Source organism: Mycoplana azooxidifex (genome assembly GCF_014196765.1).
Taxonomy (GTDB): Bacteria; Pseudomonadota; Alphaproteobacteria; order Rhizobiales; family Rhizobiaceae; genus Mycoplana; species Mycoplana azooxidifex.
This window is the reverse complement of the sequence record NZ_JACIEE010000014.1, coordinates 57,672-154,740: the sequence shown is the minus strand read 5'-3', so window position 1 is coordinate 154,740 and position 97,069 is coordinate 57,672. Positions and strand designations below refer to the sequence as shown.

Annotated in this window: 96 protein-coding genes, 15 pseudogenes and 1 other annotated feature (1 of these 112 running past the window's edge); of the genes and pseudogenes, 62 read left to right on the top strand and 49 right to left on the bottom strand. The window is 61.9% G+C overall.

The window, feature by feature from the left end:
- The first annotated feature begins 218 nt into the window (after positions 1–218).
- From GGQ64_RS25775 to GGQ64_RS25755, 5 genes and pseudogenes are all read left to right on the top strand, one after another.
- Positions 219–508 (top strand): annotated as a pseudogene (locus GGQ64_RS25775) (type II toxin-antitoxin system Phd/YefM family antitoxin).
- Entirely contained in the window at positions 505–882 is a 378-nt protein-coding gene (locus GGQ64_RS25770) for a type II toxin-antitoxin system VapC family toxin (RefSeq protein ID WP_183808165.1), read from the top strand. Before GGQ64_RS25775 ends, GGQ64_RS25770 begins: the two are co-directional and overlap by 4 nt.
- 8 nt (positions 883–890) lie before the next feature.
- A complete protein-coding gene (locus GGQ64_RS25765) occupies positions 891–1,229 on the top strand; it encodes a hypothetical protein (RefSeq protein WP_183808164.1) in 339 nt (112 codons plus the stop codon).
- Positions 1,226–2,287, top strand: a pseudogene (locus GGQ64_RS25760) (site-specific integrase). The gene GGQ64_RS25765 and the pseudogene GGQ64_RS25760 overlap by 4 nt, the downstream one beginning before the upstream one ends.
- A gap of 605 nt (positions 2,288–2,892) precedes the next feature.
- Positions 2,893–3,165, top strand: a pseudogene (locus tag GGQ64_RS25755) (3'-5' exonuclease); the annotation flags it as partial.
- Between the two features lie 55 nt (positions 3,166–3,220).
- Here the strand turns inward: GGQ64_RS25755 and GGQ64_RS28135 are convergent.
- From GGQ64_RS28135 to GGQ64_RS25730, 6 genes are all read right to left on the bottom strand, one after another.
- Entirely contained in the window at positions 3,221–3,352 is a 132-nt protein-coding gene (locus GGQ64_RS28135; protein ID WP_281380609.1) for a hypothetical protein, read from the bottom strand.
- Positions 3,353–3,459: 107 nt separating this feature from the next.
- Positions 3,460–3,642 (bottom strand): hypothetical protein, encoded by a 183-nt coding sequence (locus tag GGQ64_RS25750; RefSeq protein WP_246422936.1) that lies wholly within the window; start codon positions 3,640–3,642, stop codon positions 3,460–3,462.
- 319 nt (positions 3,643–3,961) lie between these two features.
- Complete coding sequence (locus GGQ64_RS25745) at positions 3,962–4,171, bottom strand: hypothetical protein (RefSeq protein WP_183808161.1); 210 nt, start codon at positions 4,169–4,171, stop codon at positions 3,962–3,964.
- Positions 4,172–4,265: 94 nt separating this feature from the next.
- Positions 4,266–5,432, bottom strand: coding sequence for a site-specific integrase (locus GGQ64_RS25740; protein WP_183808160.1), 1,167 nt, complete (start codon positions 5,430–5,432; stop codon positions 4,266–4,268).
- Positions 5,422–5,841 (bottom strand): type II toxin-antitoxin system VapC family toxin, encoded by a 420-nt coding sequence (locus GGQ64_RS25735; RefSeq protein WP_183808159.1) that lies wholly within the window; start codon positions 5,839–5,841, stop codon positions 5,422–5,424. Before GGQ64_RS25735 ends, GGQ64_RS25740 begins: the two co-directional genes overlap by 11 nt.
- Complete coding sequence (locus GGQ64_RS25730; RefSeq protein ID WP_183808158.1) at positions 5,841–6,083, bottom strand: type II toxin-antitoxin system Phd/YefM family antitoxin; 243 nt, start codon at positions 6,081–6,083, stop codon at positions 5,841–5,843. Before GGQ64_RS25730 ends, GGQ64_RS25735 begins: the two co-directional genes overlap by 1 nt.
- 542 nt (positions 6,084–6,625) lie before the next feature.
- Between GGQ64_RS25730 and GGQ64_RS25725 the strand changes: the two genes are divergently transcribed.
- Positions 6,626–7,153, top strand: coding sequence for an NUDIX hydrolase (locus tag GGQ64_RS25725; RefSeq protein ID WP_183808177.1), 528 nt, complete (start codon positions 6,626–6,628; stop codon positions 7,151–7,153).
- Between the two features lie 23 nt (positions 7,154–7,176).
- Here the strand turns inward: GGQ64_RS25725 and GGQ64_RS25720 are convergent, their stop codons facing one another.
- Positions 7,177–8,355, bottom strand: coding sequence for a site-specific integrase (locus GGQ64_RS25720; RefSeq protein WP_183808157.1), 1,179 nt, complete (start codon positions 8,353–8,355; stop codon positions 7,177–7,179).
- A gap of 124 nt (positions 8,356–8,479) precedes the next feature.
- Between GGQ64_RS25720 and GGQ64_RS25715 the strand changes: the two genes are divergently transcribed.
- The 3 genes from GGQ64_RS25715 (at position 8,480) to GGQ64_RS25705 (ending at position 11,259) form a co-directional block, all read left to right on the top strand.
- A complete protein-coding gene (locus GGQ64_RS25715) occupies positions 8,480–9,433 on the top strand; it encodes a DUF1403 family protein (protein WP_183808156.1) in 954 nt (317 codons plus the stop codon).
- A gap of 2 nt (positions 9,434–9,435) precedes the next feature.
- Complete coding sequence (gene scpB / locus GGQ64_RS25710) at positions 9,436–10,119, top strand: SMC-Scp complex subunit ScpB (RefSeq protein WP_183808155.1); 684 nt, start codon at positions 9,436–9,438, stop codon at positions 10,117–10,119.
- Positions 10,120–10,302: 183 nt separating this feature from the next.
- Positions 10,303–11,259, top strand: coding sequence for an IS481 family transposase (locus tag GGQ64_RS25705; protein WP_183808154.1), 957 nt, complete (start codon positions 10,303–10,305; stop codon positions 11,257–11,259).
- Here the strand turns inward: GGQ64_RS25705 and GGQ64_RS25700 are convergent.
- The 3 genes and pseudogenes from GGQ64_RS25700 to GGQ64_RS25690 all read right to left on the bottom strand — a co-directional run bounded on the left by GGQ64_RS25700 (position 11,256) and on the right by GGQ64_RS25690 (position 13,757).
- The gene (locus tag GGQ64_RS25700; RefSeq protein WP_183808153.1) at positions 11,256–11,585 is read right to left on the bottom strand and encodes a ubiquitination-like system serine protease family protein; all 330 of its coding nucleotides are present in this window, start codon (positions 11,583–11,585) and stop codon (positions 11,256–11,258) included. The genes GGQ64_RS25705 and GGQ64_RS25700 overlap by 4 nt on opposite strands.
- A gap of 98 nt (positions 11,586–11,683) precedes the next feature.
- Positions 11,684–12,822, bottom strand: a pseudogene (locus tag GGQ64_RS25695) (IS3 family transposase).
- Between the two features lie 239 nt (positions 12,823–13,061).
- Entirely contained in the window at positions 13,062–13,757 is a 696-nt protein-coding gene (locus GGQ64_RS25690; RefSeq protein WP_183808152.1) for a GntR family transcriptional regulator, read from the bottom strand.
- 153 nt (positions 13,758–13,910) lie between these two features.
- Between GGQ64_RS25690 and GGQ64_RS25685 the strand changes: the two genes are divergently transcribed.
- From GGQ64_RS25685 to GGQ64_RS28420, 5 genes and pseudogenes are all read left to right on the top strand, one after another.
- Positions 13,911–14,465: a TRAP transporter small permease gene (locus GGQ64_RS25685; protein WP_246422935.1), complete on the top strand. Its 555-nt coding sequence runs from the start codon at positions 13,911–13,913 to the stop codon at positions 14,463–14,465.
- 52 nt (positions 14,466–14,517) lie between these two features.
- Positions 14,518–15,840 (top strand): TRAP transporter large permease, encoded by a 1,323-nt coding sequence (locus GGQ64_RS25680; RefSeq protein ID WP_183808151.1) that lies wholly within the window; start codon positions 14,518–14,520, stop codon positions 15,838–15,840.
- Between the two features lie 41 nt (positions 15,841–15,881).
- Entirely contained in the window at positions 15,882–16,886 is a 1,005-nt protein-coding gene (locus tag GGQ64_RS25675) for a DctP family TRAP transporter solute-binding subunit (RefSeq protein WP_183808150.1), read from the top strand.
- A 91-nt stretch (positions 16,887–16,977) separates the two neighbouring features.
- A complete protein-coding gene (locus GGQ64_RS25670; RefSeq protein WP_183808149.1) occupies positions 16,978–18,129 on the top strand; it encodes a mandelate racemase/muconate lactonizing enzyme family protein in 1,152 nt (383 codons plus the stop codon).
- Positions 18,130–18,270: 141 nt separating this feature from the next.
- Positions 18,271–18,425: pseudogene (locus tag GGQ64_RS28420) on the top strand (helix-turn-helix domain-containing protein); the annotation flags it as partial.
- Between the two features lie 251 nt (positions 18,426–18,676).
- Here GGQ64_RS28420 and GGQ64_RS25660 read toward each other — a convergent pair.
- The gene (locus GGQ64_RS25660) at positions 18,677–19,576 is read right to left on the bottom strand and encodes a LysR family transcriptional regulator ArgP (protein ID WP_183808148.1); all 900 of its coding nucleotides are present in this window, start codon (positions 19,574–19,576) and stop codon (positions 18,677–18,679) included.
- A gap of 98 nt (positions 19,577–19,674) precedes the next feature.
- Between GGQ64_RS25660 and GGQ64_RS25655 the strand changes: the two are divergent.
- From GGQ64_RS25655 to GGQ64_RS28415, 6 genes and pseudogenes are all read left to right on the top strand, one after another.
- Positions 19,675–20,282 (top strand): annotated as a pseudogene (locus GGQ64_RS25655) (LysE/ArgO family amino acid transporter).
- A gap of 22 nt (positions 20,283–20,304) precedes the next feature.
- On the top strand, positions 20,305–21,222 hold the full coding sequence (locus tag GGQ64_RS25650) for a dihydrodipicolinate synthase family protein (protein WP_183808147.1): 918 nt from the start codon (positions 20,305–20,307) through the stop codon (positions 21,220–21,222).
- An 87-nt stretch (positions 21,223–21,309) separates the two neighbouring features.
- Positions 21,310–21,831 (top strand): annotated as a pseudogene (locus GGQ64_RS25645) (DMT family transporter); the annotation flags it as partial.
- Positions 21,831–22,085 carry a hypothetical protein gene (locus GGQ64_RS25640; protein WP_246422934.1) on the top strand — a complete coding sequence of 85 codons (255 nt, stop codon included), beginning with the start codon at positions 21,831–21,833 and terminating at the stop codon, positions 22,083–22,085. The pseudogene GGQ64_RS25645 and the gene GGQ64_RS25640, both read left to right, overlap by 1 nt.
- 15 nt (positions 22,086–22,100) lie before the next feature.
- Positions 22,101–22,373: pseudogene (locus GGQ64_RS25635) on the top strand (integrase core domain-containing protein); the annotation flags it as partial.
- Positions 22,374–22,487: 114 nt separating this feature from the next.
- The gene (locus GGQ64_RS28415) at positions 22,488–22,817 is read left to right on the top strand and encodes a GFA family protein (RefSeq protein WP_183808146.1); all 330 of its coding nucleotides are present in this window, start codon (positions 22,488–22,490) and stop codon (positions 22,815–22,817) included.
- 122 nt (positions 22,818–22,939) lie between these two features.
- Here GGQ64_RS28415 and GGQ64_RS25625 read toward each other — a convergent pair whose 3' ends face one another.
- A complete protein-coding gene (locus GGQ64_RS25625; protein ID WP_210300445.1) occupies positions 22,940–23,197 on the bottom strand; it encodes an Ig-like domain-containing protein in 258 nt (85 codons plus the stop codon).
- 136 nt (positions 23,198–23,333) lie between these two features.
- On the bottom strand, positions 23,334–23,495 hold the full coding sequence (locus tag GGQ64_RS25620; protein ID WP_183808144.1) for a hypothetical protein: 162 nt from the start codon (positions 23,493–23,495) through the stop codon (positions 23,334–23,336).
- A 53-nt stretch (positions 23,496–23,548) separates the two neighbouring features.
- Between GGQ64_RS25620 and GGQ64_RS25615 the strand changes: the two genes are divergently transcribed.
- Together GGQ64_RS25615 and GGQ64_RS25610 are read left to right on the top strand one after the other, a co-directional pair.
- Positions 23,549–24,352: a hypothetical protein gene (locus GGQ64_RS25615; RefSeq protein ID WP_183808143.1), complete on the top strand. Its 804-nt coding sequence runs from the start codon at positions 23,549–23,551 to the stop codon at positions 24,350–24,352.
- Between the two features lie 11 nt (positions 24,353–24,363).
- Positions 24,364–25,179 carry a hypothetical protein gene (locus tag GGQ64_RS25610; protein ID WP_183808142.1) on the top strand — a complete coding sequence of 272 codons (816 nt, stop codon included), beginning with the start codon at positions 24,364–24,366 and terminating at the stop codon, positions 25,177–25,179.
- Between the two features lie 75 nt (positions 25,180–25,254).
- Here the strand turns inward: GGQ64_RS25610 and GGQ64_RS25605 are convergent, their stop codons facing one another.
- The 6 genes and pseudogenes from GGQ64_RS25605 to GGQ64_RS25580 all read right to left on the bottom strand — a co-directional run bounded on the left by GGQ64_RS25605 (position 25,255) and on the right by GGQ64_RS25580 (position 29,718).
- Positions 25,255–26,742 (bottom strand): SulP family inorganic anion transporter, encoded by a 1,488-nt coding sequence (locus GGQ64_RS25605; protein ID WP_183808141.1) that lies wholly within the window; start codon positions 26,740–26,742, stop codon positions 25,255–25,257.
- A 69-nt stretch (positions 26,743–26,811) separates the two neighbouring features.
- Positions 26,812–26,867, bottom strand: a sequence feature (sul1 is cis-regulatory element that is thought to sense ions involved in sulfur or methionine metabolism; They are found in Alphaproteobacteria).
- A 90-nt stretch (positions 26,868–26,957) separates the two neighbouring features.
- Positions 26,958–27,305 (bottom strand): annotated as a pseudogene (locus GGQ64_RS25600) (chloride channel protein); the annotation flags it as partial.
- A 131-nt stretch (positions 27,306–27,436) separates the two neighbouring features.
- On the bottom strand, positions 27,437–27,922 hold the full coding sequence (locus GGQ64_RS25595; protein WP_183808140.1) for a DoxX family protein: 486 nt from the start codon (positions 27,920–27,922) through the stop codon (positions 27,437–27,439).
- A complete protein-coding gene (locus GGQ64_RS25590) occupies positions 27,912–28,553 on the bottom strand; it encodes an HvfC/BufC N-terminal domain-containing protein (protein WP_183808139.1) in 642 nt (213 codons plus the stop codon). Before GGQ64_RS25590 ends, GGQ64_RS25595 begins: the two co-directional genes overlap by 11 nt.
- A 9-nt stretch (positions 28,554–28,562) precedes the next feature.
- Complete coding sequence (gene bufB, locus GGQ64_RS25585; RefSeq protein ID WP_183808138.1) at positions 28,563–29,417, bottom strand: MNIO family bufferin maturase; 855 nt, start codon at positions 29,415–29,417, stop codon at positions 28,563–28,565.
- Positions 29,418–29,490: 73 nt separating this feature from the next.
- Positions 29,491–29,718 (bottom strand): BufA1 family periplasmic bufferin-type metallophore, encoded by a 228-nt coding sequence (locus tag GGQ64_RS25580; RefSeq protein ID WP_183808137.1) that lies wholly within the window; start codon positions 29,716–29,718, stop codon positions 29,491–29,493.
- Here GGQ64_RS25580 and GGQ64_RS25575 point away from each other — a divergent pair.
- Positions 29,709–30,161: an NrsF family protein gene (locus GGQ64_RS25575; RefSeq protein ID WP_183808174.1), complete on the top strand. Its 453-nt coding sequence runs from the start codon at positions 29,709–29,711 to the stop codon at positions 30,159–30,161. The two genes, GGQ64_RS25580 and GGQ64_RS25575, sit on opposite strands and share 10 nt — an antisense overlap.
- On the opposite strand, the gene GGQ64_RS25570 is transcribed toward GGQ64_RS25575, so the two are convergent.
- The 4 genes from GGQ64_RS25570 to GGQ64_RS25555 form a co-directional block, all read right to left on the bottom strand.
- Positions 30,133–31,392, bottom strand: a complete 1,260-nt coding sequence (locus GGQ64_RS25570; RefSeq protein ID WP_412178899.1) for a mechanosensitive ion channel family protein — start codon at positions 31,390–31,392, stop codon at positions 30,133–30,135. The genes GGQ64_RS25575 and GGQ64_RS25570 overlap by 29 nt on opposite strands.
- A gap of 81 nt (positions 31,393–31,473) precedes the next feature.
- The gene (locus tag GGQ64_RS25565; protein WP_183808135.1) at positions 31,474–31,851 is read right to left on the bottom strand and encodes a helix-turn-helix domain-containing protein; all 378 of its coding nucleotides are present in this window, start codon (positions 31,849–31,851) and stop codon (positions 31,474–31,476) included.
- A gap of 86 nt (positions 31,852–31,937) precedes the next feature.
- Positions 31,938–33,521 (bottom strand): BCCT family transporter, encoded by a 1,584-nt coding sequence (locus GGQ64_RS25560; protein ID WP_263814914.1) that lies wholly within the window; start codon positions 33,519–33,521, stop codon positions 31,938–31,940.
- Between the two features lie 926 nt (positions 33,522–34,447).
- Complete coding sequence (locus GGQ64_RS25555; RefSeq protein ID WP_425488544.1) at positions 34,448–35,452, bottom strand: IS110 family RNA-guided transposase; 1,005 nt, start codon at positions 35,450–35,452, stop codon at positions 34,448–34,450.
- An 805-nt stretch (positions 35,453–36,257) separates the two neighbouring features.
- On the opposite strand from GGQ64_RS25555, the gene GGQ64_RS25550 reads away from it, so the two are divergent.
- A complete protein-coding gene (locus tag GGQ64_RS25550) occupies positions 36,258–36,533 on the top strand; it encodes a hypothetical protein (protein ID WP_183808132.1) in 276 nt (91 codons plus the stop codon).
- A 170-nt stretch (positions 36,534–36,703) separates the two neighbouring features.
- Positions 36,704–36,958 carry a DUF1488 family protein gene (locus GGQ64_RS25545; RefSeq protein ID WP_183808131.1) on the top strand — a complete coding sequence of 85 codons (255 nt, stop codon included), beginning with the start codon at positions 36,704–36,706 and terminating at the stop codon, positions 36,956–36,958.
- 768 nt (positions 36,959–37,726) lie between these two features.
- On the opposite strand, the pseudogene GGQ64_RS25540 reads toward GGQ64_RS25545, so the two are convergent.
- Positions 37,727–37,909, bottom strand: a pseudogene (locus GGQ64_RS25540) (ATP-binding protein); the annotation flags it as partial.
- Between GGQ64_RS25540 and GGQ64_RS28410 the strand changes: the two are divergent.
- Positions 37,889–38,060: pseudogene (locus tag GGQ64_RS28410) on the top strand (IS5/IS1182 family transposase); the annotation flags it as partial. The pseudogenes GGQ64_RS25540 and GGQ64_RS28410 sit on opposite strands and share 21 nt — an antisense overlap.
- A 453-nt stretch (positions 38,061–38,513) precedes the next feature.
- Here the strand turns inward: GGQ64_RS28410 and GGQ64_RS25535 are convergent.
- The 6 genes from GGQ64_RS25535 to GGQ64_RS25515 form a co-directional block, all read right to left on the bottom strand.
- A complete protein-coding gene (locus tag GGQ64_RS25535) occupies positions 38,514–39,131 on the bottom strand; it encodes a class I SAM-dependent methyltransferase (RefSeq protein ID WP_183808173.1) in 618 nt (205 codons plus the stop codon).
- Positions 39,132–39,181: 50 nt separating this feature from the next.
- Positions 39,182–39,823 carry a DedA family protein gene (locus GGQ64_RS25530; RefSeq protein WP_183808130.1) on the bottom strand — a complete coding sequence of 214 codons (642 nt, stop codon included), beginning with the start codon at positions 39,821–39,823 and terminating at the stop codon, positions 39,182–39,184.
- Positions 39,824–39,959: 136 nt separating this feature from the next.
- Complete coding sequence (locus GGQ64_RS25525) at positions 39,960–40,754, bottom strand: MipA/OmpV family protein (RefSeq protein WP_183808129.1); 795 nt, start codon at positions 40,752–40,754, stop codon at positions 39,960–39,962.
- A gap of 232 nt (positions 40,755–40,986) precedes the next feature.
- Positions 40,987–41,463, bottom strand: coding sequence for an SDR family NAD(P)-dependent oxidoreductase (locus tag GGQ64_RS28405; RefSeq protein WP_425488543.1), 477 nt, complete (start codon positions 41,461–41,463; stop codon positions 40,987–40,989).
- Positions 41,460–41,672 carry a hypothetical protein gene (locus GGQ64_RS28400; RefSeq protein ID WP_425488542.1) on the bottom strand — a complete coding sequence of 71 codons (213 nt, stop codon included), beginning with the start codon at positions 41,670–41,672 and terminating at the stop codon, positions 41,460–41,462. The genes GGQ64_RS28405 and GGQ64_RS28400 overlap by 4 nt, the downstream gene beginning before the upstream one ends.
- 69 nt (positions 41,673–41,741) lie before the next feature.
- A complete protein-coding gene (locus tag GGQ64_RS25515) occupies positions 41,742–43,058 on the bottom strand; it encodes an MFS transporter (RefSeq protein WP_183808128.1) in 1,317 nt (438 codons plus the stop codon).
- Between the two features lie 164 nt (positions 43,059–43,222).
- Here GGQ64_RS25515 and GGQ64_RS25510 point away from each other — a divergent pair, with 164 nt between their 5' ends.
- Positions 43,223–44,146: an AraC family transcriptional regulator gene (locus tag GGQ64_RS25510; RefSeq protein ID WP_183808127.1), complete on the top strand. Its 924-nt coding sequence runs from the start codon at positions 43,223–43,225 to the stop codon at positions 44,144–44,146.
- Positions 44,147–44,275: 129 nt separating this feature from the next.
- Here GGQ64_RS25510 and GGQ64_RS25505 read toward each other — a convergent pair whose 3' ends face one another.
- Both GGQ64_RS25505 and GGQ64_RS25500 read right to left on the bottom strand, forming a co-directional pair.
- The gene (locus tag GGQ64_RS25505; protein ID WP_183808126.1) at positions 44,276–45,091 is read right to left on the bottom strand and encodes an NAD-dependent epimerase/dehydratase family protein; all 816 of its coding nucleotides are present in this window, start codon (positions 45,089–45,091) and stop codon (positions 44,276–44,278) included.
- Positions 45,088–45,549 (bottom strand): MarR family winged helix-turn-helix transcriptional regulator, encoded by a 462-nt coding sequence (locus tag GGQ64_RS25500; RefSeq protein ID WP_183808125.1) that lies wholly within the window; start codon positions 45,547–45,549, stop codon positions 45,088–45,090. The genes GGQ64_RS25505 and GGQ64_RS25500 overlap by 4 nt, the downstream gene beginning before the upstream one ends.
- A 389-nt stretch (positions 45,550–45,938) precedes the next feature.
- Between GGQ64_RS25500 and GGQ64_RS25495 the strand changes: the two genes are divergently transcribed.
- The 5 genes from GGQ64_RS25495 to GGQ64_RS25475 all read left to right on the top strand — a co-directional run bounded on the left by GGQ64_RS25495 (position 45,939) and on the right by GGQ64_RS25475 (position 50,923).
- The gene (locus GGQ64_RS25495) at positions 45,939–46,409 is read left to right on the top strand and encodes a DUF2147 domain-containing protein (protein ID WP_183808124.1); all 471 of its coding nucleotides are present in this window, start codon (positions 45,939–45,941) and stop codon (positions 46,407–46,409) included.
- Positions 46,410–46,432: 23 nt separating this feature from the next.
- On the top strand, positions 46,433–47,293 hold the full coding sequence (locus tag GGQ64_RS25490; protein ID WP_183808123.1) for a DUF2306 domain-containing protein: 861 nt from the start codon (positions 46,433–46,435) through the stop codon (positions 47,291–47,293).
- 262 nt (positions 47,294–47,555) lie between these two features.
- Positions 47,556–48,503, top strand: coding sequence for an SDR family oxidoreductase (locus GGQ64_RS25485; RefSeq protein ID WP_183808122.1), 948 nt, complete (start codon positions 47,556–47,558; stop codon positions 48,501–48,503).
- A gap of 200 nt (positions 48,504–48,703) precedes the next feature.
- Entirely contained in the window at positions 48,704–49,618 is a 915-nt protein-coding gene (locus tag GGQ64_RS25480) for an SDR family oxidoreductase (RefSeq protein ID WP_183808121.1), read from the top strand.
- A 183-nt stretch (positions 49,619–49,801) separates the two neighbouring features.
- Positions 49,802–50,923 (top strand): SDR family oxidoreductase, encoded by a 1,122-nt coding sequence (locus GGQ64_RS25475; RefSeq protein WP_183808120.1) that lies wholly within the window; start codon positions 49,802–49,804, stop codon positions 50,921–50,923.
- Positions 50,924–50,960: 37 nt separating this feature from the next.
- Here GGQ64_RS25475 and GGQ64_RS25470 read toward each other — a convergent pair.
- From GGQ64_RS25470 to GGQ64_RS25455, 4 genes and pseudogenes are all read right to left on the bottom strand, one after another.
- Positions 50,961–51,221: pseudogene (locus GGQ64_RS25470) on the bottom strand (VirB3 family type IV secretion system protein); the annotation flags it as partial.
- The gene (locus GGQ64_RS25465; RefSeq protein WP_183808119.1) at positions 51,221–51,550 is read right to left on the bottom strand and encodes a TrbC/VirB2 family type IV secretion system protein; all 330 of its coding nucleotides are present in this window, start codon (positions 51,548–51,550) and stop codon (positions 51,221–51,223) included. The pseudogene GGQ64_RS25470 and the gene GGQ64_RS25465, both read right to left, overlap by 1 nt.
- Positions 51,547–52,427, bottom strand: a pseudogene (gene trbB, locus GGQ64_RS25460) (P-type conjugative transfer ATPase TrbB). Before trbB ends, GGQ64_RS25465 begins: the two are co-directional and overlap by 4 nt.
- A 294-nt stretch (positions 52,428–52,721) precedes the next feature.
- On the bottom strand, positions 52,722–53,612 hold the full coding sequence (locus GGQ64_RS25455) for a LysR family transcriptional regulator (RefSeq protein WP_183808118.1): 891 nt from the start codon (positions 53,610–53,612) through the stop codon (positions 52,722–52,724).
- A gap of 95 nt (positions 53,613–53,707) precedes the next feature.
- Here GGQ64_RS25455 and GGQ64_RS25450 point away from each other — a divergent pair, with 95 nt between their 5' ends.
- Together GGQ64_RS25450 and GGQ64_RS25445 are read left to right on the top strand one after the other, a co-directional pair.
- Positions 53,708–54,541: an SDR family oxidoreductase gene (locus GGQ64_RS25450; RefSeq protein WP_183808117.1), complete on the top strand. Its 834-nt coding sequence runs from the start codon at positions 53,708–53,710 to the stop codon at positions 54,539–54,541.
- 1 nt (position 54,542) lies between these two features.
- Positions 54,543–54,866 (top strand): lipocalin-like domain-containing protein, encoded by a 324-nt coding sequence (locus tag GGQ64_RS25445; protein WP_183808116.1) that lies wholly within the window; start codon positions 54,543–54,545, stop codon positions 54,864–54,866.
- A gap of 21 nt (positions 54,867–54,887) precedes the next feature.
- On the opposite strand, the gene GGQ64_RS25440 is transcribed toward GGQ64_RS25445, so the two are convergent.
- Entirely contained in the window at positions 54,888–55,796 is a 909-nt protein-coding gene (locus tag GGQ64_RS25440) for a LysR family transcriptional regulator (protein WP_183808115.1), read from the bottom strand.
- A gap of 205 nt (positions 55,797–56,001) precedes the next feature.
- On the opposite strand from GGQ64_RS25440, the gene GGQ64_RS25435 reads away from it, so the two are divergent.
- The 3 genes from GGQ64_RS25435 to GGQ64_RS25425 all read left to right on the top strand — a co-directional run bounded on the left by GGQ64_RS25435 (position 56,002) and on the right by GGQ64_RS25425 (position 58,826).
- Positions 56,002–56,955: an MBL fold metallo-hydrolase gene (locus tag GGQ64_RS25435; RefSeq protein ID WP_183808114.1), complete on the top strand. Its 954-nt coding sequence runs from the start codon at positions 56,002–56,004 to the stop codon at positions 56,953–56,955.
- A 25-nt stretch (positions 56,956–56,980) separates the two neighbouring features.
- Entirely contained in the window at positions 56,981–57,565 is a 585-nt protein-coding gene (locus tag GGQ64_RS25430) for a dioxygenase family protein (protein ID WP_183808113.1), read from the top strand.
- A gap of 169 nt (positions 57,566–57,734) precedes the next feature.
- Positions 57,735–58,826 carry an aldo/keto reductase gene (locus GGQ64_RS25425; protein ID WP_183808112.1) on the top strand — a complete coding sequence of 364 codons (1,092 nt, stop codon included), beginning with the start codon at positions 57,735–57,737 and terminating at the stop codon, positions 58,824–58,826.
- An 82-nt stretch (positions 58,827–58,908) separates the two neighbouring features.
- On the opposite strand, the gene GGQ64_RS25420 is transcribed toward GGQ64_RS25425, so the two are convergent.
- Positions 58,909–59,859, bottom strand: a complete 951-nt coding sequence (locus GGQ64_RS25420) for an AraC family transcriptional regulator (protein WP_183808111.1) — start codon at positions 59,857–59,859, stop codon at positions 58,909–58,911.
- Between the two features lie 112 nt (positions 59,860–59,971).
- On the opposite strand from GGQ64_RS25420, the gene GGQ64_RS25415 reads away from it, so the two are divergent.
- Positions 59,972–60,928, top strand: coding sequence for a quinone oxidoreductase family protein (locus GGQ64_RS25415; protein WP_183808110.1), 957 nt, complete (start codon positions 59,972–59,974; stop codon positions 60,926–60,928).
- On the opposite strand, the gene GGQ64_RS25410 is transcribed toward GGQ64_RS25415, so the two are convergent.
- On the bottom strand, positions 60,895–61,809 hold the full coding sequence (locus tag GGQ64_RS25410) for an SDR family oxidoreductase (RefSeq protein ID WP_183808109.1): 915 nt from the start codon (positions 61,807–61,809) through the stop codon (positions 60,895–60,897). The two genes, GGQ64_RS25415 and GGQ64_RS25410, sit on opposite strands and share 34 nt — an antisense overlap.
- A 77-nt stretch (positions 61,810–61,886) precedes the next feature.
- Between GGQ64_RS25410 and GGQ64_RS25405 the strand changes: the two genes are divergently transcribed.
- Entirely contained in the window at positions 61,887–62,717 is an 831-nt protein-coding gene (locus tag GGQ64_RS25405) for a helix-turn-helix transcriptional regulator (RefSeq protein ID WP_183808108.1), read from the top strand.
- Positions 62,718–62,757: 40 nt separating this feature from the next.
- Here the strand turns inward: GGQ64_RS25405 and GGQ64_RS25400 are convergent, their stop codons facing one another.
- Positions 62,758–63,642 carry an NmrA family NAD(P)-binding protein gene (locus tag GGQ64_RS25400; protein WP_183808107.1) on the bottom strand — a complete coding sequence of 295 codons (885 nt, stop codon included), beginning with the start codon at positions 63,640–63,642 and terminating at the stop codon, positions 62,758–62,760.
- A 171-nt stretch (positions 63,643–63,813) separates the two neighbouring features.
- Between GGQ64_RS25400 and GGQ64_RS25395 the strand changes: the two genes are divergently transcribed.
- A complete protein-coding gene (locus GGQ64_RS25395) occupies positions 63,814–64,881 on the top strand; it encodes an AraC family transcriptional regulator (RefSeq protein WP_183808106.1) in 1,068 nt (355 codons plus the stop codon).
- Here GGQ64_RS25395 and GGQ64_RS25390 read toward each other — a convergent pair.
- The 7 genes from GGQ64_RS25390 to GGQ64_RS25360 all read right to left on the bottom strand — a co-directional run bounded on the left by GGQ64_RS25390 (position 64,878) and on the right by GGQ64_RS25360 (position 73,797).
- Complete coding sequence (locus GGQ64_RS25390; RefSeq protein WP_183808105.1) at positions 64,878–67,079, bottom strand: xanthine dehydrogenase family protein molybdopterin-binding subunit; 2,202 nt, start codon at positions 67,077–67,079, stop codon at positions 64,878–64,880. The two genes, GGQ64_RS25395 and GGQ64_RS25390, sit on opposite strands and share 4 nt — an antisense overlap.
- Before the next feature lie 33 nt (positions 67,080–67,112).
- A complete protein-coding gene (locus tag GGQ64_RS25385) occupies positions 67,113–67,808 on the bottom strand; it encodes a type II secretion system protein (RefSeq protein ID WP_183808104.1) in 696 nt (231 codons plus the stop codon).
- Positions 67,805–68,272, bottom strand: a complete 468-nt coding sequence (locus GGQ64_RS25380) for a (2Fe-2S)-binding protein (protein WP_183808103.1) — start codon at positions 68,270–68,272, stop codon at positions 67,805–67,807. Before GGQ64_RS25380 ends, GGQ64_RS25385 begins: the two co-directional genes overlap by 4 nt.
- Positions 68,273–68,599: 327 nt before the next feature.
- On the bottom strand, positions 68,600–70,819 hold the full coding sequence (locus GGQ64_RS25375; RefSeq protein ID WP_183808102.1) for a xanthine dehydrogenase family protein molybdopterin-binding subunit: 2,220 nt from the start codon (positions 70,817–70,819) through the stop codon (positions 68,600–68,602).
- Positions 70,820–70,822: 3 nt separating this feature from the next.
- Positions 70,823–71,275, bottom strand: a complete 453-nt coding sequence (locus tag GGQ64_RS25370; RefSeq protein ID WP_171376127.1) for a (2Fe-2S)-binding protein — start codon at positions 71,273–71,275, stop codon at positions 70,823–70,825.
- Between the two features lie 12 nt (positions 71,276–71,287).
- The gene (locus GGQ64_RS25365; protein ID WP_246422932.1) at positions 71,288–71,572 is read right to left on the bottom strand and encodes a c-type cytochrome; all 285 of its coding nucleotides are present in this window, start codon (positions 71,570–71,572) and stop codon (positions 71,288–71,290) included.
- A gap of 1,043 nt (positions 71,573–72,615) precedes the next feature.
- Entirely contained in the window at positions 72,616–73,797 is a 1,182-nt protein-coding gene (locus GGQ64_RS25360) for an MFS transporter (RefSeq protein ID WP_183808101.1), read from the bottom strand.
- 114 nt (positions 73,798–73,911) lie between these two features.
- Here GGQ64_RS25360 and GGQ64_RS28270 point away from each other — a divergent pair.
- The 9 genes and pseudogenes from GGQ64_RS28270 to GGQ64_RS25320 all read left to right on the top strand — a co-directional run.
- A pseudogene (locus GGQ64_RS28270) lies at positions 73,912–74,094 on the top strand (LysR family transcriptional regulator); the annotation flags it as partial.
- A 12-nt stretch (positions 74,095–74,106) separates the two neighbouring features.
- Positions 74,107–74,820: a LysR substrate-binding domain-containing protein gene (locus GGQ64_RS25355; RefSeq protein ID WP_343059580.1), complete on the top strand. Its 714-nt coding sequence runs from the start codon at positions 74,107–74,109 to the stop codon at positions 74,818–74,820.
- A 236-nt stretch (positions 74,821–75,056) separates the two neighbouring features.
- On the top strand, positions 75,057–76,133 hold the full coding sequence (locus GGQ64_RS25350; protein WP_183808099.1) for a transporter substrate-binding protein: 1,077 nt from the start codon (positions 75,057–75,059) through the stop codon (positions 76,131–76,133).
- Entirely contained in the window at positions 76,130–76,741 is a 612-nt protein-coding gene (locus GGQ64_RS25345) for an ANTAR domain-containing response regulator (RefSeq protein ID WP_183808098.1), read from the top strand. Before GGQ64_RS25350 ends, GGQ64_RS25345 begins: the two co-directional genes overlap by 4 nt.
- The gene (locus GGQ64_RS25340) at positions 76,716–77,615 is read left to right on the top strand and encodes an ABC transporter permease (RefSeq protein ID WP_183808097.1); all 900 of its coding nucleotides are present in this window, start codon (positions 76,716–76,718) and stop codon (positions 77,613–77,615) included. The genes GGQ64_RS25345 and GGQ64_RS25340 overlap by 26 nt, the downstream gene beginning before the upstream one ends.
- Complete coding sequence (locus tag GGQ64_RS25335) at positions 77,615–78,535, top strand: ABC transporter permease (RefSeq protein WP_183808096.1); 921 nt, start codon at positions 77,615–77,617, stop codon at positions 78,533–78,535. Before GGQ64_RS25340 ends, GGQ64_RS25335 begins: the two co-directional genes overlap by 1 nt.
- A 27-nt stretch (positions 78,536–78,562) precedes the next feature.
- A complete protein-coding gene (locus tag GGQ64_RS25330; protein ID WP_183808095.1) occupies positions 78,563–80,179 on the top strand; it encodes an ABC transporter substrate-binding protein in 1,617 nt (538 codons plus the stop codon).
- A 7-nt stretch (positions 80,180–80,186) separates the two neighbouring features.
- Positions 80,187–81,146: an acetamidase/formamidase family protein gene (locus GGQ64_RS25325; protein WP_183808094.1), complete on the top strand. Its 960-nt coding sequence runs from the start codon at positions 80,187–80,189 to the stop codon at positions 81,144–81,146.
- On the top strand, positions 81,143–82,957 hold the full coding sequence (locus GGQ64_RS25320) for an ABC transporter ATP-binding protein (RefSeq protein WP_183808093.1): 1,815 nt from the start codon (positions 81,143–81,145) through the stop codon (positions 82,955–82,957). Before GGQ64_RS25325 ends, GGQ64_RS25320 begins: the two co-directional genes overlap by 4 nt.
- Before the next feature lie 42 nt (positions 82,958–82,999).
- On the opposite strand, the pseudogene GGQ64_RS25315 reads toward GGQ64_RS25320, so the two are convergent.
- Together GGQ64_RS25315 and GGQ64_RS25310 are read right to left on the bottom strand one after the other, a co-directional pair.
- Positions 83,000–83,262, bottom strand: a pseudogene (locus tag GGQ64_RS25315) (IS30 family transposase); the annotation flags it as partial.
- A 96-nt stretch (positions 83,263–83,358) separates the two neighbouring features.
- A complete protein-coding gene (locus GGQ64_RS25310) occupies positions 83,359–84,072 on the bottom strand; it encodes an acetoacetate decarboxylase family protein (protein WP_183808092.1) in 714 nt (237 codons plus the stop codon).
- A gap of 384 nt (positions 84,073–84,456) precedes the next feature.
- Between GGQ64_RS25310 and GGQ64_RS25305 the strand changes: the two genes are divergently transcribed.
- From GGQ64_RS25305 to GGQ64_RS25245, 13 genes are all read left to right on the top strand, one after another.
- Positions 84,457–85,263, top strand: coding sequence for an IclR family transcriptional regulator (locus GGQ64_RS25305; RefSeq protein WP_425488546.1), 807 nt, complete (start codon positions 84,457–84,459; stop codon positions 85,261–85,263).
- Between the two features lie 131 nt (positions 85,264–85,394).
- On the top strand, positions 85,395–86,168 hold the full coding sequence (locus tag GGQ64_RS25300; protein ID WP_183808091.1) for an enoyl-CoA hydratase/isomerase family protein: 774 nt from the start codon (positions 85,395–85,397) through the stop codon (positions 86,166–86,168).
- Positions 86,169–86,219: 51 nt separating this feature from the next.
- Positions 86,220–87,746, top strand: a complete 1,527-nt coding sequence (locus GGQ64_RS25295; RefSeq protein ID WP_343059576.1) for an AMP-binding protein — start codon at positions 86,220–86,222, stop codon at positions 87,744–87,746.
- A gap of 52 nt (positions 87,747–87,798) precedes the next feature.
- Complete coding sequence (locus GGQ64_RS25290) at positions 87,799–88,902, top strand: zinc-binding dehydrogenase (RefSeq protein WP_183808089.1); 1,104 nt, start codon at positions 87,799–87,801, stop codon at positions 88,900–88,902.
- A 25-nt stretch (positions 88,903–88,927) separates the two neighbouring features.
- Positions 88,928–90,361 (top strand): NAD-dependent succinate-semialdehyde dehydrogenase, encoded by a 1,434-nt coding sequence (locus tag GGQ64_RS25285; RefSeq protein ID WP_246422930.1) that lies wholly within the window; start codon positions 88,928–88,930, stop codon positions 90,359–90,361.
- Positions 90,362–90,447: 86 nt separating this feature from the next.
- On the top strand, positions 90,448–91,143 hold the full coding sequence (locus tag GGQ64_RS25280; RefSeq protein WP_183808087.1) for an acetoacetate decarboxylase family protein: 696 nt from the start codon (positions 90,448–90,450) through the stop codon (positions 91,141–91,143).
- A 30-nt stretch (positions 91,144–91,173) separates the two neighbouring features.
- The gene (locus tag GGQ64_RS25275; protein ID WP_246422929.1) at positions 91,174–91,959 is read left to right on the top strand and encodes an SDR family NAD(P)-dependent oxidoreductase; all 786 of its coding nucleotides are present in this window, start codon (positions 91,174–91,176) and stop codon (positions 91,957–91,959) included.
- Between the two features lie 132 nt (positions 91,960–92,091).
- Complete coding sequence (locus GGQ64_RS25270) at positions 92,092–93,210, top strand: branched-chain amino acid ABC transporter substrate-binding protein (protein ID WP_183808085.1); 1,119 nt, start codon at positions 92,092–92,094, stop codon at positions 93,208–93,210.
- A gap of 68 nt (positions 93,211–93,278) precedes the next feature.
- Positions 93,279–94,229 (top strand): branched-chain amino acid ABC transporter permease, encoded by a 951-nt coding sequence (locus GGQ64_RS25265; protein ID WP_183808084.1) that lies wholly within the window; start codon positions 93,279–93,281, stop codon positions 94,227–94,229.
- A gap of 3 nt (positions 94,230–94,232) precedes the next feature.
- Positions 94,233–95,228 carry a branched-chain amino acid ABC transporter permease gene (locus GGQ64_RS25260; protein WP_183808083.1) on the top strand — a complete coding sequence of 332 codons (996 nt, stop codon included), beginning with the start codon at positions 94,233–94,235 and terminating at the stop codon, positions 95,226–95,228.
- A 41-nt stretch (positions 95,229–95,269) separates the two neighbouring features.
- Positions 95,270–96,028 carry an ABC transporter ATP-binding protein gene (locus tag GGQ64_RS25255; protein WP_183808082.1) on the top strand — a complete coding sequence of 253 codons (759 nt, stop codon included), beginning with the start codon at positions 95,270–95,272 and terminating at the stop codon, positions 96,026–96,028.
- A complete protein-coding gene (locus tag GGQ64_RS25250) occupies positions 95,967–96,668 on the top strand; it encodes an ABC transporter ATP-binding protein (RefSeq protein ID WP_183808081.1) in 702 nt (233 codons plus the stop codon). Before GGQ64_RS25255 ends, GGQ64_RS25250 begins: the two co-directional genes overlap by 62 nt.
- A gap of 21 nt (positions 96,669–96,689) precedes the next feature.
- On the top strand, positions 96,690–97,069 hold the 5' portion of the coding sequence (locus GGQ64_RS25245) for an SDR family NAD(P)-dependent oxidoreductase (RefSeq protein ID WP_183808080.1). The gene runs 385 nt beyond the window's last position; 380 of the gene's 765 nt are visible here — the first part of the coding sequence; it begins with the start codon at positions 96,690–96,692; its stop codon lies off the right edge, out of view.

The window sequence follows — 97,069 nt, the reverse complement described above, 5'->3', positions numbered from 1 at the left end:
ACGACAGATCGCGCCAAAGAGAGCGCTGCGATACACGTCACATCTGGCAGCATTGCCTCCTGCGTCGGCACTGCCACCGAATCTGCCCCACTTACCTCCAAAAGCGCTGGACTGGGCAACATTGCGAGATCGCAACGCATTGATATCATGGTTAACAGATTGCCTTACGAAAGGTAGTTATCCAGTAGCTTTCATTACCGGTTGTCGTCGTCGTTGGTGTGCCGCAAACCAGCTACAAGATCAGTGAGGCCCGCAAGCGTTTTGCTGAGGTGCTCGAGCGCGCCAGCCACGGCGAGGAAATCATGATCATGCGCGGCAACGCAGTCTATGCGCGCATTGCCCGGCAGATGGAGACAAACGTCCGTTTGGCCTGCTGCGCCAGCGTAACCTGCCAGAGGATTTGCTCGACGATATCGACGCGGAGCAGGCCGCCATCGATGCCGGCGACTGGAATGACGGCGTCGACATATTCCGCGGCAAGCCCGAGGGCGGCAGCCAGCCGACATGAAGGTCCTGCTCGACAGCCACGCCGTCTATTGGTGGACGATCGGCAGCGATCGCCTCTCCAGGACGGCACGATCGATGATCGAGGACAAGGCCAATACGATTCTCGTCAGCGCCGTCTCCTTCTACGAGCTCGACAACAAGATACGGGCGAGAAAGCTTGATCTGAAGCCACAGGAGCTGCGGGCCGCCGTTAGGGCCAGCGGCTTGCAGATGCTTGCCATCACGGATCTGCATGCCGAACTGGCAGCAAGCTTCGACTGGGACCACCGCGACCCATGGGACCGCCTTCTTGCTGCCCAGACACGGCTGGAACATTGCGCGTTTGTTTCCTTGGACGGCGCTTTCGACGCGGTGCTGAATGAACGCATCTGGTAGGCAAGCCGATGAAGATCTTCGTTGATGTAAGAGAAGCGGCAGAGCGGTTGGAAGAGCTGGTCGATCTGGTGTTCCGGGCAGACGAAGTGTTTGTGTGCCGGGGCGAACGACCCGTAGCGCAGCTCGCCATTTTCTTACGGGAGGATGGGCTCCCTCCAAACGGGACAGCAGAAGAAGCCGCTGCAGACATAGCGGGGGCCGCCCACAGCGGCAAACGGACCCAAGTCGGTCGTTTTCGTTCGATCGACGAGGTCTGGGCTCACGCCGCTGATGGTAAGACGGGCTGGAACCAAGATAAGACGTCGACACACGAGGATCTCTACGACGCCTACGGCCTGCCGGTATGAACGAGGCCTCCTCTACATCCGTCTTCAAACGCGCCGAAGAACTGGACGCGCTCGATGCCACCCTGCCATTCAACCGGCGCGACCAACTTGCCAACCTGGAGGCCTGGTGTGCACTGACTGCCGGCGCTCCCCTCCCCTGGCCCGCCCCCGAAGCGCTGCTGCTAAAATTCGTCGCCCGCCACCTCTCGGATCCGGCTCGACGTGACGACGATCCGGCGCACAGGATGCCGGCGGTGGTTGACGCCGGCTTGACAGACCAAGGACTGCTGCGCGTCGACGGGCGGCATGCGCCGGCAACCGTGCGACGACTGACCTCGTGGTCGATCGTGACGCGCTGGCGCGGGCTTGCCGTGCCTTCTCCGCCCCGTCGCTGAAGACTGCGCTGCGGCTGGCCGTCCGTGCCACCGGGCGCCCGCGGCAGGGCAAGAGCTCTGTCACCTCTGATGTTCTCGCCCAATTGCTGTCCACTGTACCGGCGATCGCTTTGTCGACATCCGCGACCGCGCCATTCTCCTGACCGCCTTTGCCTCCGGCCGCCGCCGGCGCTCGGAGATCGCCAACCTGCGCATCGGGGAGAAGCCGGTCCGCGCCATGCCCGACGATCCGGCTTCCCTGCCCTGCCCTGCCTCGCCATCCGCCTCGGCCGCACCAAGACAACCGGGCCAGGCGACGACGCGGTGTCGCCGATGATCGGCCAGCCGTGGAAGCCCTGAAGCGTTGGCTGCAGGAGGCCCGGATTGATAGCGGCCCAGTGTTCCGCTGCATCGACCAGTGGGCCGATGTCGATGCCGGGCGCTGACAGCGCAATCGATCAATCCCGCTGTGCCAAGGCCGGGCTTGTTCCGCAAGAATTCTCCGGCCACGGACTGCGCCCAAGCTATCTGACCGGGGCCGCCAATCGCGGCGTGCCAATGCCAGAGGTCATGCACCGATCGCGGTACAAGTCGCGGACTCCAGCGATGAAGGGCTTCTCGTTCGGCCGTGATGGAACCCGCAAGAGGCGGCTACAGCCGTTTTGTCATCCAGTGACACTCTGTCCTTTTTGCCGGCAATGGTAGCCTCGACCGCAGCCTTCTGCGAAGGCAGGACGCGCAGGCGGACCAGTTCCTAGTTCCTTGTCTCCCGGCCGAGGCCACGGTCAGGAACCGCCCGTAGACGAGCCCGCACTCGATGCCGAATTGGCCACGCATAAAACTGTGTTCGCAGAAATATTGCGGCAGCCGGCCGCGCCTTGGACACATCGCTGCCTCAACTCGAAGCCAAGGACGGACGGCAGCGTCAGCGCCGATACATACAAGTCACGGTCATGGCGGATCTCACGCCCACAACGATGCACGCTGTCCCCAGGCATTACTTGACACCGGATTGCACAGTGGTCAGCTGACCACCATTCTAATAACTTGAAAAGACACATTTTTTTGAAAGCAGCTTCTCGATGTTCGCTTAGGCTGAGCTCGGCAGCTTGGTTTAGGTCTCGAGAGCGCTTGAAGTTGTGAGAAGCAAGTTGTGAAAGGAATCTGAAACACTAGAAGATCTCCGACAAAGATATCGTCCCTCTGACATTTCAAGGCACTGCCCCTACAAGCCGGGGAGGGTGTGCTCTTAAGCAGTGGCTGAAAATCTTTTGCAAGCAAGAGGGGGCGATCGGAAGGGCAGGGGGCAAGCGAAGTCGCCCTTTGGCGAGCTCTACGCGGCCAGTCAGCAATCGCGTGTCCGCGTCTTCGCCGAGAACAGCCCCTTTGATTCCAAGGATCAGCTGAAGGGAAGGGGATATCGGCGGTCGGACGGTAGCGATGGCCGCCCGAAAGCCTGGTGGACAGAAGTGGCCGAACCGATGCTCGAGGAGGAATTGAACTGGCTTCGCAGCGAGATCTATCGCTCTAAGGCGACGCCATTGATGCGCCGCCTGACGGCGGTCGAACGGTTCAAAGCGTGAGTTGGGCTGTCTCTGCGTGGCGAATTCGGCGCGACGGCTCGTCGTTAACCCCGAATCATCGATATGCCATCGCGGCGAGCACGATCATCGTCGGAATTCCTGCCGTCAGAAGCGTCGCCACCAACATGGTGGTGACCTTCCAAAGCCGATCGCGCTTGGCGCGTTGCTCACTCCACTCGTATGCCATCCCATCCTCCTCGCTACGGTCCATCGAAGCATCGAACAAGCGGTGAGTCGAGTTGGTTTGCGGGAGAGCAGTCCGTCGGCACATCCGAAACCGACAACGATTCACGTTCACCCCTCGCCAATGAACTTGCCGGGCAGGCGGTTTCGCCAGCCACGGGTGAAGCCGTGTCCCATGGCGATCGCCGCGATCTGAAGCTTCTCTTCCACCGCATCCCGTTCGGCCAGCAGCGTTCGGATCGCTTCCAGCGCGTTGCCCTCATGCATTTCGAGGATCGCGGCCGCCTCGTCCATTGGAGGCGGCTCTTCAGAAGTAGCGGCGTTCATTGGAGGGGCAAGCGGAGTTGAGCGTCAGCCTTACGCAAAACGTAGACGGGACGCGGCGCTTCCAGGAGCTTCTGCGCCTCGGCACGACGGGCAAGGAGGCGCTCACGTAGCGCCTTTGAGGCTGCGACCGCGGCGAGGGCATTCGCGATGACTTTGTCGGTATTGGCCATAACGAGAACTCCGATATGTTCCCTTTATGTTCTCATTCGTAGGGCGACTAGTCAAGACCTTGTTGCGTTCCCTTGGCGCTGCTTGCGCGCGCCAGGGCGTTATCGGTCGGTGGAGTTCAGTCCTCAGCCATCAGTCCGTCGAAGACCTCCAGCATCGCCTCGACGATGGCCTGCCCGAGGGCATTTGCAGCGTCAGCGACCTTGTCATTACCGCCGTCGCGCGCCGCGCCTGCCAGATTGCCGCCCTGTTCGGCAATGATGGCGCCGGCGCGTTCGATCGCCCATTGGGCAAAGTCGGCCCGCGAGCCGATGGTCGTTGTTTCCATGTTTGTTTCCTCGCATTTTCAGAACGTCTTCAGATGCTGCTGACAGAGTGAAGCTGGCGCGCTCAGGTATGGCGTTTGCGCTGCCAGCCGTTTGTCAGATGATCAATCGCGCCGCTCTGCCGCGCCTGCGGTCCGGGTTGTTGTAGTAGGCGGCCGCCTGGGTCAGCGATCTATGCTGCGATTGCTGCATCGCCTCCGGAAGCGGCACGCCGCGATTGGCGGCCTCGGTCAGATAGCCGGAGCGCAGGCCGTGGGCGGAGAATTTTTGCGGATCAAGCCCCGCTTTGGCGCAGCGTGATTTCAGGATCAGGTTGATCGATTGCGGCGTCAGTGGACGGTGATCGACGTTGCCCCATTGGTCGATGCGGCGGAACACCGGGCCGGTTTCGATCCGGGCCTCGGCCAGCCAGCGTTTGAGTGCCTCGACCGGCCGGCCGATCATCAGCGACCGGGCGTCATCTTCGGGGCCTGTCGTCTTGGTGCGACCAAGGCGGATGGCGAGGCAGGGCAGGGGAGGGCAAGCTGGATCGTCTGGCTCCGCGCGGACCGCCTCCTCCTCGATCAGATCCTCGACGCGCAGGTTGGCGATTTCGGAACGCCGGCGGCCGCCGGAGGCGAAGGCGGTCAGAAAAATGGCGCGGTCGCGGATGTCGACAAGCCGATCGCCGGCACAGGTGGAGAGTAGTTTGGCGAGAACATCGGCGGTGACCGCGCTCGTGCTCTTGCGTTGCCGCGGCCGCCCGGTGGCGCGGACGGCCAACCGCAGCGCGCTCTTCAGCGACGGGGCTGAGAAGGCGCCGGAGAGCCCGCGCCAGCGCGTCAGGATCGACCAGGAGGTCAGTCGTCGCCGCACCGTTGCCGGCGCATGCGGCCCGGCGACGCGCAGCAGTCCCTGGCTTCGCAAACCCATCTCGACCTCCGCCGGCATCCCGTGCGATGGATCGTCTTCGCGACGGCCGGAATCCCAGAGATGGTGGGCGACGAATTTCAGCAGCAGCGCCTCGGGGGCGGGCCAGGGGAGGGGAGTGCCGGTGGCCAATGCACACCAGGCCTCGAGATAGGCGAGGTCGGAGGCGAGCGCGCGCAACGTGTTCGCCCCCATGCCTTCCTTGGCCAGGTGCTTCAGGGTGGCGACGTCATCATCAGTCAGGATTGCAGCGAGCTGGTCGCGGCGGTCGTACGGCAGGATCGCATCGAGTGCATCCAGTTCTTCGGCGCGTTTGAGGATCAGCGGATCTGGACCTGCGGGGTCATTGATCATGTGAGAGCGGCCCCAGGATGGGAACACTTTCGCCGCGGGCTGCAGTGGCGAGCTTCCGGTCGAGCGTTGCAAGCGGCGCGTTCTCGAGTAGCGCCAGCGCCAGATAGGCGGCATCATAGGCGCTCAGCTGATACCGGCGGGCGACCCGAACGACCTCCACGTCGTCACTGCGGGAGACCAGTCGAAGGGGCAGTCCGCGAAACCGGGAAAGGGCTGTGTAGACGAGATCGCCATCGATCCGCCCCCGTCGCTCGGCGGACAGCAGGATGCTTCGCATCTCGTGCTGCAGCAGATCGGGCGCCAGCGCGTCTTCGTCGGCCATTCTGCTCATCACCTGCGCGGCGAACTCGTTTTCCTCATCCGGCAGCAGCCAGGCGCCGGCAATCGATGCATCGACAACAAACGACATCAGTACCGGCGTCCCTCTTCACGCCACTCGCGGATCTCTTCCTGGGTGACAGGTTTCGCGCGCGCGCGGATGGCCCGAACGGCCTCTATGGCGGCGAGACGCTGGCGGCGTTCGTCGATCGCTGTCAGGCGGGCGATCGGGGCGTTGCCGCGGGCGATGATCACCTCCTCGCCGGCCTCGACCCGGGCCAACAGCTCCGACAGATGCGCCTTGGCTTCTGAAATCTTTACCGTGGTGCTCATGCAGTCCTCGCTCGTCGATCAGTAGCGCGATGGCAGAACGCGCTTTCCGGTTAAAGTTAGGAGCGTTCCTGAACCTGGTCAACCACCAGATTCGATCACTATCGATACGTGGTCCTTGTCGATGGTAGATAATCAAACTACCGTCCGTATCCAGTGAGGAACTGAAAGAAATCATTTACCATGATTGTAATGCCTTACGATCTCGCCAGATTGCCCCGGCTTTTCGCGCTGGCTGTGGCTTTTACTTCCCGATTTCAATTGAAGCCGTAAGCTGAAATTTCGGCCCTCGATTTTGACCTTACCCTTTCACACGGAGCGGGGAGGGGCCACTTCAAAGCCCGGATGCCTTGGTGAGATTGACTCAGGCGCCGCCGCGCCGGAGCTGGCGAGAGGCAAACTCCCCGAAAAGCTTGGCCGGCTGTTCCTCGGTATCGAGGCGCCAGTACTCAGCACACCCTCCCGTGTGGATGACTGTCATAAAAGTGTCATAAAACAACGCGGGCAATTGAGATAGAAAGTGAAATTTGACAACCTCAATCGCGATGAAGTCACCGAAACGAGACCGTCAGCCCAAGGCAAGCAAATCACAGACGCTGCTCCAACAGCTTGCTCAAACCCCCGACAAGCTGTTCGGGAAAGCGTTTTGCCAGCAGTACGGCGCTCTATGCTTCCGCTACAAGGAGGGTGGTTCTGAGATTGAGGTCCTGGTGATCACCTCCCGCGAAAGTCGGCGATGGATCATTCCCAAGGGATGGCCGATGAAGGGCAAGAAGCCCTACGAAGCGGCAGCCATCGAAGCATGGGAAGAAGCCGGCGTGCAGGGTAGGGAGAAAAAGAAGCCGGTGGGTCGTTATACCCACTTGAAAGAACTTGCTGACGGCAATGTCGCTTTCTGCATCGTGGATCTGTTTCAGATTGAAGTGACGGAGATCAGGACCGATTTCAAAGAGCGAGGACAACGCGTCTTCGACTGGGTGAGCCCGAGCGAGGCGGCCAGGCGCGTTCGCGAAATCGAGCTGAAATCCCTGCTGATCAACTTCAAGCCGAATGCGAGCAAAGCCCGCGGCTGACACCCGGGACAGGGGAGGGGTCATCAAAGCCCGGAGGCCTTGGTGAGATTAATCCGGAAGTGGTCGCGCCGACGCTGATACTTGCGGGTCATTTCCGCGCTGGCGTGGCCAAGCTGCTTCTGGACATAGCGCTCATCGACCTCGGCCGAGGAGGCAAGGCCGGCGCGCAGCGAATGACCTGAGAACTTGAGGGCGCGCTCGCCTTCGCTGAGGTCACCACGAACACCGGCGGCCAGGGCCGTCGACTTGACGAGGCGTGCCACCTGCTGATCGTTGAGCCGATCTGGTCCCACATCTTTGCCTTTGCCGGTAACCCGGCGGAAGACGGGACCTTTGGCCAGCTTTGCGAACTTGATCCAGGTTTCCAGCGCCGCGACCGGGCAGGTGGCGTCGGACGAGCCGCGGCCGACCTCAACCTCGCGCCAGCCGGTCTTGCCACGCAACGTCACCAGCAGGCCCTTGTCGAGAATCTCGATCCAGCCGCGCCCGTCCTCCGTTTGGTCGCGCCCAAGGTCGAGCCCGGTGATTTCCGAGCGGCGCAGGCCGCCGGCAAAACCCAGCAGCAGCATCGCCCGGTCACGGATGCCGCGCAGGCTTCCCCTGTCCAGCGTCTCCAGCATGGCAATCAGGTCTTCCGGCAGGATCGCCTCCTTCTGCCGCGGCGGGGCGGCGTGGGTGTTGCGGATGCCGGCCAGCACGGTGGCGATGGCGCGGTCCTTGCGGTCCAGCGGTTGGCCCCGTTGGGCACAGTTCCACCCGATTGCCGAAAGGCGGCGCTCGATGGTGGAGACGGTGTTCGGCTTGGCGCCGCGCGCAGCCGTGCCTCTGGCACTGCCAACGGCACTCCCGGAGGCACAGGCGGTGATGTAGAGGCCGACGGCATGCGGATCCGGGGGGAGGGGCGTAAGATTCTGGCGCCGACACCACGCAGAAAAATGCTTCCAGTCCGCGGCATAGGCCTTGCGGGTGTTGACGGAACTGGCGGCCTCGACATAACCGCGGGCGCGCTCGGCGAGCTGCTGCAAGTGCGCCGGCACGCCGGCACTCGCCTCCGGAAGCGGGGAGGGGAGACCGGCGCTCAGCATCGGGATGCCGGCTGGCGGCTGTACGGGGAAAACATCGTCGCCGGCGGCCGTGCTCTCAGACGGCGCTGCGTGTTCTTCGACGTGATTTTTGCTGTTTTGCTCGCTGATTTGCGCCATTCCTCTATAATGAGGAAAACGAACGATAAGGCAACATTATCCATCATTATTAGGGAAAGACAAGCCGTGCGGTTATGACGCATAAGGCTGGCGTAATCCGCACATCTGGCCTAAGCTGTTGGCCATGGATTCGCCCGTCGACTCGCCCGTTGCCGCTCCGGCGCTCATCCCCGTCTTGCCCGGCTGGACCCTGCCGCGTGGCCGCGAGCCGGACGCGCTTGCCGCCGCCTTCGCCGCCGGCATCGCCTTGAAATCGCTCGACGATCTTGTCCGCTCCGCCCCCATCTGGGTCGGCTGCTGGCGCGCGCGCCAGGCCCTGAAATGTGCCGCCGTCGCGGTCCGGCTGATGGGGCGCAACGAGGACGAGGCCGCGTTGCGCGATGCCGTTCTGCTCACCGCCGCCGGCGACGATCCCGGCCCGGCCGGAAAGGTGTTTTTGGCCTTCAAAAGGCTTGCCACGCGAAAACCTGCCTTTTCCTCGAAGGCGGTGGCGGAGCTTGCCGATCTATTGGGGCTGGCCTGGGACGATCGGCTCACCGCGGCCGTCGACCATGCCGACGACGCGCTGCAATCCGGCCGGCCCGCGCCGTTCGCTGCAGCGGACCTGGTCACGGCCGTCCATGCGGTGCGGCCGGATGCCGAGCCGCTTGCCTGGATGCTAGCCGATCTGCTGATCGCCGCGCAGCTGAAATGGGATTGTGCCGTGCCGCTGTTGATGGCCGAGCGCTATGGGCCGGCCTTCAAGACGCTGGGGGGCAGGGGCCGCGTGCGGCCGGGCGAGCCGGCCTTTGCCCGGGCCGTCTGCCTTGCCCTCACCGAGGCAACGGGCACGGCCCTGCGCACCGCTGGCGACATCGCCCGCCGTGCCGAGACGCTGCGCAGCGCGGCGCCAAAGGTTCGCACGAAGGGCGCTGGCGCCGTCATTCAAGCCCTGCTCGACGAGGATGCCGTCGCCGCCTCGGCGCCCGGCAGCAATCTCTCGCGCTGGGCGGCGACCCGGCTGTTCGACCGGCTGGAAGGTTTTGGCGCCGTGCGCGAACTGTCCGGCCGCAGTTCGTTCCGGATCTATGGGCTGTGACGATGGGTGAGCCGGACACTGCCAGCATGCGGCGAGGCCGCAGATCGACATCGGAGGACGAAGTCCTTCTGGATCGGGAGCTGGCCGACCTGCCGCCGGACCTGCGCTGGCGCGAATGGATGTTGCGCGTCGAGGCGGTGATCTTTGCCGCGGCCGCGCCGGTCGGCCGGGAGACGCTGGCGCGTGTCGTCGGCAAGGACTGCAGCATTGACCTGCTGATCGACGACCTACGCGCGGAATTGCGGGACCGACCCTATGAGATCGTCTTTGTCGCCGGCGGCTGGCAGCACCGAACGCGTTCGCGTTTCGCCGTTCCGATTAGGGCGTCGCAGGCGTCAACGCGGAGTGCGGCGCCGGCCCTGTCCGACTTCGAGGCCACGGTGCTGATGGCGATTGCCTATTTCCAGCCGATCACCCGCGGCGACCTGTCAAAAATCTTCGGCAAGGAGGTCAGCCGCGACACGATCGCCAGCCTGCGCAATGCCAACTTCCTCGCCTCCGGCCCGCGCAGCCCGACGCCGGGCGCCCCATACACCTATGTCACGACCAAACAGTTCCTCAGCGCCTTCGGCATGGAGACGTTGCGCGATCTGCCCGACATCGAGGCGCTTGAGGATGCGGGGTTGCTCAGCCGGAAAGGCATGCAGGAGGAATCCGTCGGGGCGGCGGAGGGCGACGAGGAATAGATTTCGATCTGATGCGCGAGCCACGTCGACTAATGCCGCATACGCTCGTGTCGTCGAGTCGGCAACGGTGGTCGCTGCAAGTGTCCGCCAGCCTTCTAGTTGTGAGCTTTCAGGAGGTTGTCCATTCGGAGCGGACCGGGGAGACTGGAGTTACCAGGCTTCAGCACTCACCGGAGGGTCCGAATGAACATCCACCAGAATGCCCGTCTGACGCCGCTGCGTCGAGAGGAGATGGCGCTGTCGGTCATCGCAGGCCGGCTTTCCAAGGCCAATGCTGCGCGGACCTATGGTGTGTCGGCGAAGATCGTGGCGCGCTGGGTCGAGCGCTTCAAAGCTGGAGGGCGCGCCGGCATGACCGATCGCTCGTCGCGGCCCAAGGTGATGCCAAGGATGGCCGAACAGGCGGTGGCCGACCGCATCGTGGCCTTGCGACGGCAGCGCTGGACCGGCCGGCACATCGCCCGGCAGGTCGGTGTCTCGCCGGCCACTGTCAGCCGGGTCCTGAAGCGCGCTGGCCTGTCGCGGCTGAAGGACATCGAGCCGGCCGAGCCGGTCAGACGATACGAGCGCGACCATCCAGGCGAGATGATCCACATCGACATCAAGAAACTCGGGCGATTTGAAAGGGTTGGCCATCGCATCACCGGCGATCGCACCGGTCAGTCCAACAGCCGCGGCGTCGGCTGGGAGTTTGTCCATGTCGCCATCGACGACGCATCGCGCATCGCCTTCAGCCAGATCCTGCCCGACTATCGCAAGGAAAGCGCCGTCGCCTTCCTTGCAGCCGCCCTGGCCTACTATGCCAGCCTCGGGGTCACCGTCACCCGTGTCATGACCGACAACGGTTCGTGTTATCGCTCGAAGGCTTTCGCCAAGGCCTGCCGCACGCTCGGGCTCAGGCATGTCACGACAAGGCCCTACACGCCCAAGACCAACGGAAAGGCAGAGCGCTTCATTCAGACCGCACTCCGGGAGTGGGCATACGCCGTGGCCTATCCGTCGTCCCAACACCGCGCCGCCGAACTGCCCGTATGGCTGCATCGATACAATTGGCATCGCCCGCACAGCAGCCTAAAATCCAAACCACCAATCAGTCGCCTCGGCCAAACCGCGGACAACCTGTTGAGGCTCCACATCTAGTCGCACCAAATGACCCGCCCTTCGCGAACCCAGAAATGAGACCTGCATCCGGAATTTCTCCATACTGATGGATGGAGGGACGGCTTCCCCGCTTCGTTAACGCTGATGTCCCACCGCGGGCGGGTGCCCCTGAGGATCATGAGCTCAATCCGCTCGCCGCAGCCGCACGGACAGCGCATGCCCACACTCCAGTCGTCGCCGTCGTCGCGCGTCGGGACAAGGTCACGGAACGGCATCACTTCTGGCAGGGTGTCCTCAACAAAAACCAAGCGCCGGGCCGGGCCGAACTTGCCCCAGATCCGCCGAAACCACTTCATGATTGTCATGCGGCATCCTCTCGTGGCTTGCGAAAGAGGGGAAGACAGAGGTGGCTCGGTTTGTCTGAACAGTTTCGGGCGTTTTGTTAAGTGGATTTCCGCCTCGATTATGCTGCCACCATCATCGGTGTCAGCGCATTGAAGTAAGCTCGATCCGGCGTCTGCCGGTCAAGGGATGAATGTGGGCGTCGGCTGTTGTAGAAGCTCAGATATCGGCCGATGGCAGCGCGGGCCTCGGATACGGTCTTGTAGGCGTGGAGATAGACCTCCTCGTATTTGATCGACCGCCAGAGCCGCTCGACGAAGACATTATCCCGTCACGCGCCCTTGCCGTCCATCGAGATGGCGATCTCAGCTTTCTTCAGCACCGCCGTGAAGTCCACTGAGGTGAACTGCGATCCCTGGTCGGTGTTGAAGATGTCGGGTTTGCCATGACGGGCAAGTGCCTCCTCCACCGCTTCGATGCAGAAAGCGGCTTCCATCGTGATCGACAGCCGCCACGACAGAACCCTTCGGCTGAACCAGTCCACAACGGCGCAGAGATAGACGAATCCGCGAGCCATTGGAACATACGTTATGTCCATTGCCCATACCTGGTTGGGCCGGGTGACCGCCAGCTTTCGCAGGAGGTAGGGATAGATTTTGTGACCTGGCGTTGGTTTGGAGGTGTTCGGGCGACGGTAGATCGCCTCGATGCCCATCTTCTTCATCAGCGTGGCGACGTGCAGCCGCCCAGTTTCCAGCCCTTCTCCCCTCAAGAGCCCTTGCAACATCCGACTTCCGGCAAAAGGGTAGTCGAGATGCAGTTCGTCGATCCGCCGCATCAGGGCAAGATCGTCCTCCGACACTGGACGTGGAGAATAGTAGACGCTGCCACGGCTGAAGCCGAGAAGCTTCGCCTGGTGTGCGACCGACAGTTTGTGTGCGCGGTCGATCATTTTTTTCCGCCCAGCAATCCCGCCTTGCCGAGCGCTCCGGCTAAAAAATCGTTCTCCAGTGTGAGTTCGCCGATCTTGGCGTGCAGCGTTTTGACATCGACGGTGGGACCCGCCGGTTCCGCCTTCGCTTCATCGCCGAAAACGCCTGTCGCCCCCTCAAAGAGCTGGTCTTTCCACTGTTTGATCTGGTTGGCGTGCACGTCAAACTGCTGGGATAATTCCACCAGCGTCTGCTCGCCTCGGATGGCGGCGAGCGCCACCTTTGCCTTGAAAGCCGGGCTGTGGTTCCGGCGCGGTCGTCTCGTCATGGTCTCTCCTGTTCCTGGCATCTAAGCCGAAGTCAGGCAGAAATTCCACTTATCCCGGCTGTTCAGATTTCCCGAGCCAGCTCTGAGCAAGAAGCGGCTCGGTGGCGCCGCGGCCGAGAAGCGGGTTCTCGCCACGGTCGAAATCGTCTTCCGAAGAATGGTCTTCATCGCAGGCCGCCAGGCTGAATGCAACGCGGGCGTATTTTCGGTTTGCTTCTTGGCGGAACGGATAACTGTCGCTACTTCGCAGCCTGTTCGCTGGCGCGCGCGACGCGTATGTGATCGATCAGGTGGCGACAGGCGCCATGCACGTGGCGTTCTGTCATGGCCGCAGCCGCCTCTGCATCCCGTGCCTTGATCGCGGTTACAATTCCTCGGTGTTCCTGAATGCACTCAGCCCATCGACCGCGAGTGAGCTGATAGCGCTTGTTGAGCATAAAGAGGATTTCACGATATCGCTCTTCCATGTCGACGGCCTCTCGATTGAAGTGTCCAGCATAGGAAACGCTATGAAACCGCTCGTTCAGCTCGCGGTATGCTTCATGGTCGCCGTCGAGCTGTTCAATTTCGTTCTGAATTTTTTCCATTTCCGAAATCTGTGCGGTCGTTGCGTTCGCTGTGAACCATCGGATCATGTACGGTTCGATCAGAGCGCGGATATCATAAATGTCGCGGGCGAAATGCTCGCCGACCGGGCGCACTCTCGCACCACGGTTTTGCGAGATGACGACAAAGCCTTCCCCCTGGAGCTGGTGCAACGCCTCACGCACAGGATTGCTCGAACTGTCGTAACGCCGAGCCAGGTCTGCAACCACCAAACGCGTTCCGGCCTCCAGACGGCCATCAATGATGTCTTCGCGAATACGGTGGAAAAGTGGACGCTCGCCATTTTCGGCAGAGGCCAGGCTGCGCCCGATCACAGCAATATCACCCATGTTTTCCTCGCGTTGTGGCACTTGTTTCAATTTCACGGAAGCGGACCCTTGGCAAGGGTTGTCGTGAATTTCATATAGATTACGTACAATCCTTGACAATATGCGTATAATATCGCTACGAGTTTGGCGGAGGATCGAGGCAGGGAGGGATGCATGCCGAGCAGATTGATTTTCCGCACCTTGGAAATGTTTATGGTCACATGCCTGATCGCCATGGTGACGATGGTGTTCACCAATGCGGTTTTGAGGAAACTGTCAGATTATGGACTGACGCTGTTCGGTGGCGGTATCACCGTTTCGGAGGAGCTTTCGCGAATCCTTTTCGTCTGGCTGACATTTGTCGGCGCAGTGGTCGTCGCCGGGCAGTGGGGTCATCTTGGAGTTGAGACACTTGTCGGAAAACTCCGTGGCCGCGCCCGGATCGCCGCCATGTTCACATCCGACATTCTCGTGCTGATTTGCTGCGTCGTATTATTCATCGGCACATGGAGGCAGGCGCCAATCCACGCAGACAACATTGCGCCCGTGACCGGCCTGCCGATGATCTGGGTTTACGGCGCGGGTTTCGTTACCAGCGTCGGAATTGGAGTAATCGTCCTTGGACGTGTCATTCGTGTGCTGACAGGAAGGATCACCGAAGAGGAACTGCGACAATTCGCAGGGGAAATCGACGACTTGAATGCCCAGCCAAAGGGGCATGTCGAATAATGCTCGAGTTCACCCAGACAATACAATACAGCCGCACCGGGAAGGCCTCCCTATGACCGTCGAAATTTTCCTTTTCGCGCTCGTCGGCGCGATGGCCATTGGCGTGCCGGTGGCATTCTCGCTGATCGTCTGCGGTCTGGCGCTTATGCTTTATATGGGCATCTTCGATAGCCAGATCGTGGCGTTGAAGCTGATCGAAGGCGCGGACAATTTTCAGCTTCTGGCGTTACCGTTCTTTTTGCTTGCCGGCGAACTGATGAACGCGGGCGGCCTATCGAAGCGGATTATCGCGTTTGCGTTGTCATTGGTCGGGCATCTGCACGGCGGGCTTGGTTACGTTGCGATCTGCGCGGCGGTCATCATGGCAGCGCTTTCCGGCTCGGCCGCCGCCGATACGGCAGCGCTGGCCGGTATCCTGATCCCGATGATGCGTACCGCAGGCTACAACATACCGCGCTCGGCCGGGCTGATTGCTTCGGGTGGTATCATCGCACCTGTCATTCCCCCCTCAGGTGGGTTCATCGTTTTCGGCGTCGCCGCAAATGTTTCAATTACCCAATTGTTCCTTGGGGGCGTATTTCCCGGCTTGCTGATGGCATTCTCTCTGATCTTCTCCTGGGCGTTCGTCGCGCGGCGAGACAAGGTAAAAACCTTCCCGCGGCAGACGTGGGCTCAGCGAGCACATGCCCTTAGAGACGGCTTTTTTGCGCTCTTCATGCCGGTCATTATTCTCGGTTGCATCAAATTCGGTTGGGCAACGCCGACGGAAGCTGCTGTTTTTGCAGCCGTCTACGCCCTCCTCGTCGGCATGTTCATCTATCGTGAACTGAAACCTCGCGAACTCTACGGCGTCTTTCTGATTGCAGCCAAGACGTCCGCAGCGGTGATGTTTCTTGTTGCTGCGGCGCTTATCTCGGCGTGGCTGATCACCCAGGCGAATATCCCGGCCGAACTCGGCTCGCTTCTCGAAGGGTTCGAGGACAGCCCGCGCCTGATGATGTTCGTGATGATGCTTCTGGTGATCGCAGTCGGGACCGCGCTCGATTTTACGCCGACTGTTTTGATTTTGACGCCAATCCTGATGCCGATCGTTCGCAAGGTCGGAATCAACGAAGTCTATTTCGGCGTGCTTTTCATCATGAACAACGCGATTGGCCTGATCACGCCGCCGGTCGGCATCGTGCTCAACGTCGTGTCCAGCGTGGCGCGGGTTCCCATGAGTGCAGTGATGCGTGGAGTGGTGCCATTCTTTCTGGCGCAATCGTCTGTGCTGTTTTTCCTGGTGCTGTTTCCCGAATGGGTGATCGCACCACTGAATTTTCTGCGTGACCGTATCACCTTTGGCGAGATGCTCGCCAAGATGTTCGGGTTTTGATCAACAGTGGGACGGGAGGTCCCGAGAAGAGGAGACTACCAATGAAGAAACTTTTGATGTCGCTTGCAGCCCTGGCGGCTTCTACAGTGATTGCGGCACCCGCAAAGGCAGAATTCAGGGAACTGACGATCAGGCTTTCCAGTGGTGTTGGCGAGGGACACCCCGTTGTTACCGGCGTTGAGGCAATGAATGCTTGCCTTGCGGACAAGTCTGGTGGGGCGATGAAGGTGCAAGCCTTTCTGGGTGGCGCGCTCGGTGGCGACATGCAGGCGACACAATCATTGCGTACCGGGACGCTAGAGATGGTCGTCACGGCTACCTCGCCACTGGTGGGAATTGCGCCCGTTCTCGGTGTTTTCGATCTCCCCTTCCTTATTGGCACTGAAACTGAAGCCGATCGACTTCTCGACGGAAAATTTGGTCAGATGATCTCTGACAAGCTGCCGGAGCATGATCTCGTCAACCTGGCTTACTGGGAGAACGGATTTCGCAATGTCGCCAATTCCAAGCACCAGGTGACCTCAGTGGATGACCTGAAGGGCCTGAAAATTCGCGTGATGCAGAACAATATCTATCTCGACACATTCACGACGCTTGGCACGAATGCTGTCCCGATGGCTGGCGGCGAAGTTTTCTCGGCACTCGAGACCCACGCAATCGACGGCCATGAAAACACGATCCCCGGCCTTGACGCTTCGAAGATGTACGAAGTGCAGAAGTATCTTTCACTGACGGCACACGCTTACTCCCCGTTCCTCGTGCTTTATTCGAAACCCCTTTTCGACAAGTTGAACGCCGAGGAACAGGCTGCTGTGAAGGATTGCGCACAGGTTGGTGCGAAGGCGCAGCGCGAGGCTTCCCGCAAATCGGCCGTGGCTTCCCTTGCGCACATCAAGGAGGAAGGCATGGAGGTCGTGACTATGACGCCCGAGGAGATCGCTCGTATGCGCGAGACGGTTGCTCCAGTCTATGAAAACCACAAGTCAACGATCGGGGCTGACGTCATCGAGGCTGCGGTGAGCGAATTGGCGCAGATGCGCCAGTAGTCTCCGCTTTCCGCTGACTGTTCAGCTTAAATCGCTGCGCTCCGCATCTGGGGAGCGCAGCAACCATCCCATCCGTTACAGAGATTCTCCCATGAAAATTTCCGCCATAAAGACCTACCCAATCTGGGTTGGGGACAGGAACCAGTTGATCCTGAAAGTGGAAACCGATGAGGGACTATTTGGTTGGGGAGAGTCCGGATTATCCAGCCGCGAGTTGGCTGTGATGGGTGCCGTGCGGCATTTCGAGCAGTTCCTGATCGGGCGCGACCCAATGCTTCCGGGGCCACTTTGGCAGGAAATGTATCGCAGCCAGTATTTTGAGGGTGGCCGAGTACTGACATCCGCGATGTCGGCAATAGACATCGCATTGCACGATATCCGGGGCAAGGCATTGGGAGTGCCTGTTCATCAACTGCTCGGTGGAAAGCATCGAGAGTCTGTCCCGACGTTCGGCTGTGTCCGCTCGGATACCGTCGAGGGTTTGAACGAGGCGGCATTGGCTGCGCGAGAAGCGGGCTGGGACTGTCTTCGATTGGGCTGGATGAACGATGCAGAATCCCCTTACGAGCCACGACAACATATCTCGCAGATGGCGAAATGGATGACGTCGATGCGAGAAAGCCTCGGCAGCGATGTTGTGCTTGGTATCGACTATCATCATCGCCTTAGTGTTGCGGAGGCGGCTTCGTTCTGCCAGCGCATGCCACGCGGGACGCTGGATTTTCTCGAGGAGCCGATACGCGACGAGACCCCAGCGGCTTATGCCGCGCTGCGCACGATGACCGACATACCCTTCGCCATCGGCGAAGAGTTCGCCTCCAAGTGGCAGTTCTTGCCCTACATAGAGCAGGGCTTGGCTCAATTCGCGCGGCTCGATATTTGCAATGTAGGAGGGTTCACTGAAGCGATGAAAGTCGCTGGTTGGTGCGAGGCTCACTATATCGATCTCATGCCACACAACCCGCTCGGTCCGATTTGTACGGCTGCAACGGTGCAGCTTTCGGCCGCAATTCCCAACCTATCATACGTCGAATGTTGGGAAACACCAATGGAAAGCATGGCACGGCAGGAATCGCCCATTTTTACAAAGCGAATGGAGCTTGCGGGCTCAGTCTATCTCGTTCCGAACGAACCAGGACTGGGCATTGAGATTGATGAAGCTGCGCTGGAGCAGGCCGACCCCTTCCGCTTCTATGAGATGCCTCATCTTCAGCGAAGTGATGGCTCAGTCACCAACTGGTAGCAATTTGCGTAGTGCTTTTGGTGCTCTGATCCCCAAAAACTGGACCGTTTTTGATTGGAGTTTTCCGCGCTAGATTCCCGGCTGGGAACAGGAGCGGAAGCGATGAAAGCATCGAACTTTTGGGATGCCCAGAAGGCGTTCCTGCACGAGCATTTTCGCGCAGTGACGGCGATGACGCCGCTACAGTGTCAAAAGCAACTGAGGCTGCACGAGGCACGGAGCCTGATGCTGAAAGTGCGTCGCAGTTCAACCGCGAATACCGCTGCCACTTTGGAGAACCGCCCGCGCGGGACATCGCCCGCTTGCGTGCTTCGCCGGGTCTGGCGGTGGTCGCTTGCGTTGGACTTCCTGGCTTCCTCGCATCAGTGTGTAGCTCAAGGCGTCAGGGGCACGCCTGTCTTCAAATGTCTTCTGTTCAACAGGACTGACGACCAGCGAGGACGCATTTGAGATGGTGCATCGTTGCCGCCGCACCAGTTTCCGTCTTGCCTATTGGCCATCGGTTCGATCCCTTTCAAGAGTTGCCGGCGGAAATGTTCCACATGTGTCAGTGCAAGAGGAAGCCGCGTGCTGCCTCGACCACCTCGCGTGTGAGTTCGTGCAGCCGGTCGGCGGCGAGCCGGTTGATCTGCCAGTAGAGCGGAATGTCGAGTGGGGACTGCGGACACAATTCGACTAGACGGCCCGCCGCGATGTGTTCGCGCACCAGGGACGCCGGGTTCATGCCCCAGCCCATGCCGGCCAAACTCGCTTCGACGAAACTTTGCGTCGATGGCAGCCAGTGGGTTGGGCAGGTGATGTCACTTCCGTGGGTTTGACGGATCCATCGGGTTTGCAAACGATCCTTCTGGTTGAAGATGAGCGAAGGCGCGCGCATCAACGCTTCGGGCGACACGCCGTCGGGGAAATGGCGCGCCATGAAGTCCGGACTTGCCGTGGCATGATAGCGCAGCGTGCCGAGGGATAGGCGACGGCAGCCCTGGACCGGCTTTTCGTGACTGGTGACCGCCGCCAGAACCCGCCCGCGCTCAAGCCATTCAGTCGTATGGTCCTCGTCATCGATGGCCACATTCACGAGATAGGATGTCTGTTTCGTGAACTTCGCGATCGCCGCAAGGAACCAGGTGGCGAGGCTGTCGGCATTGGTCGCGATGTTCAGTGTCACCCGCTGACGGGGCTCGTCATACCGAGCGAGAGCTGGCAAATGCCGCAGCAGTTCGCCTTCCAGCATACCGACATTCTCCATGTGCCGGCAGAGCCATTCACCCGTTTCCGTCGCCGTGCAGGGAGTGCCCCTAACGATCAGCACGGCGCCCAGGCGCTCTTCCAGCTGCTTGACGCGCTGGGAGACGGCCGAGGGCGTCACATTCAGGATCCCTGCGGCCTTTTCGAAGCTGCCGGTCTGGACCACGGCCGCGATGGCGCGGAGGGCGGAATAGTCGAGCATGGATTAGTGCCGCTTAGTTCGGGTTAGTCGCATTAATTAGCCTGAATCTGCCCGCCGCGATACGGAAAAGCGCAGCACAAAGGAGCATGGCGCGGCGCATGAGCTTTTCCGTCTATTTCACCGGCTTCACCATGGGCCTCAGCCTGATCGTGGCGATCGGAGCCCAGAACGCCTTTGTGTTGCGGCAGGGCCTGCGCAACGAGCATGTTTTTGCATCTGTCTGGCGTGTGCGCTTTCCGATGCGGTGCTGATCCTTGTCGGTATCACCAGCTTCCAGCAGATCGCCGAGGTGTTGCCCTGGCTCGATCCTCTCATGCGCTATGGTGGAGCCATCTTCCTCGTCTGGTATGGCGCGAAAAATCTCTATTCCGCTTTTCGCTCGTCCGGCGCGCTGGCGGCGGGAGAGGGCAGCGCCTCCAGCCTGCGCAAGGCGCTCGTCACCGGCCTTGCGCTCACCTGGCTCAACCCGCATGTCTATCTCGATACCGTGGTGCTGCTCGGCACGATCTCGACGCGCTTTCCCGGTCTCGAATCCTCCTTCGCCGCTGGTGCGGTGACGGCTTCGTTCCTGTTCTTCTTCTCGCTCGGTTATGGCGCGACGAAGCTGCGGCCGATTTTCGCCAATCCCGCGGCGTGGCGCGTGTTGGAGGGGATTGTCGCGGTGACAATGTGGCTGATCGCTTTCAAGCTCGCCACCGGTCTATGATCGACGGCGGCAGGAGAAAACCATGACCCATTTCAGCGGCCTCTCGGCCTTTTCCATTACCCCGACGGATGCGGCGGGCCGCGTTGATACGGCCGCGCTCGCTCGCCTGCTTGACCGCATCCTGCGGGCCGGCGCGGATTCCATCGGTCTTCTGGGCAGTACCGGCGGTTATGCCTTCCTGTCGCGCGATGAGCGGCGGCGCGCCGTCGAGGCAGCGATGGAAAGCGTCGGGGGCAAGATCCCCGTCATCGTCGGTGTCGGCGCGCTGCGCACGGATGAGGCCGAGGCGCTCGCCCGCGATGCGAAGGCGGCCGGGGCCGATGGTCTGTTGCTCGCCCCCATGTCCTATACGCCGCTGACGGAGGAAGAGGTCTACCAGCACATGGTGTCGGTCTCGGCGGCGGGCGGCTTGCCGCTGTGCATCTACAACAATCCCGGCACCACCCGCTTCATCTTCAGCGACAGCCTGATTGCACGGCTTGCAAAGGTGCCCGGTATTGCCGCCATCAAGATGCCGCTGCCGGCCGATGGCGACATTCGCGGAGAGCTTGCCCGGCTGCGCGCTCAGACACCGAAGGACTTCTCCATCGGCTACAGCGGTGATTGGGGCGCGGCGCAATCGCTGCTGTTTGGCGGTGACGCCTGGTACAGCGTCGTCGCCGGCCTGCTGCCGGCCGAGGCCTTAGCGCTGACCCGCGCAGCCATGGCCGGCGAGCGTAAAGAGGCTGAGAGGCTCGACCAAGCCTTCGAACCGCTCTGGAGCCTGTTCAAGGAGTTCGGCAGCTTTCGCGTGATGTATGCCATCGCGGATATTCTCGGTCTTTGCCGCGTTGTCCCGCCACGGCCGATCCTGCCTCTGTGTCCTGTCGATATCCTGCGGGTGGAGGCGGCGCTCGGAAGCCTGAAACTCGAAGCGGCGGGACGTGCCTCTGACGCTTGAGACTGTGCTTCGGCTGGCATCGAACCAATTTCGATATGCGCCCGATGGGATGGTGCACGCGGACAGGCAAGGAAGGACCTGAGTGGTATCCGAGCCGACAAATCGAACGGCCGACTGTGTCAGCTTCTCCTTCTGTCGACCTTGTGGGGCTCGTCCTACACGTTCATCAAGATCGGCGTCGAAACGATCCCGCCGGCAATGCCGATCGCGGCGCGGACGCTGATTGCCGGAAGCCTCCTCCTCGTTCTCGTGAAGGCACGCGGCCTTTCGCTGCTGCGGGATCGCACGAGTTGGGGTCGCTTTCTCTTCCAAGCCTGCATGAACAGCGTCTTCCCGTTCACCCTAATCGCCTGGGCGGAGCAGACCACCGACGCCGGCCTTGCGACGATCCTCAACTCGACCTCGCCGATCTTCACCTTCTTGCTGACAGTCCTCATCACCCGCCACGAGGCAGTGACTTGCCGCAAGATATTCGGGGTTTTCGCGGGCCTGCTCGGCGTCTGCCTCATTGTCGGCTTCGAGGTGCTGTCGGGCCTTGGAGAGGAAACGTGGGCGCAGCTCGCCATCGTCGCGGCGACGATCTCCTATGCGGGCGCTACTCTGTCCGGATGCTGGAGCAGCGTCTGGGCGTCCGCCTGATCTCGCATACTACCCGCAGTCTTTCGCTGACCGATGCCGGAGAGCGCATGCTGCGTCCGGCCTTCAATCATATCGATAGCGAAATCGCCGCGGTGTCTGCGCTGCGCGACAAGCCGACCGGGACCTTCCGCCATGCCGCCAGAACCGCGCTATGGCCTGTCGTCTCCAAATTCCTCATCAAATACCAGATGGCGAGGTGGAGCTCAGCGTCGACGAAGGGCTGACGGATATTGTCGCCAGCCGCTTACACGGCAAAAGACACCAGGCTCTTTGCCCAGGCGATCAACCTGACGCCATGCTTCACGCCGGTCGCTAGTCCGCAGTCCAACGGCATGTCGGAAGCCTTCGTCAAAACCCTGAAACGGGACTATATCCGCATCTCACCGCTTCCGGACGCCGAAACCGCGCTCCGGCAGATCGACGGATGGATCGAGGACTACAACGAAATCCATCCCCATTCCGCGCTCAAGATGGCTTCCCCCAGGCAGTTCATCAGGGCCAAATCAAACTAGCCGACTGTCCGGTGAAACGGGGGGCACTCCAGGCCACACGATACGACCGGAGAGCCGACAACTATCTCGCCGCACTCAAACTCGCAGCCACAAGGATATGGATCGCTTCAGCTAATGAGTCCGCGTCCTAGTTCGAAGCGCCTCGGTGGTCCAGCCCAAGGGGTTCACTCCAACGCCGGGTCAGTTCTCAGTGGCAATCAACACCTCCACCTCGACAGAGGAGAACGGGCCGTCCGGAACATTCGTGAGAGTGGGAGACAGCGCAAGCGGATTGCATTTCATTTCTGCATGGCTTGCGGCTCGACCGTCTTCTGGAAGCCGGATTTCAAACAGGGGGCGACGGCGGTCGCTTTTGGATGCTTCGATGAGAAGGAGGGACTGGAACCGACCCAGAGCGTCTACGATGAACAGCGTCATTGCTGGGTTTCGATCCACCCGGTTTGAATATCCGGATGGAGCGAGCCGCCCAGCGTCGTCTTGGATTGCCGAATGCTCCCCGCCATGGGGAGCACGACGGGGATGCTTGATCAGCTGTCGGTTGGCGACGGGGAATCGGTGGGTTTCGCCTACCGGACTGTAACGGTGATGCATCCGGAAAGGGATTTGCCCTTCAGCTTGGACGACGTGTTCCGCGTGCAGAACCTGTCCTTTCCCTTGAAGCCGGCACTGGGCGTGTAGACCAGGCCCCTTCCTGCGACGACCGAAATCTTGCCGCTCTTCGGCTTGCTGGTGACCGTGACATCCGTGGCAGGGATGCGGGTTTTTCTGACGTCATCCACGAAGCCGGGAAAGCTGATCTTGCAGCTCTTGTCGTGGGCGGTCATTTCGAACTTGCCTGCTCCCCTACCGCTGGCCCACCCCCGTCCATTGCTCCCGGTGCATGCAGCATGGACAGTTGAAACAGAAAAGCATCCGATAAGAAAGGCGGTAGCCAAAGTCGTCGCCAAGGCGCGCATGTTATTACACTCCCGTGTTGGTTTCCTTGCAAATGATCCGGCAATCAAGCGGGGCGCCGCCGCTTGGTTCCAGTGCTTGGAGGGAAGCAGAATTCCGGAAGTTGGCCAGCGCAAAATTGGGTAATTTCAGGAAAAATCGGAAAAACAGCAAGCGAAGACGGTTCATCTTTTAATCCCTCCCGCTAGAGTATGGCTACACGCCAAAGGGGAAGGTTTGTCTTGATTTCGGACGAGTGGGAACGGTTCAGAAGTTGGCACCTGCTGTTCGACAGGTTATGCCGCCTGCGCGGATATCCCGAGAATGCCGCGCTGGCGAGTGCGCTGTGCCGGCAACTGGGCCGATCCGGGGAAAAGGATTTCCAGGCGGCCGAGAAGAACCTGCGCAGCTGGCGCCGCGGGCGGCGCATCCCGCTCCGGCGAAATGCTGCCATCCTCGCTAGATTGCTCGATGTCGAAACCGACCCCGTCCTCAAGAGGATGTGGAACAAGACCTACCGCGCCCTTCAGGATGGTGACGAGGGCGGCCGCACTACCGATCTGCATTGCGAGGCTCCTGCCGCCGACAGTATCGCGCCGTCCCGGCCAGCGACACTGTCGCCGCGAATGGCGCTTCTCCTGTCGGCGACTTTGCCGTTCGGGCTCCTGGCCGCGGTCGGGTTGCCGGGACTGACGGTTTCGGACGTCGTTTCGATCGACACGGCGAAGCTCCCGACCGTTGCCTATAACGCCAGGGCTTTCCTCTCCGTCGGGACGGAGAAGCTCATTCATGGCGCGGTTGAAGGATGCGACGGTGGACCCTCCGAATGGGCCGCCATCGTGGATCACCTACCGACGAGCGAGACCGGCATTTTCGCCGATGGCGGCCTCGCCACCAAGATGATGAACGGCTGCGGAAAGGAGATGGTCGTGCGCGCCGTCAGGTTCATTGCCATCCGTCCGGGCGTCGAGGAGCTGAAGGTGCTCAACGCCTACTTCAAGATCGAGGTGACGTCTGCCTCGATCGAGCCTGGTCAAGGTCTCTGAGGGAAATGCCTATGATACGGGATACCGAGCAATTCAATACCTGGCACAAGCTGTTCGATGCACTGTGCGAGGAAAGCGGATTTTCCGACAATATGTCGTTGGCAGCACGATATTGCGAGATGACGGGCAGCCACGGGCAAAAGCAATTCGATACGGCTGTCCGCAATCTCAACAACTGGCGCACCGGCCGCCATCTTCCCCGACCGCGCAGCGTGCGCGTCCTGTCACGGCTGCTGAAGGTCGAGACTGACCCCGGATTGATGGTGCAATGGAATACGCTCTACGATCAGGTACGCAACGCCACGGAAGGTCCCGTGGACGAGGCCGCCGAGGAAACCGTGATGCCTGTTTCGACACCAAGGCGGACGGCTACCGCTGGGCGCTCGCTCCTGATGGGCCTTGCCGGCATCGGTCTCTTCTCGCTGGGCGTGGCAACCGGGCTTCTTTGGGAGTCGCAATGGCGACCGTGGCGGACGAGCGTCGATGATGCTCCTCTTGTCACTTACCTGCCCGAGGTCCGCCTGGTCGTCGGCCAAAGCCGCATCATTCATGGCGAGCGGGGCGATTGCGGCCGGTTGCCGCGCGAATGGCGGGATGTATGGGGCAATCTTCCATCCTCCCGCATCGGCGAATTCTCCGATGCGGGCGTCGTTCGGCGTTATTCGATGTTTTGCAAGGGCGTGACGCCAGCGCGCGGTATCCGCTTCACGGCGAAAGCGCCCGGCACGGAGGAAATGTACGTGACCGGTGATTATATGAAGATAACGGTCGTCGACGAGGCCTCGCTGACGCTCGCGTCCCCCAACGTCAACGAAAATGAGCGTTAATTCCGTTCCTATTCCTTCGGTTTGTCACCTGGCATGAAGGAAACCCAAAGTGATCCTCCGGGCTTCGCTGCTGTGTCAGTGTCCGCTCTGCGCGGAGAACGCCGCATGCTCCTTGTCGTGCAGGGCGAAGCGGTCGAGCATGTGTGCGCTCGCCGCATTGACGCCGATAACGGCGACATCGACGCCCTGGCGGCGGTATTTGAGGACGATCTTGTCGAGCGCGCCGACGGCGGTGATGTCCCAGAGATGTGCCTCCGTGACGTCGATCGTCACCTTGCGCAGCGTCTCGGTGAAATCGAAAGCCGCAGTGAAGCTCTCCGCCGAAGCGAAGAATATCTGGCCATCGACATGATAGGTGCGCTCGTCGCCATCATCATTCAGCACGGAACGAACGTGGAAGAGCTTTGCCACCTTGCCGGCAAAGAACACACCGGAGAGCAGCACGCCGACGAGCACGCCCTTGGCGAGGTCATGCGTGCCGACGACGGTCGCGACCGTTGCCAGCATGACGATGGAAGATGACGGCGGATTGCGGCGCAGGTCGAGGATCGAGCGCCAGGAGAAGGTGCCGACCGAGACCATGATCATCACGGCGACCAGTGCGGCCATCGGGATGATGCGCACGAGATCGTCCAGCACGAGGATGAGGAACAGCAGGAAGGCGCCGGCGACGAAAGTCGAGAGCCGTCCACGGCCGCCCGAGGTGACGTTGATCACCGACTGGCCGATCATAGCGCAACCGCCCATGCCGCCGATGAGGCCGGAGGCGATGTTGCTGGCCCCTTGCCCGATGCATTCCTGGCTCTTCGAGCTCGGCGTATCCGTCATGTCGTCGACGATCTGGGCCGTCAGCAGCGATTCGAGCAGGCCCACCGCAGCAAGGGCCACGGAATACGGGAAGATGATCTGCAGCGTCTCGAAGGTCAGCGGCACCTGCGGCAGCGCGAAGATCGGCAGCGCGGAGGGCAGTTCGCCGAGATCGCCGACCGTGCGCAAATCCAGGCCGCCCCAATAAGCGATGCCGGTCAGCACCAGAATGGCGACGAGCGGCGACGGGATGGCCTTGGTGACGTATGGAAAGAGGTAGATGATCGCAAGCCCCCCAGCGATCATGATATAGGTCGGGCCCGGTACGCCGATGAGTTCCGGCAGCTGCGCCATGAAAATGAGGACGGCCAGAGCGTTGACGAAGCCGGTGATGACCGAACGCGACACGAAGCGCATGACGCGGCCGAGCTTCAGAAAGCCGGCGCCGATCTGGGTGAAGCCCATCAACAACGTGGCGGCGAAGAGATATTCGAGGCCGTGTTCCTTCACGAGCGTGACCATCAGCACGGCGGTCGCCGCCGTGGCGGCCGAGATCATGCCGGGCCGGCCGCCGACGAAGGCGGAGACGCAGGCGATGGCGAAGGAGGCGAAGAGCCCGACCTTTGGGTCGACGCCGGCAATGACCGAGAAGCCGATGGCTTCGGGAATGAGAGCCAGCGCCACAACGATGCCGGAGAGAATGTCGGCGCGAATGTTCGAGAACCACTCGCGCTTGTAGGTCGTCAGATTGAACATGGAAAAGTCCGCAAAGAAATGCATCCAGACCGGACGTCGTCCGGCTTTGTAAACAGGTTTGATGCTTTGCGTTGTCTGGCGGATCGGCGGCCAGAAGAGCCACCCGGAGTTTCACCGGGTCCGGGGTGAGTGGACCCGTTATATAAAAGGTGCCGCGCGCGTCAACGGCGATATCCTTGTTTCCGAAAACTCCAGATGTCTAGCAGATGCAGCGGTTAAGCGGAATCCTGCGGCGGGAGCGCGCTTCCGCCGGCCTTCTCGGAGGCGCGCCGCGCTCTGATCGCAGCGGCGATGAAGACACGGGACAGGCCGTGATAGAGCGGTTCGCGGGAGAGAATGCGCGAGGTCAGATAGCCGAGCATCGAAACGGCCATCAGCGGAATGACGGCCTCGTGGTCGCCGGTCATCTCGAGGATGATGACGAAGGCGGTCATCGGCGCCTGCACGACACCGGCAAAGTAGCCGGCCATGCCGAGGATCGCCGCAAGCGCGACACTGGTACCCAGTAGCGACCCCACGGTGCTGCCCAGCCCCGCGCCGACCGCGAGCGACGGCGCGAGTAGCTTGGACTTTCTGTAGAAGGCAGACATCGTCTCGTTTCGGGTGGCGGCGGGAACAGGCGGCGGACCGGACGAAGGCGTCACGCAATCGCGAGCCGCTCGCTGATCTTCCTACACCATTTCTGCCGATTTCCTTAATCCGCCCGCGTTTTCCATCGTCGGGAGAGAAGATGGTCGAGGGAAAACCGGCCAGATCCCCGGGCGGCGATGAGAAGAAGGCAGGCGGCCCAGGTGCCGTGTGTCGGCCAGACGTCGGGATAGACGAGGATCTCGATCACCAGCGTCATCCCGAGAAGCGCCAGTGCGGAGAGGCGGCTGGCAAGGCCGATGACGAGGAGCACCGGGAACAGATGCTCGGCGAAAGCGGCAAGATGGGCGCCGATCCAGGGGCTGACGAAGGGCAGCCGGTATTCAGTCTCGAAGAGATAGAAGGCTGTGTCCGTGACATGCCAGCCTTCCACCTTCGTTTGCCCGGAGCGCCAGAAGACGCCGGCGATCGACAGGCGGGCAACGAGGGCGATCAGGTCATACGGTATGCAGTCGAGCAGGCGTGTTGCCTCTTCGAGACGATGCGTGAGGCGGTGCGATGCGGCCATGGCCGCGCTGGCGTCAGTGTCCATTGGTATTGTCCTTTCGGATGGCGGTGAAGGCCCCGGATTGCAGGAGACGCACGAGAGCTGCGGCAAGATCGAAGCCCCGCAGGGCGCTGGCGTCCTCCGCCGCCGCGCCGAGCGTGGCGCCGCCGGCCAGCGCCTGGAGGAAGGCCGCCTCGGCGGGTTCCAGCCGCAGGACATCGACCAGCAGGCGCGGCCGCACCACGAGCGCTGTCTCGCCTGTCCAGGGCTTGATCGGTCCGGGCTCGAGCGGCACGGCGTCGGCGGCGTGATAGGCGTGTCCGCGCGCGGCCTCCAGCCGGATGACGTCGGGCAGGTAGGCAAGGTCGCGCGCCGGCTCGAACGTCGCGACAAAATCGGCGAAATCGTCGCCGTAGAAGAGAAGGAGCGGCGAGCGTGGCGGATGCCGTTCGGCATAGGCCAGCGCCATGGCCGTGAAGAAATCCCCCCCGACGATACGGCGGGCGGCGGGAAAGCGGGTGGCGAGCGCGCCGGTGAGGCCGCTTGCGACATCGTTGCGGTAGACCGCGGAGCGGCGCTCCGGCCGTGGTCCGCTCCAGGCCGATGTGCCTTGCGGCGGGGGCAGCGCGCGGTCGATGAGCGCTGCGGCGAACCTGTCCTGGATCTCGCTCGACATGGCTGGCCCTCACGCCGCGCGCCGCGCCAGGGCGGCATCGAGCAGCGTTTGCGCCGCCCCGGCCTCGGCGCGCAGCACCGGCCAGGCGGGTATGTCGTTGTCCCATTCGACGAGGGTGGCGACCGGTCCGGTGCGGGCAAGGACGGTCTCGTAAAGCGCCCAGACGGGATCAGTGACGGGGGTGTCGTGGCTGTCGATGAGAAGGGGGAAACCGGCATCGTCGACGGTATCGCAATGGCCGCCGAGATGGAGTTCGCGAACCCTGTCGAGCGGAAACCGGTCGATATAGGCGGCCGGGTCGAGCCGGTGATTCGTCGCCGCCACGAAGACGTTGTTGACGTCGAGCAGCAGGCCGCAGCCGGTGCGGCGGGACACCTCCGCCAGGAAGGCCGTTTCCTCGATCGTGCTTTCGTCGAAGAGAAGGTAGGTGGCCGGGTTTTCCAGCAGCATCTGCCGTTTCAGCGTTTCCTGCACCTGGTCGATATGCTCCGCGACCCGGGCGAGCGTGGTTTCGGTATAGGGCAGCGGCAGGAGATCGTTGAGAAACACCTCGCCGTGCGACGACCAGGCGAGATGTTCGGAAAAGCTTTCCGGCTCGTAGCGGTCGCACAGGGTTTTCAGCCGCGTCAGGTGTTCGCCGTCGAGCGGCTGCATGGCGCCGATCGACAGGCCGACGCCGTGGATGGAGAGCGCATAGTCTTCTCGCAACCGGGCGAGGCGCGCATGCGGCGGGCCGCCGGCACCCATGTAGTTTTCGGCATGGACCTCGAAGAAGCCGAGCGGCTGCGGCCGCGCGTCGATCTTGGCAAAATGCTCGGGCTTGAAGCCGACGCCGGCGCGGCGCGGCAGGCGGGATGCTTTCATGGCGAATCTCCTCGGTTCGGGACGGACGGCGCGGGGCGCGCCGTCCGCATGCCTGTCAGGCCGGGGCTGCGCCCTAGACCAGCGAGCCATGGCCGTTCGGCGTCTGCATCGCCTCGCAGGTGCCGGCGGGCACGAGTTTCCAGGCGTTCTGCTGGTAGTCGATCTTCGACGTGCCGGCGCAGGTGGTGCCGGGGCCGGCGGCGCAGTCGTTTTGCCCCTTCAGCGCGATGCCGTAGCACTTCTCCTTCGCGTCGCTTGCCGCGACGGTCTGAACGGCGCCGATGAGGCAAGATCTGCGCAACCCTGCTCCTGGCGCTCCTCGCCTCCCGCCTCGTCTTCCTGATCGGCCGCCCCGGCGTTCCGTGGCAGGCGGCGGCGCTGGCGCTCCTCCTGCTGGCGGCGGCCGTCGTCGCGGCGGTCTTGCTGGAACTGTTCGCCATGCCCGCGCAGGGCTGGATGCCGGCGCTGGTCGGTCGGCATGCCGCCTTCTGCGTCTTCTTCATCCCGGTCCTCGCCGTCTCACCGCTTGCGGGGTTCCTCTTCGCGCTGAGGAACGGCGCCCCCGACGATCCGGGGCAGGCGGGAACGGTCGCCGGCTTTGCCGCCGGGGCGATCGCCGCGGCGATCTACGCCTGGCACTGCCCCGACGACAGTCCCTTGTTCGTCGCTGTCTGGTATACGGCCGGGATCGCCGCCGTCACCGCCTGCGGCTTCCTTATCGGACGCCGCTTTCTGCGCTGGTGATCGCCTCGGCGAAGGCTTTGCCCGGTGAAAGAGCCTGCAGGTCGCGTCCGCTCGGGTTTTGGAATACCCGCAGATCGAATTCGGGCAGGATCGCCAGGAGATGATCGAAGATGTCCGACTGGATGCCCTCGTACATTGCCCAGGCGGTCGTGTTGGCGAAGCAGTAGATTTCCAGCGGCAGGCCTTCTGGCTGGGGCGGCAGTTGCCGCACCATGATCGTCATGCCCTGATGGACGCCTGGATGATTGCGCAGGTAGTCCTCCACATAGGCGCGGAACGTTCCGATATTGGTGGCGCGGCGTGTGTTGGCCGGAATGCGGGCGCGCTCGCCGAGCTTGTCGTTCCATTCGGACAGTTCCGCCTGCTTGCGCTTCAGATAGGTCTCCAGACGCTCCAGCTTCGACAACCGTTCCTCTTCCTCCGGCGCGAGGAAACGAATGCTGGTCTGATCGAGATAGATCGCACGCTTGATGCGCCGCCCGCCCGATTCCTGCATGCCGCGCCAGTTCTTGACAGGATCGGTCACGAGCTTGCGGATGGGGATCGTGGTGATCGTCTTGTCGAAGTTCTGCACCTTCACGGTGTGAAGCGCGATCTCGACGACGTCGCCGTCGGCGTTCTGGCCCGGCATCTCGATCCAGTCGCCGACGCGCACCATATCGGTGGAAGAGATCTGGATGCCGGCAACAAGCGACAGCAGCGTGTCCTGGAACACCAGGATGAGCACGGCCGCCATCGCGCCGAGGCCCGACAGGAGGATCAGCGGCGACCGGTCGATCAACGTGGCGATCATGAGCAGCGCCGCGATGACATAGACGGCGATCTTCACGACCTGGACATAGCCCTTGATCGGCTTGAGCCGCGCATCCGGCCGGCGATGATAGAGGGTGTCGACGATGTTGAGGGCGGCGCTGACGGCCATGGCGACCGTCAGGATCATGAACGCACTGGAGACGTTTCGAATGACGACGACGACGAAGGCCGGCAGGTTCGGCACGAGGGCGATACCGGACGAGATGACCAATGCCGGCATCACGTTCGCCAGCCGTTCGACCAGCCCGTGCCGGCGCAGTTCCGGGTCGCGGCCATAGGCGGTGAGGGTCAATACACGGTTGAGCGCACGTACAAGCAGCGCTTTCACCACATAGTTGGCGAACAGTGCGGCGAGCGCGAGCGCAAGAAGTGCGATTCCCGTGGTGAGAACCGGGTGTACGTCGGGGAAATTGGCGATCATAATCCTGTCCGTGGAACTTGGATGCATTCGGCCGGCGCAAGGAACCTCAAGAGCGCCGGCTTGCGGCAAGGTCCGCCGTTACCGGTCGTCCCGGGCGTCGAGGTGTGAGGCGATCGTCCGCAATCGACGGTTCAGCACTTCGACATCCACCGATGCCTGACGGAGTTCCTCGCGCAAGGCGGCCTGCCCGTCCTCGGATTTTTCTTCCAGCGGTCCATGTCCGAAGCCGGTCAGAAGCCAGGACGGGCTGACGCCGAGCACACCGGCCATCATCGTCAGCCGGTTGGCGCGCGGGACATCCCGGTCGCATTCCCATGCGCTCCAGCTCGTGGCGAGGACGCCCAGTCGCTCTGCGGCTTCCTCAGCGGATAGTCCGCAGGCCTCGCGAGCAAACGATATGCGACCGCCAAGCGTGTCATCGTTGTGCGGTGCGGCGTTGTCGCTGAACATGTTCATTCTCCAGTTTCATGAATTTCGGGAAAGCAGCAGGGTGCGATCGCCGTGTCGATGCACGGCGATCCGATCGGATTTTGCTGCTGTTCTCAGGCGCTTTGCAGTCTCGCTCGCTCCGAAGCGAGGCCCTTCCAGAGGGCGACGCACATGCCGAGCAGCACGAGTGCGAAGGGAATGCCGGTGGTGATGGCAGCTGCCTGCAAGGCGGCAAGGCCGCCGGCCAGCAGGAGGACGACCGCCACCAGTCCCTCGAAGACCGCCCAGAACACACGCTGGGGAACGGGTGCATCGACCTTGCCGCCGGCAGTGATCGTGTCGATGACCAGCGAGCCGGAATCGGAAGACGTCACGAAGAAGACGACGACCAGGACTATCCCGAGGAAGGACGTGATGGCGGCGAACGGCATCGCCTCCAGCATGACGAAGAGTTGAAGTTCCAGCGTCGCTTCCGCGACCGCGTTCGAGCCCTGCTCGACGATCTGGTGAAGGGCTGCGCTGCCGAAGGCGGTCATCCAGAGCACGCAGACAAGCGAGGGGATGAGGAGGACGCAGATCAGGAATTCCCGGACCGTCCGCCCGCGGGAAACGCGGGCGATGAACATGCCGACGAAGGGCGACCAGGAAATCCACCAGGCCCAGTAGAAGGCCGTCCAGCCGTCGAAGAAATGCTGGTCCGTGCGGCCGAAGGGGTTGGCGAGCGCCGGCAGGTTTACGACATAGGCTCCCAGATACTCGAAGAAGCCGGTGAGGATGGCGAGCGTCGGGCCGACCAGGATGACGAAGAGCAGAAGCAGGGCCGCCAGCGCCATGTTGATTTCGCTGAGGCGCTTCACACCCGCATCGAGCCCGGCCACCACTGAAAACAGTGCGATCCCGGTGATGCCGATGATGAGCATGATCTTCGAGGTCTCGGAGACGGGAAGACCGAAGAGGTGGTTGAGGCCGGCATTGGCCTGTTCCGCGCCGATGCCGAGGGACGTCGCCAGGCCGAACAGCGTCGCGAAGACCGCCAGCACGTCGATGAGGTGGCCCGGCCACCCCCAGACGCGTTCTCCGAGCAACGGATAGAAGGCGGAGCGGATGGTCAGCGGCAGGCCGCGATTATAGGCGAAGAAGGCAAGCGCCAGACCCACGACGGCATAGATCGCCCAGGGATGGAGGCCCCAATGGAATATGGTCGCCGCCATGCCGAGCCGGCGCGCAGCCTCGACATCGCCCGCAGCGCCCGACAGCGGGGCCCAGCTATCGGCCGTTCCGGCGTCAGTGGCGAAGGAGGCGCTGAAATGCGAGACCGGCTCCGAGACGCCGTAGAACATCAGGCCGATGCCCATGCCGGCCGCAAAGAGCATGGCGAACCAGCCCGTATACGTAAAATCCGGCTGGGCGTCCTTGCCGCCCAGCCGGATGCTGCCGAAGGGACTGAAGATCAGAACGATACAGAAGAGGACAAAGATATTGGCGGCGGTCGCGAGGAACCAGTCGAAGGACTCCGTGACGGCCGGCCTGAGCCAGCTGAAGAATTCGGTCATCGGCGCCTGGAAAGTGGCGGCGAAGAACACGAAAAGAACAATGATGCCGCCCGATATGAAGAAAACCGGATTGTGGATGTCCAGTCCCAGAATATTGACGTTGTCCTGCCCGACTTCATAGTCGGTTTCGTTCTCAATGGTCACGAAAAGTCCTTTCAATTTGAGTCCGGAGGCCAATCCGGACACATTTCCTCCAATACGGAATGTTGAGTGCTCGTTATTTCACGGATTTCCGATCATGGCAAATTCGTGGCGGAAAAAGGAACTTCCTCCGATCGCGTTTGCGGAGTGCGGCGATTTAGGTTAGACGCTCTTGTCATGCGCCTGCGGGCTGGCTCATATCGGGGCAGCACTTTTCACCCTACAAGCGAAACGACTGCACTTTTTTCAGGAGAGTCCGATGAAAGCGTCCGAACCGAAAGCGGAGAGAGTGGCTGTCTGGGCTGCCAACGTTGCCTGCGTGATCATCTCTTTCCTGCTGGTCTTACCGCTGCTCGCCCATTTCGTTTGATTGGTTCTCGCAAAGACAAGGGGCCAAACGCCGCGAGAGCAAGCTGGTTTCTCGCGGCGTTTTCATCGGAACTATCGGACGTCAAGCCTTGATCGATTGGTAAGGGCGCTGAACTGATGGGGTGGATGCCCCCTCCGGCCGGCGTCAGCGTATGATGCCTGCTCAGCGCCATGGTGGCGCACAGGGAGGGAAGGCAGATGTATATCCTCGCGATCGATCTCGCAAAACGGAGTTTCCAGGTCTGCGCAACGGATCGCGGCGGGGCGTGTGTGGATGCCCCCGGTTTGGCAAGAAGAATTTTCTGACTGCTGTCTGCGAACGAGGAATTCTATGGTCGTGTGTCAGGCCTCATGGAGTGGCCTGAACGGCCACGGGCCGGGATGCAGTTCGAAGAACAGGGTCCACATCGGTTCAGAGAGCTTGGTTGACTCGAGCCCCGGGACTGGTTTGCCCCATTCTGAACATTGAAGTCCTTTCCGCATCGTACCGTCAGTCGATCTTCTCACCGGGGCTGATCACCCCAAGCGTCACCGCATTGCCCTTCGACAAAGGCAGCGGATCACGCCATCCTGTAGTTCTGCTCCCTTGTCATCATTGCCCATATGATGCGCGCCATCTTGTTGGCGAGCGCGACAGCGGCGACCATTCGAGGTTTGCGGCCGAGCATGTGCCCGAGCCAGTTGTCGGGAAAGGTGCCCTTGCGGACGATCCATCGAATAATGCTCATGGCCCCGACGACGAGCAACCTGCGAATATCAGTCTGTCCCATCTTGCTGACACCGCCAAGGCGGGTCTTCCCACCCGTCGAATGCTGTCTTGGAACAAGACCGAGCCAGGCGGCAAAGTTTCGACCACTCTTGAAAGCATGGAGGTCAGGCGCAAAGGCGAGGATCGCGCCGGCGGTCACAGGGCCGACTCCAGGAACGGTACAGAGCCGGCGCATCTCAGCGTTCGATGTCGTCGCCTCGCGCAGTTTGAGGCTCAGCTCGTCGACCTTCTCGGAGAGCAACCTGATCTGGTCCAGGTAAAGCCTGCCGATCTCCCGCACGCCGTCCGGCAGATCAACGCCTCCATCATCCAACATGCCTGCAACCGCACCGAGATTGGCCGGGCCTTGCGCAACGACTATCCCAAACTCGGCTAGATGGCCGCGTAGTGCGTTGATGAGCTGGGTACGTTGGCGCACAAAGCATTGGTGGGTTCGGAATGCCACCGCACGCGCCTGATGCTCGGCGCTCTTGACCGCGACGTAGTGTATATTCGGGCGTAATGCGGCCTCCGCGATCGCGGCTGCATCAGCCGCGTCGTTCTTCTGTCGCTTGACGAACGGCTTCACGTAGATGGGCAGGATCAGTCGAACGTCGTGGCCTCGACTTTGCGCGAAGCGGCCCCAAAAGTGGCTGGTGGCACAGGCTTCCATCGCGACAATGCAAGGCGATTGCTCATTCAGAAACTGCTGCAGTCGGGTCCGAGATAGGACGCGATTGAATAGAACCGCCCCGCCGCGATCCGTTGCGCAGACCTGGAAACTCCGTTTTGCGAGATCGATCGCGAGGATATACATCTGCCTTCCCTCCCTGTGCGCCACCATGGCGCTGAGCAGGCATCATACGCTGACGCCGGCCGGAGGGGGCATCCACCCCATCAGTTCACTATTTGTGAGCCCGAATGAAACCTGCACTCGCTTGCGTTAGCGGATATATAAGCGCATCCTTAAATTGTCGGTAGCAATGTCACGGGCTCTACCGCTTGAGGGCTAGTACCCTGGCCCCAATGAGAGGAGGACGACATGTCTTCCGATCCCAGCTTCACCGACATCTCCTCTGAAGAAATGACGATTATCAAATCCATCTTGGACAGCGCGGGCTATGACGCCAGTTTTCTGAGGGATGATCAACGATAATTCAACGCGGCCGCGTTCTTCTTGATGAAGCTGTTTCTGGCGGGGGAGACGTCTCCGGACGCTCTCTCAGCGCAATTGGAGTACAACTTCGGGAAGGCGAGTGTGGACAAGCTTCCCTACAGATCGCCATTTGCGCGCTATGCCATTCAAGGGCTGCCCAGCAATCTGAGAGAACTCCGTCCTGTCGTCGGCAAGGCGAGTTCCCGATCCATTCAAGCAGACGAACAGTCCTGGGAGAATGAGGGCGGCGCGGTCGGGCGTCCCCGTGCTTCCTTCTCCATGGCCGTCAGGAACGTTCTGACGCCAAAAGGTGACCGACCATGTCTAACCGAACACTGACAGCGACGTTGCTGGTGCTGCTATCAGTCGCGATGGTCTGGACATTCCAACCTGAGCCTGGAGATCACCAAAATCCGGCGACAATGAGTGAGCAAAATTCATCGCAGTAGAACGGCGGATACCGGACATGATAGAGAGAACGACAAACAGCGAGATTACTTTCGCACATCCCTTTGTGCTCAGCGTCTTGGTGGTGCCTTTGCAAGCCGGAACTTATCGTCTCGTCGTGGATGAAGAGCTTATCGACGGGGCCAGTTATGTGGCCTACAGGCGCGTGGCGACCCACCTTGAAATCCCCGCGATTTCCGTCGAGGCGGGCACCCGTCAGTTTCTGCAGGTGTCTGCGGAGGAGATTGCGAGCGCACTTCGACACGACGCCGAGTTGGCAATGGGCACGTGCTAGGACAATGCGTCATGCTTGATGGAGATGGAATCTCCCGTTGCGTTCATTGGTAGCCTGCGATCGCTTTCGTTATCGTCCGCAGGGTCGAGGTCACGCCCCGACCCCACTTCGATCGTTTTCGGTCCGACTGCCTTCAACCGGGCTGCTTCCCTACGCGAAAGATGAAATCCATGACTCTGATGTTTCCAAACCGCAGTCGTAGCTACGATGATGCGAGAAACGCCGTCCGCTTTCTGGGCTACGACGGCATGTTCGAGGTGCCATTCTTCATAGAGGCTGCCGCACTCATAAAGCCAGAATCTCCGGAGATCCTAGTTTCTGATTATCTGGTGGCATTCGATGCGGCACGAGGGACGATTCTCGAAGTGGCGGCCAAGGTGTATGCGCGTGGCCGCCGGACTCTCTACGTGCAAGATTTCAGATAGTTTTTTCAGATAGTTTTTGCCGTACAAGCCCGATACCGGCGGCAGAGGAGGGCTAGTTCACGTACCAATCGGCCGATGGCGGACGGACCGACGCTCAAAATACGGCGCACCACCGAATGTCCTCGACTTGCCGCCGATACACGCGCATGCTGAGGCATGAAAAGTGCTCTCAACATCACGCGGTGGCTGTCCATACTGACCCTCAGCGGGGTCTTTTGCTTTATGATGTTCGTGGTGCTGGACAATATGAACTGGTGATACCAACCGCCCCTATATCCCCAGCCTACTCCTGCGGTTCAGGTCCTTAGCATTCAGGATGGCGAAGAACGTGGTCGATTCGTCAAACGTTAGGTCCACCAAATACCAGCTCGAAGGTTTCGCCGGATCGCCCGTGAAAACGTCATAGACCGTCCATGACTGATCGGCCTCGCAGCGAACCGCTTATCGTGTCGTAGAGGCCGCCATCGCCATCTCCAGGAGGGATGGCGAGGGGTTCCCGCAGCATCGATCAAAGGAAGTGTAGCAGCGCTGCAAGGCGCGAACAACGGCACGCCCGCAATAAAAAAAGGCCAGGGCGAAAACGCACCGACCTTCCTTGTTGATTTGCACTGAGAGCTGACCTGGGATTGGAGTGAACCCCTCGGGCTGGACCACGGGACACGGAAAAACTGATACGGTCTGCGGGTCTCAATCGGAGAAGGCTCATGAAGTCCCGAGGTCCAGCCCGAGGGGTTCACTCCACGTTTCCACCGAGAATTGACCCGCCTGTTAGGTATGTTTCGGGTCTGCGGTCGTGGTCAAGTTCCTCGTTTTCTCCTTCGCCGTTTTGGTGTCGTGCGCTGAGCTGTTCTTGAAGCGAAAGCTGTCGTTTCCGGCTTCAAGGATGTGGCAGTGATGCGTGAGCCGGTCCAATAGCGCTGTGGTCATCTTGGCATCACCGAAGACGCTGGCCCGGCACTGAACAGATGCTTCTCACAGGTCCTCTACCGCGAACAAATGCGATCGAGCGCATGTCCGCCGCGTCGCCACGCGATACGACCGCCTTGTCGTCTATTTTCTCGCCGTCGGCTGCATCGCAACGACCGTCAGCTATTGTTTATGATTCCGGACCCTAGATTTGACCTGGAGCGCGTCGTTCGACGCCGATCATCGGCAATCCGGAAGCAAAGCTCGATAGCGCGCTTAAGTGCCGGGTTCTCATTGCTTGAACTTTATAACGGTGTCCGATACCTCGCGAGTGGCCGGAAGGTCACACCGGTGTAGATCGTTCCAAGGCTGGATTCTGTTGTCAATGAAAGCCCAGATCGCTTGGCAACCAGGCCCATCAGGTTTTCTCGCCCCACTCCATGCACAACGATGCTCGGCCGGAAACCGATCGCCCAAAGCTGCTTGATGAGAAAGTCCTGGATTTCAGGGCCGGGGCCGCCGGCGCTGACAATGAAATCCTCGTGGCGGATGTCATTCCGAGCAAGCCGTTGCCCATCCAGCTGAACTCCTTCTGCCCCGCCTTACGGCGCTGCTGTATTGATATTGGGTGTATCGCGCCTCCGTCATCTCACTCGACGGGCACATGCTGCCGCGACGAAAAGCGGACGAAGTGGAAAGGGATAGGATGCCTGCGCCTGATTCTATAGACCGCCGCAGGAGGGAGGTTGGCGAGCGTGCCGCCGATCCGTTCCGCCTCGAGGCCAAGATGGTCCAACAGTCTGAGCGAGACCGGACAACGCGGCCCGTAGGTGAACTGGTAGAGCGCGCCGTCCGGCTCCATCTTGCGGAACGCGCCGGTCAGGATGGAGATCACCTTGCGCGGCGGCATCGACAGCAGCGGTAGCCCGCTGACGACGGCGCCGGCCGCCCTTCCGTCGAAGAGGTCGACCGCCCGCAGGCGGGCGGCGTCCATCCAGAGCGTACGCGCGCGCGGATAATGGAAATGAAGCGCGGCGGCGAACTCGGATCCGAATTCAATCAGCGCGAGGTCTTCCTGTCTGACACCCCGGGCGATCAGGGCGCGCGTGAACGCGCCGGTTCCCGGGCCCAGCTCGATCACCGGCCCGGTGTTGTGGGAGATTTCGGAGGTGATAAGGTTCGCTAGCGATCTCGACGATGGCGCGATTGCGGCGACGCGCAGGGGGTTCTTGAGCCACACCTGGAAGAAGCCGAGCGCTTCCGCCATACGCTGGCGTTGGGGCGACGTCGCGGCTGATCGCGCACATCTGCGAGGTGTCAGATCTTGCATAGCACGGTCCCCGCTTTGCGGTGGGCGCCAATCCGTCGCACGATCCAGAACACGGATACCTCCGCAATGAGCAGGCAGCCGAGAGCAGTCAGGGCGAGGACCGTCGAGTTCGCCGACTCGATCGAGTGCGAAGCGTAAAATCCAATGCCGATGAAAAGGCCATTCCAGACCGCAATGCCGGCCGCCGAAGCCGTCAGGACACTGCGGGAGTTCCCGCGCGAAAGGGCGGCGAAGGCCGGAGCGACGAGCCTTACCGTCGGCACGAGCTGGAGTGCGAAGGCCAGCGCGATCTGATTCCGGTGAACGGAAGCGATTCCGCGCTCAACGCGATCGACGGACATGCTGAAGAACCCGCCAGCTCTGTTAAGGAGGCGCGTCGATCGCGCGTCGCCCAGTCCCCGGACAGCGTAGAACCATGCCGCGCAGCCGAAGATGCTGCCAGCAGCCGTCGAAAGGAAGGCAGCCGGCAGTGGCCAGTCCCCGTCCGCCGCGCCGATCCCGACCGCGAGTAGCAGCCCGTAGGACGGGATCACCGGCACGAAGCGCTCGGCCAGGGCAACGGCGAACAGACCGATGAGCCCATAGGCGCCAATCCACGCCATGACTGCTCCAACGGGATCGAAATCCATAGGCAAATCCTCAATTGATGCACGCGGTCAAATTCGCCGGGGCATGGAGGTGTGATACGGTGAAGATGCCCGTTGTCCGGCTGACGGCCACGACTGCTCGAAGCGCCAGGTTTGGATCAGCGGATCTGGCGACGCTTCAGAACCGGTAGGCGATCGAGAGGCCGCCGCTCGGCTGCCAGCGGCGCCCTTCTTCGGTGACGGGGCTGTCGGCGACATCGCCGACGAGGTAGTTGGCTCCGACCCGGCCCGTGACGCCGAAGCGCTCGCTGAACCAGTATCCGGCCGTGACGCCGACACCGACATCCTTGATGCCGGACCCCGGGCTGTCGGCGGCTAGACCGCTTGCAGCGGCCCCGGCCGGGGTGACGCCGAAATAGGTGCGCGCATAGTCCTGGTTCACCCAGGTCGTTTGCGCGTCGAGCGACAGGAAGAAATCGTCGCGACGAACCGCAGCGTAGCTGGCGCTTGCTGTCGCGAGCATCCCATCGTGGACGCCCGAGACATCGTGGACGACGGAAAGCTCCATCGCCAGCGAACCTTGGCCGCTCTCGTCGCCGCCGAAGCGATAGCCGATGAACCCGCCCGCTTCGATCGCCGTGTCGATATCCGGCAACAATCCCACCGGGCCATCCACGTCGCTTCTTGGCAGGCGCGCACCAATTACAGGTCCGATCGAAAGGCTCGGATCGGACGCGAGATCGGCCCGCGCCCGAAGCCCGCGGATTTCCAGGTTGATGTCGCCCCAGTGGACGTCCGCCTGCACGAAGGGGATCGCGCGGAGATCCTCGGACCCGTCATATTCGGGAACCACGCCCGCACCGATCGCGACGACGCCGTGGGGGCCGTTGTCGGGCGGCGCTGCCTGGGCATTGGCGCTGGTGGATGACAAGGCTGCGCCACCGGTGAGCAGGATGGGAAGGACTACACGCATTGTCGAAACTCCTTATGGAGGGAGGTGGGGTCCCCGAAGGCGCCCGCCTTGTTCGCGGTGCGCCTTCGGGGGTTTTGAAGGCCGCCGGTGTAATGGGGGAGCGGCGGCCTCCGATCGGATCGGCGGGAGTGGGGCGGCTAACCGCGATCCGGGTTCAGTTCGAGGCGATCGAAGCAGCGATGGCTGGCTTCGGCCGCCCCACGGGTGTGTTGTCTTGCGGCTCGCGATCGCCTTAGAAGAAGCCGCCATTGGCGAACACGAGCTGCCCAGGAGATCTATGGCGGCCGGCGAGCTCCTTGGCGAGGCAGCCGGCATAGATCTCCCGGGCGGCCTTGGTCGCGGGATAGCCGCCATGGGTCGGCCGACGCGCGCGGATCGAGGTCGAAGCGAGCGTGATGATGCGACCGCCGTCGCGGGTGCGCCGCGCCGCCTCCCGCAGCACGTTGAAGCTGCCCTTCACATTGGTGGCGATCATCCGGTCGAAGGCTTCGTCTGTGAACTGGGCGAAGGGTGCGACGTTCATGATCCCGGCGTTGCTGATCACCACATCGACGCCGCCGAAGGTCTCGTCATTGGCGTCGAACAGGGCCTTGACCGCCGCCGGATCGGCGACATCGGTCTGGCGGAAGATAGCGCGGCCGCCGGCCGCCTCGATATCGCGCACGACCTGAGCGGCCAGATCGCGGTTGGTAAAATAGTTCACCGTCACCGCATAGCCGTCGCGCGCCAGGCGCTTGGCGGTCGCGGCGCCAATGCGCGCGACGAGCCTGTGACGATGGCGGCCCGCCCAGTGCCAGGCAGTGCGCCGGTAGCAGTCTCGGAGGTCTGTGCCGAGGCCACACCCCCGAGGGCGAGGGCTGCGGGTGCGGCGGCGGTGAGCGCCAGGAAGGTGCGACGGGCGTTATCGGTATCGGACATTGGAAAGTCTCTCTTTCTCAAAAAACTCGCGAAAGCTTGTTGGTGCGGCCATAGGTTCGCGTTCGGTCGTTACTGCCGCCCGAGCCAGGCGGCGATGCGCTGGTTTGCGATCAGCATGGCGACGCCGGTCAGGACGCTTGCGACGGGCACGATGAGCAGGCCGAGCCCCAAGCCATTCGAAATCTCGGCGGCTGTCGCTCCATCGCTGATCATGCCTACGATGAGAGGACCAAGCGCTGGCCCCAGAAGCCCGGAGCCGATCATCGCGAGGCTCGTCGCCATCGCTTCCCTGCCCTTGCCGGCCACCAGGTGTGCAGCGCCGAAGCACCAGGGCAGCAGAAAGGCGAAGGACAGCATGCCGGGCACGAAGAGCAGGACGGAGAGCCACCCGACCGGTGCGAAAAGCGCCGCAGCGGTCGTCATGCTCGCGACCATGAAGAGGATGGCGGGCGGACCGAGAACGCGGCCGGTGCCGGAGCGCACAGCGCGGTCGAACAGTCGCCCGCCAATCAGGGTTCCGCAAATTCCCATTGCGCCCTGCAGCAGTCCAAACGCCAGTCCGGCCTCGCTGGCGCTATAACCGTGGGTGCGGATCAGGAAGGGAACCGCGAAGGCGTAGAAAGGTGCTGCGGCGAAGCCGAGTGTGACCGAGCCGATGAACAGCCAGCGGAATGGCGGGGACGAAAGCAATCGCAGGCTCGCCGTCAGGAAGGGCTCGCTATTGGCGATCGAACGTTTGAGCGGCGGGGTCGGGCCGATGACGACGAGTGCCAGCAGACCGATCAGCGCGCTCATAGCGCCGGCCCCGACCAGTGCTGTCCGCCAGCCAAGGGTGTCGCCGATCGCGCCGCCGACGGCGAAGCCCACCATGGTGCCGAGCGGAATGCCCATTGAGAAGATGCCGATCGCCAGACCGCGGCGTTCGGGCGGGATCTTGCGGGCGATGATCGCATGGCTGGAGGGCGTGCCCCCGGCCTCGCCAAAGGCGACGCCGAAGCGGGTGAAGGCGAGAAACAGGAAACTCATCGCCATGCCGCCGAGCAATGTCATCGCGCTCCACAGCAGGATGCACAAAACGAGGACGAAACGGGGCGATCCGCGATCGGCGATGCGGGCGAGCGGCATCGACAGCAGCGTGTAACAGACCGCAAAGGCGATGCCGGTGAGCAGGCCCACCTCGGTATCGCTCAGATCGAGGTCTCCCTTGATCGACTCTGCCAGGACGAACGGAAGCATCCGGTCGATCTGGGAAGTGGCACTGACGAGAAACAGCGTAATAAGCAGCACCGGAACGCGCCACCCATGAACGTGTTCATCGCCGATCGTCTTCGATACAATGGGCAGTCTATTCTGCTGATCTATTGACGACGCGGCGGTTTCTGTCATGTTTGGAGCGTCCCTGGCTGTGACTGGCATCACCAAGCTAGAGGAAGTCACTAATGACCAGAATGCCGAATATCTCAAGAAACTTGCCTATTCCTACAAGCCGCGATAGACTGCCGGCTGACGGGCGAGTGCTGCGCTGGCCTCGAAACCCAATGGAGGCTCGCGTGTCGTCATCGCTTCTGGGCGGGATCACCGCTTACATCGAAAGCCAGGGCGGCGGTGAAGGGCTATTCCCGACGCCGATCGAGAGCGTTAATATCATCCGTTCCTACCAGCAGCGGATGCCGATGCGGCAGATCTACCGGCCGTCGCTCTGCGTCGTGGCCCAGGGAGCAAAGGAAATCCTCTTCGGCGACGAGACGCTCCGCTACGGCGACATGGAGTGCCTGGTCGTCAGCATGGAAATGCCGGCGAGCGGGCGGGTCGTCGAGGCGACCGAGCAGTCGCCCTATATCGGCGTCACCATCGATCTCGACGTGACGATGCTGCGCGAGGTGCTGGAACAGTTGGAGACGCCGCCCGTCCCACCTGCCGCGCCGGGTCCATGCGTGTTCGTCGGCAAGGTTGACGAACCGCTGGCGGAATGCGTGCTGCGCCTGATCCGGATGTCGCAGACGCCGAAGGCGATCCCGATCCTCTATCCGTCGGTCATGCGCGAGATCTGCTACTGGCTTCTGAGCGGCCCGCACGGGCCCGAACTCTGCAGCCTGGCCGTGCCGGAATCGAATTTCATGCGGGTCGCGAAAGCGATCTATTTTCTGCGCGCCAATTTCGCCCAGACGCTGCGTGTGGAGCAAATGGCCGAGGTGGCGCGCATGAGCCCGTCATCGTTCCATCAGCACTTCAAGCAGCTCACCTCGGTGACGCCGCTTCAGTTCCAGAAGCAGTTGCGCCTGCTCGAGTCGCGGCGGCTGATGGTGGCGGACGCTGCAAGCGTCGAGGAAGCCGCCTACAAGGTCGGCTACGAAAGTCCGTCGCAATTCAGCCGCGAATATTCCCGCATGTTCGGCGTTGCGCCAAAGCAGGACGCGCTCAACCATCAGCGGATGTACAGCCAGTACGCCAGCCGCAAGGCGCGAACTGCCTAAGCGCGTGTTGCGGGAGGCGGCTCCGTGCCGGTGCGCCCGGAGCGGCCTTTCCGATCTGCGAACAGAATTGCCAATACCGGCGCTGACGGGGAAGGATTCGTCGGGCTCTCAGTCGTCGCCGAGCGCACATCACATCAAGCCTTCCTGTGCGGCCTGGTGGACGGTCCTCACAACCGGTTGGAAGCCGAGGCTGCGGGCAAGCGAGACATCCACGTGGAGGCGCCAGGGATTGGCAAGCGGCTCCGAAGACGGTTCCATTGTTCCGCCGACCAGGGCGACGAGCTCGTATATCGCGGTCGGCGCCTCATCCGCGATGTTGACGATGCGCCCATCCATCGCGCCGGTCAGGGCAAGGTTCATGGCGGTGGCGATATCGCGATGATGAACCATGCTCATCCTTTGGGCCGGATGCATTTTGAAACTGGCGACTAGCCGGGGCAACTCTTCGAGATGTCCGTCCTTGTCGCCATAAACGAAGCCCAACCGCTGGATCGACCAGTTCAGCCCGCTTTCACGTAGCGCGTTCTCGGCGGTGAGCTTGCTGGCCGGATAGGCCTGTTGCGGGTCGGCTGCGTCGTCCTCGCGGCCAGGGCGCAGGCTGTCCGCGTCATAGACATTGGACGTGCTCGCCAGGATGAACCGCGCCTCGGGCGCATGCGCCCTTGCCGCGGCGATGAGGTTGCGCGTGCCCTCGAGGTTGCTTTTCCAGATCAGGTTGGTGTCGGGCGTGCGAAAAACTGCGGCGAGATGGATGATCGCCGATACGCCCTCTACCGCTCGCATGAGTGAAGCAGGATCGAGAAGGTCGGCCTCCACCGCCGTCACGCCTGCGGGCGCCTCTTTTCCGCCGCGCAACAACGCGCGGCAATTCAGCCCAGCTTCGACAAGGCGCGGAAGAAGACGGGCTCCGACGAGCCCTGTTGCGCCGGTTATCAATACTGTCATGACGCTGTTCCTTTCTGTAGGAGGTTTTCAAGACGCTCCGTTGCGGTTTGAAGAACCCGGACCGCGACGGCGATTTCGGCATCGTCGACGCCGTCGAAGGCGACCGAGCGGATGAAAGAGAGATCGGGCAAGTCGCCCCAAAGCGTCGCGCCGGCGGCGGTGATGCGCAGGAGCTTCTGGCGCTGATCGACGCGGTCGGCCTCTTGCTCGACGAGACCCTTGCGCACGAGCGTTGCGACGATGCCGGTCATTGTCGCCCGTTCGATCGCGAGCAACCGCACGAGATCGCGCTGCATGGTCGGCCCGACAGTCGCGAGCTGGTAGAGCACGTACCACTGCACTGAGCCGAGATCATAAGGGCGCAGGACAGAATCCATGACCGCCCGGCCAGCGAAATAGCACCGCTTTGCCCAGGCTCCGACGAGGTCGCGATCCGCGCTTTCCCGTCTCTTAACCATCGATGCGCCCTCCAGTCTTGCTAGCCACCTAGCAAATATGTAAGGCACCTAACAAGTGTCAAGGGGTCCGCTTCGCTTGACCGTGTTTTCAGATGGCTTGGGTGGCGGTCCCCGGACCCTGTCAAGATTTGGGCAAGAACTCACTGGCCAGGGCTTACCTCAATCCAGCTGGAGGATCAGGCAAGAAATTCGCGGTAATCGGTATTCGCCGTCGTACAGCCGGCGGGTAGCTTCACGGCACATTGCCTCGGAGCGGTTGGGCTCGGTTTCATATCGCGTTTTCCCGAGGTGAACGGCGGATCATTCCGCAGGCATGAAGTTTCGGGCGGCGCGGGAAATTTCGCGCCGCTCCCACACACGCGCCAAATCATCGATAAGGAAAACACAAGATGCTCAAATCGCTAACAGGGCCTTTGATGGCCGCAGTGCTCACGGCGGGAATGACAGGTCTCCCGGTTGGAGAGGCTTTCGCACAGGCATCTTCGCCGGATCAGATTGTCGGCGTCTGGGAGTCCGAGGACGGCAATCTTAAGCTTGAGATGTTCGACGCCGGCGAAACCTATGCCGCCCGGGTCCTCTACGGAAAGCTTCTGATGGAGGCCGACGGCAAGACCTTCAAGAAGGACACACTCAATCCGGACCCGAACCTCAGAAGCCGCTCCCTGGAGCGAGCCGTTCTCGTGACCAACCTCAAATGGGATGCCGCTGACGGTCGCTGGGAAGGCGGTAATTTCTACAGCGGCGCAACTGGTCAGACCCACTCTGCTCGAGCAACGCTGGTGAGCGGAAAACTGGAACTTCGCGCATATATGGGCACCGCCATACTCGGTCGGACCATGGTGCTTCGCCGCGCACAATGAGTGCAGGATTTAAGACGATCCCCATGGCGGATAGTTCATCGATCGTTGATCGTGAACCGGCCGAGCCAAATGGCGGCTCTCATGGTGCAGCCCTGCGCTGGAGCGCTCGGCTGCTCGTGGCCGCGAGTTGGATCAGCGGTGCCATCTTCGCCACCTACATCCTCGCTTTCTTCGGCGGCGTCGCGTTAGGCGGAGCTGCCGATCGATGGAATGAGTCTCTTCCCGATTTATACGAAGGGAGCGCGCTGCTTTCTACGGCAGCCATCGGCGCGCACTTCATGGCCGGGGGCGTGCTCCTGTTGCTCGGACCTGTTCAGTTGATCGGGAGCGTGCGCGATAATGTGCCCGGCCTCCATCGTTGGCTGGGCCGAATCTACGTCATTTCGGCCGGCTTGGCTGGTCTGGGTGGGCTTGGCTTCATATTGGGAAGAGGCACGATCGGTGGCCCGCTGATGGATACGGGCTTCGGCATCTACGGCGCGTTGATGGTGCTCTGCGCCGCCATGGCCTACGCCCGCGCCCGGGCTGGCAGTTACGACGAGCATCGTGCCTGGGCGATCAGGCTGTTTGCTCTGACGGTCGGCTCCTGGCTGTACCGGATGGAATATGGCGCCTGGTTCCTGGCATCCGGTGGCATTGGAACGGCGAGCGGCTTTACCGGCTGGTTCGACGCGATCATGATGTTCTTCTTCTACGTACCCAATCTCATCGTCGCTGAACTCTTCATTCGGGCGCGCTGGCGGGATCGAGGAGCGGTTGCCAGCTTTGCGGCAGCATCGGTGCTCTTGGCTGCAACCGCCTTCATAATCTTCGCGACCTGGAGCTTCACCGCTCGCAGTTGGGGGCCGAGAATGATCAGCGGCCTCACGGACGCAGCACTGTAGGCCATCCGCCAAGCTGTACTGCCATGCCAGATGATCCTGTTACCGTGCGCACCTGAGCACCATCAGGACATCTGCCGTTACTTGCCCTCCCCGGGCGCGGTGCAAGCTGCACAAACGTAGGATCAGGCATGCCTTTTACTGGTTCCGGCATGGAGGGTTGCCGCGCTTCGGGCAACCTGCCGAACAGGACAAAAAGGCGGGTGCGTAGAAACCATCAACGCTCGAAATCTCCGCCGAGCAGTCGAAAAGGCAAGGATGATTGATGACCAACTGGACGACAAGTAACATTCCACCACAACACGGCCGTTCGGCAGTCGTCACCGGCACCGGAGGGCTGGGTTTCGAGACGGCGCTGGCCCTGGCGCGCGTCGGCACTAACGTTGTGATCGCCGGACGCAATCCCCAGAAGGGTGCTGATGCCGTCGCGGCGATCAGAAATGTCGTCTCTGGCGCGCAGGTTCGGTTCGGCAAGCTGGACCTTGCGAACCTTACTTCGATCGCTGAATTCGCCGCGCAGCTCGCACAGGAGCAAGATGGCCTCGAGCTCTTGATCAACAACGCCGGCGTCATGAGAACGCCGAAGCGTCGCGAGACCAGCGATGGCTTCGAGCTACAATTGGGCACGAACTATCTCGGCCATTTCGCTCTTACCGCGCATCTGCTGCCGCTCATGAAGAGGGGGCAAAAGCCGCGCGTCGTGACTGTGGGCAGCGTGGCGGCGCGGTGGGGAGCGATTAACTTCGACGACCTTCAGGCCGAGGGCGGTTACAAGCCGATGCAGGTTTACAGCCAGTCGAAGCTGGCCTGCATCATGTTTGCCTTTGAACTGAACCGACGGAGCGAGGCGGCCGGATGGGGCGTGCAGAGCCTGGCGGCGCATCCCGGCATCTCGCGCACCGACCTGATACCGAACGGGCCGGGCTGGTCGAGTGTACCGGGGTTCGCGCGGCGCTACTTGTGGTTTCTCTATCAGCCCGCATGGCAGGGCGCCTTGCCCACGCTCTTTGCGGCGACAGAACCGGCGGCGCGGAGCGGCGCTTACTACGGGCCTGACCGGCTTGGCGGGACGCGAGGCCATCCGATCCAGGAGAAACCTCCTCGCCAAGCGCTGGACACAGCCGTCGCGGCTCGCCTCTGGGAGATTTCGCTGGAACTGACCAACGTGGACATACTTGTAGGACGCCCGCAGGCCTTGACCGCGCCAACTTGATGGCCTCGGCCAGTCGGCATCTACTTTCTTTCGATATTCCTCGACAGTCAAATGGATGTAGGAATAGGCATGTTTTTTGCCAATTCAGGCATGGAGGTTTAATGCCGTAGCCGTTCTATTGAGGGAGGTAAAAAGCGGGCGCGTTGAGACAATCCTCACCCGAAGTCTCGCTGAACTTTTGAGAAGGCGTGGACTTCATAATGACCAAATGGACGACAAGCAACATTCCACCGCAACACGGCCGTACAGCGGTCGTCACTGGCACTGGAGGATTGGGCTTCGAGGAAGCGTTGGCCTTGGCGCGAGCCGGTTCAAGTGTCGTGATCGCCGGGCGCAACGCGCGGAAGGGCGCTGAGGCCGTGGCCGCGATCAAGAAAGCTATCCCTGGCGGACAAGTGCGGTTTGGGGAGGTGGATCTTGCCAACCTCGCCTCGATCGCGGCGTTCACCGAGCAACTCGCACAGGAGCAGGACAGCCTCGATCTCCTGATCAACAATGCCGGCGTTATGACGCCACCGACCCGTCGCGAGACCTCCGACGGCTTCGAGCTGCAGTTCGGCACCAACTATCTCGGCCATTTTGCGCTTACGGCGCATCTGATGCCGCTCCTGAAGAAAGGGCAGAACCCACGCGTCGTGACCCTCGGCAGCGTCGCGGCACGCCAAGGAGCGATCAACTTCGACGACTTGCAAGCTGAGCGCGACTACAAGCCGATGCCGGTTTACAGCCAATCGAAGCTCGCCTGCATCATGTTCGCATTCGAATTGAGCCGGCGCAGCAAGGCGGCCGGATGGGGCGTCGAGAGCCTGGCGGCCCACCCCGGTATCTCGCGCACCGATCTGCTCCCGAACGGAGCCGGACAGACGAGCGCGCCCGGAATGGCGCGCCGCTTCCTGCCGTTCCTGTTCCAGCCCGCGTGGCAGGGCGCATTACCCACGCTGTATGCGGCGACCGATCCGGCAGCGCGCGACGGCGCCTACTACGGACCTGACAGGTTGGGCGGGACGCGTGGCTATCCGACCGAAGAAAAGCCTCCCATGCAGGCGCACGATGCCTCAGTGGCGGCGCGCCTCTGGGATGCGTCTCAGGAGCTGACGAGCGTGACGTTCGTGTGAAACGTCCAGGTGGTGGTCACCGTTTTACGTCGGGAGAGCAGTGACACCTTGACCTTAACCCGGCGACGATCAACCGGATGCTCCCGGTCATGCTGATCGCAAACGAGTGCATCGTCGCTGACCCTTCGCAACACTGACATCGCCCAACCATCCAAAATTCCATTACTCGGAAGGATTCCTGAAATGACAGACACGCGCGGAGGGAATGGGCCTGGCAAAGCCAAAGCTTCGGGGTTGTCGCGCCGTTCATTTGTTCGATACGGCGCGGCCGGCCTTGCTGTTGCGGCTGTGGGCGGCGGCGTCGCCGTATGGGCGAACAGGCCACCCGTTTCCCCGCGTCAGCAGGGACTGCCGAGGATCCCCGATTGGACGGCGGCCGACATCCCCTCGCTGCGAGGGCGCTCGGCGCTGGTCACCGGTGGCAATGGCTATCCCGTGGGCGATCGAAGCGGCCTGGGCTTTCATGACGCCCTTGAACTCGCTCGCGCCGGGGCGGACGTAACCATCGCGTCCCGGAAGCAAGAACGGGGCGAGGAAGCGGTCAGACACATCAGGAGCATCGTTCCCGGCGCTTCGATCCGCTTCGAGACGCTCGATCTTTCAGACCTCGCTTCGGTCGCCGGATTTGCGGAGCGTATGCGCGCGTCCCGAGGAAGTCTGGATATTCTCGTCAACAATGCCGGCGTCATGGGGCGGAAAAGCCGCGAAGTGAGCGCCAACGGATTCGAGCGGGTTTTTGCCACGAACACGCTTGGTCATTTTGTGTTGACCGCCCTACTGTTGCCGCTGCTTCGCGAAGGCCAATCCCCGCGCGTCGTCTGGGTTTCCAGCAGCCGCTCGTTCATGGGTGCTATCAACTTTGCCGACCTGCAACTGGTTCAGGACTACGACTATGGGGCGGCCTATGACAACTCCAAGCTCGCCCTCCTCATGGTTGCCTTCGAGATGCAGAGGCGCAGTGCGGTGGAAGGCTGGGGTATCTCGGCTATAGCCGCCCATCCGGGCATCGCCCGCACGAACCTCGTCCCGGACGGCCCAGGCCCCGACAGCCTGGAGGGGCGCAATCATCGATACATGCCGTTCATGTTCCAGACGGCAGCCCAGGGCGCCTTGCCGACCCTGTATGCGGCAACGTCGCCGCAAGCGGCGGCTGGCGGATATTACGGCCCCAACGGGGTGATGGGGCTGGGCGGCTTACCCGGCTGGGCCGGGATTCCTGAAAAAGCCGACGACCAGCAAGTTGCGGCGAGGCTGTGGACCACACTTGAGCAACTTGGCGACGTGACATTCGGGCGAATGGGCTGATGCACAAAGTTCTCGCTCGATGCGCGATCCACTGTGCGCGTTGATGCTTGCGCACAACCTCGACGAACTGCTGATCGCGCTTGGCGGCCCAGACGGCAGCGAAATGGCCGACAGCCCAAAGGCCCAGGCCGACGAGCCAGAGGCGGAGACCCAGCCCGAGCGCGGCGGCGAGCGTGCCGTTGAGAATGGCGATCGACCGCGGAGCGCCGCCGAGCAAGATGTGCTCGGTCAGCGCCTGATGGACCGGGACAGAGAAACCCGGCAGCTCGCCGCCATGATGATCGGCGCCGTCGGCCATCAGAGCGCTCCGCCGCCGAACGAGAAGAACGACAGGAAGAAGCTCGACGCGGCGAAGGCGATCGATAGGCCGAACACGATCTGGATCAGGCGGCGCGCGCCGCCGGATGTGTCGCCGAAGGCGAGCGTCAGGCCGGTGATAATGATGATCATCACGGCGATGATCTTGGCCACCGGCCCTTCGATCGATTCGAGGATGGATTGCAGCGGTGCTTCCCACGGCATCGACGAGCCGGAGGCGTGGGCGGCGGGCGCGAGCGTCAACGTGATGAAGGTGACGGACACCGCCGTGGCGATGTGGCGGCGGATGCGCAAAGCATGCTGGATCATGACGGGTCTCCTGTGAGGGGCTGGGTTGCGGGGGTGACGCGGTAGTCGCCGTCGGGGCCGAGGCCCTCGATGCGGGCGAGTTCGGCGAGGCGGCGCTGTGAGCCGCGACCGGACAGGACGGCGACCAGATCGATCGTTTCGGCGATGAGCGCGCGCGGAACGGTGACGACGGCTTCCTGGATCAGTTGCTCCATCCGGCGCAGGGCGCCGATGGCGGTGCCGGCGTGGATGGTGCCGACGCCGCCGGGGTGGCCGGTGCGCCAGGCCTTCAAGAGATCGAGGGCCTCGGCGCCGCGCACCTCGCCGATCGGGATGCGGTCGGGGCGAAGGCGGAGCGAGGAGCGGACAAGGTCGGAGAGCGAGGCGACGCCGTCCTTGGTCCGCATGGCGACGAGGTTGGGCGCGGCGCATTGGAGCTCGCGGGTGTCCTCGATCAGAACGACGCGGTCCGAAGTCTTCGAGACCTCGGCCAGAAGCGCCGCTCGGCGACAGCGCGGCGCAGCGCCTCGGCCTGGCTCGCCGCCATGATTCCGGCGGCCACGTAATCTTCCAGCGTGAAGACCGCGACAGCGGGCTTGCGGATCGCGAAGGTTGGCGCCTGAACGACGGGCGGCAGCAGGCCCTCGAACCGCTCCCCCGTCTCGGGCAGTTCGGCCGACACGCGCGGCGCGCCGGGATGAACCTCGGCGCCGACATGGTGGGCGACCAGGCGGATGATCCGCTCGCCGTCAGACGGCGACAGCAGCTCTCCCGTGTTGGACAGTCCCTCGGAAAGCCGGTCGACCCAGAGCCGCCCATCGGGGTTGAGCATCACCTCGACGATCGCGGGGTCTTCCAGAAACCGGGTGATCGCCGGCCCGAGGGCGGTGCGCAACATGCGCGCGCCGCGAAGGATTGCCTCCGATTTCTGGTGAGTCGCCGCCACGTCGTCCCCGTTCTCTTGCGGGTCCGCGACATGCGGCCCTGGATCGGGGACGAGTAGAAGAGGCAGAAATCAGGGGATTACAACAACCGAAAAGTGGTCGTCGTACTGTGGCGTATAAAGACAGGGAAACGGCGGAATGAAGCTGCACATGCATCGAGCTTAGTGATGCGAAGTTGATCGCGACGCCACCGCCGGCTGGCTTAACCAGTGTGGTCGACAGGGGAGTATAAACAGCACCGACCTTGATCAGCTGGCACCTTTCATCACGTCGATAAAGGCACGGAGGGAAGCGGGCACATGACGATGGCTTGAATAGTAAAGCCGCAGTCCCCCAACCGGGGGCGACCAGTCTTCCAAGAGTGCGATCAATCGCCCGGCTTCCAGCCATGGTCGCGCCGCCGTCTCGGGCACATAAGCAATACCAAGCCCGTCGGCTGCCGCCTCGATCATGAGCATCGTATGATTGAGCGTCATAGCGCCTGAAACATCGATTGCAATCTCCTGCCCATGCCTCTCAAACTCCCACCGGTATAGCTTGCCGATCGGGAGACGCTGTCGAATGCATTGGTGCTGTCGCAGATCTTCTGGTGTGAGCGGCTGGCCGGCTTTCGCCAGGTAGGTGGGCGCGGCAACAGCCAGAAAGCGAAAATCCTCGCTCAGCGGAACCGCTATCATGTCCTGTGGCACCGCTTCGGCAAGCCGGAGGCCAGCATCGAACCCTTGCTCCACGATGTCGATTAGGCGCCCGTCAGTGACCAGGTCGAGCGAGACTTGCGGATAACGCCTTAAAAAGACAGGCACGACCAGCCTCAGTAGCTGGCGCATGGCTTCCTCGCCGCCATTGATGCGCAGCGTGCTGCTCGGATGCCCCCCATCCTCGGCAACTGCGTCGAGGGCCTGATCAAGATCCTGGAGCACCGGCGTCAGCCGTCGAAGAAGATGCTCTCCCGCTTCCGTTGGCGCGACGCTGCGGGTCGTCCGATGAAGGAGCCAGGCCCCAAGGTTGCGCTCAAGCGCTGCGATCGCGTGGCTGAGCGAAGAGCGCGAGACGCCCAGCATGTCGGCCGCTTTTCGGAAGCTCCGGTGCTCTGCGACCGCCACAAGGGCGGCCAGATCCGTCAGTGTCGGCCTCGCCATTGGTCATCCTTGCTCACCAGCTCATGCAGATTAGAGCGCATTATCGCAACAAAGTGGAGTGGCTACATTGTCCTCAATCAATCGAGGATCATGCCATGACGAAAACTTGGTTTATCACGGGGGCTTCCTCCGGACTTGGGCGCATCATGACGGAGAAGCTGCTCGGCCGCGGCGACCGCGTCATTGGAACCGTACGGCGCACAGACGCGCTGTCACACCTCGCGAGCGCCCATGCCGATCAGTTCCACGTAGTCTTGTTGGACCTGATCGATACCGGGGCGGTCCGCGCAGCTATTGACCAGGCGTTCGAACGTGTCGGTCGGATCGACGTGGTGGTCAGCAACGCTGGCTATGGCTTATTCGGCGCGGGGGAGGAACTCAGCGACGAGCAGATTGATCGTCAGCTCGCGACGAACCTCACCGGTTCGATCCAACTTATTCGTGCCAGCCTACCGCACCTGCGATCTCAGGGCGGCGGACGTGTCGTCCAGGTTTCCTCCGAGGGCGGGCAGATCACATATCCGGGCTTCAGCCTTTATCATGCCAGCAAGTGGGGTATCGAAGGGTTCGTCGAGACCGTTGCCCAGGAGGTTGCACCATTCGGGATCGATTTCATCATTGCCGAGCCAGGCCCCACCGATACGAATTTCGGCGCAGCTCTCGATCGGGCGGAGCCCTTCGGGATTTACGAGGAAACGCCCGCAGGCGAGGTTCGCCGGCTCGTCGCTGGCGGTGAGTTCGTGATCCACGGCGATGCCGGCAACACCGTTGACGCAATAATCGAGGCGGCCGACTCGGATCATCCGCCATTGCGGCTCGCGCTGGGCAGCACTGCCTTTGAAAATATCCGCGCCGCGCTCACGAAGCGACTAGAAGCGCTCGAAGCCCAGCGCGATGTCGCCTTTTCCGCCGATCGAAAGGAAGATTGACATGATCAAGCGCAGAGGAATGCTTGTTGCCGGCGCGGCCGCGATGGTCCTTTCCATCGCCACCCCTGTGGCGGCCCAAACCCCGAACAAGGTCATCGGGACTTGGCAGATGACCGCCGCGACAGTCGAGGTGAATGGGACGACGTCGCTTCCCTATGGCCCCGAGCCACAGGGAAAACTGGTGTTTACTAGCGATATGCATTTCGCGGAGTTCCTGCACGATCCGCGCATTCCCCGCTTCAAGTCGAACGAGCGGGGAGGCGGGTCAAACGAGGAGAATAGGGCGGTCAGCGCCGCCTGCGACATCCCATGTAGCGCAGACTAAAGTGATCTTCTGAGTTGAGCATTACTCGACGATTGGAACCCGTCTGTAATCGCGGACGTAGTCGAGAAAAGCCCGCACGGCCGCGCTCGTATGCCGCCGGCTCGGATAATACAGATACCAGCTCGGCAGCTTTTGCTTCCAGTCTCTGAGCAATTCGATAAGCCTGCCTTGTTCGACATCATCACGGACATAGTCCTCGAACAGGTGGGCGATTCCCGATCCCGCAAGTGTGGCTTGGAGCTCTTGATGCGCTGAGCTCAGCGTCAATCGACCTTTCGGGGTGATTTCCACTTCGTCGCCGTCCCTCTCAAATTTCCACGTCGCCATGGTTCCGCCGGGGAAACGACGACGAATACAGTCGTGCTGTAAGAGATCGCGCGGTGTCTCGGGCCGACCGCGCTTGCGAAGATAATCAGGCGAGGCCACGATCGCATATTGCAAGGCGGGGCCCAGGGGCATGGCGATCATGTCTTGAGCGAGCTGGTTCCCGAAGCGCACGCCAGCGTCGAAACCTTGCTCCACGATATCGATGATCGCGGCATCACTGACGATCTCGACGTTGATGTCGGGATAGATTTTCATGAATTCAAAGGCCAGAGGGCAGAGAACGTGGTCGGCGGCCGGACCCGGTGCATTGATCCGCACGGTGCCGGATGGGCGCTCGCGAAGCTGATTGAGATCGTCGATCGCTGTTCTGATGTCGTGCAGGGCGGGCCCTAGTCGCTGGAGAAGCTGCTCGCCCGCTTCAGTCGGCGCGACGCTCCGTGTCGTTCGGTTCAGCAGTCGGATGCCCAGCGCTTCCTCGAGCACGCTGATCGATTGACTGATGGCCGACGACGAAACGCCCCGTCCAAGCGCGGCGGCTCTAAAGCCACCGCAGCGGACGACCTCCTCAAATATCTCTAGGCGGTCCAGGCGTAGTGGTCGCATTGCAAAGTCCTACTTAATAAGCTGATCCATTTTGATTAGCTTATCCGCGCGCCGGCTCTGTGTCATCCTTAGAAAACAGTCGCAAGGCGGCGCCACGGATAGTCGCGCCCCCCACCGCCGATGCTGAAATCAAACGGAACCTGCGATCAGGTATTTGGATGGGATCAAAACTATGGGTGAAATCAGACTGAATCGTCGGAAGATCATGCTGACAGCCGCATCGGCCGTCACGGGGCTGATCCTGCCGACCGGCATGGCCTTTGCGCAAACCGCTTCCGCCACGGCCCAGGCTGGAAATGCCGGCCATTACCGCTTTCGCGTCGGCAACATCACAGCGACCGTGTTGAGCGACGGGCTGATCGGCGGTCCCCCGCGGGTCTACGCCAGCGATGCGCCGGAGGTAGAACTGCAGGAGGTTCTGAGGCACGCCTTCCTGCCGACCGACCGACTGACGCTCAATCTCAACACGCTTCTTATCGAAACGAATGGCAGACGGATCCTCCTCGAAGCCGGAGCCGGGCAGACCATGGGTCCTCAAGGCGGTCGCGTTTTCGAGAACCTGGCCGCCATCGGCTTGCTGCCCGAGGACATCGACGTTGTGGTTGTCTCGCACACGCACCCGGACCATGTCGGCAACCTTCGGACCGCCGACGGCGGTAAGGCATTTCCGCGGGCGACCGTCTTTGCGCCTCGTGCCGATTGGGACTTCTTCGTCCGCAACGATCCGGACCTTTCCTATATGCCAGTGCCCGAGGAATTCCGCCGCAATTTCGCTGCGGCCATCAAGCGGAGTGTTGAGCCCGTCGCGAACGGGATCGAGTTGTATGAGGCCGGCACGGAGATCGTCCCCGGTCTGACCACGCTTCCGGCGCTCGGCCACACCCCCGGCATGGCAAACTTCCTCGTTCAATCCGGGAACGATCAATTGCTGTTGACGGCGGATCTCGCCTACCATCCGATCGTCAATGTCGACCGGCCATGGCTGCCCGGGCCAGACCGCGACAAGGATACCGCTCTCGCCTCCCGACGCCGCATCTTCGACATGGCGGCGACAGACCGGCTCCTCGTACTCGGCTTCCACTATCCGTTCCCGGGCCTTGGTCGGATGCTCAAGACGGACGCAGGCTATTCCTGGGTGCCGGCCAACTGGCAGTTCTAATCCGGTGTGTGATGGAGGCTCCGCAATGACGACATCGAGGCGCACGCTCCTTTCGAGTTTTCTTGCCATGCCGCTCGTGCCGCTGACTGGCGCGATCGCTTTCGGGCAGCAGGCGCCGTCGCTGCCGCTGACGCGCGCCTGCGCCGACGAAGATGAACCCACGCTTGCCCGTGAGGCCGGTCCGTTCTTCAAGCCGAACTCACCATCGAAGCGGGATCTTTATCTTGAGGCGCCGCGCGGCGAGCGCATCACCATCGCCGGCTACGTCCTGGATGATCGCTGCCGCCCTGTGCCGCGTAGCCTCGTTGAAATCTGGCAAGCCGACGAAAACGGCGAGTATGATCGTCAAGGCTTCCGCTTGCGGGGACATCAGTTCGCCGACCAGCAGGGACGCTGGTGGTTCAACACCGTCGTGCCGGCGCTGTATCCGGGGCGCACGCGACACTTCCATTTCAGGGTTCAACGTCCGGGCGGAGATCTTCTCACGACGCAGCTCTTCTTTCCAGGCGAGCCAAGCAATGCGCGCGATCGAATATTTGATGAAACGCTGCTCGTGACGATCAGCCCTGCGGGTGACGGTCAGTTCGCACGCTTCGACTTCGTGGTCTGAGCCTGGGTATTTCAGCCTACCAGATCGCACTCGTCACCGGCTCCTGACAGCGGCGGCTTCGAGAACTGCCGATCCGCATCGAGCATCTTTTCCAGGAGGTTCGATCGCCCAGCCAGAGGCACGCCGAGGTACGCGTATGGGGCAAGCTTTTAATAGAGGAGACTATCGAATGAGCGAACAGCAGGATTCTGGTTTCAGCCGACGTGCCTTTATCGGTGCTCTAGGCACGGGAGCCACCATAGCGGCTACAACGCCTTTCTTTTCTGCTGAAGCCCAAGCCCAAGCAGGAGGGCCAGCGACGGCCTCCATGACACATGCACGAACGCGAACGATTCCGAGAACGGAGCAGACGCTCACCACACTCGGTCTCGGCACGTTCCTAACCTTTGACACCCGCCCGGGCGACGATCGCAGGAATCTCGGCGAGGTCTTTCGGCGCTATGTCGCGGGCGGTGGCCGAGTCATCGACACGTCGCCCCTCTACGGATCGGCGGAAGTCTCCGTTGGCGCGTTCCTTGCGGGCACGCCGGAGGCATCCGAGATTTTCGTCGCCAACAAAATCTGGTCGACCGGCAAATATCTCGGCGATGAAAGCCATGCAGTGGCAAGCTTCGAGCAGTCGAGGCTGCGCATCTGGCGCGACACCATCGACCTCATGCAGTGCCATAGCATCGTCAACGCGCCGGTCGTCATCCCGTTGATGCAGGCCTGGAAGAAGGAAGGTCGCATTCGCCATGTCGGCGTGACCCACCATGAAGCAGGCGCGCAAGATCAGCTCGCCGAACTCGTCGAGCGTGGCGGTGTCGATTTCATCCAGACGAACTACTCAATATTCGACCGCAGCGCCGAGCGGCGCCTGCTTCCGGCGGCGGCAGCCCGCGGGATTGGAGTCCTCATCAACCTTCCGCTCGAAAAGGCGCGCCTAATGAAGGTGGTGGAAGGTCGCTCGCTGCCGGACTTCGCCCGGGAATTCGAAGCGGCGACCTGGGCGCAGTTCTTCCTCAAATGGGTCATGGCGCATCCGGCAGTCACAACGGTGCTGTGTGGCACCTCGAATCCGGAGCATGCCGAGGACAATGTCCAGGCCATGTACGGGCCCTTGCCGGACGAGGCGATGCGCCGGCGCATGGTGCAGCATATGGAGACGATCCCGGGCTTCGCCGATATCGGACGGATGCCATGGTATCCTGGCAAAGACGCCCAATATCAGGGACTGATCCGAGCGGCACAGGCGACAGCTCGTGCTCGTATAGGCCATTGAGCTTTCGAATTCGCGAAGCAGTTGCTCTCGCGAGCTTTCCTTACAATGCGATCTTCGCGGACGGTATCCGTCGCGCAGGAGCTCAGGGGTGCCCAACCGGTCGCTGCTCGACTAGGGAGCGAGCATCCACGGCTTTGGAATAGCGGCGCGGCGACAACCCCATGACACGGGTAAAAGCGGTGTTGAATGCGTTCTCTGATTCGTAGCCAACAGCGCGCGCGATATGCGCCAGCGTCTCACTTCCGCTAGCAAGCCGCTCGGCGGCCAGCATCATCCGCCAGCGTGTGAGATAAGCGACCGGCGTCTCTCCCGTTTTCTCGCGGAAACGTCGCGCAAAGACGGTTCGTGACATGCCGACATGCACGGCAAGTTCTTCGAGCGTCCAGCCGCGGCTCGGATCGGCGTGAATCGCGCCGATGGCGGAGCCGACGTTCGGGTCGGCCAAGCCGGCGAATAATCCGATTTCCGTGCCGGACTGCTGCGTCAGATAAAGGCGGAGCGTCTGCGTCAGCATTATATGTGCAAGATGCTGCGCTACGAGAGACGCGCCCGGCTGCGCTTCCCGCAGTTCCTGCATCATCAACTCGATCGACCAACGGAGCGTCGCCTGGTCCGCGGCAGCCTTCAGGTGCACGACGGGCGGCAGCGTTCGGAGCAGCACGTCGGCATGCCGACCGCTAACTTCGAACCGGCTTCCGGTCAGCAGCACGTCTCCGCCGCCGTTGTAGATGACAGTCTCTCCGTCTCGGTCCGGCGCAAGGGCTTCGCTTGCGAGCGTCGGCGCCAGCGCTGGGTCGCTGGAAATCCGCACCGGGCGTCCGCTCGGAAGCACGAAACAGTCGCCGGTGACGATCTGGACCGGCTCTCCCGCGTCCTCAAGCGCCAGCCAGCAACTGCCGCGCATCACCGCGTAGCATTTGATGCGGCCGGCAAGATCGTCCAGCCGCAGCGACCAGTCGCCGCCGGCGTCGAACCCGGCGGTGATGTAGCTGCGCGGCTTCAGGAGCGAGAGAATTTCGGAAAGTGGATCCATGGAACGGTACGATCGCGAAGAAAAATGATATCACCAGCTAGAGAACGTACCGCGGATCCGGGCTATTTGCATCTCCGAACCGACCGGTCATCGGCCGATAAGGAGAAAAAAGATGAAAGCAGCAGTCGTCACAGATTTCGGAAAGGCGCCAGCCTATGGCGATTTCCGGGACCCCGTCGCGGGGGAAGGAGAAACGATCGTGCGGGTTCACGCTGCGCCTTTGAGCCCAATCGTCAAGGCCCTGGCTTCAGGCAGGCATTACACAAGCGGCGCCCAAGCGGGTTTCGTACCAGGCGTGGACGGTGTTGGCACCGACCCGGAGGGCCGACGAGTATATTTCCTGTTCCCCAAAGCCCCCTTCGGCTCGATGGGCGAACTGGCGCTGGTATCGGATGAAATGATCGTTGCCATACCCGATAAAATATCGGACGTGCGCGCTGCCGCGGTTGCGACCGGTGGCTTGGCGTCCTGGGTCGCCCTGACGCGGAGGGCGCCGCTTCAGCCGGGCGCCACCGTTCTCGTCAATGGCGCGACGGGTGCTGCTGGGGGGATGGCCGTGCAGATCGCGCGGCACTTCGGCGGGCACAGGGTTATCGCAGTTGGTCGCAACAAGACGACGCTGGACCGGCTCGATGTCGAGTCGCGCATCGCTCTCGACGGCGGCGCCGACGAGGCCTTGCGCGCGGAATTCGACCGCGGGGTCGATCTCGTGCTTGATTTCCTATGGGGCGAGCCCGCCGCAAGGGTCATTGGCGCCGCAACGAAGAACCGGGGGGCACGAAACGGCGAGCCGCGTGTGCGCTACGTGCAACTCGGCACAGTGGCGGGCGATGAGATTTCGCTCCGTGGCGATGCTTTGCGCAGTTCGGGGATCGAATTGATGGGCAGCGGCATCGGCAGCGTCGCCATCCGGGAATTGTTGGCCGGCGCGCGCGAGCTTCTGATGGAGACGAACAAGGCCGGATTCGACGCGCCGGTCACTACGCTGCCGCTAACCGCCGTAGGCGAAGCTTGGGCGGGCTCATCTGATGTTCGCTATGTGCTCTGCCCAGCGCTGGCATCAAAGTAGCTTGCATCAATGATGTCGGCCAAAAGTCCGGGGCCTGTGGGGTTCCAGTTGAGGCGGGCTCGTGTCCAATCGCTTGAGGCTGGCTGGCCAATGGAGGCGAAGCCGAAGAACCAGCCGAAATGCTCCTGGGCTTCCTCCACGGATAGCGACACGCACGGAATACCGAGACCTCCGGCAATCGCTTCCGCGATCTCCCGGAACGGAATGCCCTGTTCGGCCACGGCATGATATGTCTCGGCGCTCGCGCCGCCTTCGACAGCAAGCCGAAAGGCGCGGGCGGCATCGTCCACATGCACCGCCGGCCAGGCGTTGTGTCCATCTCCGATATAGGCCGATCGGCCCGTCCGTCGTGCGATATCGATCAGCATTGGGACAAAGCCATGATCACCCTTGCCATGCACGGATGGAGGCAGGCGCATGATGCTCGTCGGGATGCCGCGATCGGAAAGCGCCTTGGCCGCCGCCTCAGACGCCCGGGGATAAGTGCCCGACGGCGGGAAGGCCGGATCGGCCTCGACGGTGAGAGGCCCCGCTGCATCCAGGAAGGCGACGCCCGCCGTGACGATAAATGGCTTTTGCGTGCTCTCGATAGCTGCCCCGAGCGTCTCGATCGCCGTTCGGTCGATCGCGCACGCTTCGGCGAAACGCGAGAAGTCGTGCACGAAGCCTGTATGAATAATCCCATCTGACGTCCGGGCACCCTGCCGAAGCGTTTCAGGCATTTCGAGATCACCGCGGAGGACCTCCGCGCCCATCTTTGCGAGTGCATCCGCACTGCGGTCGGAACGGGCAAGCCCCAGAACCTGGTACCCCTGCGCGAGGAGTTCCCTCACTACGGCAGAGCCGACAAATCCTGTTGCGCCGGTAATAAACATTTTCATGGCCAAATTCCTTCTTGTTCATGAGAAGAATATCGGGCAAAGTTATCCTGTTAAATACGTGACGTTATAGTGGTATAATGACTGACAGGCTGGATGCCATCGATAACGGAAATCGCCTCGGTGCGTTCTTGAAGGACCGCCGACAGCGGCTCGATCCCGTAGCGCTTGGTTTTGGAGGTCGCCGCCGGACGCCGGGCCTGCGGCGCGAGGAAGTTGCTCTACGGGCTCATATCAGTACGACATGGTATACTTGGCTGGAACAAGGGCGCGGTGGCGCGCCATCGCCGCGTGTGCTGGATAGCCTCGCCGACGCGCTCATGATGACCGAAGCGGAGCGGGAACATTTGTTCCTTGTCAGCATTGGCCGTCCACCGAAAGCCCCTGCCTTTGCGCGTGATGGCATATCTTGGCGACTACAGCGGTTCCTCGACGCCATGCCTTTGATCCCCGCAACGGTCGCGACCTCGACTTGGGACATCGTTGGCTGGAATCGCGCGGCGAAACTCGCTCTTACAGACTACGAAGTGCTACCGCCGGGCGAGCGGAACATCTTGCGGCGGATGTTTCTCGACCCGGCAGCGCGTGCCGCGCAGAGCGACTGGGAGTCCGTGGCCCGGTTTCTAGTCGCAACTTTTCGGGCGGAAACCGCTCGCGCTGGCGAGGACAGCCGTGCTGCAGAAATCGTGGCCGAGATATCTGAGAAGAGCAGCGATTTCGCGCGCATGTGGACAGAAAATGACGTGCAGACGACCGGCGAAGGGGCGAAGACGATCCGCCACGCGATTGTTGGCGAGATAACCTTCGAGTTCTCGTCTTTTGCGATCGATGGCCGACCGGACCTCAAGTTGATGATCTATAATCCGGCAGGCGAAGCCGATCTGGAAAAGATGGGCAAGCTCTGCGGCTGAGGTCGAGTTGCTTGCGGCTGGAGTGTATCGGAAGGCCGGCTCAGCCGAGTACGGCGACCTTGAGCGTGTCCTCGCACCACTGGCGAAAGGTTGTCGGCGTTGAGTTTTCCGGCGTCCTCGACACTGCCAGGTCGAGACCCTGACCCTTCGCCCGGGCCATGTCCGTCATGCCCTGTGCCATGGCCTCTGACATGCCGAACTGCACGAAGCGAGCCTTATAGGCCTCGAAGCTGATCTGCTGGTAGGTCACCACCTTGCCGAGCACATCGGATATGATCCCGGCCATGTCGTTGAACGAAATGTCCTCAGGCCCGAGGACCGGCACCTCGCTCTGGCCCGTCCAACTGTCATCAAGCAGCCAGCGGGCCGCGACCGTTGCGATGTCGCGTGTCGCAACGCTGGGAAGCTTGAGATCGCCGGCGATCGGCAGGAAGAACTTACCCTGATTTCTGATCGCAATTGCCTGGCGGACGATATTGTCCATGAAGGATGGCATGGCCAGGGCACGGAATGGGACCCCCGTACTGGCGATCAAGTCGTCCATCGCCAGCGAGCCGGTGACAAAGCCCGCCTTGTCGGCGACGGGTGAACCGCGCCCGAGCGCCGTGATCGAAACCACGCGCTTGATATCTTGCTCCTTCAGAATCGCTGCCGCGGGACGGGTGAAATCGACGTAGGCCGCCTTGACCGAAACGGCCTTCGGGTCGGGAGGCACGAGCCAGAATACCGCGTCGGCGCCGCTGAACGCTTGATTGACGACGCCAGGATCCCCGTGAGAGCCTTTGAGGACCTCGACGCTATTTCGCACATCTTCGGCCAAGTGTGATGGATCGCGCACAATCACTCGGATTGGCGCGCTCGACATGAGAAGATGTTGAACGACTTGACGGCCAATATCGCCAGTGGGGGCAGTTATAACAATCATGTTTTACTCCAGTGTTTGAAGGTGCAAGTTCGGCCGGCGCGTCCCGCACCGGGCTGACCAAGCAAATGTGCCGTCGCTAGCATTTATGTTCGGCCTCGAAATTATGCCGTTGCCTTAGGACGGTCTATGCTTCATAAGCCTCATTATCTTTGCAATCGTCCGAGACGGCCCATGGATCCACTTTCAGACGTCCTTTCTCTGCTCAAGCCACATGCCTACGTCTCATCCGGCTTCGACGCCGGCGGCGACTGGGCTGTCCAGTTCGGCGACCAGCACAAGCTCATCAAATGTTATGCGGTCGTGTCGGGTGACTGCTGGCTCACCGTGGACGGTATTGCCGACCCGGTGCGCCTTGTGGCGGGGGATTCTTTCGTGCTGCCGACCGGTTGCCCATTCCGGCTTGGCAGCAGCATCGATGGGCCCGCCGTTGGGGCAGGGGAGATATTCCCGGCCGCGCGAAGGGGCGGCGTCGTCACGCTTAACGGCGGCGGGGGATTGTTTCTTGTGGGCAGCCGCTTCGGCGTGAAGGGTAATCACGCCGATATGCTGCTGGGCCTGCTTCCGCCGATCGTGCACATTCACGAGCAACCGGAGCAGGCAGCCCTGCGTTGGTCTGTCGAACAAATGATGAAGGAACTGCGTGAAGAGCAGCCTGGCAATGCCCTTGTCGCGCAGCATTTGGCCCATATGATGCTCGTGCAGGCACTACGTGTGCACCTGGATACGGGCGGCGGCGACCGCGTCGGCTGGTTCTTCTCTCTGGGGGATAAGCAGCTTGGCGCCGCGATCAAGGCAATTCATGCCGAGCCCGCTTATCAATGGACCCTTCAAGAGCTTGGTGAGATTGCCGGCATGTCGCGCTCGACTTTCGCGCTCAGGTTCAAGGAGCGTGTCGGCGAGCCGCCGATGCAGTACGTGGCGCGATGGCGGATGCTGCTTGCCTGCGACAGGCTGGAGAATTCAAGCGATCCCGTCGCGACGGTCGCCGCTTCGCTCGGCTATGAATCGGAAAGTGCATTCAGCACGGCCTTCAAACGCGTCATGGGCTGCTCGCCTCGCCAATACGGGCGCTTTCGGAAGGCGGGGCCGGAGGCGAGTTACGTTGCCGCAAGCTCGCGGTCCCATGAGCGGCGCCCGGATTCCGAGAATGGTAGCCGTCGCGTTCAGCACATTATTGCTGTGGCGGCAGCGGACGGGCGACGTGCGTCGGATCAAAGGCCTGCCCCGGCCAGCCGCTAAGATTGCACGGACACGTCCGTATTGCTGCGCGCGTTTCTATCGAGGAACGGCAGGCGTGATGTTGGCTGCCCAGTCAATGCCAGGATCGCGTTCGCGACCGCCGGTGCAATTGGCGCTACCCCCGGCTCCCCCATACCGGTCGGCCGGCCCGTGGAGGCGATAACGTGGGTTTCGACGACCGGCATCTCGTTCATACGCACAACCAGGTATCGATCGAAATTGGTTTCCTGAACGATACCGTCCTTTAGCGTGATGGCGCCATACAGGGCAGCAGACAGACCGAAGCCGATGCTCCCCTCCATTTGCGCTGCGATCTGGTCGTGCGCTACGGCGATACCGCAATCGACGACAGCAACAACGCGGTGGACGATGGGCCGGTCGTCGACCAATCGCACCTCGGCGACCTGGCCAACGATCGTGCCGAAGGCTTCATGGATAGCGAGCCCGCGCGCCCAGCCGGGCTCGATCGGACCGCCCCAGCCGGCCCTCAGGCAAAGCTCGTCAAGAACTGCGAGCCGTCGCTTGTCCCCCGCCTTCTCGTAAAACACACGCCGGTACGCTGCCGGGTCGAGACCGGCGCGCCGGGCAAGTTGATCGACAATATGCTCCATTACCAGGGCGGTATAGGAATGACCGACTGAGCGCCACAGGCCGACCACGACCGGAAAAGTTGGGGTGAAGATCTTGCCATCGACGGTCGAAGCGGTCGAGAAATAGGGCGAGTGGGTGATCCCTTCGGTCGCGAGAGAGTTCGGCCCAACGGGAAGAAGCGATTGGCAGACGCTGTGGATGCGCCAGCGCGTCGGAAACCCGTCCGGACTCAATTGAACCCACACACGGTGATGCGACATCGGCCGGAAATAGCCGGATGCTATCTCGTCCTCGCGGCTCCACATCAGCTTGACAGGGCGGCCATCGGTCCGCTTGGCGATCCGCACACATTCGACGAGATAGTCAGAGCTCAGAACGCCGCGGCGGCCGAACGACCCGCCGGCAGGCACCACTTCGATGTCGACCTTGCCGGGAATGGTGCGGGCGGCAAACGCAGCATAGACCTGGTCAACCGTCGCCAGATGCGCGCCCGATGTGATCGAGACGTCCCAGCCATTCACCTGGGCAACACAGTCGAGTGTCTCCATGGGCGCATGCGCGAGATAGGGAAAGTCGAAGGCGAAATCCGCGACATCACCATCGAACGGGACCTCAGGATCGTCGCCCTTGGAATCGAACTCGGCCGGTTCCACATCGCTGCGTCCTGCCGCGATATCGTGATAGTAGCGGACGAGTTCGTGCGTGGAGCGCGTTTCGGCTTCGCTGTCGTCCCATTCGATGCGAAGCGCATCGCGCCCCTTCCATGCGGCAAAGGTCGTTTCGGCGACCACGGCAACGCCGGTTTCGATCGCGAAGACATCGACGACACCCTTCACCTTGCGCGCGTCGGATGCATCGAACCGCGCCAGCGTGCCGCCGAAGCGGGGGCTATGCGCGACCATCGCGACCAGCATGTCCGGGCGCTGGATGTCCTGCGTGTAGACCTGGGCGCCCGTGCTCTTCGAAAGGCTATCCTTGCGCCGCACCTTGTCGGTGCCGATCAGCCGATAGTCCGCTGGCCGTTTCAGCACGGGCGACTGCTGTGGTTGCAGGCGAGATGCGTCGGCGAGCAGTTCGACGAAGGTTACGGCGCGGTTCGAGCCGGGTTGGGATACAATCCCGTCGCGCACCGTGATCGCGCCGATTGGAACGCTCCAGCGAAGGGCGGCCGCCTCGACGAACATGGCGCGCGCTGCAGCACCGGCATTGCGCATCAGGTCCCAATTGGATGCGATGCCGTTTGACGCTCCTGTCATCTGTGGGCCGTAGGCGCGAAAATTGCTGCGTGAATCGACGACGCGCACTCTGTCCCAATCCGCGTCGAGCTCCTCGGCGACGATCGCAGCGAGACCGGCATGGATTCCCTGGCCCAGTTCTTGCTGCTTGTTGACGATCGTTACCCAGCCGTCATCGGTAATACGGATGAAGGGCCCGAAAGCGCTGGGCTCGGGATCGTCACCGCCTCCCTGAAGGATCGCGCCGGCGACCTGCATCGGGTTGGTGGCGATGTAGCCGACGACCAGCGCGCCGCCGATCAGCGATCCACCCAGGATCAGCCGGCGGCGCGTCAGCCGGAAGCACGATTTCTTTTCAGATGGATCGGTCATGGGCGTCGTCCTATCGGGGTTGGTGCGTTCGGCTCATGGTGGGCAGACGGCATCGGTTTCCAGCCAGGCCTTGATCAGCGCTCCGAATTCCGCCTGCGTGCCGGGCGCAGCTCTCCGGTCTGCCCCCGGGGTCCATGCCCAGCCGACCAGTTCGTCCTCTGTCATGTGGCGGAGCAGTTCTTCCCGCGTCATATGCGAGCGCGCCGGATCCAGAAGCTGCCTGCAGATATCGCCGAGCGTCTTGCCCTGCCAGGCCATCTCGATGGGAGCGAGCTTCCAGTCTATATTGCCTGGAACACCCGACACTTCGAAATTCTCGGCCTGATGGCAGGTGCTGCAGCGCAGCGTCGGTGCGCCACCACCATCAACGCCGCGTGTGACCCAAGGCGTGTGGGGGCGCAGGCTATCTGTCTGCGTTGGCCGATCGGTTCGCGGATGACAGTTCATGCAGCGCGGGTGCTGGATCACGCGACCCGCTTCCTCGAACAGCGCTATCGATCGCGCCCGTGGATCGGCGATCGCATCAAAGTAGGCAGCCAGACGCAGGCGCTCGATCTCGACAGGCTGCAGCCTGGCCGCGAGCACCTGTGTCTGCGGCATGGTCCGGGGGTATAGCGCGTAGGCAAGGCCGCCCGCACCCACCACCACCACGATCAGCCCAAGTAAAGACAAGACGCCAACCTTAAGTCGGCGACGCCAGTTCCCGAAGGCGGGTGCATGCCAGCTCATGTCGGTGAACCCAACTTCGACGCCGCGTCGTGGATTGCGGCACGAACACGGTTGTATGTCGCGCATCGACAGAGGTTGCCGCTCATGGCCAGATCGATATCGCGGTCGGTTGGTTTCTCGGTGGCGCGAAGCAACGCGATCGCGCTCATCACCTGCCCTGATTGACAGAAGCCACATTGTGGGACGTCGTGCGCAACCCAGGCGTCCTGTATTGCTCTCACGTCGGCGCCTTCTATCGCCTCGATCGTGATGATCCGCGCGGAGGAAGCGACCTCCAGCGAGAGTGTGCAGGAACGCATCGGCTGGCCATCGACATGCACCGTGCATGCGCCGCATTGCGCAGCACCGCAGCCATACTTAGTGCCGGTCAGCTTCAATGTATCGCGAAGCACCCAGAGGAGGGGAGTTTGTCCGTCATCTTCGACGTGGTGAACCTGGCCATTGACGGAGATCGCATACGACATGAACAACTCTCGTGATTAGCTATTTCACCTGAGAGGCTATTCTTTCCCGGCTCAAACGAACACGCGCGATCCTTTAAATAATTTGCCCATTCCTACAAATGGATGATTGGCCGCCTTGATGGGACGAGGGAATCGCCGCACCCTTCAATTCGAGAAAGTGGGAGAGTCGCTTTCACCGGAAGCCTTTTCAAGCGGTGGGAACGCCCCCGAGACAAGATGATAAAGGCCTGTAGCTAAGGCGGCGCAGAGATTAAAAAGGAGCCCCCCATAGCTGCGATGTCGCGCGGCTATGTGGGCTGGGCCAATCCACCAGGTGGCCGAAGAAGGTCAGGCTTCCAGCGCTGCCTTAACTCGCTCTGGAGTGAACGGATAATGGCGAAGCCGCAGACCCCCGGTGAGGCGCGCGACAGCGTTTGCGATTGCCGGACCCGCGGGAGGGAGGCCAGCCTGACCAATGCCGCCAAAAGGACTCCCGGGTGTCGGCACCACGGCGACCTCGATCTCAGGCGCCTCGGACATGCGGATCACCCGATACGTGTCGAAATTCGACTCCTGAACCTCGCCATTGACGACGTTGATCTGCTCGAACAGGGCATGGCCGGTACCGTTGGTGATGCCGGTCATCATCATGGCTTCGATATGGAGGGGCTGGATAGCCACGCCGGCATCGATCGCGCACCAGACCTTGTGCACCCGGATTTGGCCAGTGTCGCGGTTGAGCGAAACCTCGGCGACCTGGGCGCAATGCGAGCCGAAGGCATCGGAGTAAGCCAAGCCGAGCCCCCTACCGTCCCGGGCGCGATCCCACTCAGCCATCCGGGCAACGGTCTCGATCACCTTGCGCGCGCGCGGCTGGTCCTTGAGAAGTTCTAGGCGCAGCGCGGCGGGATCGATGCCTCTGGCGGCTGCAATCTCGTCGATGACACATTCGATCGCAAACCGCGTATAGCCGACCCCCACCGCGAACCAGAATCCAATGGCGAGACCCTTGTCCTGCCGCAAGTATTCGATCTGGTGGGCCGGCACGGCGTAGTTGAATTTTGCGCCTTCGGTCACGACGTCGTCGTGACCGCCTGCCTCTGCGAAGACGGGCGGCAAAGTGCGTGCAAAGATCGAGTCGGCGACGATGCGATGCCGCCAGCCGACGATGTTCCCCTCGGCATCGAGCCCGACCTTCACGTGCTGTGCCTCGAGTGGCCTGAACGTGTCGTGCCGGACGTCATCTTCACGGCTCCAGATGACCTTAACCGGCCGGCCCTCCACGGCCTTGGCCAGCGACACCGCATCAACGATGAAATCTGCCTCCGCCTTGCGCCCGAAGCCGCCGCCGAGCAGGGTTGTGTTCACCTTGACCTTATCGGGCGTGGTGCCCACTATCTCTGCCGCGAACCCCTGTGTGCCTGTCGGACCCTGGGTCGGCGCCCAGATCTCCACCCTGTCGCCGGTGACGAGTGCTGTGGCGTTCATCGGCTCCATGGTTGCGTGGGCGACATGGTCGCTCATGTAGTCGACCTCGATCACCGTCGTGGCCCCGGCGATCGCGGCCTCAGCATCACCATTGGTGTGCGCAGGTACACCTTGCTGGCTAAGGTCGCGGCCGACGGCGCGATACTCGTCGAGCAGCCGCTGGCTTGTATAATTTCTGACCCGTGATGTCGTGCTCCAGGTCACCTTGAGCAGATCCTTCGCACGCTTCGTAGCTTCAACTGTTTCTCCGATAATGCCGACGCCGTAGGGCAGCGCGACGATATGGGTGATGCCGGGAACATCGCGCGCTTCGGCGTCGTCGATGGTCTCCGGCCGTTCGTCCTGAACCGGCGCCCGCAGAACCGCTCCAAAGAGCATGTTCGGAAGCTGGACGTCGATACCGAAGACGGCGGTGCCATTGATTTTCGAGGGCACGTCTATGCGCAGGATTGTTCTGCTGCCAATATAGCGCCACCTGTCGCTTGGCTTTAGATCAGCTTCAGTCGCCTGCGGCAGTGGATCCGGAAGTACGGCTCTAGCGGCGATCTCACCGTAGTCGAGCGAGCGGCCCGAGGGTGGATGCACGACCTTATGGGGCTCGGTCTCGAGTTCCTTCACTGGCACGTTCAGCATGCCAGCCGCGCCTGCAAGAAGGACCAAGCGGGTCTGGGCGCCGGTTAGCCGGAGCAGTGCATTGTAGCCGCGCGTAGACTCGCTACCACCGGTGAGTTGTATCCCGTAGAAGCCGGGATTACCGTAGGTCTCGGCATCGGAGGGTGCCTGCACGACCCGCACACGGTTCCAATCGGCATCTAGCTCCTCGGCGACGAGCAGCGGCAGTGTTGTTGTGATGCCTTGGCCCATCTCGACCGCAGGCGAGATGATGCTGACTGTGCCGTCCGCCGCGATCGTGACCCAGGCGTTAGGACGGAAGTCACCTTGGGCGGAGGGGGCTATGTCTGCACCGTATGCAAGTCCGGGCGGTCTCCCGAACGCGACTGCGATGCCTAAGCCACCGACAGTGACGAGGAAGCTGCGCCGCGACAGTGCGCGGCTCTGAGGCTGCAAGATGTGGGTCATGGCTCAGCCCTCCTGTGCTGCGCGTTGGATCGCGCTGATGATGCGGACATAGGTCCCGCAACGACAAATGTTGCCGTCCATGTGAGCGATGATCTGCTCGCGAGTGGGGGCGGGAGTGTGTTCGAGGAGTGCTGCCGCCTGCATAATCTGGCCGGACTGACAGTAGCCGCATTGCGGCACCTGCTCGGAGATCCAGGCCTTCTGCAGTGGATGGCTTGCGTCCGGCGATAGACCTTCAATGGTGGTCACTTCTCGGCCCGCAACGTCTTCCAGGAAGGTCTGGCATGAGCGTGTCGGTTCTCCGTCGATATGGACAGTGCACGCGCCGCATTGCGCAATCCCACAGCCGAATTTGGTGCCGGTGAGCTTCAGATGCTCGCGGATCACCCAAAGGAGCGGCGTATCGGGTTCGGCGGCGACATCAACCGCTCGCCCGTTGATCGTGAAGGTCGTCATGAATGCTTCTCCTCAATCTGGTGATTGGCTCTCGAGATAATTGATGATTGCAGCCCGTTGTGCGCCATCGGGGATGCTGACGGTCATCCGTGTCCCCCGGATCATTTGGCGCGGCGCGGCGAGAAAGGTCTCGAGTGACTGGGGATCCCAGGTGATGCCGGAAGATTGCATGGCCAGGGAATAGTTCGCGCCTTCGACGCTGCCGGCAGTCCGGCCGATAACGCCAAAGAGTGAGGGTCCCATTTTGGTTTGTCCCGGCTCGATGTTGTGGCAGGCGGCGCAACGCTGCCGGAACAAAGAACAGCCCGAAAGGCAAAAGAATTGTAAACAGAGCGCCCGCCGGTCCTTTGATCCGACCTGCTGCAGGAGCGATTATGGAATGGATCGTGGTGCAAATCATTGTATCGCCTCCATAGTCAGGCGATACGATAGTTATGCCTGTAGAAACGATCTATGCTCGGAAATCCGTAATATCTTTTCGATCGTCCGAACTTGATGTTTGATATCCTGATGGATGCGCTCACTACTGTAGCCGTGTTGGCACCACGTTTCAGCCGATATGCAGGACGTCTCGGCGACTATTTCGCCAATGTTAACGCACTGTGCAGTCTCTCCCGCCAAGCCGAGTCTGCGTGCTCGCCATTACTATTCTGGCAGTTGAGGCCGTTGTCCTAGACGGACGCTTTGTCCTGTTAGCGCTTTCGCCGACTCCTCCGCGAGCCACGCGTTGGTCGAAGAGTGAGCCACGCCGCATGAGGATTGCTTGGAGCTGGCTAGCCGTGGTTGCATCGCGCTGAAGGGGCTCGCAACGCCGGCCCAGTGCCCCGGCTAGCCGCACGAGATGTTGTCAATCCTTCGCGTTTCCTGATTGTAGGAGACCCAGATCTGAAGTTCTTGCGCACGCTGAATAGGACAGACGCCATGTCGCATCTGCTGGTTTTGTTGGAAGCGAATCTAGTGGCTGTCAGACGAAGCGCTGAAATTCCGACGCTCGGCACTGGTTGCCAAAGTAGAATTTGCGCGAGCCGTCTGGGGACTCCGCAATCCAGACACCCGGCTGACGTGGATGGTTCCGGATGGTCGAGTTTTCAGGAGCCCAGTACGTGAATGGCGGCCGCGGATCGGCAACCATCACGACGTCCGGTGTGGCAAGCGGAGAGGCCGCAACCGGAGCCACCCCTGCAGACGTGCAGCTGATCATGGCCGGCACGAATGCGACTGCCATGCCGAGGAAATAGAGCGAAGGCCGGATACGCATAACGAACCTCAACGGCAGGTATTCATGTTGTGGTAGATAAGCGTGACGCGGTGCGCCAGATCACGGAGCAGACATCGGCTTATCATTGCCGTCTGCAGCAGATCAGTACCGCCGACACGGCTGCCAGTGCTGCAACGCCAGAGGCGACGTAGGCGATGTTTCCAAGTCCCCAGTGAGATATCACCAAGCCGCCGATGATCGCTCCCAGTCCCGTACCGGCATTGGCGGCGGATACGTTCAAGGTGCCGGCCAGCGCCTGCGCGTGAGAGGCCGACTTCATCACCCGCACCTGGCAGATTGGAAACAGCGCCGTATAGGCAATGCCCCAGATCGCAAGCGCGGCGCCCAACATAGAGAGCGAACCTGACAACGGCACGCTGGCCGCCATACCGACTCCTAGCAAGACGGAAAATGCAGCGGTGGAGCCTAGCGGGCTGCGGTCAACCAAACGTCCGCCCAGCCAGTTGCCAATCAGGCCGATAGCGCCGAACCCCATCAGCCACCACCCCACATGTGCCGGTGCCACCCCGGCGACGCGCTCCAGCATGTCAGCCAGGTAGGTGTAGGCGGTGAACATCGCGGTGAACACTACCACTGACAATGCGACATTGCCGATAAAGTATGGGTCCTTGAGGATACTGGCCTGCTCCGCCAGACGCAGTCGTCGGGGCATGGCCACAGTCGGCATGAAGATCGTCAGGGCCAATGCCATTGCAAGCGATAGAGCGGCCAGAATCCAGAAAGTCCCACGCCAGCCAATAGCGTCCGATGCCAGCGTACCCAGCGGGATGCCGAACAGCAAAGCAGCGGAGATGCCGAGATACACCTGGGAAACCGCGCGCCCGGCTCGCTGCGTCCCTACGATCTGACCGGCTGTCTCACTGGCCGTGCCCCAAAACACTGGCAGCACCAGTGCAGGAATGAATCGAGCGACACCGAGAACCCAAATGTTTGGGGCAACCGCGGCCAAGGCGTTGGAGGCGGCAAAGACTAGAAGAATGGCGATGAACAGGCGTTTGCGCTCGAGGTGGGATAACAGTGCAGTAAGGACTGGACCGAACAGCATGACTGTGAAGGCGAACAGAGTGACGAGCTGGCCCGCTGCCGAGATCGAAATCTCCAGGTCTCGCGCCAGAGAGGGCAGCAGCCCCACGATGAGGTACTCAGTCGTGACGATAACGAAGGCCGCTACCGCGAGAATGGCGATTGAGAGGCCGTCACGGCTGACCGAAGCGGCGGCGCTCGGCGCTGTAAGGGAAGACATTCAAAAGGCTCCTGTGTGATTTCACGATTGCCTTGACCATATTCGAGAACTAAATTCTTATCTCGGATATATTTTCATCCAATTGCGGAACTATGATCCGCAATGTGAGGAAGCATGTTTCCATCGGAGCGACTCAAGGGCATCGAAAACTTTGTGGCAACGGCTGACGCGGGAAGCTTCACTGCGGCGGCGGAGCGACTGAACCTAACTAGTTCCGCGGTCAGCAAGAGTGTGGGGCGTCTCGAGGACCGGCTCCGCACCCGACTCTTCGAACGCACGACGCGACGCCTTGCCTTAACGGACGCGGGAGTGGCGTTCTACCGCACTTGCGTACGTGTGCTGTCGGAATTGGAAGAAGCCGAAGCGGTACTCGCTGCGCAGCGCAGCGAGCCAATAGGCCGCTTGCGGATGGATGCGCCCGCGACGTTCGGCCGACTACGTGTCTGGCCGCTGATGCTGCGCTTCGCGCAGCAGCACCCGCACTTGCGACCCCACGTTTCCTTCACGGACCGTTTCGTGGATCTGCTCGACGAGGGTATCGATGTGGCGATTCGCATCGGCGGCGCGGATCATTGGCCCGGGTCCGTGGGCCATCGCTACCTCGGTAGCGAACGCCTAATCTTCTGTGCCTCCCCTGACTACCTGACCAAGCTGGGAACGCCGGCATCTTCAGTCGAACTGGTTCAATACGATGCCGTGCTGTATGGCAGGGCCGATGGCACAACCAGCCCATGGCTGATCACGCATGGACCCGGCACGACCGAACGGCGGACGATGGAAGGCCGCATCACCGTTGGCAACGGTGAGGCTCAGGTGGCCGCGGTCAAAGCAGGATACGGCATTGCACAATTGGCAACATGGTTGGTTTGCGAAGAGATTGCGCAGGGTCAGTTGGTGCAAGTTCTGCCGGAATTGGCAACTCAAGGTCTCCCGCTAAACCTGGTTTGGCCCGTAGGGCGGCAATTGCTGCCCAAGGTGGACGCCATGTTGGAATTGCTTTCTGCTGAGCTGCAGATTGCCTAGTCAGCCCTTGAGGCGCCCCTTGCTCGGGCCATGGGATAAACAACAGCACATGCATAAATTTTATGCGACATGAGGCGCGTGAGAGTCAATTGTGCAATTTTGCCTGTTTGTTGCGTTTTTTAAACTTCCAATCTGCTGTTTCCGACGCTAGATTGAAATAAATAGCTGGCACTTGGGCCCCGTTCCGATCGCGTTTTACGACGCGCATCGTCGGGGCTTTTTGCATTGGAATTTCGATGAAGCGTACCGTAGGCATAGGCGTACTTCTTTCACGTAGTGGCATGTATGCCGCATTGTCCCGCGCCAGTCGCGACGGTGTGTTCCGTGGCGTGGAGGAGGTGAACGCCGATCCGAGCCTCGACGTTTCCTTCCGCGTCAACGAGCGCGACCCGGAGGGACGACTCGATCGATATGCGCCGCTTTGCCGTGAAATCCTGCGTGATTCCGGGGCACGCCATATCTTCGGCTGCATCACATCTGCGAGCCGCAAGGAGGTCATTCCTGAACTCGAGCGGTTTGACGGAATTCTGTGGTATCCCGTGCCCTACGAGGGCTTCGAGGCGTCCGAGCGGGTCGCCTACATGCACGCATGCCCGAACCAGCATCTGCTGCCGCTTCTGGACTGGGCGCTGCCCACGCTTGGTACCCGTGCCTACCTCGTCGGCTCTAATTACATCTGGGGATGGGAAATGGCTCAAATCGCGCGCGAGAAGATCGCGGTGGCGGAGGGGCAGATCCTCGGCGATCGCTATCTGCCGATGGGCGATACCGAACTCGACCACATTATCCATGACATCCGGACGCTAAAGCCGAGCTTCATACTGAACTCGCTTGTCGGAGACAGCTCCTATGCGTTTCTCGCGCGGCTGACCGAGTTGAAGCGGGAGACAGAATTCGCCGATGACGTGGCCGTGTTGTCGTGCAACTTCACAGAATGCGAGATCGACGCGGCCGGCGAAGCGGCCGAAGGGCTGGTCTCGGCCGGCCCCTGGTTTGAGCCAGACGGTGGTTCCGGCGGATCGTTTCACGAGATGGCGCGCCAGTCCGTGCATGAACTGGCTCAGCTGCTTCATGGCCGCCCCGGGGCAGAAGAGCTCCCTTTGGCGGAGCTGCTACATACAGCGCTCCGTAGTGGCCGTGCGACGCGGCTCGATCCTGTACACCTTCACGCGCGTCAGCCTGCCATCATTGCGCGGCTCGAGAGCGGGCGGTTCAACGAGATCAAGCGGCTGCCGGTGACGCGGGCCGATCCGTACCTGACGCAACGTTCGCAGCCCGTGCATACGGGTTCCCGGCTGAAGGTCGTGTCATGACGCGCATCAGGACGGAAAACCTGGGCGGCGCCAAGGCCTGGATCCTGCACAGGCCACACCCGTCAGTACAGGGTCTCGTTCGCCAGCTTGGCGTCATCGGACTGGACGTGCGCGAGGCATGGCCGGAACTCCCCTCCGAGGCGATTGCAGCCGACTTCATCTTTTACGATGCCGACACGGGGCACGACGAGCAGTTTCCCTGGGCACCCGGCCAATCACCGATGCCGATGATCGCGTTGATCGGCTCGGAAGCGCCGGGCCGCTTGAGGTGGGCCATGGAAATGGGCGCTCACGCGCAGCTCCTCAAACCGATGAGCGACAAGGGCGTCTACGCGGCTCTTCTCGTCGCGCGCAGCAATTTCGATCGGGCCAATGCCTCCGGGGCCCTGATTGCCGACCTGCAAAGCCGCCTCTCGGCGCGCCAAACGATCGTGCGCGCCGTGATGATCTTCGTGATGAAGGGCAAGACCGAGGCTGAGGCCTATGACCTTCTGCGTCAGACTGCGATGGCTTGGCGCGTGACGATCGAAATTGCCGCGGAGCGGCTCGTGGCAAATTATTCGAACGAGAAGGGCCTTGACGATGGCAGACGCATCGATCCCGCCTGAACCCCTGGTCGTGCCGGAGAGCGGGCCTTCCGTGCTGCGCCAATTGGCTCGGCGCAAGCTTGCGCTTCTGGGATTGCTGATCATCGTCATCTGCGTCGGCGGCGCGATGTTCGCCAGATGGCTCGCGCCGTTCGATCCCTACGAACAGTTCTTCGACGGCCTCACCATCGAAGGCGCGCCGCTGCCGCCCAACGAAGCATTCTGGTTCGGCACGGATCTTCTCGGCCGCGACCTGTTTTCGCGCATTCTCTACGGCGCGCAGACCTCGCTGGTGATCGGCCTCGTTGCCAATGGAGTCGCTTTGCTGATCGGTACGCTGGTGGGCGTCACCGCGGGGTATTTTCGCGGGGTGATCGGCGCAGTGCTCATGCGCTTCACCGATCTGATGATGGCGTTTCCGGCACTGCTGCTGGCGATCTGCCTTGCAGCGATCTTTTCCCCGTCGCTCTGGATCGTCGCCATGGTGATTGCCTTCGTGAACTGGGTACAGACGGCCCGGGTGATCTTCACGCAAGCCTCGTCATTGGCGGAGCGTGACTATATCGCCGCGGAAAGGACGCTCGGCGCCGGTCACGGCCGCATTCTCTTCAAGCACATCCTGCCCCATCTCATTCCGACCCTGATCGTCTGGGGCACGCTCGGCATTTCGACCACCGTGCTGCTGGAGGCGACCCTGTCCTTCCTCGGCATCGGCGTTCAGCCGCCGATGCCATCCTGGGGCAACATCATTTTCGAGAACCAGACCTACTTCCAGTCGGCCCCATGGCTCGTCTTCATTCCCGGCGCGGCGATCCTGCTGCTTGCACTCGCCTTCAACCTCGTCGGCGACGCGCTGCGCGACATCCTCGATCCGACACAACAGGGGCGTGACTGATGGCGACCTATATCCTGAGACGCCTCGTTCAGTCGGCGCTTATCCTGCTCGGCGTCTCGTTCATCACCTTCGTCCTGCTCTACGTGCTGCCGGCAGACCCAGTGCGTCAGATCGCCGGCCGTTCGGCCACGGCTGCGACGGTTGAAAGCATCCGCCAGCAGCTTGGCCTCGACCAGCCGTTCCTCGTCCAATACGGCAACTATCTGTGGAACCTTGTTCAGGGCGATTTCGGACGCTCGTATCTGCAGAAGACCGAAGTCGCCGAACTCCTGTTCTCGCGCCTGCCGGCAACCTTGCTGCTGCTGGTGGCGGCGATTGGCTGCGAACTTCTGATCGGCCTGCCGCTCGGCATCATTGCGGCGCTCAACCGCGGCAAGGCGATCGACAACGGCCTGATGCTGACCAGCTTCCTCACGGTCTCCTCGCCGCAATTCGTTGTCGCCCTGCTGCTGCTCTTCGTCTTTGCGGTGAAGCTTGGCTGGTTTCCGATTGGCGGCTACGGCACGTTCGCCCACCTTGTGCTGCCGGCCGTGACACTCGGCATTCTCGGTTCGGGCTGGTACTCGCGCATCATGCGATCCTCGATGGTCGATGTGCTGCGCGCCGATTTCATCCGCACCGCGCGCGCCAAGGGCCTCGGTCGCAGCAAGGTCATCCTCGGCCACGCACTGCCCAACGCGATCCTGCCGATCATCGCCATGATCGGGATCGATATCGGCCTGTTCATGTCCGGCATTGTCGTTGTCGAGAGCGTCTTTGGCTGGCCAGGCATCGGCCAATTGGCCTGGCAAGCGATCCAACGCGTCGACATCCCGATCATCATGGGCGTCACGCTCGTCTCAGCCTGCGGCATCGTCATCGGCAACCTGATCGCGGACCTGATTTCGCCGCTCATCGATCCGCGCATCAAACTGCGCTGAAACCGTCAACCCACAGGAGTAAGGCCTATGAAGAAGCTTATCCTTTCAACTGCGCTGGCAACCCTCATGGCCCTGCCGGCCTTTGCCCCGGCTCAGGCCCAGGAGCCGAAACGCGGCGGCAACATGGTCGTTACCTACAAGGACGACGTCGCGACGCTCGATCCTGCCATCGGCTATGACTGGCAGAACTGGTCGATGATCAAGTCGGTCTTCGACGGCCTGATGGACTACGAGCCCGGCACGACCAATCTGCGTCCGGGCCTCGCCCAGAGCTATGAAATTTCCGAGGATGGCCTGACCTACACCTTCAAGCTGCGCCCGGGCGTCAAGTTCCACAACGGCCGCGAGCTTGTCGCCGACGACGTCGTCTATTCGATCAACCGCGTCATCAATCCCGCCACCCAGTCGCCGGGCCAGGGCTTCTTCTCCATGATCGACGGCTATGACGCAGCCGCAGCAGGCAAGGCCGCGACCGTTGCGGGTGTCTCTGCCCCCGACGCGAGCACCGTCGTCTTCAAGCTTTCGCGTCCCGATGCAACGTTCCTCCACGTCATGGCGCTGAACTTCTCGTCTGTCGTGCCAAAGGAAGCGGTCGAGGAAGCTGGCGCAGACTTTGGCAAGAAGCCAGTCGGCACCGGTGCATTCAAGCTCACCGAATGGACGCTCGGCCAGCGCCTCGTGTTCGAGAAGAACGCCGATTACTGGATCTCGGGTGTTCCCTATCTCGACAGCTTCACGGTTGAAGTCGGCCAGGAACCGGTCGTCGCGCTACTGCGGGCCCAGAACGGCGAAGTCGACATTCCGGGCGACGGCATTCCGCCGGCCAAGTTCGTCGATGTGATGAAGGACGAGGCGCAGAAAAGCCTCGTGGTCGAAGGCGGCCAGTTGCACACCGGCTATGTCACCATGAACGTCACAAAGGCACCGTTCGACAAGGTCGAGGTGCGCCGTGCCGTCAACATGGCGATCAACAAGGATCGCATCGTTCAGGTCATCAACGGCCGCGCGGTTCCTGCCACCCAGCCGCTTCCGCCCTCCATGCCGGGCTATACCAAGGGTTACGACGGCTACAAGTTTGATCAGGAAGGCGCAAAGAAGCTGCTTGCCGAGGCTGGCTATGCAGACGGCTTCGAGACCGAGCTGTTCGTCATGAATACCGACCCGAACCCGCGCATCGCCCAGGCGATCCAGCAGGACCTGAAGGCCGTCGGCATCAACGCATCGATCAAGTCGCTGGCCCAGGCCAACGTGATCGAGGCTGGCGGTGCCGGCAACGCTCCGATGATCTGGTCCGGCGGCATGGCGTGGATCGCCGACTTCCCGGACCCGGCAAACTTCTATGGCCCGATACTGGGTTGCAGCGGTGCAGTCGAAGGCGGCTGGAACTGGTCGAAATACTGCAATGAAGATCTCGACAAGCTGGCCGCCGAGGCCGATTCCATCGTCGATCCGGCCAGGGTTGACGAGCGTCTCGCCAAGTGGTCCGAAATCTACATGAAGGTGATGGAAGACGCACCGTGGGCGCCGGTCTTCAACGAACAGCGCTACACGCTGAAGTCTGCCCGCATGGGCGGTGACAACGCCCTTTATGTCGATCCGGTATCGATCCCGGTCAACTACGACTACGTCTTCATCAAGGAGTGATGCAGCCATGTGCAAGCACTGCAACCACACGATCCACGCCCATCAGCACCATTTCGGCTGGGACAATTCCTTTGCCCCTGCGCTGACGGCTGCACCGGGCGAGACGATCCTGTTCCAGTGCCTTGACAGTTCTGGGGGCCAGCTTGGCCCCCAATCCACCGTCGAGGACGTGATGGCGCTGGAATTTGCCAGGATCAACCCGGTCTCCGGTCCGATCTATGTCGATGGCGCAAAGCCGGGCGATGTGCTGAAGGTGACGATCGAGAGCTTCACGCCCCAGCTTCGCGACGGCGCCGGCTTTGGCTGGACGGCCAATATTCCCGGCTTCGGCCTGCTTGCCGATCAGTTCACCGAGCCGGCCCTCAATGTCTGGACGTTCGACGCGACGAGCATGGAGCCGGCCCTGTTCGGCAAGAACGGCCGCGTGCCGCTCAAGCCCTTTGCCGGCACCATCGGCAATGCGCTGGCCGAAAAGGGTCACCATACGGTTGTCCCGCCGCGGCGCGTCGGTGGCAATCTCGACATTCGCGACCTGTCCGCCGGAACGACGCTCTATCTGCCGGTTGAGGTTGACGGGGCGCTGTTCTCTGTCGGCGACACCCACGCCGCACAAGGCGATGGCGAGGTTTGCGGTACCGCGATCGAAAGCCCGTTCGATGTCGTGCTGACGCTCGACCTCGTCAAGGACCAGCCGCTGAAGACCCCGCGCTTCACGACGCCTGGCCCGGTCACGCGTCATCTCGACGCCAAGGGCTATGAGGTCACGACAGGCATCGGCCCGGACCTTTGGGCAGCGGCCAGGGACGCCGTCGCCAACATGGTCGATCTTCTCGCAGCGACGCAGAAGATGGATCCGGTCGACGCCTACATGCTCGTCTCGACCTGCGGCGATCTTCGCATTTCCGAGATCGTCGACATGCCGAACGTCGTGGTCAGCTTCTACTTCCCGAGGGTAGTCTTCGAATGACCGCAGCCATGCTTTCTCCCGTGCTCGAATCAACAGCCGACGTCGTCTTGTCGGTTCGCGACCTGCAAGTCTCTGCCCGCTCGGACCAGGGGCTCATTCCGCTGGTCGATGGGCTCAGCTTTGACCTTCATCGAGGCGAGACGCTTGCGATCGCGGGAGAAAGCGGCTCGGGCAAGTCGATCACGTCGCTGGCCTGTATGGGGCTCTTGCCCGCACCCGCCGTGCGGGTGACGGGTGGCTCCATCCGCTTCGGCGAAACAGAACTGACGACCCTGCCCGAGAAAAAAATGCAGGCGATGCGCGGCGCGCGCATCGCCATGATCTTCCAGGAGCCGATGACCGCGCTCAATCCGGTCATGAGTATCGGCCGCCAGTTGATCGAGGCGATCCGCGCGCACGAATCTCTGTCGGTGTCGCAGGCCAGAGGCCGCGCGCTCGAGTCGATCAGGGCCGTTCGCCTCTCCCAGCCCGAAAAGCGACTTGAGCAATATCCGCACGAACTTTCTGGCGGCATGCGCCAGCGCGTGATGATCGCCATGGCGATTGCGCTGCGCCCCGCCGTCCTTATCGCCGACGAACCGACGACGGCGCTCGACGTGACGGTTCAGCGTGAAGTTCTCGACCTGTTGCGGGACCTGCAGGAGGAACTCGGCACCGCCGTCATCCTCATCACCCATGACATGGGCGTGGTGGCGGAGATGGCCGACCGCGTCATCGTCATGCGCAAGGGCAAGATGGTTGAGGCCGCCAACACGGTCGACCTGTTCGATGCCCCGCAAGAGCAATACACGCGCGACCTGCTCGCCGCCGTACCACGGATCGGTGCCGGGGCATCGCGGCCCGAGCCGGAAACCCGCGACGTGCTCGTGCGCTATGATGATGTGTCGGTGAATTTCCCGATCCGCAAGGGTCTCCTTGGCCGCGTTGCGGCCCGCGTCCATGCGGTCGAGCATGTCTCGCTCGAGATCTTTCGAGGTGAGACGCTGTCGCTGGTCGGAGAGTCCGGCTGCGGCAAGTCGACAATGGCGAAAGCGCTGGTCGGGCTCGTGCCCCATGCAGGTCGCATCGAGATCAACGGCCAGGCCATGGGTGATCTCGACTCCGCCGGCCGCAAGGCGATCCGCCGCGATCTCCAGATCGTTTTCCAGGACCCCATGGCGGCGCTCGATGCGCGCATGACCGTCGGCGAGCTCATCCGCGAACCGCTGGTTATCCACGGGATCGGCACGCCGGCCGAACAGAAGGCGCGCGTGCGCGAATTGCTTGATCGCGTCGAGATGTCGCCCAGCGTCTACAATCGCTATCCTCACCAGTTTTCAGGCGGCCAGCGTCAACGCATCTGCATAGCCCGCGCGCTGGCACTGAAACCGAAGCTGATCGTCTGCGACGAAAGCGTTGCGGCATTGGACGTGTCGATCCAGGCCAAGGTCCTCGACCTCTTGCGCGACCTGCAGAAGGAAAGCGGGGTAACCTACCTCTTCATCAGTCACGACATGGCTGTGGTGGAGAACATTTCCGACCGCGTCGCCGTCATGTATCTCGGCCAGATCGTGGAGATGGCAACGCGCGAGCAGCTTTTCGGTAATCCTCAACATCCCTATACCAGGCGCCTGTTGGAAGCGGTTCCGGTTCCGGACCCGCGTCGCGAAAGGGCGACCGGCCTGCGCATGGCGGGCGAGATCCCGAGCCCGGTGTGGAAGATCGGGGAAAGGCCCAAACGCGTGAAGCTGATGGACATCGGCGATGGCCATCTCGTCGGGCATTATGCTCTGGACAATGACGAGGGAAAAATTTCGACCATCGGCGGCTGAACTCCGCCAGCCTCCATGCGACTGCGCTTCGGTTGATCGTCGAATCGACTGACGCAGGTGCGAGAACGCGCAAGCTTACGCAGCTTGGCACATCGCTCACATGCCGTCGAATTCGCCGTTACACCGTAGTAGCCGTTGAGATCCCGCATCTGCTGATCCTCGAACGTATTCCGTCTGAGCTCGCGGAAAATCGAGCGATACCGTCCGAGCTTCACGGCAATCACCTCAACACCGATGTTGGCCATTCGCCAACGAACGATCTTGCGGCGTGCATCCATATCGATCTGGGAGTAGGTGCGCTTTATGACCGTTCCTTGCAACTGGTAAACCATTGTTATCTATCGCAAGTCGCACTTCAAACTAAATCCGCCTGGTCGCCGTTGGTTGCGACTTCGGTCATATCACGCGTCTCCCACCGGAATGCCATTCGTGACCAGGTCTGCGATGGTTTTGCCCCAGCCATTCTGTTCGGTGGCGAAGAAATCGCCGATCACGTAGTTGGCGGCGAGAACCTGTAACGGACCGAGCGGCGAGAGCGGGTCGGTCGCGAGTGCGCCGAGCGAGACCGCGGCCGAGCCCCAGTGGCAGGAGGTCATCTGAAAATCCGGCGAAGTGTCGCGGGCGATCACCCGCTTGTTGAGGATCTTTCCGTCGGGTGCCGGCTGGATGTGGATGTTGAGATGCGGCGTTGTCTTCAGCGGCTCGGCTTGCGTGCCGTCGAAGGCGCCGCCCGCGCGCTCGGTCAGTTCGATCGTGCCGAATTTTTTCGGGTAGCCCCAGAGATCGCGGCCGGCGGCGATGGCCGCGTCGTTATCCTCGTACTCGAACAGAAAGTATCCGCCTTCGCGGTCGCCGAAACGCACGGGGATGACGATGCCTGCATCCATGAAGGGCGTCTTGGGGCCGTTGGTGAAGTCCGAGACGTAGACCAGGAACCGGTCCCCGGCGAGCGTGAACGGCGTGTTCTCCAGATATTGGCCGAGTACCGCGGGATCGCCCTGGCAGATGGCGTTGAGGCTGCGGTTGCCCGGGCATTCATAGGGCACGAAGGGATCCGAGATCAGCGGCGCCTGGAGGGGCATGTTGTTGGCATTGTGGAGCGGAATGCGGGTCATAGATGCCTTGGGCCTTATGAGAGGGGTCGACGGAAATGAAAAATACTCATAAATAATTCATTCTCGTGAATTTGTTTACCGATGATTCCGAACGCGTCAAGTGCTTGCGGCGGGTGGCGCGTTGCCGGATCGTGTAAATATTTTTTCCATTGGCAGGATCGTAAGAATCATTGGAATTTGTCTTCCGTCACCATCGCCCCGGTCCTGATGCGCCAGCACGTCGTATACAATTCCGACTGGGTGTCCAAACGGCTGTTCAAGGACCCCGCTTGACCTACCCGGCGGACGTGCGAAATCTGGCGGGCTTGCCGATATCGGGAGGCCGGGCTAAACGAGACACGTTCCGTAACGGCGCCTGCGTGGCGCGGCGAAGCAATTGCCATGGTGACGAACTTGTCCTCTGATGACCCGAAAAGTGCCGATGATGCCGATCCGCTGATGGTGCGATCGGTGGAAAAAGCGTTTCGGGTGCTGGAAGCTTTCGACGGCACCAACAGGAGCCTCAGCCTTGCGCAGATCGGTGCGAATGTCGGCCTCGACAAGAGCGCCGCGCAACGCTTTACCCATACGCTGAACAGACTGGGTTACCTTCAAAAGGACCCGGTGACCAAACGGTTCGAGCTCAGCCTGCGCAGCCTCGAAATGGCGCGCCATTTCATCACCGCCAACCCGCTGGTCAACCAGGCGATGCCCTATCTCCTCCATCTAAGCCGCGAGACGGAGGAGGCCGTTAACCTGACGCTGCCCGACGGCACGGAGATCGTCTTCGCCGCCCGTTTCATGAGCCGGCATATGCTCAATACCGATGTCGTCGTCGGCACGCGAATGCCCGCCTTCTGCACGGCGCCGGGCCGGGCGATCCTTTCCCGACTGCCGGCTGCGGAAGCCCTGTCGCTTATCGAGCGGTCGCCCTTGCAGGCCTTCACGCCGCAGACGGTGCATACGGTCGAGGGGCTGGTCGAACGGCTCGATGCCGCACGCGGTGACGGCTATGCCACAACCTGGGGCGAATTCTTTCCGGGCGATCTCTCGGTCGCTGCCGCGGTGCTCGATCAGACCGGACGTCCCGTCGCGGCGGTCAATATTGGTGTTTCCAATGCGCGTTACACGCCTGAAAAGGCGGAAGAGACATTCGCGCCTCTCGTCGTCGCTGCCACGCGCTCGATCTCGCAGGCCGCCTCCACCTTCTGACGGTTTCAAAGGACGATTTGTGAGCCTCCGCCGGCCTGCCGGCGAAGGTTTTTGTGTCGTGAAAAATGCCATTGACAATTTAATGTATCGAAATACGATACGGTGTATCACAATACGATACGATGGATCGCATGACAAATTTCATTCTGACAGAGCAGCGCGGCTCCTGCCGCGTGATTACGCTGAACCGCCCCGAGGTTCTCAATGCCTGGCATTCCCCGATGCGCCTTGATCTCATGGCTGCGTTGGAGTCGGCCGAAGAGGACGCTGCCGCCGGCGCGATCATCATGACAGGCGCAGGCGAACGCGCCTTTGGTGCAGGGCAGGATCTCAACGAGACCAAGACCTTCGACCCCGACCGCGCCGAACTCTGGATCGGCGAGTGGGAACGGCTCTACGATCGTATCCGCAGCCTCTCTAAGCCGTTGATCATGGCGCTAAACGGCCTGGCTGCAGGCTCGGCCTTCCAGGTGACTCTGCTCGGCGATTTCCGCATCGGCCATGACGGCGTGAAGATGGGGCAGCCGGAGATCAATTCCGGCATCGCCAGCACGACCGGCCCTTGGATCATGATGGAGATGATCGGGCTTGCGCGCACCACTGACCTGACCCTCAGCGGCCGCATGATGGATGCGGCGGAATGTGTCGCCATCGGTCTCATCAACCGGATCGTCCCGCGCGAGGAGGTGCTGGAGGCATCATTGGCGCTCGGCGAACAGCTTGCCGCCAAGCCGCGGCTTGCCATGAAGCTCAACAAGCAGCGCTTCCGCGAAGTCACCGAGGCCCGTTTCCGCGATGCGCTTGCGGCTGGCGTGCGCAACCAGCGCATCGCCTATGGCGACGGCGAGCCCAACCGCATGATGGAGCAGTTCCTCGCCGCCAAATCAAAGGCGAAGTCCGGCTGAGCCGCACCATCAACCCGCTTTTCAAGATCAATGACTTTTCAGGACTGTAGCGTGAAAGACCAAGGTTTCATTTCTCGCCTGCCGGCCCGGGCCATGGCCTCACCCGATGCCATCTATGCGACGTTCGACGGCGATCCGATCACCTTTGCCGATCTGCACCGCAAGTCGGACAGTGTTGCGGTCGCACTTCGTCGTCTCGGCGTCGAGAAGGGCGATCGCGTCGCGCTGATGCTGCGCAACAGTCGCGACAGCCTTGCCGTGCTGTTCGCCATCGCCAAGTGCGGCGCCGTCTGGGTGCCGGTCAATGTACAGCTGCGTGGCGACGGGTTGAAGTACATCCTGGAACATTGCGATCCACGTGTCGTCTTCGCCGATCGCGATCTCTTTCCGAATATCGCGGAGTGCGGTGCCGACACCACGGTGTTCCGGCTTGTCGCGGAGGCAGATGATGCGGAATCGCTCGACCGGCTCGCCAGCGGCGATCACGTCTTCGCCGAGCCGCTGCCGTCGGCCGATGACCTCTTCGCGTTGAACTATACGTCCGGCACGACCGGCCGGCCGAAGGGGGTGCGCGTCACCCATCGCATGCTGCGCTATGCGGCGGAGGGCGCGATGCTTTGCTCGGATGCGCGTGATGGCGATGTCTTCTTCGTCTGGGAGCCGCTTTATCATATCGGCGGTGCGCAGCTGATCCCGATCCCGCTGTTGCGCGATGCCAGGCTTTCCATGGTGCAGCGCTTCAGCGCCAGCCGATTCTGGGATCAGGTGCGTGACTGCGGCGCGACGCAGATCCACTATCTCGGCGGCGTGTTGCAGATACTCCTCAAGCAACCCGAGAGAGCGCGCGACCGTGACCACAAGGTACGCGTCGCCTGGGGCGGTGGCTGTCCGCGCGATATCTGGCGCGCCTTTGAGGAGCGCTTCGGCACACCGCTTCGCGAATGCTACGGGATGACGGAATCGTCCAGCATCACCACGTTCAACGCGGCTGGCCTAGTCGGTTCGGTTGGTACCCCCGTGCCGTGGCTTTCCGTCGAGATTCTCGACGAACAAGGTGCGCCCGTGGCGGCGGGTGTGCATGGCGAGATCGTCGTCCATCCGCGTCAGGCGGGCGCGGTCTTCGCCGGCTATTTCCGCAATGAGGAGGCGACCGCCAAGGCGCTGCGGCCGGACGGTTTCCACACCGGCGACCTCGGCATGATCGATGCGGACGGCAACCTCTATTTCCTCGGCCGCCTGACCGACAGCGTTCGGGTGAAGGGCGAGAACGTCTCGGCCTTCGAGGTGGAGCATGTCGCAGGCAGCCATCCGATGGTCGAGGACTGCGCGCTGATCGGCGTCAAGGCCGAGATCGGCGAACAGGAGATCAAGCTGTTCATCAAGCCGAAGGAAGGGGCCGCGATCGACTACCTGGCCTTTTCCGACTGGCTTGCCCATCGTCTGGCGCCGTTCCAGAACCCGCGCTACCTCGCCGTGGTCGAGGATTTCGAGCGTACGCCGAGCCAACGCATCATGAAGCACCGCCTGCCTGCATCCGTCGAAGGCAGCTGGGACAGGCAGCAACGCACCGGCCGATGAGGTCCGGTACAGATACGCACATAACCGCATACCCCAAGGGGAGACAGTCAGAATGAAGGCCGCCGTTCTCTACACGTTCAACGAAGACCTCGTCATCGAGGATGTGCCGATCGCTGATCCCGGCGATCGCGAGGTGCTGGTGCGTATCATCGCGACCGGCGTCTGCCACAGCGATCTCAGCGCCGCAAAGGGCAAGTCGCGCCCCAAGCTGCCCGTCATTCTCGGCCATGAAGCGGCCGGCATTGTCGAGCGTACCGGTTCGGCGGTTTCCAAGGTGAAAAAGGGTGACCACGTCATCCTTTCCTGGGCGCCCAATTGCGGCGAATGCTTCTATTGCCACAAGCGACTGCCGACCATGTGCGACACCTATGGTGACGCTGCAGGCGGCAACACGCTCTGGAACGGTGCCCTCCGGCTTGGCAGTGCGAAGAAGCCGGTCAATCACTTCACCTGCGTTTCGAGCTTTGCAGAGCTCGCGGTCGTGCCGGAAGCGGGCTGCTCCAGGATCGAGCACGACATTCCCTTCGAGGTCGCGGCCCTTGTCGGTTGCGCCGTGACGACGGGTTTCGGGGCGGTGGTGAACGATGCGCGCGTCGAGCCCGGCGAGATCGTCGGCGTCATCGGTGTCGGTGGTGTCGGCATCAATGCCATCCACGCGGCGTCGGTCGCCGGGGCGGAAGCGGTCGTCGCCATCGATATCAATCCGGAAAAGGAGGCGGTCGCCCGTTCGTTCGGCGCGACGCACTTCCTGAACTCCGCAACGCAGGATGTCACCGCGGAACTGAAGGCGCTGAGCCGCGGCCGCGGACCCGACAGCATCATCGACTGCACCGGGCGGCCCGCGGCAATTGCACTTGCCTATGACAGCGTCCGGCTCGGCGGTTCAGTGATTTCCGTGGGCATCGCCGCCAAGGGCGAGATGGTCTCGCTGCCGGCCTCAACCTTGCCGAATACCCAGAGACGCATCATCGGCAGCAACTATGGCGGCGGAGTTCCGGAGCGTGATTTCGAACGCATCCTCGGCCTCTACCGGGCCGGCCGTTTCGATCTCGACCGCCAGGTCGGCGCGCGCGTGCCGCTGGAGCAGATCAATGAGGCCTTCCGCTGGCTGGAGCAGGGCGTTCTTGCCCGCACGCTCGTGTGCTTCGACCGCTGACCGACGAAATCCAATGAGACAGAACATGTATCCCGATACCCAACTCTTCATCGCCGGCGAATGGACGAACGGCTCGGACGGTGAAACGCTCGCGGTTCTCAATCCGGCGACCGGCGGCGAAATCGGCCGTGTCGCGAAAGCGACGGCGACAGACATGGATCGCGCGCTTGCCTCTGCCGCCAAGGCCTTTGAGCAGTGGCGCAAGACCACCGCGAGCGACCGCGCAAAACTGCTCCATGCGGCCGCCGACAATCTGCGTGCCCGCATCGACGAAATAGCGCCCGTCCTGACCATGGAACAGGGCAAGCCGCTTGCCGAAGCCCGGTCGGAACTGCGCAATGCCGATGACGTCATCCGCTGGTTCGCGGAAGAGGCCATCCGCTCCTATGGCCGCATCATCCCGGCGCGCAAGCCAGGCGTGCAGCAGATGGTCATGAAGGAGCCAATCGGCGTGGTCGCTGCGTTCACGCCCTGGAACTATCCGGTCGCCCAGGCGATCCGCAAGATTTGCGCGGCGCTTGCCGCCGGCTGCACCGTCATCCTGAAGGCCGCCGAAGAGGCGCCGGCCTCCTGCGCAGCCATGGTTCGCGCCTTTGCCGATGCCGGTTTCCCTGATGGAGCGATCAACCTTCTTTACGGCATACCCTCGGAAATTTCCGAATATCTCATTCCGCATCCGGTGATCCGCAAGGTGTCCTTCACCGGTTCGACGCCGGTCGGCAAACATCTGACCGCGCTCGCCGGCGCCCACATGAAGCGGGTGACGATGGAGCTGGGCGGCCATGCACCGTACATCGTCTGCGCCGACGCGGACCTCTCGTCCGCCGTTTCGATGCTGGCCGGCCATAAATTCCACAATGCCGGTCAGGTCTGCATCGCGCCGACACGTGTGCTGGTGGAAGAGCCTGTCTTTGACAATGTCCTCGAAGATTTCGTCAATGCGGCGAAGGCCGTGAAGGTGGGAGATGGTCTTTCCGACGGTATCGACATGGGGCCGATGGCGAATGCTCGACGCCTCGACGCGATGGACCGGCTGATCGGCGACGCCGTCGCCAAGGGCGGCCGCCTGCTGACCGGCGGCAACCGCATCGGCAATGCTGGGTTCTTCTTCGAGCCGACGGTTCTGGCCGATGTGCCGCAGGATGCTGCGATCATGAACGAAGAGCCGTTCGGACCGGTTGCCGTCGTCAACCGTTTCGCGGCGGTGGATGCGGCGATTGCCGAGGCGAACCGGCTGCCATTCGGCTTGGCCGCTTATGCCTTCACGCGGTCCCAGAGGCACGCACAGCGTTTCGCCGAGGACATCGAAACGGGCATGCTGTCGATCAACGATTACGGCCTTGCCTATGCGGAGGTTCCGTTCAACGGCGTGAAGGACTCCGGTTACGGCTCCGAGGGCGGTCCTGAGGCGCTGGAGACATTCCAGACAATCAAGTTCGTTTCACAAACGAATTTGTGAAAATCACATAAATGAAATCTTGACTTCATTTTTTCATTGGTGTGAACTTCATGCTGAAGTGAACACACAGGAAAGACCCCTCTGCCATGTCCCAGAACGCCTATGCCCTCCCGCAGCGCGCGCCCCTTTATCAGGCGCCACCGTTCGACTACAAAGCCTTCAGCAAGGTCAGCGTGTTCTGCCGCGTTGACGAGGCGGCGATACGTGCGACTTTGCCGGCGCAGTTCGAGGTCCGGGGCGACGTGATCGAATTCTTCATCATGGACGTGCCGGCCGGCGGGTCGCTCGGGTCCTATGCGGAAGGCGGCATCGTCGTGCCGATGAGCTTCCAGGGGCGCCCAGGCGGTCACGTGCTTTACGAGATCGTCACCAATGACGACTCCATGGCGGTCGGCCGCGAGGTCTGGGGCTATCCGAAGAAAATGGGCGAAGTGGACTGGAAGGCGAGCGAAACGGCAATCACGGCCAAGCTCTCGCGCCGTGGCACGTCACTGATCGAGATCGACTTCAAGGCCGATGGCCCGGCCTTCGAAAAGCCGGCTCTGCATCCGCGTTTCCAGACCCGCATCATTCCGTCGCCGGAAAGTGCGGCCGTCGAGACGCAGATCATCGAAAACTCGCTCGGTCAGTCCGAAACGCTCCGTCATGCCCTCGGCACGGCCGAGATCAAGATCGGCGGCAGCGCCAGCGATCCGTTCTCCGATTTCCAGATCCGCGAGATCGTCGGTGCGGAAATGATCGTCGCCAACTTCGTCCTCGGCTTCGGCAAGATCGTCGGCTGAAAACGAGCTTAACAGGGAACCGTACACATGATGTGTGCAAAAGCGCCCGAAAAGATGTTTAGACTCGATGACAAACGGGTCTTCATCACCGGTGGCGGTGGTGGCATCGGTCGCGCTGCGGCGCTGATGTTCGCCGCTTTCGGAGCGCGTGTTGTGGTTCTCGACCGGGATCGGCCGGCGGCGGAAGCCATTTGCCGGGAGGTGCGAGAGGCTGGCGGTGCGGCGACAGCCTCCGCCCTCGACGTCACTGATGAGGCCGATGTTCTGGCTGTCTTCGCCGCGGCGGAGCAGGAGGCCGGCGGCCTCGACATCCTGGTCAACAATGCGGGCATCTCGATCCGACGACCGTCGACCGAGCTTGCGATCGAAGACTGGAACAGCGTTGTCTCGGTCAATTTGACGGGCATGTTCCTATGCTCGCGGACGGCTGCCCGCTCCTGGATCGCTCGGGGCATGCCCGGCGTGGTGATCAACACGGCTTCGATCATGAGCTATTCGGGTGGTGGCCTTCATCCGAACGTCTCCTACCAATCGACCAAGGCCGGCGTGGTGAACCTTACCCGGACGCTGGCCGTCGAATGGGCCGATCACGACATTCGCGTCAACGCGGTGGCGCCGACCTGGGTTCGTACGCCTCTGATCAATCATTTGATGGCCGACGGAGCGCAAATGGAAAAGATCCGCAGCCTGACGCCGCTGAAGCGGTTGGCCGAACCGGACGAGGTGGCCTCCGCCATGATTTTTCTGGCCGGACCGGCCTCGGCAATGACCACCGGCCACGTGCTGGCGGTTGACGGTGGGTATCTCGCGAAATGAGGAGGGGAAGGGAACTTCAGGTAGTCGCGTGCCTCGTCACTGTCGTGAAGAATTTATCTGATAATTTCATGCATGCGTTGCCCGGACGGGAGTTCCGTGCGACGAATCTCAACGAGCAAAAGGGGAACCAAAATGAACAGAACCCGCATACTTCTTTCTGCCGCAGCACTCCTCTTCACCTCCGGTGCCATGCCGGTGCTGGCGGATGACATCGTGCTGGGTGGCAGTGCGCCGATGTCCGGCGCGCAGGCCGAGTTCGGCCAGTCGCAGATCGACGGCGCCCAGCTCTATTTCGACCAGCTCAACGAGAAGGGCGGCATCAACGGCAACAAGGTGGTCTTCCGCCCGCTCGATGATCGCGCCGACCCACGTCAGGGCACGCTGGTTGCCCAGCAGTTCTGCGATGACAGCGCCGTCATCGGTGTAATCGGCCACATGAACAGCGGCGTCACCATGCCGGCCCTCGACATCTACTCGGAATGCGGCATGCCGCAGGTCGTGCCCGCCACGAACCCGGAACTCATGCGCATGGGCTTCAAGACCGTCGTGCGTCCCGTCGCAAACGACTTTGTCCAGGGTGCGCTGCCGGCGAAATACGTCACCGAAAAGCTCGGCCTGAAGAACGCCGTTCTCGTGCATGACAAGACCGTCTTCGGCCAGGGTATTGCCGGCGTATTCAAGGACAATTTCGAAGCCGGCGGCGGCAAGGTCTCCGGTAGCTACGGCACGAACCCCGAGGACGTCGATTTCTCGGCGCTCATCGCCTCCATCAAGCTGGAAAACCCTGATGTCGTCTATATGGGCGCCGGCATGCCCCAGCTTGCCCTGTTCCTCAAGCAGATGCGCGAGCAGGGCCTGAAGGCCCAGTTCATCGGCCCGGATATCGGCTTCACCATCGATTTCATCACGCAGGTCGGCGCGGTCTCCGCCGAGGGTGCGCTGATGACCTTCCAGCTTCCGCCCTATGATTCCTCGCCGGAACTGAAGGATTTCTCCGACCGTCACCAGGCCCGCTTCGGCCGCGCACCCGGCCCCTATGCCTCGCTTGGGTTCGCCAACGCACAGGTGATGGCTGCCGCGGTGGAAAAGGCTGAAAGCCTGGACCGCGCGGGCGTTCTCGCGCAGTTGCATGGCGTGACGGTAGAGACGTTGCTCGGCCCGGTCGCTTTCGACGAGAATGGTGAAAACACCACCGCGCCGATGTACCTCTACGTCGTCAAGGACGGCAAGTTCGAACTGATCAAGCAGTAATCAGCCGGACATTTGTTCAACGGGGCCGGCGCAATCCGTGCCGGCCCGTCGTCATAGAGGCGGTCCCCTTGCTCGACTACTTTCTCCAACAGCTGATCTTCGCGCTCGCCATCGGTGCTATCTACGGATTGATCGCCCTCGGCTACACGATGGTCTACGGCGTGATGCGCCTGATCAACTTCGCCCACGGCGAGTTCTTCATGCTCGGTCCATACGTCTACACGTTCATTTTCAGTGGGCTCATCGGCCTGGGTGGTCTGGCTCCGATGCTCGATTCCGCCATCGCGATCATCGCGAGTTTCGTTATCGTCGGCCTGCTCGGCGTGGCGATCGAGCGCTTCGCCTATCGTCCACTGCGCGCCTATGGCCGCCTTGCGCCGATGTTGAGCGCGCTCGGCATGTCCATCGTTCTACAGAGTGCGGTGCGTGTGACGGTTGGCCCTCAGCCGGTGCATTTCCCGGCGATCGTGCCCAGCACACCGATCGATGCGCTCGGCGGCATGGTGACGACGGTACAGTTCGGCATTCTCGTCGCTGCGGTCCTGCTGATGGTGGGCTTGACGCTCTTCGTCAACGGCACCCGTCTCGGTATCTGGATCCGTGCGGCGTCCGAGAGCTGGACGACATCGAGCCTGCTCGGCATCCGCGTCAACCGCGCCGTCAGCCTCGTCTTCTTCATCGGCCCCGGGCTCGGCGCCATGGCCGGCATCATGTACGCGTCCTATTACGGCATCATGCAGCCGACCATGGGCTCCGTCATCGGCCTGAAGGCTTTCACGGCGGCCATTCTCGGCGGCATCGGGTCCATTCCGGGCGCCATGCTCGGCGGCTTCCTGCTCGGCGCTATCGAGACCTTCGGCACCGCCTTCCTGCCGATTCTCTCCTTCGGCTATATCGGCACGGAATATCGCGATGTCTTCGCCTTCGCCGTTCTCATCCTCGTTCTTCTGTTCAAGCCCGCCGGCCTGCTCGGCGAGACCGTCTCGGAAGAAACGACCGTCGCAAAGAAGGATTACTGACCCATGGGGAATTCGGTGATCGTCCGGCGGCTCGGCCTTCTCGCAGTCCTCGCGCTTTGCGTGGTTCTGCTGGCGCTGGTGCCGCACCTTCCATCCTATTACGTCCGCGTCGTGGACAGTATCCTGATCTACATCATTCTCGCGGTCGGCCTGAATCTCGTGGTTGGCTATGCAGGTCTGCTCGATCTCGGCTTCATCGCTTTCTACGCGGTGGGCGCTTATGCCTATGCCCTGCTTGCCAGCGGGCAATTCGACATCCACCTGCCGTTCATCGTTATCCTGTTCATAGGCGCCGCGGCCGGTGCCATAGCGGGCGTCCTCCTCGGTTTCCCGGTGCTAAAGCTGCGCGGTGACTATCTCGCTATCGTCACGCTCTCCTTCGGCGAAATCATCCGCATCGCCATCAACAATGCCGATGATCTGACCAACGGTCCGCAGGGCATTGCCGGTCTCGACAGGGCGAGCCTTTTCGGCCTGCCCTTAACCACTCCGGTGCATTTCTACTGGTTGCTGCTGGTGCTGGCTATCACTGTCTGCGGCGGCGTCTACTACATGGAACGCTCGATCCTCGGCAAAGCCTGGAGGGCGCTGCGCGAGGACCAGGACGTAGTGCGTGGCCTCGGCATCAACACGACAACGCTGAAGCTGCTCGCCTTCGCGCTCAGTGCGGCGATCGGCGGGGCAGGCGGGGTGATCTTCGGCGCGTTCCAGCGCTTTGTCAGCCCGGAAAGCTTCACCTTCCAGGAATCGCTGCTCGTCGTCCTGATCATCATTATCGGCGGCGTCGGCAATATCGTCGGCGTCATCGCGGGCGCGGTCGTGCTCGTGGTTCTGCCGGAAGTCCTGCATTTCGCTGCGCAATACCGTCTGCTGATCTACGGCGTCGTGCTCGTGACCGTCATCGTTCTTCGCCCCGGCGGTCTCGTTTCACCCCGTTTCAACCTCGGCTTCATCATTCGAAAGGTCCGGACCCTATGGCTCTCGCCCTCGAAAACGTAAGCAAGCATTTCGGCTCGCTCGTCGCGATCCGCAACCTGTCGTTGTCCTTCGACGTCGGGTCGATCTACTCGATCATCGGGCCCAACGGTGCCGGCAAGTCGACCGTCGTCAACATGATCGCCGGCTCCTATTCGGTGACTTCAGGTGCGATCCGGCTCGGCGCGACGGCGCTCAATCGGCTGCCAAAACACCGCATCGCCCAACTCGGCGTGTCGCGTACCTACCAGAACCTCCGCCTTTTCGATGGCATGACGGTTCTGGAAAATCTTGAGGTCTGCTTCTTCCCGCAGTCGTGGCTGACCTTCCTGACGGGCGCGAAACGGCTGAGCAAGGCCGAACGGCTCGAAATCTGCCACGCCTGCCTCGCCGAATTTCATCTGTCGGATGTGGCGGATGTTCTGGCCGGCGACCTGCCTTATGGTCGCCAGAAGATACTCGAACTGGCACGCGCCTTCGTCACGCAGGCGCCAATCGTGCTGCTGGACGAGCCGGCCGCCGGCCTCAACCATACTGAAACGAAAGACATGGCGGCGATGATCGCCGGCCTGAAACGTGAAGACCGCGCGATCATCCTCGTCGAGCACGACATGGAAATGGTGATGTCCATTTCCGACCGGATCGACGTCTTGAACTATGGCGAGCTGCTTTGCTCCGGCACGCCGGATCTGGTGCGCACGAACGAAAGAGTGCAGGAGGCCTATCTTGGAACCACGGAAGAACTCGACGACATCCGCAAGCTTGCTCAAAGTCGCCGGGCTCAAGGCGGGCTACGGGCGAACGCAGGTATTGTTCGGCATTGATCTGGAAGTGCGCGCCGGTGAGATCGTCACGATCATCGGCGCGAACGGCGCGGGCAAGACATCGACCCTGCGCTCGATTTCCGGCCTGACGCAGATCTATTCCGGCGAGATTGAATTCAAGGGCAGGCCGATCAAGGGCCTGCCGCCTGAAGAGATCACCCGCCTTGGTCTTGCCCATTGCCCCGAGGGGCGTCAGATCCTCCAGCGGCTGACGGTGGAGGAGAACCTGCTGGCCGGCTACATCCCCGGCCGCGGGCGCAGCTTCGACGAGATCAGGACCCAGGTCTACGACATGTTCCCGATCCTCAAGGAGAGGCGTCATTCGCTGGCGAGCCGCATGAGCGGCGGCCAGCAGCAGATGCTGGCGATCGGCCGCTCGCTGATGGCGACACCCGAACTCCTGATGCTGGACGAGCCTTCGCTCGGTCTGGCGCCGAAGATCATCAACCAGATCTTCGAGATCATCATCACGCTGTCTACATCCGGCATCAGCCTCGTCGTCGTCGAGCAGAATGCCGCGGTGGCCCTGGAAATCGCCGACTATGCCTATGTGATCGATGCCGGCCGCTGCTCGGTGGAGGGGGGCGCCAACAATGTGCTCAACGATCCAGATCTCAAGGCTGCCTATCTCGGCGCATGACTGGGCATATACGGAGGAAACATGCCTAAAGCCCAGACATCCATCCTGATCTCCGGCGCGGCCTCCGGGATCGGGCGGGCTACCGCGATTTATCTGGCTAGAGACGGTGTCGCGCTCACCCTGTTCGATCGTAACGTGTCGGCGATGGCGGAGGTGGCAAGCGCCTGCCAAAACCGGGGAGCGGCGGTCATTGCGGTGGCGGGTGACGCCTCCGCGGATACCGACGTCGGGGATGCGGTCGGCCGGGCTGTCGAAGTACACGGCTTTCTCTCCGGTGTTGTCGCCGCAGCCGGCGTCGCACGGAAAGGCGACGTCACGACGCTGACCGACGAGACCTGGGAGATCACGCTGGCTGTGAACCTCACCGGTCCCTTCCTGCTGGCGCGGCATGCGGTTCCGCA

Bases quoted from the DNA above. Each gene is read 5' to 3' on its own strand.
- GGQ64_RS25700 (WP_183808153.1), bottom strand. From the start codon at position 11,585: ATGACAATCATGAAGTGGTTTCGGCGGATCTGGGGCAAGTTCGGCCCG.
- GGQ64_RS25750 (WP_246422936.1), bottom strand. From the start codon at position 3,642: ATGGACGAGGCGGCCGCGATCCTCGAAATGCATGAGGGCAACGCGCTG.
- GGQ64_RS25345 (WP_183808098.1), top strand. From the start codon at position 76,130: ATGACGCGCATCAGGACGGAAAACCTGGGCGGCGCCAAGGCCTGGATC.
- GGQ64_RS25270 (WP_183808085.1), top strand. From the start codon at position 92,092: ATGAACAGAACCCGCATACTTCTTTCTGCCGCAGCACTCCTCTTCACC.
- GGQ64_RS28135 (WP_281380609.1), bottom strand. From the start codon at position 3,352: ATGGCATACGAGTGGAGTGAGCAACGCGCCAAGCGCGATCGGCTTTGG.
- GGQ64_RS25385 (WP_183808104.1), bottom strand. From the start codon at position 67,808: ATGAGCTGGCATGCACCCGCCTTCGGGAACTGGCGTCGCCGACTTAAG.
- GGQ64_RS25720 (WP_183808157.1), bottom strand. From the start codon at position 8,355: ATGGCGCAAATCAGCGAGCAAAACAGCAAAAATCACGTCGAAGAACAC.
- GGQ64_RS25310 (WP_183808092.1), bottom strand. From the start codon at position 84,072: ATGACCCGCATTCCGCTCCACAATGCCAACAACATGCCCCTCCAGGCG.
- bufB (WP_183808138.1), bottom strand. From the start codon at position 29,417: ATGAAAGCATCCCGCCTGCCGCGCCGCGCCGGCGTCGGCTTCAAGCCC.
- GGQ64_RS25465 (WP_183808119.1), bottom strand. From the start codon at position 51,550: ATGATCCAGCATGCTTTGCGCATCCGCCGCCACATCGCCACGGCGGTG.
- GGQ64_RS25660 (WP_183808148.1), bottom strand. From the start codon at position 19,576: ATGCTCGACTATTCCGCCCTCCGCGCCATCGCGGCCGTGGTCCAGACC.
- GGQ64_RS25530 (WP_183808130.1), bottom strand. From the start codon at position 39,823: ATGGATTTCGATCCCGTTGGAGCAGTCATGGCGTGGATTGGCGCCTAT.
- GGQ64_RS25730 (WP_183808158.1), bottom strand. From the start codon at position 6,083: ATGAGCACCACGGTAAAGATTTCAGAAGCCAAGGCGCATCTGTCGGAG.
- GGQ64_RS25515 (WP_183808128.1), bottom strand. From the start codon at position 43,058: ATGACAGAAACCGCCGCGTCGTCAATAGATCAGCAGAATAGACTGCCC.
- GGQ64_RS25505 (WP_183808126.1), bottom strand. From the start codon at position 45,091: ATGACAGTATTGATAACCGGCGCAACAGGGCTCGTCGGAGCCCGTCTT.
- GGQ64_RS25325 (WP_183808094.1), top strand. From the start codon at position 80,187: ATGTGCAAGCACTGCAACCACACGATCCACGCCCATCAGCACCATTTC.
- GGQ64_RS25535 (WP_183808173.1), bottom strand. From the start codon at position 39,131: ATGGCGGAAGCGCTCGGCTTCTTCCAGGTGTGGCTCAAGAACCCCCTG.
- GGQ64_RS25425 (WP_183808112.1), top strand. From the start codon at position 57,735: ATGAGCGAACAGCAGGATTCTGGTTTCAGCCGACGTGCCTTTATCGGT.
- GGQ64_RS25430 (WP_183808113.1), top strand. From the start codon at position 56,981: ATGACGACATCGAGGCGCACGCTCCTTTCGAGTTTTCTTGCCATGCCG.
- GGQ64_RS25525 (WP_183808129.1), bottom strand. From the start codon at position 40,754: ATGCGTGTAGTCCTTCCCATCCTGCTCACCGGTGGCGCAGCCTTGTCA.
- GGQ64_RS25440 (WP_183808115.1), bottom strand. From the start codon at position 55,796: ATGCGACCACTACGCCTGGACCGCCTAGAGATATTTGAGGAGGTCGTC.
- GGQ64_RS25625 (WP_210300445.1), bottom strand. From the start codon at position 23,197: ATGACCGCCCACGACAAGAGCTGCAAGATCAGCTTTCCCGGCTTCGTG.
- GGQ64_RS25370 (WP_171376127.1), bottom strand. From the start codon at position 71,275: ATGACGACCTTCACGATCAACGGGCGAGCGGTTGATGTCGCCGCCGAA.
- GGQ64_RS25395 (WP_183808106.1), top strand. From the start codon at position 63,814: ATGGATCCACTTTCAGACGTCCTTTCTCTGCTCAAGCCACATGCCTAC.
- GGQ64_RS25745 (WP_183808161.1), bottom strand. From the start codon at position 4,171: ATGGAAACAACGACCATCGGCTCGCGGGCCGACTTTGCCCAATGGGCG.
- GGQ64_RS25490 (WP_183808123.1), top strand. From the start codon at position 46,433: ATGGCGGATAGTTCATCGATCGTTGATCGTGAACCGGCCGAGCCAAAT.
- GGQ64_RS25375 (WP_183808102.1), bottom strand. From the start codon at position 70,819: ATGACCCACATCTTGCAGCCTCAGAGCCGCGCACTGTCGCGGCGCAGC.
- GGQ64_RS25455 (WP_183808118.1), bottom strand. From the start codon at position 53,612: ATGGCGAGGCCGACACTGACGGATCTGGCCGCCCTTGTGGCGGTCGCA.
- GGQ64_RS25555 (WP_425488544.1), bottom strand. From the start codon at position 35,452: ATGTATATCCTCGCGATCGATCTCGCAAAACGGAGTTTCCAGGTCTGC.
- GGQ64_RS25415 (WP_183808110.1), top strand. From the start codon at position 59,972: ATGAAAGCAGCAGTCGTCACAGATTTCGGAAAGGCGCCAGCCTATGGC.
- GGQ64_RS25360 (WP_183808101.1), bottom strand. From the start codon at position 73,797: ATGTCTTCCCTTACAGCGCCGAGCGCCGCCGCTTCGGTCAGCCGTGAC.
- GGQ64_RS25350 (WP_183808099.1), top strand. From the start codon at position 75,057: ATGAAGCGTACCGTAGGCATAGGCGTACTTCTTTCACGTAGTGGCATG.
- GGQ64_RS25705 (WP_183808154.1), top strand. From the start codon at position 10,303: ATGAACATCCACCAGAATGCCCGTCTGACGCCGCTGCGTCGAGAGGAG.
- GGQ64_RS25445 (WP_183808116.1), top strand. From the start codon at position 54,543: ATGATCAAGCGCAGAGGAATGCTTGTTGCCGGCGCGGCCGCGATGGTC.
- GGQ64_RS25500 (WP_183808125.1), bottom strand. From the start codon at position 45,549: ATGGTTAAGAGACGGGAAAGCGCGGATCGCGACCTCGTCGGAGCCTGG.
- GGQ64_RS25680 (WP_183808151.1), top strand. From the start codon at position 14,518: ATGACCGTCGAAATTTTCCTTTTCGCGCTCGTCGGCGCGATGGCCATT.
- GGQ64_RS25735 (WP_183808159.1), bottom strand. From the start codon at position 5,841: ATGTCGTTTGTTGTCGATGCATCGATTGCCGGCGCCTGGCTGCTGCCG.
- GGQ64_RS25690 (WP_183808152.1), bottom strand. From the start codon at position 13,757: ATGGGTGATATTGCTGTGATCGGGCGCAGCCTGGCCTCTGCCGAAAAT.
- GGQ64_RS25565 (WP_183808135.1), bottom strand. From the start codon at position 31,851: ATGAACATGTTCAGCGACAACGCCGCACCGCACAACGATGACACGCTT.
- GGQ64_RS25275 (WP_246422929.1), top strand. From the start codon at position 91,174: ATGTGTGCAAAAGCGCCCGAAAAGATGTTTAGACTCGATGACAAACGG.
- GGQ64_RS25670 (WP_183808149.1), top strand. From the start codon at position 16,978: ATGAAAATTTCCGCCATAAAGACCTACCCAATCTGGGTTGGGGACAGG.
- GGQ64_RS25590 (WP_183808139.1), bottom strand. From the start codon at position 28,553: ATGTCGAGCGAGATCCAGGACAGGTTCGCCGCAGCGCTCATCGACCGC.
- GGQ64_RS25335 (WP_183808096.1), top strand. From the start codon at position 77,615: ATGGCGACCTATATCCTGAGACGCCTCGTTCAGTCGGCGCTTATCCTG.
- GGQ64_RS25610 (WP_183808142.1), top strand. From the start codon at position 24,364: ATGATACGGGATACCGAGCAATTCAATACCTGGCACAAGCTGTTCGAT.
- GGQ64_RS28400 (WP_425488542.1), bottom strand. From the start codon at position 41,672: ATGTCCGATACCGATAACGCCCGTCGCACCTTCCTGGCGCTCACCGCC.
- GGQ64_RS25765 (WP_183808164.1), top strand. From the start codon at position 891: ATGAAGATCTTCGTTGATGTAAGAGAAGCGGCAGAGCGGTTGGAAGAG.
- GGQ64_RS25410 (WP_183808109.1), bottom strand. From the start codon at position 61,809: ATGAAAATGTTTATTACCGGCGCAACAGGATTTGTCGGCTCTGCCGTA.
- GGQ64_RS25605 (WP_183808141.1), bottom strand. From the start codon at position 26,742: ATGTTCAATCTGACGACCTACAAGCGCGAGTGGTTCTCGAACATTCGC.
- GGQ64_RS25290 (WP_183808089.1), top strand. From the start codon at position 87,799: ATGAAGGCCGCCGTTCTCTACACGTTCAACGAAGACCTCGTCATCGAG.
- GGQ64_RS25420 (WP_183808111.1), bottom strand. From the start codon at position 59,859: ATGGATCCACTTTCCGAAATTCTCTCGCTCCTGAAGCCGCGCAGCTAC.
- GGQ64_RS25595 (WP_183808140.1), bottom strand. From the start codon at position 27,922: ATGGACACTGACGCCAGCGCGGCCATGGCCGCATCGCACCGCCTCACG.
- GGQ64_RS25545 (WP_183808131.1), top strand. From the start codon at position 36,704: ATGACTCTGATGTTTCCAAACCGCAGTCGTAGCTACGATGATGCGAGA.
- GGQ64_RS25450 (WP_183808117.1), top strand. From the start codon at position 53,708: ATGACGAAAACTTGGTTTATCACGGGGGCTTCCTCCGGACTTGGGCGC.
- GGQ64_RS25685 (WP_246422935.1), top strand. From the start codon at position 13,911: ATGCCGAGCAGATTGATTTTCCGCACCTTGGAAATGTTTATGGTCACA.
- GGQ64_RS25280 (WP_183808087.1), top strand. From the start codon at position 90,448: ATGTCCCAGAACGCCTATGCCCTCCCGCAGCGCGCGCCCCTTTATCAG.
- GGQ64_RS25405 (WP_183808108.1), top strand. From the start codon at position 61,887: ATGACTGACAGGCTGGATGCCATCGATAACGGAAATCGCCTCGGTGCG.
- GGQ64_RS28415 (WP_183808146.1), top strand. From the start codon at position 22,488: ATGAGTCCGCGTCCTAGTTCGAAGCGCCTCGGTGGTCCAGCCCAAGGG.
- GGQ64_RS25740 (WP_183808160.1), bottom strand. From the start codon at position 5,432: ATGATCAATGACCCCGCAGGTCCAGATCCGCTGATCCTCAAACGCGCC.
- GGQ64_RS25675 (WP_183808150.1), top strand. From the start codon at position 15,882: ATGAAGAAACTTTTGATGTCGCTTGCAGCCCTGGCGGCTTCTACAGTG.
- GGQ64_RS25495 (WP_183808124.1), top strand. From the start codon at position 45,939: ATGCTCAAATCGCTAACAGGGCCTTTGATGGCCGCAGTGCTCACGGCG.
- GGQ64_RS25260 (WP_183808083.1), top strand. From the start codon at position 94,233: ATGGGGAATTCGGTGATCGTCCGGCGGCTCGGCCTTCTCGCAGTCCTC.
- GGQ64_RS25770 (WP_183808165.1), top strand. From the start codon at position 505: ATGAAGGTCCTGCTCGACAGCCACGCCGTCTATTGGTGGACGATCGGC.
- GGQ64_RS25475 (WP_183808120.1), top strand. From the start codon at position 49,802: ATGACAGACACGCGCGGAGGGAATGGGCCTGGCAAAGCCAAAGCTTCG.
- GGQ64_RS25340 (WP_183808097.1), top strand. From the start codon at position 76,716: ATGGCAGACGCATCGATCCCGCCTGAACCCCTGGTCGTGCCGGAGAGC.
- GGQ64_RS25330 (WP_183808095.1), top strand. From the start codon at position 78,563: ATGAAGAAGCTTATCCTTTCAACTGCGCTGGCAACCCTCATGGCCCTG.
- GGQ64_RS25320 (WP_183808093.1), top strand. From the start codon at position 81,143: ATGACCGCAGCCATGCTTTCTCCCGTGCTCGAATCAACAGCCGACGTC.
- GGQ64_RS25380 (WP_183808103.1), bottom strand. From the start codon at position 68,272: ATGTCGTATGCGATCTCCGTCAATGGCCAGGTTCACCACGTCGAAGAT.
- GGQ64_RS25285 (WP_246422930.1), top strand. From the start codon at position 88,928: ATGTATCCCGATACCCAACTCTTCATCGCCGGCGAATGGACGAACGGC.
- GGQ64_RS25640 (WP_246422934.1), top strand. From the start codon at position 21,831: ATGCTGGAGCAGCGTCTGGGCGTCCGCCTGATCTCGCATACTACCCGC.
- GGQ64_RS25300 (WP_183808091.1), top strand. From the start codon at position 85,395: ATGACAAATTTCATTCTGACAGAGCAGCGCGGCTCCTGCCGCGTGATT.
- GGQ64_RS25435 (WP_183808114.1), top strand. From the start codon at position 56,002: ATGCTGACAGCCGCATCGGCCGTCACGGGGCTGATCCTGCCGACCGGC.
- GGQ64_RS25480 (WP_183808121.1), top strand. From the start codon at position 48,704: ATGACCAAATGGACGACAAGCAACATTCCACCGCAACACGGCCGTACA.
- GGQ64_RS25715 (WP_183808156.1), top strand. From the start codon at position 8,480: ATGGATTCGCCCGTCGACTCGCCCGTTGCCGCTCCGGCGCTCATCCCC.
- scpB (WP_183808155.1), top strand. From the start codon at position 9,436: ATGGGTGAGCCGGACACTGCCAGCATGCGGCGAGGCCGCAGATCGACA.
- GGQ64_RS25620 (WP_183808144.1), bottom strand. From the start codon at position 23,495: ATGAACCGTCTTCGCTTGCTGTTTTTCCGATTTTTCCTGAAATTACCC.
- GGQ64_RS25390 (WP_183808105.1), bottom strand. From the start codon at position 67,079: ATGACCGATCCATCTGAAAAGAAATCGTGCTTCCGGCTGACGCGCCGC.
- GGQ64_RS25725 (WP_183808177.1), top strand. From the start codon at position 6,626: ATGAAGTCACCGAAACGAGACCGTCAGCCCAAGGCAAGCAAATCACAG.
- GGQ64_RS25485 (WP_183808122.1), top strand. From the start codon at position 47,556: ATGACCAACTGGACGACAAGTAACATTCCACCACAACACGGCCGTTCG.
- GGQ64_RS25400 (WP_183808107.1), bottom strand. From the start codon at position 63,642: ATGATTGTTATAACTGCCCCCACTGGCGATATTGGCCGTCAAGTCGTT.
- GGQ64_RS25550 (WP_183808132.1), top strand. From the start codon at position 36,258: ATGATAGAGAGAACGACAAACAGCGAGATTACTTTCGCACATCCCTTT.
- GGQ64_RS25650 (WP_183808147.1), top strand. From the start codon at position 20,305: ATGACCCATTTCAGCGGCCTCTCGGCCTTTTCCATTACCCCGACGGAT.